We start from the raw sequence: 115,343 nt of genomic DNA, 5'->3' as shown, positions 1-115,343 counted from the left end.
CCGGAACCAAATACATATAAGGTATCATTATGATGCGTGATCGATTCAAAATCGGGTTTTAGATTTTTCGGAATATTTTGCGACGGATTATCAATTAAGGCGTGTTGGTTTAATTGCTGATTCTGCATATTATATTCGTATAAAAATCCGCTGTTATCGCCAATAATATAAAGTGCATCGTTGTTATAAAATAATCCTGATGCTGAACCGATACCTATGATTTGAAATAATATTTCTAATGTGAATTTTTCCATGAAATGTTTTATTTTAGAAGACTTATTTGATTTCTAAATTCTTCTATTTCTGTTTTACTTTTTATTTTTAATATTTTGGCAAGTTCGAAAAAGTCTATCTTTCCTTTAGAGTAATAATAGAAGAGTTCTTCTTCGACTTTTTCCATATCGTATTCGTTGTACAATTCAAAGTTATAAGATTTTGTCATTTCTGAATTAAGTCTTATTACTATTTGATTATTAATACCATTTGATAATGAAGGTCCAAAACCTGTATATCTGTCTAATTTCCCATAATAATCATTATTTGAAATCTCAATTGATGTGATTTCGTCAATTTTAAATTTCTCCTGATCTATAATAATATAATCTTTATAAAATTCCAGGAAACCACTAAACTTACCATTGATTGCTTTAAATTTTGTCAATCCAATTGTTTTTAAAATAAATCCAAGGATGAAAAGTCCAAGCATTGATTTTAAGATTATTTCATCGAACAATTCTTTTTCCGGAGCAAAATAATTCTGTTTGATAACTGATATTATATATAAAGAAAGTATTAATGTAAATATAATTAAAGTAGTACTCCAATGAAACTTTTTTGATTTTATGTAAATATTGAATCGTTGCATTTCTTTATTAAAGGAAAATTTATTTTGAAAACCAAAACCTAGCCCTGATAGTCCCGAAGCTTCGGGATAAATACTTTGAAGAGAAATTGTGTTTTTTACTAACAGAACAAAGCGACTCCCGACGTATCGGGATAAGCTCTTATTGTGGCTTGTAAAAAAACAATTTATCGAAAAAGTATTGCAATGAGCAGTCTCGATAGCTATCGGGATTCGTAAAATTAGTATATTTATAATACAAAAAATGAAAATAGTATGAAATCGATAGACCCGAAGGATTTTAAAGTTACAGATAAAATAAAATTATCAAAGATTCCGACTTTGTTGAAGGTAAAGGGAGATGATGATGAAAAGATAGAAAAACTGGATAAGGTGCAATCTAAATTAAGCAAACAGCAAGATACAATGTATGCTCATAATAGATACGGCGTTTTGATTTGTTTGCAAGGCATGGATACTTCGGGCAAGGATAGTTTGATTCGTGAGGTTTTTAAAGAGTTTAATCCGCGTGGTGTTGTAGTACATAGTTTTAAAACGCCAACTTCTTCAGAGTTAGAGCATGATTATTTATGGAGACATTATATGGCTTTGCCTGAAAAGGGGAAATATGCAATTTTTAATCGTACGCATTACGAGAATGTTTTGGTTACGCGTGTGCATCCTGAATTTATTTTAGCTGAAAATTTGCCTGGAATTGAGAGCGTAGAAGATATTCCGAAGGATTTTTGGAAAAATAGAATTGAGCAAATTAATAATTTTGAAAAGCATATTTCGCAAAACGGAATTATTGTTCTGAAATTTTATTTGCATCTAAGTAAAGAGGAACAACGACAAAGGTTATTACGACGATTGGAGAAAGAAAAACACAACTGGAAATTTTCGGTAGGAGATTTGAAAGAACGCGAGCATTGGGATGAATATCAGGAATATTATGAAGAGGCTATAAATAAGACTTCGACCAAAGATGCTCCGTGGTATATTGTTCCTGCTGATGATAAAGAAATGGCCAGATATATTGTAGCCCAGATTATTTGGGACACTATGGAGAAGCATACAGATATTAAAGAACCCGAACTACCTGAAAATATTCAGGAGAATATAGGGATTTATAAACAACAATTAGAAAACGAGTCTTAAAGTAAGGCTCTTTTTTTTGGCTGAATGTTACTATAAGTTTACCTGTGTTTTGAATTACTAATTTAATGTTAATTTTTTTGTGAATTATCTGGTTTTTTTAGCTCAGTCTTATTTTTTTGATAATATGAAAATCATTTTAAGTTAAAGAGTAGGGATTTACTTTGTAAAAAAAATAAAACCAATTTTTAGCTAAATGAAAAGAATTATTCTACCCCTTGTTATTTTAGGTTCGTTGATTACATCTTGTAACAATAACGACTCTAAAGACGAAACTGAAACACCAACGAGTGTTGTATTGAAGGATCAATCTGTAACGCCAAGTTTATTGAAGGCGCAGGCAGGTTTTGAGAGTCTGAAAATTTATTCTCTTTTTAGTTCAGATGATGTATTTCCGGACAGTCCGAAATTTGTTTTTGGAGGTTCTGCAGATGGTTCTGGTTTATTGAAAAACACTGATGGAACTTTTACTTTTTTAGTAAACAACGAAGACAACTTTGCTGTTTCGAGAATTACACTTGATAAAACATTTAAACCTACAAAAGGAGAATATTTGCTAAACTCTAGCGGAGGAACATGGAGATTGTGTGGCGCAACTATGGCGACAAAAGAAGAACATGGTTTTGGACCGGTTTATTTAACTTGTGGAGAATCTGGAGAAGAATCCCGCACGCATGCATTAGATCCTTACGGAAGTGTAGGTTCTGCATCTGTATCTAAAGAACTGTCTGGATTTGGCCGTTTAAGTGCTGAGAATGCTTTGCCATTGCGTACATCTGCTTATAAAGGGAAAACAGTAGTTGTAATTGGTGATGACGATTCAGGAACTTACGGAGGTCAGGTTTTTATGTATGTATCGAATGCTGTGGGTGATTTAACCAATGGTTCTTTGTATATGCTAAAAAGAAATGATGACAACCAAAGAGAAAAAGATATGGAAGTAAGTAAAACATATCCTGTTTCTTTTGTGAAAATCGACAATCATACAACGCTTACGGGTGCGCAAATCAATGCATCAGTAAATACTTTAAAAGCAATTAAATTTGGTCGTGTAGAAGATTTAGATTATCGCAAAGGTGGCGACGCTGCAGATCGTGAATTGTATTTTAACGTAACAGGACAAGCTACAACTGGAACAAATGCCGATGGTTCAAGAACGAAATACGGTAGAGTTTACAAATTAAATCTTGATGCTGCTGACCCATTAAAAGGAACTCTTGAGGTTATTCTTGACGGAGATAACCGCTCTGGAATTGCTGGTAAATTCCAAAATCCGGATAATATTTGTGTAACTAAAAACTATGTTTACGTTCAGGAAGATGCTAACGGATACGGAGACGAAACTCACGATGCATATATCTATCAATACAATATTGCTACAAAAGCGTTGAAAGTTGTGGTAGAATTAGATCACCGTCGTACTGCTACAGATGCTGCGAAATATAACGTAGGCGGAACTTCTAAATTTGGAGATTGGGAATATGGTGCTTTGATCGATGTATCTGATCAGGTTGGTATTGCTGATACTTTCATGTTAAGTGTTCAGCCACATACCTGGACAGGAGAAAAATATTTAAGCCCTGACGGAGGAACAAATCGCCCGAAAGAAAATCAGGCAAGTCAAATTGTGGTTATAAAAGGTTTGGCGAGATAAATTTTTAAATCATTACAAAACAGTCATCCACTATCTCTATTTGAGGTAGTGGTTTCTGTTTTTCTGAATATTCCTCTTTTAATTTTTATTAAATCATGAAAAAAATATATTGTTTGTTCTTCCTGGTGGTGTTTGTGGCTTGTGAGAAAAAAAGCAAACATCAGGAAATAAATGAACTGTTTCAGTCTGATATTACTTTGTTGGTCGAAAAAGTAGCCAAACTGAAATACTCTGTACAAGCGGATTCTACCGAAGCTCAAATTCAGCGACAATTTCTGGAAGCGCATAAAAGTTATAAAAAGGTCGAAATGATCAGCGAGTATTATTCGCCGGCGGTTTCTAAATCGATCAACGGACCTGCAATACCTGAATTTGAAGAAAATGATAAAGTAACGGTTTCGCCAGAAGGTTTTCAGGTTATCGAGGAATTGGTTTTCCCGAAATACAATAAAGAGGGTAAAAAAGAACTGCTTCAGGAATTGGGTGTTTTATCTGCAAATTTAATTCGGTTAGAAAAAGTTTCCCGATCTAATGAACTAACTGATGCCCATGTTTTTGATGCGATGCGACTTGAAGTTTACCGAATTATTACCCTGGGAATTACAGGTTTTGATTCTCCGGTAGTACTGAATTCACTTCCTGAAGCTTCTGTAGCTTTAGCAACTATCGAAAAATATTATCGGGTTTATCTGGAGAACGAATCAGTTTCGAATGGAAAACAGGTACTTGAAATTCTGGAAAAAGGAAAGAAATATTTAAAGGTAAATACCAATTTTAATGCTTTTGACAGGGCAGATTTTATCAAAGAAATTTTGAATCCGTTAAGTAAAGGACTTTACAAAACACAAGCCGAATTGGGAATTCCAGTAATGAAAGAACAAAGAGGTTTGAAAGTTACGGCACAAACTTTATTCGATAAAGATGCTTTTGATCCTGAAGCATTCTCAGGTTTCCCCGATTATCAAACAACGCCGGAAAAAATTGCTTTGGGTAAAAAGTTATTCAATGATCCTGTTTTATCGGGAAATAATACACGTTCGTGTGCCTCATGTCATCATGCCGAAAAAGCTTTTACAGATGGTTTAGAAACGGCGGTTGCATTAGACGGAAAATTGATGATTCAGCGTAATACACCAACTTTAACCAATATTGCTTTTCAGCGTGTGTTTTTTGCCGATTCGAGAGTAAGTTATCTCGAAGATCAGGCCATTGCAGTTATTAAAAATGAAAACGAAATGCACGGCTCTTTAGAGCAATCGGCTTTGGCGATTCAGAAGAATGCAAATTATGTAAAGGATTTTAAAAAGGCTTTCCCGAAAGGAGAAATAAATGAATTTGCGATCAAAAATGCTTTGGCATCTTATATTCGTTCGTTAAGTCATTACGATTCTAAGTTTGATGAATACATGCAAAATAAAACAACCTTTACCGAAGATGAAAAAGCTGGTTTTAATTTATTTACAGGCAAAGCCAAATGTGCGACTTGCCATTTTATTCCGCTAACCAACGGAACTGTTCCGCCAAATTTCGACAGATCTGAAAGTGAAATTCTGGGAACTCCCAATAAAGCTAAAAAGCTCGACGGCGATTTAGGAAAGTTTGTCATCACGCAAGCAGCCATTCATAAAAATTCGTTTAAAACACCAACAATAAGAAATATAGAATTTACCGCGCCTTATATGCACAATGGTGTTTATAAAACGCTCGAAGAAGTAATTGATTTTTATGATCAGGGCGGAGGATTAGGTTTAGGATTCGATGTTCCGAATCAAACATTACCTGAGGACAAATTGAACTTATCTGATAAAGAGAAAAAGCAGCTTATTGTTTTTATGAAAACGTTGACGGATAAGAAGTATGTAGAAAATGTGCCAATTAGAAAATGAGTTAATTAGATGATTTTTTTGCCACGAATTTTCAATCTTTTCGCATTGCTTCGTGAATTTTACGGTTAATTTTTCCACCGGGATTTTATAATTATTCGTGCTAATATGTGAAATTCGTGGCGAAAAAAAACTCAAAATAATCCGTTGGTCAAAACATCAATGTAGTTCATCAAACTAATTTTAATAGCGTTTTAGGTTTGTGCTCCTTTGCATCAAATTAATAAAAACTATTATCATGAACAAATTATTATTGTTGACTACAATTTTCTTATTAGGATTAGCTTCTAAAATAAATGCGCAATCTCCGCTTCCTATTCATGTAGGAATAAAAGGAGGATCTAATTATTCTGAATTACCGGTTTCAGATGGCTTTAGTTCTAAACATGCTTTCGGATATTTTGGAGGTGCTATGGCGCGATTTGATTTTAAAAGATTCTATATTCAGAATGAAATATTGTATAGCAAGAAATCCTCTAAAATTGAAAAAACTTCCGGAACAGGATCTAAAAATGCAAAATGGAAAAGTATCGATATTCCTTTGGTTATTGGGTACAAAGTAATTGATCTTTCTGCTCTGAATGTGAGAGTTTTTGGAGGAGGAGTATATTCTTATGTGCTCGATGAAAATTTTTCATCGTTAAATCAATTAAAAGATTCGTATAAGAAATTTGATAAATCCAATATTGGATATCAGGTTGGTGCCGGAATCGAAATGTGGAAATTTACTGTTGATTTCATTTACCAGGGCGGATTAAATAATGTTAGTAAACAATTCAGTTCTAAACCTAATTCGTTTAATGTTAGTGTTGGCTACTTCTTTCTATAAGTTTATCACTTTATCTTTTAACCCTAAGCAGCAAAGAATCTTTTTTGGTTCTTTGCTGCTTGTTTAGAAAATATAGGGTTAATTTTGATTTCGTATTTCTTACAAATTACTTATTTCTTTTTTTTAATGATTACAATACATAAAAACAGGCATTGGATATTTTTAGTCTTCTTTTGGTCTCTGCTGGGGATGACTATTTGGGCGCAAATGATAGAAGAGTACAGTTTTTGGTCGGCCACTACACAGGCCGTTTTGGTTTTATTGTGTTCTACTTTCTTAGCGCATTTTTTGAGCGATGTAATATTGCCTAAAGCATTACGAAAAAACAAAATGAATTGGTTTGCAGTGCAAAGCGTTATTGTTGTATTGCTTTTGTCATTTTGTCTGGCATTAATTTATACTGTTTTTTCAGATATAGGATCACGAGGCAGGTTATATCATGGCGAAGATCATCTCAACTCGATTCAGTTTTTATGGGCAAGATTTTGGGGTAGTATTCCGGCGGCCATTTTAATAAATGGTACGGCTTGCGGACTTCGTTTTTATCAGGAACATAGCGTGATCGAAAAAGACCACGCACAATTACAGCAAGTTCATCTTGAAGCACAAATTAAGATTTTACAAGATCAGATCAATCCGCATTTGATGTTTAATGTCCTGAATCATATTCATATTTTGATGCAAAGCGATGTAAAACTGGCATCTGTGTTATTAGTTCAGTTTTCGGATATTTTACGTTATCAATTGTATGAATGTAATAAGGAATATGTGCCATTACATCTTGAGATCAAATACCTAAAAGATTTAATTGCCGTTGAAGAAACCCGTTGGGGAAATGAATTAGAAGTAAAAAGCAAATGGAATATCGAAGACGGACAGCTTCAAATTGTGCCGTTGCTTTTGGTTCCGCTGATAGAAAATGCTTTTAAACATGTTTCAAGACTTCCTAACCAAAAAGGTTATGTGCATTTATCGTGTGAACAATCAAAAAGCCAATTGCATTTTAAAATAGAAAACTCACATACAGAACAATACAAAATACCATCTAAAAGTCAGGGGTTAGGACTTGAAAACGTAAAGAAAAGACTAGCGATTCAGTATCCTGAAAAACATCAGTTGAATATCAATAAAACCGATTTTGATTTTACAGGTACAGTAGTTTTAGAATTGAAATAGAATTTTTTTGTTGGAGAGTGTAAGATAAGAGGAAAGAGGAAAGAAGAAAGAGGAAAGAATAAATCTGCTTAATCTGCAAAAATCTGCGAGAAACTTTTTTTGGCAATACACAGAAACCTGAAACAAAGAAAACCTGAAACAAAATTTTAAATTTATGAAAATGAAATGCCTCGTTATCGACGATGAACCAATAGCAAGAAACGGAATTGTAGATTTTGTTTCTAAAATTGATTTTCTCGAAGTTATTGGTACTTGTGCTTCGGCATTAGAAGCTACTTCGTACATTCAGGAAAAGGATGTTGATTTGTTATTTCTGGATATCAATATGCCTTATCTCTCCGGATTAGAGTTTTTAGAATCATTGGATAATCCGCCTTTGGTTGTTTTTACAACTGCGTATTCGGAGCATGCACTAGATGGATATCGTCTTCAGGTTGTTGATTATTTGTTGAAACCTATTACGTTTCAGCGTTTTTATCAGGCTTCATTAAAAGCAAAACAATGGTATGAAATGCTTCATTCTTCGAAAAAAAATCAATTAGATCCATTTTTATATGTGCGTCAGGAAGAAGGATTTCAGAAGATTTCCTGGATCGACATCTTATATATCGAAGGAATGCAAAATTATGCTAAACTTCATTTTAAGGATAAAGTTATTGTAATACATCAAACCATGATTTCATTAGAAGAAACATTGCCAAAGGATATTTTCTTCAGAATTCATAAATCTTTTTTGGTAAACATTACCCATATCGATTCTGTTTCTGGTGGGAGATTGTTTATAAAAGGACAAGAACTACCTATTTCAAGAACACGCCGTGAGGAGTTACTGAAAGAGGTAGTCTATAAAAACTTATTAAGCAGATAACCCGTTGGGTGTAATTATTTTAACACATAGAAACATAATCCCGTCCAGAAGTTTCGGGATCGGGACTATGTGTGAGAAACGGGTTTCTTTTTTGTTTACTTTTTTCAAACACATAAAATCTATGTTTCTATGTGTTTAATTAAATTTTTATGCATTACACCAACGGGTTAAGCAGATAGTTTTAAAATTTCCATTTTAGAGCTATTGCTCCATAAAAAGTGGTCGTAAATTTAGGATCTGCAATATCTTTTTCTTTAAAAATATCTTTGATTTTTCTATTAGTAGTCGAGAAATTACGAACAAGAGTTGTTCCTGCGGTAGGTTCTAATGTCCAGTGTTCGCCAAATTTTAGCTGAGGTCGTAAACCTGCAATAATTTGTTGATATCCCAATAGCGAAGATTTATTGCCAATTTTGGTTTCTGCCGTCATTCCGCTTAGTTCTACAACCGCTTTCAAATCGAAAGTATCAGACATTCGGTAACCAACTTCTGCACCTTCCGGAAAAGTAATTTTAAAATGTACAGCCCCTCTGGATTCCCAATTAAAATAAATTCCCGGAAGTACCATTGGCACACCAAAACTATTGGTTAAAACTGGCCCTATACCCAAAGCCAGATTAGGATTGAATTGTTTGATAAAAAGAACACCTCCCTGAATTAGGACATCATCTTTATTAATCTCGACCATATCTGTATAAACACCAACAGAAGCCATAATCAATAAAGACCAGGAAGGAGAAATAGAGCGTAAATGTTTCACGCCTATTTGCGCGTTCAATAATTCAGTTGGGAAACCGCCCTGAAATTCTATTGGAAGATCCTGAATTTCATAATTTTTGTTTTCCATTCTGGCATAACTTCCATTAAGAAAAACAGACCAGAGTTTAGGATGATTGTATTTATCCATTTCTAAAGAAAGTGGTACTTCAAAAGCTATTTGAGCTCTTTTAAAATTACTCTCGGCATTTGTTTTTGTACTGTCTATTGGTCGCACGTATTTAGAAAAAGGAACGTAATCGACTTTGAATTCACCTGAGATTCCAGATTGTGACCTTGCCGTAATGGTCACCATTAAAAAAAGAAAAAGTTGCGAGAGATAAAAAAATGTTTTTTTCATGATTGGATTAATTTTTCTGCGAATTACCGCGTTCTCAATCAATCATAAAAAATCATTTGACTAATGGTACTTTTGTTTTGACCAATGGTATAAAAATACAAAACCCGAGAGACTATGCGATCTCTCGGGTTTATACCAAAAACAAAAAAATAAAATAAACCTTAACTTTTATAATTTAAAACCATAGGCTAAACGTAAAGCCACCTGATTGGTATTAAATTTATCGTAGTCCTCATAACGGACACTAATGTCAATGTATTTGTTGGCGTATCCAATCCCTGGCGCCCATAAAAAAGTAGTTTGGTTATAATCGTTTGTAACGGCAAAACCTGCACCAACTTCTCCCATAACATAAAATTGATCTTCCCATACAAAGGCTTTAAAACCAGCTTTTGCCGGGATAAATCCAAGATCTTTTACTTCAACTCCATTTTGATCTTTCATAAACAAGTTTGTAAAACCTGTAGTTAAAGTCAAAGATGCTTTCTTTGTCAAATCATATTGCAAACGAACATCTCCACCAAGTGACCATCTGTAATCATTATCAGTTGGTATTCCTCCATTTACACCAAAGCCTAATCTAAAACCCTGATCATAATTCTGGATTTCACTGTCCTGAGCGAAAGTTTTGTTGGCGTATAAAAAAGCGAAGGCACATAAGCATAACATTTGTAATTTTTTCATGGCTAATATTTTTGAATTATTAATAGTGTAAAAGTAAAATAGAGGCCTTTTTGACTTGTTATATAATTTTTCGAAATTGTTATATAATATTAGGGTTGGCCAAAATTCACTTAATGTTTGCTTATGTTTTTTAATAATATGAAAGAATCCAAAGCTTCTGATTATCTTTGCCGACTAAAAAACAAGTAGTAGTGAACTTAAAGCAATACACTAAAGAGTTTTCGTGTAATTTAAGATTAGTATATCCTACTATATTAAGGATGGGTAGACATTAATAGTAGTTGTAGATAATGTGCTGAATTATAGGTGAAACGAGTCTGGATCGAATTTTTGGCAGGATGAACTTCTGCAGCAATTTTCCGTTACATTCGCTTTCATTACCTCACAAAAAAATTAATCCAAAATTCACTTTCAAATAGTTAAATTTGGAAGATTAAAAACAATAAAAAAAAGCCAAAGATTATTTTAAATAATCATTTTAATCTGTGTAATCTGTGGCAAAAGAAATAATAAAAACAAAAAATAAATAATATATGGAATTACCTAAATTTTTACTCGGAGATAATACTGATTTCGCAGATGATATTTTTATCATTCACCTTGATTATCCAAGATTTATCATCAACTTAAAAGATGATGAGGTTGAATTTATGGAAGAAGCAGAAGATCTTGATGAAGCAGAATTAAATGCCGAAATGGAAGGTTTAATTGTTTTGGCGAATGAGTTTTACGACAGAGAAATACAACGTTACGAAGAGTAAAGAGTGTTATCCTTCTAAATTATTTTAATAAAACTTTGCGACTCTGCACCTTTGCCGAGATTAAATAAAGTGATTAAAAATACTTTTTAAATTTACATCTCTGTTTTTACCAAAAAATAATTTCAATCATCAAATGAAAAAATTAAGTTTTTTAAAACCCATTTTTAATTTCATAGCAATCGGATTGCTAATTACTACTTTAAGCCGAATCTTTTTATTTTTTATATTTAAAGACAGAGTAGTAGAAACGCCAAATTTCTGGTACATCTTTCCAATCGGTCTTCGAATGGATTTGATATTATTGTGTTATTTATCATTTCTGCCGGCTGTTTTAATTACTTTTCTACCGAATAAAGCATTGAAATTCACCAATAAGTTTTTGGTAATTTATAGCTTTTTATTCCTTTTCCTAATTCTTTTTGTAGAATTGGCTTCGCCTGATTTTGTAAAACAATACGACACACGCCCGAATAAGATTTTCTTAGATTACCTGATTTATCCTAAAGAAGTCGTAGGAATGCTTCTTAAAAGTTATATGACTTCTATTATTGTGACTTTTATAATTTTAGGAGTTGTGATCTATTTTGCATTCAAAAAAGGGAAAAAATATTTCTATACTACAAGTACAGAATACAAATTCAAACTAATGCTTTTTCCATTAGTAGCATTTTTGTTATTTTTTGGAGCGCGTTCAAGTCTTACTTCAAAACGTCCAATCAATGCCAGTAACGCTGTTTTCTCAACAGATCAATTGACAAATACTCTTGGATTAAATTCATTTTATACGGTAGCTTTTGCAGCTTATTCGATTAAAAATGAAGGAAACACGAAGATGTACGGTAAAATGGATGAAGCCGAAGCAATTGCACGTGTAAAAAAATACATGATTGCCGGACCAAATGATTTTACTGATGCCGAAATTCCGTTTTTGCATGTACAACAACCGGATACCGTTTTGCAGCAACCGTACAATTTGGTAATCTTTTTACAAGAAAGTTTAGGCGCTGAATATGTTGGAATTTTAGGAGGAAAACCATTAACTCCTGAATTTGATAAATTATCGAAAGAAGGTTTATTGTTTACCAATTTATATTGCACAGGAACAAGAAGCGTTCGTGGAATCGAAGCAGTTGTAACCGGATTTTTACCTTCGCCATCAGAAAGTGTAGTGAAGTTAGGAAACTCGCAACAAGGATTTTTTACTTTGGCAGAAGCGTTAAAACAAAAAGGATATGACACCAGTTTTATTTATGGCGGAATGGCGAATTTTGACAATATGGCTTCGTTTTTCAACGGAAATGGTTTTCAGGATATTGTAGATCAGGAAGATTTTGATTCTGATGGAAACAAATATGCTTTTAAAGGAACCTGGGGTTATTCTGATGAAGATTTGGTTACCAAAGCCAACAATTACTTTAAAGCAAAAGGAGATAAACCATTCTTTTCATTAATGTTCTCGACTTCAAATCATGAACCTTTTGAATATCCTGCGGGAAGAATCAAGCCTTATGATGCAAAACCTGCAACGGTAAACAATGCCATGAAATACGCCGATTTCTCTATTGGGAAATTCTTCGAAATGGCGAAAAAAGAGCCTTATTTTAAAAACACTATTTTCATTGTAATTGCGGATCATAATACCAGAACATACGGAAAAAATCTAGTGCCAATTAATAAGTTTCACATTCCGGCTCTGATTATAGGACCTGGAGTTCCAAAAGGAACTTCGTACAGCAAATTAGCCAGTCAGATTGATATTCCGCCAACGTTATTAAGTTATTTAGGACTTTCGTTTGAAACACCAATGGTAGGAAGAAATCTAAATAAATTAGATCCAAAAACAGAAGGAAGATCAATCATGCAGTTTAACGATATCAATGCATTCCGTGTAGAAAATCAGGTTGTCATCATGCAGCCCAATTTGAAACCTTTGCAATTTGAAATCAAAAATGATACGACTTTAGTTCCGGTGAAATTAAATGAAGAATTAGCAAAAGATGCTTTGGCGCATGTAATTACAGCAGGAAATTTATATAAAGAGAATAAATACAAGTTAAGAAAAGGTTCTAAGTAGCTAAGTTACTAAGGTTCTAAGTTATTTACTTTAAAGAAGAAATCTTAGCAACTTAGAGCCTTAGTCACTTAGTATCTTTAAAATATAATTTAAGTAAACTCTGAGCAGCTGCAAAAGGTGATATTTCATCATTTTGCACTGCTTTTTTGTTTTGTTCTAGTTGTGAAATGATTTCAGGCTGATTATAGAAGTTCAGTTTGAGTTGTTCATTTATGGTTTCCATCATCCAAAAATGATTTTGTTCTTTACGTTTTTCAGGAAAGAAGCCCGATTCATTTGTTTGTTCAAAATAACTCGAAATCGTATCCCAAATTTCTGAAATACCATCTTTTGTAATGGCGCTGCACGTTGTAACTTTTGGTTGCCAGTTTGATTTTTTTGGAGGAAATAAATGCAAAGCCCTGTTGAATTCCAGTTTCGCCTGATTCGCTTTTTTAATGTTATCACCATCAGCTTTGTTGATGACGATGGCATCGGCCATTTCCATGATACCGCGTTTGATACCCTGAAGTTCATCGCCGGCACCGGAAATCTTTAAAAGTAAAAAGAAATCTACCATACTGTGTACGGCGGTTTCGCTTTGCCCGACACCTACTGTTTCAATAATAATAGTGTCAAAACCTGCGGCTTCGCATAAAATAATCGATTCTCTTGTTTTTCGGGCAACTCCGCCCAAAGTATCTCCCGAAGCACTTGGTCTGATAAAAGCATTTTCATCTTTTACAAGCTCTTCCATACGAGTTTTATCTCCCAAAATACTTCCGTGCGAAAGCGAACTGCTGGGATCAACTGCTAACACAGCTACTTTTTTGCCTAATTGAGTCAAATAACTTCCAAAAGCTTCAATAAAAGTACTTTTTCCAACACCGGGAACTCCAGTAATACCTATTCGGATCGATTTGTTGGCATAAGGTAAACAACCATTAATAACTTCGTTTGCTTTTGCAGCATGTTCAGGATTGGTGCTTTCGACCAAAGTTATAGCGCGGCTAAGTGAGGTAATATTTTTGTTTAAAATTCCATCAATCAATTCAGTAGAAGAGGGTTGTTGTCTTCTGTTTTTTTTAATTTGATGAATAGCAGCAACATTCGTGATTTCAGGAGGTGAAATTCCGGCTTTTTCTTGTAAGCTGCTGGATTGTTTTTTTGAACTTGACAAAGTATGTTTTTTGGTACTGTAAAAGTACAGAAAACAAAAACAGTTTCAAAAAAGGATTTTCTTTGAAACTGTTTTGTGAATAGAACACGAATTTCACTAATTAACACTAATTTTTTATCGCATTTTTGTCATCCTGACGGAGAAAGGATCTCCCCAATCCCGAAGCTTCGGTACACAATCAAAATCTCTAATCTTTATCGAGCTACTCGGGATGATATACCATACTTATAGTGTGGTGTTTACTATATAATTCGTGAAAATTCGTGAAAATTGTGTTTAATAAGCCGCAGTAAAACGAACCTGATGATGTTTTGCATTTTCAGCTTCATCTGCAATAACAACTGCTAAATCTTCTACAGAAAGAATACTTCTTTGTTCTTCGTTAAAAACAGGATTGTCCAGACCTAAACGGTATTTTCCGGTTCTTCCGGTTGTAATTCCCTGATGCATTTCGAAAGCAGGGCTGAAAAATGCCCAATCCAATTCTTTTTCTTCTTTCAAAATATTTAAATAATCTCTTGCTGCAGTTGCTCCAGCGTAATATTCTTTAGGAAAATCAGGAGTGTCTACTGCTTGTAAACCTGGGGCAACAAACAAACTTCCGCCGCCACCAATCGTGATAAAACGTTTCACATCCGATTTTTTTACCGCTTCCTGAATTGCTTTAGATCCGGCAATAAAATCATCGTAAATATTAGGATTCGTCCATCCCGGATTATAAGCGTTGATAACTGCATCGTGTCCTTTTAAGATTTCTGCCAACGCATCAACGTTAAAAATATCTGCACTTTTCCAGGTTGCATCTGATGTGTCTTTTGGGGTTCTTGCAATGGCAGTAATGTCTTGATTTCTGCTTGCTAATTCGTTTAAAATGGCTGAGCCTACAAATCCTGTAGCTCCAATAATTGCGATTTTCATAATATATAAATTTTATTAGTAATAAAAAATGTTACAGTTTAAGGTAAAAAAATACTTTTAGAATTGATTAGAAAAATCTTCCAGAGAGATTCCTTCTAATTGTAAACTCACTTTTTGATTCATATCAGCATATAAAGCACTTAAATTTTGATTGATTTTTTTACCAACCGGACAATCCGGATTGGGCTGATTTTTTGCATAACCTAAACCAATGGATTCAAAAGTCATTTCAAAAATTTCTTTTAATGTGATTTTCGAAGGATCAACAGATAGTTTTGTACCGCCATTTTTTCCTTCTTTACTTTCTACAATATGATTGGCTTTTAGATTCGCAATTTCCTTTCGAACCAAAACAGGGTTCAAATTTATGCTTCCTGCAATATACTCAGATGACAAATAATCATTTGGGAATTTTGTGAGCAAAGTAAGAATGTGAATCGTTATGGCAAATTTACCTGAAATCATACTGTAATAAAATATATTACAAATGTAGTTAGGTTTACGGTAACAAAAAAAGATTTTAACGAAAAATTAATTTTTCTATAAAACAGTGGCAGTGTCTTAAAATAAAATGATTTCTAAACACACTGCTTTTTTATAAATATTAGATTTGTATTTGATTAGTAACACTTTCAATTTATTTAGATGAAATTTAAAATCATATTTATTTTTTTCTATACATTGTCTGCTTGCATGTTTGCACAAAATCATGAGCAATATGCAGATTCAATTAGGGTATCGAACGCTATTCCGGAACTGAGCTATGCTGTAGTTTCTGGCGATAAAATTTTAGAAACAAATGCATTAGGGGTACATTCGGTTGATTTAAAAGACGCTGCGACTTTAAATGATCGATTTCATATTGGTTCAAATACCAAGGCGATGACAGCTTTTGTAATTGCCAAATATGTTGAAAAAGGTAAGCTAAAGTGGAGTACTAAATTCTTTGATCTTTTTCCGGATTTAAAGAAAACCTCAAAAACCGACTATTACAATATAACGCTTGAAGAACTAGTATCTCATCAAGCCAGAATTCAGTCTTTTCAGGGAGAAAATGATCCTGCAGTTCCTGATTTTAAAGGAACGCATCAGGAAAAGAGAAATCAGTTTGGCAAATTTGTATTAACCTTGGATCCGGCCAAAATTGATTCGGAACATAAATATATCTATTCTAATGCAGGTTATACTTTAGCGACTATGATGCTCGAAAAAGTAACCGGAAAAAGTTGGGAGCAATTAATAGATCAGGTATTTAATAAAGATTTAAAACTAGATGTGAAGCTCTCTTGGCCAGAAAATCAAATTGCGAAAGATACCTGGGGACATTTATTCGAAAACAATAAATTAATTCCAGTTCCTTCAAATACAGATTATCATTTAGATTACACAGAACCTGCAGGTGATATTAATATCAAACTTACCGATTATATTAAATTTATTCAGCTTAATATTAGAGGGCTTCAGGGGCACGATAATTATTTAAAAGCAAGTACTTATCATTTTATTTATAAAGGAATTGAAGGATATTCTTTAGGATGGTTTAACAGTTATGAGGATAATAAAGATTTTTCAACACATTCCGGAACCGCTGGAACGTATTATACAATTGCTGCCATTGATAGAAGAAACTTTATAGGTTATATTATTTTTACCAATTCTTTTAATGAATCTACAGTAAACGGAGTGCGATTATTAATGAGAAAATTGAAAAAGGATTATGGTAGTTAAAACATTTTAGATCCTTAAATTCTTATTTTTGATACTTTTGCGCCATGAACAATTTTATCCTTATATTTTTCTTTCTAGCCCTGGGTTTGGTCTTGCAGCATATAAAGCAATTTCCAACCCATATTTATAAGGTTTTAAATAAAATTGTAATTTATATCTGTTTACCGGCAATTACCTTATATCATATTCCTAAAATAAAATGGAGTAATGAATTGTTATTCCCAATAGCCTCAGGCTGGATTAGTTTTCTACTGGCTTTTGTGTTTTTTCATTTTTTAGGAAAAAGAAAAGGCTGGTCTAATAAACTCATTGGCTGTTTGATTCTGACGGCAGGATTAAGCAATTCCTCTTTTCTTGGCTATCCTATTATTGAAGCTTTATTTGGCAAAAAAGGTTTAGAAACTGCTATTCTTGTCGATCAGCCGGGAACTTTTGTAGTGGTTTCAACTTTAGGTGTTTTTGTAGCCGCTTTTTATTCAAAAGGAAGTCCGGATGCTTTTAGTATTTTCAAAAAAATCATCTTTTTTCCGCCCTTTATTACTTTTGTGGTGGCTTGTTTAATGAATGTATTTCAATATGATTTAGATTTAAATCTTCAGACTGTTTTATTAAAAATAGGAAGTTTGGTAACTCCTCTTGCTTTACTTTCGGTAGGATTGCAACTTACTTTTGATCGAAAAAGCCAGCATTGGCGATTTCTTAGACTTGGACTTTTCTTTAGGCTTATTGTGACTCCATCTATCATCTTGGTTCTGTATGTTTTTGTTTTCAACCAACATTCTGAAGCCATAAAAATAACCATTATGGAAATGGCGATGGCACCCATGATTACAGGTGCAATTTTAGCTTCGACCTATGGTTTAAAACCAAAATTAAGCAGTATGATGATTGGTTTCGGAATTCCAATTTCCTTTGTAACCCTTGCTATTTGGTACTTTGTGGTAAGTTTTATTTAGTTATAAATATTAACTAGATAGGAAAAATAGAATTTTAACTTTTTTTTAAAAAATTCGTGTTTTCCTTATGCCTTTTTTGACTAATTTTAGATGAACTAAAAAAATATAATTATGTCAACATTAAGATTAGGAGATATTGCTCCAGATTTTCATGCAGAAACAACCGAAGGCCCAATTAATTTTCATGAATGGTTAGGCGATTCATGGGGTGTTTTATTTTCGCATCCTGCAGATTTTACCCCTGTGTGTACAACTGAATTAGGGACAGTTGCCAATTATGTTCCTGAATTTAAAAAGAGAAATACAAAAGTTATAGCGCTGAGCGTTGATGGTTTAGAGTCTCACAAATTGTGGATTAAAGACATTAACGAAACCCAAAATACAACCGTTAATTTTCCGATCATTGCCGACGAGGATAAAAAGATAGCAACTCTATATGATATGCTGCACCCAAATGCAAGCGAGAAATTTACAGTACGTTCTGTTTTTGTTATTGGTCCGGATAAAAAGATAAAGTTAACCTTGACTTATCCAGCTTCAACAGGAAGAAATTTTGATGAATTATTGCGTGTTATCGATAGTTTGCAACTTACAGCAGATTATAGCGTAGCCACTCCGGCAAACTGGAAAGACGGACAAGATGTTGTAATTACGCCTGCTGTTCCGGATAGTGATATTCCGGCAAAATTCCCAAAAGGGCATACAGCTATCAAACCTTATTTGCGCCTAACACCGCAACCGAATAAATAAGTCTCTAAGATGCTAAGTTACTAAGATACTAAGTTTTAAGCTTTGTCAAATTTTAGGAACTTAGCATCTTATTTAATAGATATTAATAAATAAGGTTTTAAGTTGCTAAGAGACTAAGGGGCTAAGATTCTAAGATTGTTGAGAAAAAACTCAGCACCTTAGCATCTTAGCCCCTTAGAACCTTTAGTTTATAACTCTACGTGAATGCTTTTCTTCATCAGTTCGTTCATTCGTTTTTTATCTCCAACAACCCAGATAATATCATTTCTTTCTAAAGTCAAATGCGATTCCGGATTTAAAATTCGATTACCATTTCTTTCAATTCCCACAACAAGTCCGCCGGTTTTTTCTCTAAACTGACCAATTCTTTTTTGTATAAAATCGTCATTCGAAATCTCTAACTGGCGCAGCACAATATCAGATTCCTGTGAGTTGTTAGCGGCTTCAACCTCATTCTGTAAATATTTGGTGAATTCTGAAATTTGTTCATCAGTACCAATAACACAAATCTCGTCGCCCGGAAACAAACGTTCATTTTTAGTTGGAATAGGAATCGTGATTTCACCACGACGAATAAAAGCAATATTGATTCCCATGTTTTCACGAATGCGGAGTTCTTCCAGAGTTTTACCCGCAAGATTAGATTCTTTACCAATATCAAAAATAGACATGTGACCATCCCAGGGCATTAAATTGGCATATCTTCGGTCTATTTTTTTGTTTTCGCGATCGTTTAAATTCTTTAAAAAATGAGTTTCAATTTTATGATACTGCTCGTTTAATTTCTTAGGAAACAGTTGATACGCTCCAATGGCAATGATCAGGGCAACAAAAGCAACCAAAGGCGAGAAGAAAATATTCAATAAAAATCCAACAAAAAATAATCCAAGGCTCATTCGAATTAAAATCAGCATCAAAAGTGCGCCGCGATATTTTCGTTCTTCCCATAATTCTTCCACTTCGGCAACTTTTACACGTCGCAACGAAAGTGCCCATAAAAACGGAGCAATTATCACCAATGTAATCAATGCGGCCAAAGTATTTCCAAAACGGGTATCAGCTACTAAAGGCGCTACAAATTTAGCCGACAATAATATAATAGCCGTAATAATTATAGTGTGTAAAATGATTTGCGTGATCGAGGCACGAAGCACAATTTGCCACGTACTAACAGATTTTATCGCTTGTGCATTGACACTATATCTGTTGATATTTTTAATCCATTTTTTAGGAAGTTTCTGTTCCAGATATCCTGAAAAAGGATCAGAATATTTAATTAAAAACGGAGTTGTAAAAGTGGTAATAGCAGAAACGGCCACAATTATAGGATATAAAAAATCACTCGTTACCTTAAGTGTCATACCAAGAGTCGCGATAATAAAAGAAAATTCCCCAATTTGCGCCAAACTCATACCCGTTTGCACCGATTGTTTAAGCGGCTGACCTGATAACAAAGCCCCAATAGAAGAACTAAATGCTTTACCAAAAATAGTCAGCAGCGTGATAAGCGCAACCGGCAGCATATAAGTAACCAATGTTTCCGGATTGATTAACATCCCGACAGATACAAAGAAAACCGCTCCAAATAAATCTTTTACAGGCTGAATCAAATGCTCGATTTTTTCTGCCTGAGTAGTTTCTGCAATAATAGAACCCATGATAAAAGCCCCAAGAGCAGGCGAGAAGCCCACATTTGCAGCAAACATCACCATCATTAAACAAAGTGCCAGTGAAATAATCAGCAGCATTTCGTCCGTCAACAAATGTTTTGCTTTTTTTAGGATTGTTGGGATAATAAAAATTCCGCCCAAAAACCATATGATCAAAAAGAAAATTAATTTTAAAACCGATTGTAATAATTCGCCTCCCGAAACCTGATCGCTAACCGCAATTGTCGATAATAAAACCAACATCAAAATAGCAACAATATCCTCGACAATTAAAGCACCAAATACAATCCCGGCAAACTTTTTTCCTTTAACACCCAATTCATCAAATGCCCGAATAATAATGGTTGTTGACGAAATCGAAAGTGTGGCACCAAGAAAAATACTATCCATCTTGCCCCAGCCCATCCATTGCCCAACGCAATAACCAATGAGCGTCATAAATAAAATCTGAGTGATGGCGGTTATCGAAGAAGTTCCTCCAACTTTCATCAGCTTCTTAAAACTAAATTCGAGTCCCAGACTAAACAGTAAAAAGATCACCCCAATTTCAGCCCAAACCTCTACACTTTTCATGTCAGTTATAGAAGGGAAAAAATCAAAGTGGTTTCCCGCTAAAAATCCGGCAATTAAATATCCTAAAACCAGAGGCTGTTTCATTTTTTTAAATATCAAAACGGCAATTCCGGCGGTCATCAGGATTAATCCCAAGTCGCTAATAAGGGGTTGTAAGTGGTGTGTAGTTTCTGCAGCGGCGCTTAAGGCAATCATAAAGTGGTATTTTATATTAAGGAGCTAATCCAGCTTTTCATTGCAAGCTTTTACTCAAAATGCCTATTTTTTAAGCAGTTCCAGGAGCTTCCGTTGGTCGCTCTGTACCTGCAAAAAAATATGGCTTTTTTCGCAAAAGGCTTTTCATTGCAATCTGGGCTATTTCCCGGTTTAAATAAAAAAAAAGCTATCTCGATAAAGATAGCTTTTTTTGAGAAAATATTTTAAGTTTTCTTTAAATTCCTACGTAATTACTAGGGGTTATTGCCATTAATTCGGCTCTGACAGCGTCAGAAACTTCAAGGGTTGCAATAAAATTATGAATTGCTTTTTTATCAATAGCTTCATTTGTTCTTGTCAAACCTTTCAACGCTTCATAAGGGTTTGGATAAGCCTCACGACGTAAAATTGTCTGAATAGCCTCAGCAACAACAGCCCAGTTTTTCTCTAAATCTTCAGCAAATTTACCTTCATTCAAAAGTAATTTGTTTAAACCTTTTAGAGAAGCTTCAAAAGCAATAATAGTATGACCAATTGGCACACCAATATTACGTAAAACAGTACTGTCAGTCAAATCACGTTGTAATCTTGATACCGGCAGTTTAGCTGCCAAATGTTCAAAAATAGCATTTGCAATTCCTAAGTTTCCTTCTGAGTTTTCAAAATCAATAGGATTAACTTTATGTGGCATTGCCGAAGATCCAATTTCTCCCGCTTTGATTTTTTGTTTAAAATAATCCATCGAAACATACGTCCAGATATCACGATCCAAATCGATCACGATTGTATTGATTCTTTTTAGAGCATCAAAAAATGCAGCAAAATGATCGTAATGTTCTATTTGAGTAGTTGGAAAAGAATGGTGTAAACCAAGATCTGTTTCAACAAATTTATTACCAAATTTTTTCCAGTCGATTTGTGGATAAGCAACATGATGTGCATTGTAGTTTCCAGTTGCTCCACCAAATTTAGCAGCAAACGGAATATTAAATAACAAACGCATTTGTTCTTCAAGACGTTCTACAAATACCAAAATCTCTTTACCCAAACGAGTCGGAGAAGCCGGTTGTCCGTGCGTGCGTGCCAACATCGGAATATCCTTCCATTCTACGCTTAATTCTTTCAATTTAGAAATTAAAGAAATTAATGATGGCATATAAACTTGCTCAAACGCATCTTTTGTAGAAAGCGGAATAGCAGTATTATTAATATCCTGAGAAGTTAGACCAAAGTGAATGAACTCTTTGTATTGAGATAAGCCTAATTTTTCAAAAGCATCTTTGATAAAGTATTCTACCGCTTTTACGTCGTGGTTGGTTACTTTTTCAGTTTCTTTTATCCAAAGAGCATCTTCTGTAGAGAAATTTTTGTAGATATCGCGTAAGCTGTCAAATAAATTTGGGTTTACACCTGCAAGTTGTGGCAAAGGAACTTCGCACAAGGCAATAAAGTATTCAATTTCAACTAATACACGGTATTTTATTAGAGCTTCTTCAGAGAAAAATGGAGCTAATGAAAGGGTTTTACTTCTATATCGTCCGTCAATTGGTGATATAGCATTCAATTCGTTTAAAGTAGTCATTGTTATGTTGTTTTTCGAAAGGCACAAATATAAGCTATTGTTAAAACTTCTGAAAATTACCGAAGAGTTATTATGAGAGAAACTAATAAATTAAATTATCGTTTTGAAAATTTTGTCCCAAATATTAAAATAGAAACCAAAATTATGAGATTCATTTTTATGATGATCTCCATGAAATTTTGTTGTAGATATCCAGTTTGTAGCATAATTTTTATACCAGAAATCTGGAAAAATATCTGTTTTTAAGTGACCAAATATTCCATACAAAAGATTTAAAACCAAGTAAATTATAATGCTTATAAAATTAAATTCAAATATTGAGATTGAAAATAGCCAGATAATCCCAAATCCAAAAGTTTCTATAGGATTAAGTACAAATAAGCTGTAAACACTAGTCTCAACATGAGTATGATGCAGTTGATGGATAGGATAAAACCATTTTAATTTATGCACCATATAATGAAAACAAAACATCAGGAAATCCATTATGAAAATCAATAGCAAAGTATCTGAAACTATGGAAAGAAGCGATGGCGTAAAATCTACTTTCATAATCCCAAAGTGATACAATTCATACCCTAAAAGAGTGATGAGTGTATTACAAATAAGAGTCGAAAAAATCCATTTTCGATCCTTTTTATCAAGTGTTGTATTCTCGTATTCGATTATTTTTCCCAGCATTATCGAAAGAAACAAAAGAATTGCATTTTCTGCTAGGAAGAAAATAAAAAGTATCAATAAATTGAATTGCGATAATTGCTGTAACCAGCTTTCGAATATCATGATATTTTTTCTATTTCAAATAATCTTTCTCTTAATTCCGCAACACCTTCAGAGGCAACTTTGGCAATAACTTCTACTTTATTCTGGATATTCGGGATTGCAATTGGTTTAGGATCAATATAAAAAACTGGCGTAATACTATACGTATACGAAATCAATCCAGCTGCAGGATAAACTTGTAACGAAGTGCCAATAACGGCAAAATAATCTGCGGTTTCTGTAATTTCGATAGCTTCTTCCAGAGCCGGAACATCTTCGCCAAACCAAACAATATGAGGTCTCAGCTGATGTCCGTTTTCATCAAGATCGCCCGTATATAAATCGTCTGGCCAATCCAGAATTAAATCTCGATTTCGCGTGCTTCGTACTTTTAATAATTCTCCATGCAAATGCAAAACTTTTGTACTTCCGGCACGTTCGTGCAAATCATCTACATTCTGGGTAATAATATGTACATCGAAATCCTGCTCTAATTCGGCTAAAATTTTATGACCTAAATTGGGCTCAACTTCTTTAAGCTGCTGACGTCTTTTATTGTAAAAATCCAAAACCAATTCCTGATTTTTTCTCCAGCCTTCTGGTGTTGCTACTTCCATCACATCATGTCCTTCCCATAAACCATCGCTGTCGCGAAAAGTTTTAATACCGCTTTCGGCACTTATACCGGCTCCGGTCAAAATAACCAATTTCTTTTTCATCTTATTCAATTGAAGGATAAAAATAGTGATTTATGGGAATAAAAAAATTAAAGTCAATATTTTGTGCCGTTAGACACTAAATGTGGGTAGAAAAAGAATTAAAATAAATTTAGCGTACCCTAGGCCAATTTCATTAAGTTAAGCTTTTAGAAAATAAAATTACTGCAAATAAAATCCGTTTTTTATCTGCGTTTTTACGAAGTAAATCTGTTTTATCCGCGTCAAAATTAGACGCTGATTTTACTGATTCGCTAAAGCGAAAACGCTGATAGAAACGGATTTTCCTAATTACTTTCCTAATTAAACTGTTAAGTGATTTTGTAGATTTCCCCTTAACTTAATGACATTGCCCTTAGGCACATTTTAACTTTGATTTTTCACAGAAAAAAGCGTAATTATACTTATTGTAAGGGTCTTACAAAATGTTTATTTTTATTATGACGTAAAGTAAAATAAACTTTCAATGATTTTAATACAGTTTACAGGATTATCAGGTTCAGGCAAAACAACATTAGCGCAAAATGTTCGTCATTTGTTAGCAGATAAAAGTTATAAAGTCGAAATCGTTGATGGTGATGTGTATCGTAAAACCATTTGCAGTGATTTAGGATTTTCAAGAGAAGACAGATGCGAAAATATCAAGCGTTTGTTTCAGGTAGGACAAAACTTTGTGAAAGAAAATACAATCGTTTTAATGTCAGTCATTAATCCTTATGAAAATCTGCGTAACGAGTTAAGAACCTATGAGTTTGTCAGAACCGTATATTTAGATTGTTCGATAAATAATCTCATTAAAAGAGATCCAAAAGGATTGTATCAAAAAGCTTTACTGCCGGATCACGATCGTAATAAAATCAACAATTTTACCGGAATAAGCGATGTTTTCGAAATTCCGTCGAATGCAGATTTAGTTTTAAAAACAGATCTTGAAACGGAGATTTTTTCTACTAATAAACTATATGATTTCATCATTAAAAATTTATCTGAATAATTTAATTCTTTACAGTATATGAATCCTTCTTCAAGTAAACTTCCGGTTTCTTTTTCAATAGATAAATTGCAAGAAGATCTTGTGATCTGCGAAAATGATTTATGGACACCACATTTTAATACCAATCGATACGAAGGAAACTGGACAAGCGTTTCTCTAAGGTCGCAATCGGGTTTAGTAAATGATATTACATCTTTTGCAAACAAAGAATATCTAAATACCAGTTTACTGGATCGCTGTCATTATTTTAAAGCGATTATGGATTGGTTTCAATGCGAAAAAGAAGCTGTCAGATTACTTCGATTGGATCCTCAAAGCGAAATTAAAGAGCATGTGGATAATGATACCTCTTATGAAGATGGTTTTTTTAGAATCCATATTCCTATTGTAACAAACGATGATGTATTTTTTTATGTAGATAAAAAACGTGTTCCTATGAAAATGGGAGAATGTTGGTATGCCAATTTTCAGCTTCCGCATAGCGTAGAAAACAATGGTACCGAACCACGCATTCATTTTACACTCGATTGTATTAGAAACGATTGGTCTGACGAATTGTTTACTAAAATGGGTTTTGATGTAAACGAATCACCAAAGGAGAATCAATATTCAGATGAAGTAAAACAGCAGATTATTGCTGAGCTTTCCCGAAATCCGTCAGAAACCGGAGCTAAAATCATTGCAGATCTACAATCAAAATAAAATCATAAAATGGAAAATCTAAATCATCCACTTTTCAACTGGATTCCTTATAAATTAATAGAAAAAGACAATGAGATTTATTTTGAATGGATTTATTTGGCAGATCTAAAATATGCCGATCCGTTTTTTGATGAAAGTATAGCAAAATGCAAAAGCCATGCTTATAATTCGAAGCAATTTAAAGTAGTAAGTACGGTAGAAAATCTTATCGAATGGTCTAATGAACTGATTTCAGTTGAATTAAAATCTTTGGTTTTTCACGTGTCCAGATGCGGTTCTACCATGTTGAGCCAATCTTTAGCAACTTCTTCAGAAAATATAATGATTTCTGAAGCGCCAATTATCGATCAAATTTTGAGAAGTGACCTTTTTAGCTTGGAGAAAAAAACGTCGCTATTAAAATCAGTAATAAAATTATTGGGTCAAAAAAGATTTCCAGAACAGCAGCATTTAATTATAAAACTTGATGCGTGGCATATTTTTAAGGCTTCGTATTTAAGATCCATTTTTCCTGATATACCTTTTGCTTTACTTTACAGAAACCCAACAGAAGTTTTAAAATCACATCAGAAAATGATGGGAATGCATATGGTTCCTAATCTATTGCCTTCTGAAATTTTTGGGATTTCGGTAAAAGAAGTTCATGACTTAAGTTTTCAGCAATATGGCGGATTAGTTCTCGAGAAATATTTTCAGGGATTTCTTGATTTTTACAAAGCAGATCAAAACGTTGTAATGCTCAATTATAATGACGGAATGAAAGCTGTTATTGAAAAATTCATAGGCTTTATAAAGATGGATTATTCTAATGATGAATTAGAAAAAATATACGATCGTTTAAAAAGACATTCTAAAAATGAAAATGCTGTTTTTGCAGGAGATGAGTTTAAAGAAGAAACTTTGCAAATCGATTTTTCGAAACTCAACATTTTGCATGAAAAACTGAATAATAGTTTAGTTGCCTATTAAGACAGTTGAAAATTGAGGTGAAATTTCTTTCTGTTTTAATAATGGTGTATTTTTGCGGCAAACACGAATAAAATGATTGATTTAGATTACCTCGCTTTCCTTGAAAATATACTGACCGATAACCGCAAAGAAAAATTCTTAAAAGTACTCGGAAATCGTACAAAGCATTTCACAGTTGTTGTAGAAGATGTTTTTCAGATGCACAATACAAGCGCTGTTATGCGTAGTTGTGAAGTTTTCGGGATTCAGGAACTGAATGTTATCGAACAGCGTTACGGAAAAAAAATCGATAAAGAAATTGCAATGGGCGCCCAAAAATGGGTAGACATTAATCAGTTCGATTCGGTTACCAATTGTATTTCGACTTTAAAAGATCAGGGATATCAAATTATTGCCACAACGCCTCATGAAAATGATTGTTTGTTGGAGGATTTCGATATTACAAAACCAAGTGCTTTATTTTTTGGAACAGAAAGAGACGGATTGTCAGAAGAAATTCTCGAAAAAGCAGATGGTTTTCTTAAAATCCCAATGGTGGGTTTTACAGAAAGCCTGAATATTTCTGTTTCTGCCGCGATCATCATTCAGAACTTAACGAATAGATTGCAAAAATCAGATATCAACTGGCATTTATCCGAAGAAGAAATTTTGGAGAAACGCTTGGCCTGGGCCAAAAATTCGATCAAAGATATTAAACGAATTGAGGCGCGTTATTTTGAAGAGAATCCTAGATAAGTTGCTAAGAAGCTAAGTTACTAAGTTGAAAAGAATATAGTTTGTGTTTGACAGGTGAGTAATAATTATAGATTTAATCTCGCGAAGTCACAAAGTTTTATTTTAAAAAGTAAGATTAAATAGCGTCCAGTTAAAGCTCAATGTCATTAAGTTAAGCTTTTAGAAAATAAAATTATTACAAATCAAATCCGTTTCTATCCGCGTTTTTACGAAGTAAATCTGTTTTATCCGCGTCAAAATTAGACGCTGATTTCACTGATTCGCTAAAGCGAAAACGCTGATAAAAACGGATTTTTATAATTACTTTCTTGATTAAACGGTTAAGTAATTTTGTAGATTTTTTCTTAACTTAATGACATTGAACTTTTGGGTGCAGTCTACTTTATGGGTTTGGCTAAAGCCTTTTTTCTATTTAAATCGTATTCTCCTAGCTGAAGCTAGGGGCTAAGCAAAACAACTTTGTAGCTTCGCTCCTGATAGCTATCAGGATTGCGAGAAATTTTGAGAAAAATTCAACAGAAGTTGTCAAACTTAGAACCTTAGCAACTTAGCGCCTTAGTATCTTTGAAACTATTTCTTCAAAAACAAAATAAATCCCAAAATACTTACAATCAAAATAGTTAGTGCGGCTACAACCATTGTTAGATCCCGAATGTTTTTTCCTGCCCAATCCATAAATAAAAATTTGTGGAGAATAGCAAACGAGTAACCTTCGACCATATCGCTATTTTTAACTACTGCAGCTAACCTTGAAGTCGAAGTTTCGATAAAATAAGTCGTTTTTTCGGGTGTGTCATAAGCCAGTTTTATGACCGGCAATCTTTTGTTGACAAAACCATATTCGCGACTGCTAAAATCGATTAGGAGTTTAGAATCTAATAATTTTACGTTTTCTAAAGAAACATGAGGTTCATCTGAACTTTGATCCATTTCGCAACAAGCAAGTTTAGGAGCGCCATCTGTAAAATAATAAGCCAGAAATTCAGCATATCGAAAGTCCAGATTTGGCACAACTTTATTGGTCGCAGCATTAATGTAAATTACCTCAGATTTTGGATCGTCTTTTTTATTCCATTTTGAATTAGAATCTGATTTCGATCTTTTGAATTTTTGTTTTTCAAGCAATTCACAACGGAAATATGTTGTGTCATTTAAAGTAATAATACTCGCGTTTTGAAAACGGCTCCAGTCTAGATCCAGCTTATTATTGGCCACCGGAATTTCTTTGGTTACAAAAGTTGGTTCGTAAACCATTTGCGATAAAGTGTACGGATTCCATTTTGTTGTGGCGTGATAGGCTCCGCTAAAAGCAAATGTTAAAGTAAAAAGAGAAATCCAAATTCCTATTTGGCGATGGTATTTTCTAAGACCTTTTTTAGGCGCTAAACTATCTGTTTTTTTAAATTGTTTCCATAGTAAGCCATAAATTAAAATTCCGCTCAAGGCAGAAAAGCCAATGATGGACAATAAGAAAATCATCGTAATGATTCGGATGCTGTTGTTTGTAATCGCATCTATAAACGACCAGTTATGAAAAGTATCAAAAAACCAGATAAACGCTTGTCTTGACGTTGGGTTATAAGTTGCCAATTTAGACGAAGATGTTTCTACATAAACCTGCATAGCATCCGGACGATCGAAACTCAACTTGTACACCGGTAAATAACGATTGACATATTTGTATTGCGAAGTAAATTCGGTTACAACTTCACTATTTTTTACGGCACTTTTTTGATCGTCCAGAAAATAACGCGAAAGCCATTCGGCATATTTTTGATCTCCGTTTTCCAGTTTTTCAGCGGTCGAAGCATCAAAATACCACAATTCACCAATTATAGTTTTCAGCTGATAATAGGTTTTATTGTTGAACGAAACAACTCTGAAATTTTTGAATTGCGTTAGTTCATTTTTCTCTAGAACTTCCTGAATCGAAAAGTGCAATTGCGTCTTATCAATTACTTGCGCTTCGAGTTTGTCATGTGCGATTTCAGGTTTAAAAAAATGTGCCATAAACGGATGCATCAATCCTGAAAGCGTCCAGAATATCACCGGAATAATGGTTACTAACCCAATCGCACGATGCCATTTGTACATGTGCTGTTTGATTTTCTTGACAAACTTTGAATCCTTTTTTCTAGACTTTTTATCCTTATTTATTTCTTTGCTCATATTTTGAGTTTTTATGATTTGCCATAGTTTAAAAGGATTTAAAAAATTAAGGAATTTTAAAATTTGAACCATTAAGATATTAAGATTCATTAAGCCTAACTTTCTTAATCTCTTAATGGTAAAAAAAACTTTTTTAATCTTTAAGCTGTGGCAAAAAACTTATTTTTTTAATGAAAAATTGTACTGTATACCAAACACAAAAGTTCTTGGTGCGGCTGCGGTATAAGTGGGTTGAGCGTTTGCGGTATTGGCTCGGGAAACATTATAAGCGTACAATTTATCCGTTAGATTAAGCACGTTTCCGTACACTTCAATTTTTTTCCATTGATAACCAACTCTGGCGTTGAATATATTATAACCGCTATATTTTACGGTATTTATCTGATCCTGATAATAACTTCCAACAAGTTGCCATTCTACCGAAGTTCTCAGATTCGGGAGCCAGTTGGGGTAATAACTTACCTCAGAATTTCCGGACCATTTGGGTGCTGCCGGCATTTCTTTTCCGTTTAAATCCTGAACAGGATCGCTTGGTTTGTCCGAAAGTTTAAAATCGATATAAGTATGTTGTGCATAAGTTCCGCCAAGACGAATGTTGAATTGTTTTGAAGGTCGGTAAGAAGCGCCAAACTCAATTCCTTTATGATGCGTTTCTCCAGCCGAACGATAATCTGTTGAATTATCAGCGAGTTTAATGTTTAGCAACTCATTTTTACCTTCCATATAATACAAAGCATAATCAAAATTTAATTTATTTTGAAAGAAAGAAAGCCATCCGCCAATTTCGTAATTATCGAAAGTGGCAGGTTCCAGATTATAATAAAAATCAGCAGGAACGCCAGTTGTTCCGCCGGTTCCAGGTTTGGTTCTAAAAATAGAGGTGATTCCCGGAGGCGCAAAACCTTGAGAATAATTGCCGTAAAATCCGGCAAACTCAACTGGATTGTAATTGGCACCAGCTTTAAAAGTTACTTTATCATAAAGCTTACTTCCGGTAGAATTGTCAAGAGCATTATTGTAATTCACTTTCATATTGTCATAACGCCCGCCAACCGTAATAATCAGTTTTTCGATGGGATTAAAACTTACTTGTGCATAACCTGCAGCATTATAAATGTCTGCATTATAATCTGCCAGTTTTGAGTCCGGATGTTGTGCAATGATTTCATAAGAATCTACGGTTTGTTTACCAACTTCTCCGGGATTTAGATTGGCTTTTAGATCAATAACATACGACCAATAGGTTACTGGAGAATAATCATATAAAGCTCCGGCAACCAATTTTGTATTCAAAAAATCGAACTTTTGAGTATGTTGTGCAATGGCGCCGTAACTTTTAAAGTTATTAGAATTTACTTCTCCTTTTGCCGTTGTAGGATTCACAGTTGGGCTCCATCTGATTCCGTACGAAGGATTTTGACCTAATTTATTGTCTCTTAAATATCCTGTAATATAACTGCTCGAATTACTGTTCCAATCATGTTCCAGTGTTAATCTTGTTCGTAAAGCGTCAGATTTTCTATAGGTAAAATTAGAAGTACTTTGATACGTTCTATTGTTGAAAGAATCTTCATTAACCGTTCCGCTCATGTCCGAATAATATTTTCCATACATCGTATTACTGATCAAGCGGGTCGAAGAGGAGATGTTATAATCAATTCTCGCATTCAGATTGTCTTTATTATAATCAGAATAGGTCATCCAGCCATTTTCCTGCAAACTCGAAATTCCGGCAATATGAAAACCAATTTTCCCGATCGTTGCTCCTCCGGCAGCCTGAAATCTTCTGTAACCATAATTATCAGCCTGAACACCAAATTTAAATTCCGGATCAACCGGCGGTTTTAGCGAAATTAAATTGATAGTTCCACCAACCGCTTCAGGTCCGTATAGCGAAGAAACAGGGCCTTTTACAACTTCGATACTTTGCAAATTAAACTGGTTAATTTCAAGTAAAGCATTGTGATTAAAAATTCCCATGGGGCGAATTGGCAAACCATCTTCCAGATATAAATAATAAGCATTGGTAGTCATAGGCTGACGAATCGACATCATGTGCTGTTCATTTCCTAAATTTACCATCAATACTCCGGGTGTTTTATTGATGATTTCGTAAACCGCCGTAGCTTTGGTTTCATTAATAGTTTTGGCAGTTATTTTGCTTATAGCAACTGGAGTTTCTTTTCGTAAAGTGGCTGTACGATTGGCTGTTATAAAAACATTTTCCAGTTCCTGAGATTTTGTTGTGTCTTTTTCTGTTTGATTTTGAGCTGCGACACATTGTCCTATAAGTAATAGGATGAGGTATATTTTCTTCATTTTAAATGATATAAATTTTAAAAAGTAACCGATATTCTCTTGGTAGAATACGAGTAAAAGCCCTTCAAAAGAATTGAAAAGCGGAACTTAAATCTATATCAAATAAGAGGGAGGACGAAAAGTAGCATTCGAAACCGAAATTGGTTTTTTATCGGAATAAGCAAAAATGGCTTTTCGCGATGTTATTGGTGCGACTAATTTGAAATTACTCAACGAAATATTCTGAATATAAATTACTTCTACTTTTTCTTTCAGATTATCATGCATTTTCTTTTCGTTGTCAGCGTATTTCTTAAGGCTTTTTTGAAGCTCACAACGACCATTACAAGAATTAAAAATCATTTTGCGCTGTACACAAATGGTTTTCGAAATTTCTTCCTGGTTTAATTTGAATGTGGTATAAACGCAGAAACTGCCAAACGATGGCATCAAAAGCATAAAGGAAAGAAATATGATAATGATTTTTCTCAAAGCTTGTTTTCGTTGTTTTTATTCTGGTTTAAAAAATTAAAGGGTATAATTCAAATTTACACTCCATCTGTAATTCGCCTCCATATTACCGCTTGATAAGTTTTGGCTAATAGGCAGCATAACGTTTAACCCAACCGAAAATTTATCTTTTCCGGCTTCAATGCCAAATTTGCTAAACAAAATATCACCCGCCGTATTGGGTAAATCCAAATTATGCTGTTTGTTAGTCTGGTAAACTTCACCAGCCAAACCAGCCTGTGGAACAATTTGAACCGATTTTAAATCGAACAAATAAAAGAACGTTCCTGCATAATTAAACTGATCGCCGTATTGATAGTTTTTACTGTTTTCAGTTTTAAAAATGTAATTCAGCGTTGTGTTTAATCCCAAATTTTTATGTTTCACCACATATTCAGAAACTATAGGAAAATCCCAGCTTCCGGTTCCTAACTGAAAACTCTGATTAACGCTTCCTAAATTATTGGCTTCAGTAAATTTTCCTGTCGGAAGTTTTACACCACCACCCAAATTTACCTTGTGCGTAAAAAACGTACTGTCTTTTTTCGTTTCAAAAACCGTGTACAAAGCCATCACGGTAATATCTCCCAAACCTTCAATATTTTCAGTTCCGGCCGTCAAAGCTCTTTCGTTAAAATGATACGGAACCAATGCCGAAATCTGAATTTTCTCTGTTACCGGAATTCTTGCCCAAGCCTGAATCGTATTAAAATTTTCATCTATCCACGGCGAATTGGCGAAGATTCCGTCGCGGCTCGTGTAACTTTGTTTCATATATCTTAAACCCACAAAATTATTGTTCAGCATAGAACCAAAACCCATGCTTCCGCCACTTGCAGAACATCCGCAGGCATCACAATCAAAATCTTCCATCATCGCCAAACGCTGAAACGTAAAGCCCGAAATACTATCTTTTACGGTAAAACTAAAGGCCGAAAATCCAGCCAAAAGCGTCAACATTACTATTATTTTTCTCATTTTCATTCTTATTATTTTTAGAAGCTGATCCCGCTTTTCGTTTCAAGCTTTTCTCAAAATCCCATGTTTCTATGTTTTTATAAAGCTTCCGCTGGTCGCTTTATAAACCCAAGAAAAATTAGGTCTTTTTTCAAAAAGGCTTTCCACTGCAATCGGGGCTAGGACTCCGGTTTTCATTATGTATTTTGTTTTTTTGACATTCTTGATAACACAATCTTGTCATTTCGACGGAGGAGAAATCTCCGTAAGTAACTCTGCGACGAGAATTCAATTTTTGTCGAGCTTCTCGCGAAGATTTCTCCTCCGTCGAAATGACAACTTTGGTGATATACTTCATCAAAATGCTCACCTATTTTATTGAAATCTGTTTTTTTCTACATAGTAAGCTATGTGTATTTTAAATAAGTGAAACGCCTTCTTTTAAATTTTAATCTATGTTTCTATGTGTTAGAAATAATTTACACAAACGTGTTAATATTCAGAGAAACGTTTATCTTTTAAATATTCATTATCCGTCAACGTTTTCAGGAAAGCTATGATTTGTTTTTTATCCGTATCAGAAAGCGAAATTCCAAATTTTCCATTCTGTTTTAATATAGGATCCAGCGTTGCCGAGTTTTCTATACCGCTTGCATAATGATCCAAAACACCTTCGAGAGTTCCAAATCTTCCGTCGTGCATATAAGGTCCTGAAACCTCTACATTACGCAAACTTGGCACTTTAAATTTGTAATAATCACTCGCCAGTTCTGTAACTTTATAACGACCAACATCATTTACCATTGGGTTTACAGCCAAACCATTATTTCTAAACGAATTGTCGGTTTGTAAATCGGTTGCGTGGCAAGAAGCGCATTTTGATTTAAACAAATCGTAACCCGCCAACTCGTCTGATGTTAAAGTTCCGCCTGTTTCATTACGTCGGTATTTGTCAAATTTTGAATTGGAGGAAACTACCATCACCATAAATTGCGAAAGTGCTTTTAGCATATTTTCGGTTGTAATGGCGCCATCGTCAAAAGCTAGCCCAAATAATTTTTGATATTCTTTGTCGGCTTTCATCATTTTCAAAATAGCGTTCAAATTTCCGTTCATTTCGATAATGCTCGTCAACGGAATTATAGGCTGCAAGTCCAAATGATCTGCAGCTCCGTCGTACATAAATGTAGTTTGATACGCCAGATTCTGAATCGATGGCGTGTTTCTTGTTCCTTGGGCATTATCTACGCCATGACTTACTGTGTGTCCGTGATGCGTAAAAGCGTTGGCTTGTATGTGGCAAAACCCGCAGGAAACTACTCCATCAGACGCTAAACGCCCATCGTAGAATAGTTTTTTGCCCAGTTCAAAGCCTTTTTCTGTTGGCGGATTCAGTGCAATATTGTACGCTAAAGCAGGAAAGTTTGACGGAACAGTAAATTCCAACGGAATATTTACATATTCATCTTCCTCACTAGAGCAACTCCATAACAACGGAATCATCAGCCATAGAAAATATTTTATTTTCAGCATGATTTTTTATTTATAAAGAACAATCCGATTTATTTTTTTGCCACGGCTCGAGCGTTAGCGAACAGGCGAAGCAATTGCACGAATTTGCACAAATTACAATGGCATTAAAATTTCTTTGTGTGTTGCTCTTTGGTTTATTAGAAGCACAAAATTTCTCGTTTAGCCCCGATAGGAGCGATATCCTTTTTTGTCCGCCGCGGCGGACAAAAAAGATATAGTGGATAGCGGGACGTTATTTCTGGTGAACCGAAATTTTTGTGCTCCTTAAAATAAATTTAGTCGTTGTGTACGTGATCTACTTTAAACATAGCGCTGATGTTTTGCGTAATCAACAGTAAGTTGGCTCCGCCCATAATCATGGCACCCATTCCGCCTGCGTTGTTATCAGAAAGTTTGATTTTGTTTTTGCCGTCGATAATTTTAGAAAGATCTGTAATAATATGAACGGCAGGAGTGATGTTATCGCGAACCAAAGCTTTTGTTGGCAGGTCTACGGTTACTTCGGTATAATTATAGTCGGTTCCGGTTTTTCCGGTGTGAATCATAAAAGGAGTTGGTGTGGTAACAGTTGCAGAGGTAAAAGTTCCTTCGAGAGCAAAGAATTTATATCCTGCAGCCCATGACCACAGCATTCCTGCATCATCTGCCTGAGCCAAAAAATCGCCTTGTCCGGCCGCGCCTAATTTCCATTGTTCTTCGTCGACTCCAATGCCAAATTTTACTTTTACGTAATCTCCTGCAGGAATATCTGTTAGTTTAAACTGTTGTCCGGCAGCAGTAGATTCGTCTGCGATAAAATAGCTTTTGCTTTTAGGGTAGGTAAAAGTAGTTCCGTCAGCTTTTGTAAGTACAACGTTGCTAACAATATATTTTACAAGACTAATTTTTAGTACTTCGTTGTTTGAAGTGGTGTTGCCTTGTGTGTTTAAAATTAGGTCGTTGGCGCCAAAAGCATTGTCGAATTTTAAAGTAATATTTCCGTTTCTTGAAGTTGTTTCGTTGTTATCGTCGTTTGAACATGAAACTAGTGATACAGCAATTGCAACAATAGCAAATGCTTTGTATAAAGTATTTTTCATTTTATGAATTTTATATAATTTAAATTTAAAATGTGCGTAAGCACTGTTTCGTTGTTTTATGAACAACGAAAAATCATCTCAATACAATTGAAATTTGATTTTAAAAATTATATAAAATAGGATGGAGGACGAAAAGTAGTTGTCGCAACAGCAATAGGTTTTTGATCTAAAACAGCAAAAAGTTTTGCTTTAGATTCTATTGGACTCACTAATTTGAATTCGTTTGTAATTGTATTTTGAATGTAAACAATCTCTACTTTTTCTTTTAGATTGTTTTGCATTTTCTTTTCGTTGTCGGCGTATTTTTTTAAACTTTTTTGAAGTTCACATCGACCGTTACAGGAATTAAAAAGCATTTTGCGTTGTACACAAATGGTTTTCGAAATTTCATCCTGATTTAATTTGAAAGAGGTATAAACAAAGAAACTGCCAAAGGATGGCACCAGAAGCATACAGGAAAGTACTATGATAATAAACTTCTTCAAGATTTGATTTCGTTGTTTCGGGAGCAAAAATACATTTTTATTATTATTAAATGCGAGCATTTTTGTGACTTTGTGAAAAAAAACAAAACAGAAAATAAAACCGTACCATGGTGTGAGACATTTTTTTTGAATAGCCTCCGGCTTTAGCTGGAGTTTAGATATAGAATATATAAATGGCTTTAGCCAAATTTAAAATGTCTAAAATTTGGCTAAAGCCTGGTATGGATCAAAAAAAAACCTCCAGCTAAAGCTGGAGGCTATTCAATTTATTATTTTAGAAAAAAATATTATTTAACAAGAACCCAAGCGCCAGAAGCGATTAAAGTTTCGGCTTTTTTAAATTTCATTTCTTCCGTTCTGCCTGTTGCAACTTCCTGAACTGTAACAGTATCATTACGATTGATTTTCGGCATGTCTCTTACGATAGTTTCCGTAACCTGACGTTGTTGTGTTTCTCCAGCTTCGCGGTTGATGTCTTCGCTGTTTACAATTTCGTCTTTGCTTAATTTGAAGTTTTCTTTTTGACGAACTTCTTTTGCTTCGTGAATTTCAGGAACGTTTTGAGCTGGTAAATCACCTTTGAATAAGAATGAAATAACTTCTTTGTTTACGTTGTCTAACATTCCTCTAAACAAATTAAATGCTTCTAATTTGTAAATAAGCAATGGATCTTTTTGTTCGTGAACGGCCAATTGAACAGATTGTTTCAATTCGTCCATTTTACGTAAGTGTTTTTTCCAGGCTTCATCAACAATCGATAAAGTGATGTTTTTCTCGAAATCAGCAATTAACTGAGCACCTTGGCTATCATACGCTTTTTTAAGATCTGTTACAACATTCAAAGTCTTGATTCCATCAGTAAACGGAACTACGATACGCTCGAATTGGTTGTTTGGCTCTTCGTAAACTCCCTGAATAATTGGGTAAGCTTCTCTGGCGCTTCTTTCTGTTTTTTCAGTGTAGAAAGCCAAAGCTTCTTTGTATACTTTTCCTGTAACTTCAATATCTGATAATCTTGTAAAATCTGCTTCAGAAATTGGAGATGTAATTCCGAAATAACGAATTAAATCAAAATCAAATGTTTTGAAATCATTTGCTAATTTATTGTTGCTTACGATCAATTCGCAAGTATCATAAAGCATATTCGCGATATCCAGTTTCAAACGCTCACCAAACAAGGCGTGACGACGACGTTTGTAAACTACTTCACGTTGAGAGTTCATAACGTCATCATACTCTAATAAACGTTTACGAACACCAAAGTTGTTTTCTTCTACTTTTTTCTGAGCACGCTCGATAGATTTGGTCATCATAGAATGCTGAATCACTTCACCTTCCTGAAGTCCCATTCTGTCCATAACTTTAGCAACTCTTTCAGAACCAAATAAACGCATTAGGTTATCTTCAAGAGAAACATAGAATTGAGAACTTCCCGGATCTCCCTGACGTCCTGCACGACCACGTAACTGTCTGTCTACACGACGAGAATCATGACGTTCTGTACCCACGATTGCTAAACCTCCGGCAGCTTTTACTTCTGGAGATAATTTAATATCGGTACCACGACCAGCCATGTTGGTTGCAATAGTTACAACTCCGGCTTTACCTGCTTCCTCTACAATTTGTGCCTCTTGTTTGTGCATTTTAGCATTCAAAACGTTATGCGTAACGCCTCTCATTTTCAACATTCGGCTTAATAATTCTGAAATCTCTACAGATGTTGTTCCAATCAATACTGGTCTTCCTGCGTTTGATAATTCAGTAACATCTTCGATTACAGCGTTGAATTTCTCACGTGTTGTTTTGTAGATGTAATCTTCTTTGTCTTGTCTTGAAATCGGACGGTTGGTTGGAATCTCCACCACGTCTAATTTATAAATCTGCCATAACTCTCCAGCTTCTGTAACCGCTGTACCTGTCATACCGCCTAATTTGCTGTACATTCTGAAGTAGTTCTGTAATGTAACGGTTGCAAAAGTTTGTGTAGCAGCTTCGATTTTTACATTTTCTTTTGCTTCGATAGCCTGGTGTAATCCATCAGAATAACGACGACCATCCATGATACGACCAGTTTGCTCATCAACAATCATAATTTTGTTGTCCATGATCACGTATTCTACATCTTTTTCAAAAAGAGCATACGCTTTTAAAAGTTGAGTAAGAGTATGAATACGCTCGCTTTTTACTCCAAAATCCTGGAATAACCTTTCTTTAGCTTCAGCTTCACCGTCTTTATCCAGTTTTTGTTTTTCGATCGCTGCAATTTCAGTCCCGATATCCGGAAGTACGAAAAAGTCAGGATCTGTATCTCCAGAAAGGTATTGAATACCATTATCAGTCAATTCAACCTGATTGTTTTTTTCTTCAATTACAAAATATAAAGCTTCATCCACTTTATGCATTTCGCGATTGTTGTCCTGCATGTATTGATTTTCGGTTTTTTGAAGCAATTGCTTGATTCCTTCTTCACTCAAAAATTTAATTAATGCTTTGTTTTTAGGTAAACTTCTGTAAGCTCTCAATAATAAGAATCCACCTTCTTTAGTGTTTCCTTCTTTGATTAATTTTTTAGCCTCAGCTAAGAAACCATTCGCTAACTGACGTTGTTGTGCTACTAAGTTTTCGATTTTTGGTTTCAACTCATTAAATTCATGACGATCTCCCTGAGGAACCGGTCCTGAAATAATAAGTGGCGTTCTTGCATCATCAATTAATACAGAATCGACCTCATCGACAATAGCGTAATTATGTTTTCTTTGCACTAAATCTCCAGGAGAGTGTGCCATGTTATCTCTTAAGTAGTCAAAACCAAATTCGTTGTTGGTTCCGTAAGTGATATCAGCATCGTATGCTTTCTTTCTTTGTTCTGTACTTGGCTGGTGATTATCGATACAATCAACAGTTAAACCGTGAAATTCGAATAAAGGCGCTTTCCATGTACTATCACGTTTTGCTAAGTAGTCATTCACTGTTACTAAGTGAACACCGTTTCCTGTCAAAGCGTTTAAGTAAAGCGGTAATGTAGCCACCAAAGTTTTACCTTCACCAGTTTGCATCTCGGCAACTTTACCTTCGTGCAATACCATACCACCAATTAACTGAACATCATAGTGAATCATGTCCCATGTAATTTCTTTTCCGGCAGCATTCCATTTGTTAGCCCAAATTGCTTTTTCACCTTCTATAGTGATATACGTTTTGTTGGCTGAAAATTCGCGGTCTTTTGGCGTTGCAGTAACTTCAATAAATGAATTGTCTTTAAAACGACGCGCTGTTTCCTTAACAACAGAAAAAGCTTCCGGAAGAATCTCCAATAAAGTTTTTTCTGAAATTTCGTATGCTTCTTTTTCAAGAGAATCGATAGCATCATAAAGATCTTCTCTTTTGTCGATGTCTTCGATGTTTTCAACTTCTGCTTTAAGTGCAGCAATTTTAGCATCTTTATCAGCTCTTGCTTCTTTTATTTTTTCTTTAAAATATGCGGTTCTGGCTCTTAATTCGTCGTGAGACAAACTCATTAAGCTGGTTTCGAATGTTTTAATTTTGTTTAAATAGGGCTGTAAAGCTTTGACATCTTTCTGTGATTTATCACCTACAAAGACTTTAATAATACTGTTTATGAAACTCATGATTTATTGTATTTCTATTTTATGTAAATGTGTATTTGAACCAAAAAAAAAGCCTCGGTGATGAGACTTTTTCCTTTGGTTTATTTTTTAATATTCATCCTCGTTCCAAAGATAATCTTCGTCTGTTGGATAATCAGGCCAAATTTCTTCCATTGATTCATATATCTCTCCTTCATCTTCGATTGATTGAAGGTTTTCTACTACTTCTAATGGAGCACCAGCTCTAATGGCGTAGTCTATAAGTTCATCTTTGTTAGCAGGCCATGGCGCATCACTTAAATAAGATGCTAATTCTAATGTCCAATACATCTGTTATCTGTTTAGTTTGTGCAAAAATAAATTTTTTACTGAAAAAGACAAGTAAATTTTGATTTATTTTAATAAAATTTAAGAACGTCTCTATTAGTATTCAGTTTTCGGTGCCAGTTTGCAGTATGAAAACTGAAAAATTGCGACTGTTTACTTCTTTTTGAATTATTCGTTTTCAATGCCAATTTACAGTATAAAACTAAAAAACTGCGACTCTTTACTTTCTTTTCAAGAATTCGCTTTTCAGTGTAAAACTGTGACTGCGGCTGTAAACTCCTTACTTCCTCGGAATCCATTTCACTTCATCCGCTTTTAAGTCTGAGGACAACTTCCGTGCCAAGACAAAAAGGTAGTCAGAAAGTCGGTTTAAGTACTTGATTGCAATTTCAGGAACCTGTTCATTATGGCTTAAATGTACTGCCAAACGCTCTGCACGACGGCAAATACAGCGTGCAATATGACAATGTGACACGGTAGGATGTCCGCCTGGCAAAACAAAATGAGTCATTTGCGGAAGACTTTCCTCCATTTTATCAATTTCGTTTTCTAATAATTCGATATCAGACTCTATGATTCCAAGGTTTTTTAACCGAAGTTCACCGTTTTTTAAAACTTCTTTTTCTGCCGGAGTGGCTAAAATAGCTCCAACGGTGAATAATCTGTCCTGAATTTCGATTAAAATAGTTTTATAATGTGCATCGATTTCCTGATCGCGAATAAGTCCTATATAAGAGTTCAATTCGTCAACAGTTCCGTAACTGTCAATACGAATGTGATCTTTAGGAACGCGCGTACCTCCAAAAAGAGCTGTTGTTCCTTTGTCTCCGGTTTTTGTATATACTTTCATTTTTTTTAGATGCTAAGGTTCTGAGGTGCTAAGATGCTAAGTTTATTTTAGACTTTAGAATTCTGATTTTAGATTGAGATGATGGATTTTTACATTTAAAATTTAGAAAACAATCTAAAATCTAAAATCAACAATCTAAAATTTCAAAGGAATCTAAAATCTAAAATCAGAAATCTAAAATTATTTACTCGTGTCACTTTCAATCAAACCATCACGCAAACGAATTACTCGATGTGCGTAGGCTGCAATATCTTCTTCGTGTGTTACCAGAATTACGGTGTTTCCCTGAGCATGAATATCGCCAAAAAGCTTCATGATTTCTACAGAAGTTTTACTGTCTAAGTTTCCGGTTGGTTCATCTGCCAAAATAATAGATGGTTTGTTTACCAAAGCGCGGGCAATGGCAACACGTTGGCGTTGACCTCCTGATAGCTGATTAGGCTGGTGATCCATTCTGTCGGCAAGATTTACTTGTTTTAGAACTTCAATCGCGCGTTCGTTGCGTTCAGATTTTGAATATCCTGCATAAATCATAGGCAATGCAACATTATCTAAAGCGGTGGTTCTCGGTAAAAGATTAAAGGTTTGAAATACAAATCCAATTTCTTTGTTTCGAATTCCGGCCAGTTCATCATCTTTCATTTGGCTCACATCTTTTCCATTTAAAACATAATGTCCGGAAGTTGGTGTATCGAGGCAACCTAATAAATTCATTAAAGTTGATTTTCCGGATCCTGACGGGCCCATTAAAGCTACGTATTCGCCTTTGTTGATTTCTAAATCTATACCCTTTAAGACATAGACGATTTCGTTACCCAATACAAAATCTCGTTTGATGTTGGTTATTTTAATTAATGGATTTGCCATTTCGATTTACAATTTTGGATTTAAAAGTACAAAACACTTTTCAATAAACGATAAGTAGCCTGAAATTGATTTTTGTTACAAAAACAACTGTTTATAAGCCTTGGCATTTTCGAAATAATACTTTTTAATATTATTATATTCCATTGAATGAAAAAGTTGTTATATGATTGTAAAATGTTTTTACATAATTATCATATTTTTTAATTTTTATTGAATTATTTTAATTTTAAATATTAAAAAAATGACAATTATTTATTTTTATTTAAAAATTTAACTATATTTGTTATCTAATCTTAAATAATCAGAATTATGAAAAACATACAATTATTATCGGGAATTGCATTAATTGCATTAGCATTTACATCTTGTAAAGATGAAAAACAGGAAAAAGCTCAAAAAACAGTCGATGCTTATGTAGCCTACGTTGATTCTGTTAAAAACGTAAAAGCCGATGATTTGAAAGCCGATTGGGCAACTGTTGAAGCTGAATATGACAGAAAAGCTGCCGAGGCTCAAACTGCACTAGCTGATCTTAAAGACAATTCTGCAGCAACAGAAAAAATAAATGAGAGTAAAGTTAAATACGAAGCGTTTAAAAATGAAATGGCTACCGTTCTTGCTCCTCCGGCTCCAAGCCCAAAACAACAATTAAGAAACGCCTTATTTGGTGAAGGAAAAATTGGAGATGATATGAATTTTGACTGGGTAAACGCTAAAAATATTCATAGTGTATACCAACAATTTGTACATACTGTAGAGGATAATAAAGATAAATATTCTCGTGAAGACTGGGATGAAGTAAAATTAATGTACGAAGCACTTGACAGCCGTAAAAATACAGTTGAAAAAGAAGGTCTTACATCTGAAGACAATAGAAAAATTGCAGGTTTGAAAGTGAAATTTGCTCCAATGTACACTCTTAACAGAATGGGAGCTAAATCTGAAGAAAACAAAGAAGCTAAAAAATAATTAAGTAAATTGAATTAGTATTAAAATGACAATCAGAAATGGTTGTCATTTTTTTTATGCCCTAATCACAAAATGTTCTTTTTCCTGCTCGTACCTAAAAAACACAAATCCCCATTGAAAAGTATCAATAGTTACAGTAACTTTTGGATGGTTTTTAATTATTTCCCACGCTTCTTCCATATCAGGAGACCAGTGAATGTCATCAAATATCCAAACAGAATCGTTTGTGATAGTGGTTAATAAAAGATCGAAATACGCTAAAGTTGCTTTTTTCGAATGATTACCATCAAAATATATCAGGTCAAAATTTTCAGTCTCAGTTTTCAGTCTCAGCTTGATGTCTTGCAGATAATTTTCAAATTCAGTTATTACCGAATCTACATTATTGAAATTGAATTTTTGAAATTGCAATTGAAATTGATTTGCTGTTTGCGGACATCCTTCGAGTGTAATTATTTTTGCTTTTGGATTTCCTAAAGCCAGAGCAGAAGTAGCTAAGCCTAATGAAGTTCCTATTTCCAGAACGTTTTTAGGCTGAAAATAATTGGTAACTCTAAAAAGTAACTCGGCACGTTTTGCTGAAATTCCTGCAGTTTTGGCTATTTTAGATATTTGTCTTCTGTTCGATTTAAAAACTTTTGATCCTGCACCAAAATCTGTTACTTCGATAAAACTTTTATTTTCTAAAAGTGTTTTTCGATAATTTTTCAGAATTGAATATTCGGGTTTTGATTTTTTATCGTAAAAACATTTCGTTAATAAATTAAATACGAATGGCGAATGTACTCCGTGTTCGTTTTTTGAATTCCAAAGGAATTTTAAATAAGATTTTATCTGAAATAGCATAGAAATAGTTACATCTGGATGCGAAGATAGTAAGATAATGATCAATAGTCAAAAGGGAAGATCTTGTTACTTTAGGTTTAAGATCTTTCAGAGTTCAAAAACACTATATTTGCGAACTTTAATTTAAGCTAATAGTAATACGTTTTTTTATGATGTTGAAGGAAGAAATAGAAGGTACAAGTAAGATATCTTCTGAAGAAATTAATCGATGCATTGCTATTTTAGCACAATTGAATACTAATACAGATCAGATATTTGATATTCCGAAAGAGCAAAGAATTGCTTTGATTAAAGAAGCAGGAATGTTTTCGCGACCTGACAGAGATGAGTTTTCCCGAAGAGTAAAAGACGGACTTCAGGCTGCCAAACGAAAAAAAGAAAAGAAAGACAAAACCGCACGTAAAGAAACCGGAATTCGTCATGCGCGTGAAGCCAGTATTTTTGTAGCGCCTAAATTATTGGCGCTAAATGATCTTGCTCATAAAGAACAATTAGAACTCGAAACTCCAAGAAATTGCTACGTTTGTAAAACAGAATTTACTAAAATGCATCACTTCTACGATACGATGTGTACCGATTGCGGTGATTTTAATTATGCTAAACGTTTCCAGACCGCTGATGTAAAAGGTCAAGTTGCCATTATTACCGGTTCGCGTTTAAAAATTGGTTATCATATTACTTTAATGCTTTTGCGTGGCGGAGCAACTGTTATTGCTACAACCCGTTTTCCGGTAGATTCGGCTTTGCGTTTTGCGAAGGAAGAGGATTTTATGGATTGGGGACATCGCTTAAAAATTCATGGTTTAGATTTAAGACATATACCAAGTGTGGAGATTTTTTGCAATTTTATTGAACAAAAATACGAACGCCTGGATATTTTAATAAATAATGCGGCTCAAACTGTGAGACGTCCGGCAGGATTTTATTCGCATTTAATGCAAAATGAAGAATTGCCAATAAGTGCATTGCCTAAACAAGCGCAGGAATTATTAGGAGATCATTTGAATTGTCTGGACGAATTAAAAATTCTGACAAGTGGCGCTTCATCCAACGAAAATATGCCGGTAACCTGGCACGGACCTGAACCCGGAATTGGTTTGCGCGCTTCGGCTCAATTATCTCAAATTCCGTATTCTTTTGATAATGCATTGGTGGCGAATGAAGTTTTTCCGGAAGGAGAACTCGATGCCGATTTACAGCAAGTCGATTTGCGTAAAACAAATAGCTGGCGTTTGCGTTTAGGGCAAATTGAAACTACAGAAATGATCGAAGTACAATTGGTAAACTCTGTTGCGCCTTTTGTATTGTGTAACCGACTTTCGGAAGTTATGAAGAAAGATAATACAGGGAAAAAACATATCATTAATGTTTCGGCAATGGAAGGGAAGTTTCATCGCTTTTTTAAAGAAGACCGTCATCCGCATACCAATATGGCAAAAGCCGCTTTGAATATGTTAACGCATACGTCATCTGGAACTTTGGCCAAACATGGTATTTTTATGAATGCTGTTGATACTGGTTGGGTAACAGATGAAGATCCTGCCGAATTGGCGAAAAAGAAACAGGAATTAGAAGATTTTCAACCTCCATTGGATATTGTCGATGGCGCTGCACGCGTTATGGATCCTTTGTTTGACGGAATCAATACAGGAAAGCATTGGTGCGGAAAGTTTCTGAAAGATTACAACCCGATTCCCTGGTAGATTTTAGTTTACAGTCCCGGTCTCAGTTTAGAGTTTAAAATGAAAAACCACAACAGAATTAAATTTTGTTGTGGTTTTTTATTGAAAGGCAAATAGATTATCTGTATATATTTACACCATTATTTGCTTGCCATTGCTGTTCAAGATATTCAGCATCTTCACTATTACGTGGGTGAACGCCTAGAACTACGTTACCATTTTTAATTCCGTCTTCATAAACTTTGGCTCTTTCTTCAGGAATTCCGGATCCTACAAGTGCTCCAATTAAACCTCCTGCAATACCACCTGCACCTGCACCAGCTAATCCTGCAGCAAGCGGACCGGCAACGATTAGTCCTAATCCCGGAATAACAAGACTAGTTCCTAAAGCAGCAACAACGCCTACAATAGCACCAATTGTTCCTCCAATGGCAGATCCTGTTCCTGCACCTTCGGCTGCTTTTGTTCCTAATTCTGAATGATCATTTTTATCAGAATAATGTTTTTTTCTGGTTTCGTCTGACATTATCAAATTGATTTCGTCTTTTGTATACCCTCTATCGTTCAAAGTGCTATAAGCTCTTTCGATACTGTCGCGATCTGAAAACATTCCAGTTAATACTTCGCGTTTTGTTCCGTCAGGATTATGTAAATTTTCCATTTTATATATATTTAAAGTATGAATTTATTTTCACTTTAACAAAGCTCGTAAAATAGATTAAGTATCATTTACACAATTTTTTAGAATCATTATATAATATAATTCTTAGTTTTATAAAAAGGATGCTGCTTTTTTATGATTATTTCATTTGTGACTATTTCGATATAAAAAGAAAAGCCACAACAAAATTGAATTCTGTTGTGGCTTTCGTATAATGTAAAGTTCTTGTTTTAGTTGTTTACTTTGATCAATTTAACATCGAAAATAAGAACTGCTCCTCCAGGAATTTTTTCTCTGCCACCGTTTCCGTAAGCAAGTCTTGAAGGAACTAAAAGAATACCGCTTCCTCCAGTCTTGAAAAAAGGAATTCCTTCTGTCCAGCCAGGTATAACTTCATATAAGTTAAAAGAAATTCCATCTGAATTACTTTGGTCGAATACAGTTCCGTTAGTAAATGTACCTCTATACGCTACAGTAACGTTTGATTTTGCAGTAGGTTGAGTTCCTGTTCCCGGAACATCAATTACATAATACAAACCAGATTCAGTTCTTTGAGCTGTTAGTTTGTTTTTTGCTATGTAATCAGTGATTTCTTTCTCGTTTTCAGCAGTATAATCTTTTTGGTCATCTTTCGAACAAGAAATAAAAAGCGTTAACGTTAATAATGAAGTTAAAAGGTATTTCATAAAATGTGGATTTTTTAAGAGCGCTAATATAATAAAGTTTTCAGTCTCAGTTTTCAGTTTTGTTTTGAGCATATTAGATACTACATCCAAATTTATTCGGATTGTTGATCATGTAATTGATAAGTTTTCCAATCTCAATATTTTTCATGTTCAGGATGTCAAATTTTTCCTGATTGATATATTCGCATTTAAATGAATATTCTAACCATACGTTAGTTTCTGAATTTTCGGCATCACTGTCAGTCAATTTACTTATAAAGTGATTTACATATCTTCTTTTTCGATATGCTTCTGCAATATTTGCTGAAACGCTTCTTGAAGAACGTCTTATCTGATCAGTTAATGAGTATTTTTCTTCTTTTGGAAAATCTTTAGAAAGTTCAAAAATTTCCATAGCAATTTCAAAAGACTTTTTATAAGCCAATAATTCTTTAAAATCCATTTCTTTCTTTTTTACAAAAATAACAAAAAGAAAGAAAAAGATTACTTTTAAGAAATTACATTTACAATATCAAACTGAAAACTGCCACTGAGACTGAAAACTAAAAAACTAACCTTCAATTTTAGCAGAAAGCTCGAACCAACGTTCTTCTTTCTGATCTATTTTATTGATAATGTTTTGTAATTCGTTTGCTTTTTTCTCGATATCAGCATCTGCTACTTTTCCGTCAGAGAATAATTGTTCGATCTTCGTTTTGTCGATTTCAAGATCTTTAATTTCTCTTTCTAGTTTTTGATATTCTTTTTGCTCGTTGAAAGTTAGGTTTCCTGTTGGATTGTTTTGTTTCCAGTCTTTCTTTTCTGCTTTGTTTTCTTCTTTTTGAGCAACATCGGCACTGTCTTCGTAAGCTCTGAAATCTGAATAGTTTCCAGGGAAATTTTCAATTACTCCTTGCCCTCTAAATATAAATAGATGATCGACAATTTTATCCATAAAATAACGGTCGTGAGAAACTACTAATAAACATCCCGGATAATCTAAAAGGAAACTTTCAAGAACGTTTAGCGTAACAATATCCAAATCGTTTGTTGGCTCATCCAGAATTAAAAAGTTAGGATTCTGAATTAAAACCGTACATAAATACAAACGTTTTAATTCTCCACCACTTAATTTTTCTACAAAGTCATATTGTTTTTTAGCATCAAAAAGAAAACGCTCCAGCAATTGTGAAGCCGAAATCATTCTTCCTTTTGAAAGAGGAATAAATTCTCCGTATTCTTTAATAATATCAATTACACGTTGTCCCGGTTTTGGATTGATTCCGGATTGTGTATAATAACCAATTTTTATTGTTTCACCTTTTACCACGCGGCCGCTATCTAACGGAAGTGTTCCGGTTAAAAGATTCAGGAAAGTAGATTTTCCGGTTCCGTTTTTACCAATAATACCAATACGTTCTCCACGCTGAAAATCAAAACTAAAGTTATCCAGAATAACATGATCCTTGAATTTTTTCGAAATTTTGTGAAGCTCGATAATCTTGCTTCCCATACGTTCCATATTAATTTCAAGTTCGACCTTGTTTTCGCGACGACGACTTTGCGCTTTTTCTTTAATTACATAAAAATCATCCTGACGCGATTTAGATTTTGTCGTTCTCGCTTTTGGCTGGCGGCGCATCCATTCTAATTCTTTAGTAAATAGATTTTTTGCTTTGTCAACGCTGGCGTTTTCAGAATTAATTCTTTCTTCTTTTTTCTCTAAATAATAAGAGTAATTTCCTTTGTATTGGTATAATTTTCCGTTGTCCAATTCGATGATTTCATTACAAACACGCTCCAGAAAGAAACGGTCGTGCGTAACCATAAACAACGTAATGTTTTCTTTGGCAAAATAGCTTTCAAGCCATTCGATCATTTCAAGATCAAGGTGGTTGGTAGGCTCATCCAGAATCAATAAATCAGGGCGATTGATTAGGATAATCGCCAATGAAAGACGCTTTTTTTGTCCACCCGAAAGATTTTTTACTTTTAGTTTAAAATCTTCCAGTTTTAATTTGAAAAGAATTTGCTTGTATTGCGTTTCAAAATCCCACGCATTATGTTGGTCCATTCCGTCAAAAGCTTTTTGATAGGCTTCTTCGTCATCTGGATTTTCAAGCGCTTTTTCGTATTTTTCAATTACTTTTAAAGTCTCATTATCTGAGGCGAAAATACTTTCTTCGATAGTCAGTTCTTCCTGCAAATTGTTGTTTTGCGATAAAAAAGCCATTTTAATACCTTTTCTTAAAACTACCTGACCAGTATCTGGTTCGTCTAAACCGTTAATAATGCTCATAATGGTTGTTTTTCCAGAACCATTTTTGGCAATAAAAGCAATTTTTTGGTCTTTATTGATTCCAAATGAAATGTTGTCAAAAAGCGTTTTTTCGCCAAACGACTTCGATATATTTTCTACAGATAAGTAATTCACTATAAACTGGTGTTATAAATTATAAGTTAAGAATGTTTTGCAAAACATAACTTTTTTGCAAAAGTAAACTTTTATATCGCTATTTGCGAATTATTTATGGAGATAGGAATTTAGAACAGGACTTAAATCAATGCGATGAATTTGCTGCGGAACATTAATAATAGGTTTTCGAACCAAAGATTCATTGGTTAAGTAATAATGCAAGCCATCTTGAGTCGCGATTCCTTCTATTTGAAGAATGGGAAATTTAATAGTCATCCTTCGTTTGTTTCCAGATAAAAAATCATTGTTTTTATAATTGTATAAAAGATATAAAAATGGTTTTCCAATTTTAGAATAACCACAAAGCACTACGAGTTTTTTTGATTCTAAATAAGTAGCGCCCGTTACCAAACCTTTAGTGTCAAGCGTATGTTTTAGTTGTGCAACGTGATCGCCGGATTGATTGGGTAAAACATACATACTGGTTTTAGAAGAGCTCCATTGTTTGGTAAACAAATAAATACTGTCTTTTGAAACGATAAAGGCTTCACAATCAAAATTGGTTGTATTTGGTTTTTTAGCAGATAAATTAGCTTGATCCGAATATCGAAATGAAATGTTTTCAATAATTGGATTTCCTTTTAAAAAAGATTTTTTTTCAATTTTCAGAATATTCAAATCTGTTCTGTTTCCCGATGCGTTATTCCCGAAATCCCCAATATATAAATGAGTACTGTCCTGAGAAATCTCTTCCCAATCATGGTTTACTACTTTGTCTAATACAATCTTTTTCCTGATTTTGCCCAAAGAATCTAATCCATAGATCGTTTTGTCGTGATCGTCATTGTGCGTCCATAATAAAGTATAGAAAGCAATTAATCCTGAAGTTTCATGAATAGAATCGCTTAGTTTGATAGAGTATTCTGGTTTTATTTTGAAATTTTTATACAAGCAGCTTCCATCATTTACTGTTGCATGGGGATTATAATTTTTAGAAAGAGGATCTGTACAACCCCTAATTTGTGCATAACCCGATGAAAAAATCAGGCAGAAGAATAAAATCGTTTTTATCATGGTCTGCAATATTAAATTTGCATAACATAAAAGTAAAGTTTTAAAGAATAGCTTTAAATACTATTGAAAAATATAATTAAAATGGTATTTTGCGGTGCTGATTCATCAGATTTTTATTTAATATTTGTAGGTATAATTCCCAGTATGAAAATTTTACAAAGACTGTCACATTACCGTTTTTCACGCTATTTTAAACTTTTGTTTGTTTTAGTGGATGTGGTATTGTTAAATGTCGCTACAATACTTTCTGCGTTGGCCCGATTTGGCAGTTTAGACAAACTTTTATCTAAAGAAGAAAGGACAGTTTCCTTATTGGCAATTTTAATCTGGGTAGCATTATTACTTCAAAATGATTCTAACCGAAGTATACGGGTTGAGCCTGTAGAATCGATATTGATAAGAACCATAAAAAAGCTAATCATTCATGCCGCTTTAATATCTATTTTTGTCGTTTACCTAAAATATACTGATATCTCGAGACTCAGATTGGCTTATTTTTATCTAATTTTCTTCGGATTATTGATGATTTCCCGTTATTTATCAATGAAACTTTTAAAATATATTAGGGCAAAAGGCTATAATTTTAAAACTTTTATTGTGGTAGGAGCCAATCCGTCAGGAGAAAAAATCCGAAAAATATTAGCCAAAGATTTAACGTACGGATATCGTTTTTTAGGTTTTTTTGATGAAGAGATCGATGACAAAATTGTAGATCCAAAATTGGTTTTAGGAAAATTTGATGCCATTCAGGAATTTGTTCTCGAAAAGAAGATCGATGAAATGTATGTCGCCTTACACATTGACAATATTGAAGTAATCAACGAATTGACAAGGATTTGTGAACAAAACATGGTGCGAATCAAGTTTATTCCTGATTTTCAGCTTTACACAAAATCAAGTAAAGTCGAGGTTGCTTTTTATGAAAATACGCCTGTATTAATGTTTAGGACAGAACCTTTGGAGTTTCCAGTAAACAGGCTTGTAAAAAAAGTATTCGATATTTGTTTTTCGGCTTCTGTAATTTTATTGGTTTTTCCGTGGCTGTTTCCAATTATAATGCTGATAATTAAATTAGAGTCGCCGGGACCAATCTTTTTTAAACAAGAACGTTCAGGCCGTGATAATCGATCTTTTATGTGTTTTAAATTCAGAAGCATGTATGTAAACGGTTTAGCGCATAGAAAACAAGCCGAAAAAGGAGATAGCCGTATTACTAAATTTGGTTCTTTTATTCGTAAAACAAGTATTGATGAACTGCCGCAATTTTTTAATGTTTTATTGGGCGATATGTCTATAGTAGGGCCAAGGCCGCACATGGTAAATCTGGCAAAAGAATATAGTGATTTGATTAATAATTATCTGGTTCGCCAATATGCCAAACCCGGAATTACAGGCTGGGCGCAGGTTAATGGTTTTCGAGGCGAAACAAAAGTATTAAGCGATATGGAAAGCAGAGTGGAATTTGATATTTGGTATATCGAAAATTGGAGTTTGGTACTGGATATAAAGATTATCATAAAAACAGTCATCAATATATTCAAAGGCGAAGAAAACGCGTACTAATACCGTTTATCAGAATTTAAAAAACTGATTATTACTAATTACTTCTTTTAGATTAGAAATACTTTCAACTTTTATCTTTTCATTAAAAGAAGCAATGTGTTTCATATGATGTACATCAGTTCCTGCAAAGTCATACATTCCTTTTTTAAGCAGTTCTTCTGCAATTCTGGTTATTCTTTCTCCATAATAGCCTACTGTAGAAAGCAAATTCAGCTGAAACAAACATCCTGCTTTTTTCAGCTTTTCATATTCACTAAAGTCTTTTCGGTAATATAAATAACGTTCAGGATGTGCCAGAACCGGAATATATCGGGCAACTTGCAACTCAAAAAGTGTTTTGTATAAATGCATAGGAGCGCTCTGGTAGGATATTTCGACCAATACATAATTATCTTTTAAGGTCAGCAGTTTTTCGGTTTTAAAATGACTTTCAAACCAATCATCCATAAAATATTCGGCTGCAGCCTGAAAAGGAATTTTGACATTGCTTTCTTCCAGCAAAAGCTTAGTTTCCTTGTGCTTTTCGATAATAATTTCCGAAGTATTATTCCATATATAATGACTTATATGAGACGTAGTAATAACTTGAGAAATTCCAATTTCCTGAAATGCCCTGATAAGTTTTGCGGTGTCAGTTATGGTTTTAGCACCATCATCAATTCCCGGTAGTAAATGCGAATGAATGTCGACATAATGATCAGAAAGAAGATCTTTTAAAACGGGTTTTGATTTTAAGAAGGATAGCATGTTGCAAAAGTATAGAAATGGAAAGAATTTGTTATGGTTATTTTTTAATGTAACAAATGTAACCGAACATTTCAGAATTATATTATATTTGAAATTGCTATAAACCTACTATTTTATGAAAATTAAAGAAAATTTATACAATCAAAGGATTATTTCTATTGATGCTTTACGCGGAATTACAATTTTTGTTATGATTTTTGTAAATGAGTTAGCCAGTATTTCAAATGTTCCGCAATGGATGAAACACATGCCGGCTGATGCTGATGCGATGACTTTTGTAGATGTTGTTTTTCCTGCTTTTTTATTTATTGTAGGAATGTCGGTTCCGTTTGCTTTTAATGCGCGATTGCTCAAAGGAGATAGCGCCAAAACAATCTGGACACATACTTTGAAAAGAGCTTTAGCCTTAATTATCATTGGTGTTTTTATGGTCAACGCAGAATATGGTTATGATGCTGCAAAAATGATTATTGCACCAGTTTTCTGGGCGCTTTTAGCTTATGCAATGCCAATCCCGATTTGGAATAAATACGGTAAAGATTTTCCGGTTTGGTTAAAAAACACCTTACAATATGGCGCAATGTTAGTTCTGGTTGCATTATATTTTTTATATGTTCAGGATACGGGCGAAATCGGAATGACACCAAAATGGTGGGGAATTCTGGGTTTAATAGGTTGGGCATATCTTTTTACAGTAGTATATTATTGGATTGTTTCCGGAAATTTATGGGCAATGATTGCTTTTTTAGTAGTTTGCGTAGCAGCAAATACAATGAATTTAACCGAAGGATCTTTTATACAGCAAACTTCCTGGTTGAGTTTTATTGCCGGACATCTCACGCATGCTGCATTAGTTTCGGCAGGAGTAGTAATTTCGTTATTGTTTTTTGATCGAAAAGTAACTGCCAAAATCAATTGGGCAGTAATAGGTTTTGCTGTTTTATTTTTTGTAACAGGATATTTGTTAAGACCTTATTTTGGAATTTCAAAAATAAAAGGAACTCCATCCTGGACGATGTTTTCTGCAACAATTTGTACGGTATTATTCTATTTTTTGTATTGGTTAATGGAGATCAAAAAGATTACCAAATGGAGTAATTTCTTTATGCCGGCAGCAGCAAATCCGTTATTGATTTATATTTTGCCTGGCGTGATCTATTATTTCTGCAAAGCTTTTAATATTCATATTATTCCGGGATATTTCCGTGTAGGAGTTCCGGGAATTATCTGGGCATTGGTATTTTCGACGATTATGTTGTTTGTAGTGAAATTATGTAATAAGTATAAAATTCAATTGCATTTGTAATGAGAATTTAACTGCAAAGAGCGCTAAGATTTACGCTAAGTTTTTTATACTCGCAAAGTCGCGAAGACGCAAAGTTTATTTCGACATTGAGTTTGTATAAATGCTAAGTTCGCAAAGCGATAAACACAAAGCTTTGCGAACTTAGCGTTTTTATTAAACCTTCATAATTAAAAAAACTTAGCGCTCTTTGCAGTTAAATTCTCATTTCAACCTGAAACTTGAAACAACTCTACCTAATCATAACTGATTTTATTTCTAAAAATGCTCCCGAAACCGGATTGTAATTCACAAAATTGAATTTGCATAAATTGTGAACGTTTAAAAGTTTTCCGTCTGGCAATCCGTCTTGCTTAAAATCAGACCACGGAATTTTTACGGTTGTAAATTTTTTAGGAGAAGCTTTTAAATCAACTCGCGGATGCGAACCTCCATGCACACAACCTGTTCCTTCGTTATTACCTTCGCGGGCTTGTAGTTTTATCAAATGAGAAGATTTATAAGTGATGCTCACAAATTTAGATTGGTTAGATAAATTTGTCGGAGCGCCATCGTTCGAATTAGAATCTGTAATCAGGACATTTAATTCAATTTCACCAACCGGATTATCTTTTGCTGTTACTTTAATAGTGCCTTTTTCCTGACGAACACGATTAATAGTTTCCTGATTTTCTAAAGCTGGCCCGGCAATATACCATGTTGAGGTTTTGACTAAATTTTTATCTGAATCTTTTTCAATAGAAACAAATCCAGATATGAAAAGAACTAGTGCCAGAAGTAAAAGCAAGGATTTAATCTTAACAGGCATTTTGTTTTTCATGGAAATGAAATTAGTATTCAAACTCAAAAATATGCTTTTTTATAATCTGTTAGAATTTTCTTTTATTATTATTTCTAAAATAGCTTCTGTTTTAAAATTAATTTTAAATTTGTAAGAAGTTGTTTCTTAAAGTTTTACGAAATGAAAAATCTAAAATCTCTTACAGTTTTGTTTTTCTTTTTCCTGATGCCTTTTTGTTATTCGCAAAATGATTCAATCGCGAACAGTAAAAAAGATATTTTAGATGTTTTGTATAGACTCTTTCATAAAAATGATTCACTTCGAATAAATTCTGATAAAAAAGTTGCTTTTTCGCTGCTTCCTGTTCCTATAGATGCAAATAAAAATGCGGGATTAGTGGTTTCGTTTCTTACGACTTTTTATCTGGGAGACAGCAATACCACGAAAATGTCTCAGGTTACTTTTTCGCCTTATTTTAGTTTTACCAAACAGTATGTTTTTCCTGTTCAATCCTATATTTATACCAAAGACAACAACTGGAATTTTATTGGAGATTATCGTTTTATGATTTATCCGCAGGATACTTACGGATTGGGAGGCCATAATACTGACAAAGAAATGTCGACTCTGGATTATCAACAATGGCGTTTTTATCAATTTGCAACCCGAAAAATTATTGGAGATTTTCGGCTGGGATTAGGATTCTTGTATGATAATTATCAAAATATTTCTGAAGAATCTTATATTGATGATGAAACCGATTATGTGAAGTATATGAATGGAGATTTCTCTGATGAAACCTCTTTTGGAGTGGCCGTTCAGGCTTTGTACGATTCCAGAAAAAATAACGTAAATCCAGAACAAGGTCTATACGTCGAAGCTGATTACAGAATTAATACCAGTGGAGTAGAGGGCGAAAAATGGAAATCGTTTTATTTTGATGCCAGAAAATACCATTCTTTTAGCAAATACAAACACAGGGTTTTGGCTTACAGAGCTTTTTATTGGTCTACTTTTGGCGGAAAACCACATTATCTTGACTTGCCAAGTATTGGCTGGGACCGCGATGGAAAAACAGGTCGGGGTTTTACCAGAAACAGATTCCGTAGTAATGCATTGCTTTATTTTGAAAGCGAATACCGAACCGATATCTCTAAAAACGGATTTTGGGGAGCTGTGTTTTTTGCTAATCTTTCTTCGGTTTCTAAGTTAGATACTTATGATTTCAAAAAATGGAATCCCGCTATTGGTACAGGGTTACGAATCAAATGGAACAAGCAAAACAATAGTAATCTCGTTCTGGATTTTGGTGTAAGTAAAAACGATTGGTCATTGCGATTGGGTTTGGCCGAAAATTTCTAACTTTCCAAAAAATCAATCCCTTCGTTTTTCATGCAATTATCGGTAATTATTCTTAATTATAATGTGCGTTACTTTCTGGAACAATGCGTTTTAAGTGTTCAGAGCGCCATCTCGACGCTTGATGCCGAAATTATTGTAGTCGATAATAATTCGTCAGACGAGAGTTGTTTGATGATGAAAACTAAATTTCCTGACGTAAAATTAATTCAGAATACGGCAAATTTTGGTTTCCCAAAAGGTAATAATATAGGAGTAGAGCAAGCTTCGGGGAAATACATTTGCATTTTGAATCCCGATACTGTTGTTGCCGAGAATACTTTTGTAAAGATTTTGGCTTTCGCCGAAAGGCAAATCAATCCCGGAATTGTTGGCTGCCAATTAATCGATGGAACTGGAGAATTCCTGCCAGAAAGCAAACGCAGCATTCCAACGCCTTGGGTCGCTTTTACAAAAATTTCAGGATTGTATAAAGTTTTTCCAAAATGGAAAATTTTCAATCAATATTATGCCCAGCATTTAGATAAAGATCAAACCGGAAAAGTCGATATTTTGGTAGGCGCTTTTATGTTTTTAGAACGAGAATTATATAGAGAACTTGAAGGTTTTGATGAAAAATGTTTCATGTATGCAGATGATATCGATTTGTCGTATCGTGCGTTACAAAAACAGAAATCGAATTTTTACTTTCATGAAACTACCGTTTTGCATTATAAAGGAGAAAGTACGGTGAAAGACGAAAAATACATGAAACATTTTCAGGAAGCCATGAATTTCTTTTATCAAAAGCATTTTAAGAAGTCGTGGTTTTTTGAATTTTTTATTCAAATCGGAATTTGGTTTTTTTCTTTTATAAAAATGTTTCAGGGAAAAACGAAGCCAAAACCGTTGCCTGAAAGTGTGGTTTTTTACTCTTCAAATAAAAATTTGTCTGAAAAATTACCTTCTATTTTAAAAAATAAAGTGCTGTTTATCGATTTAAAAAAAGAAAAAATGGTAAATTCGTCCCTGATTTTTAAGGGTAAAAGTGTTGAGATTATTTTGGATAATCAGTATGTTTCATTCAAAAAATGTATCAAAATCATAAAAACTCTTAAGGATAAGAACGTTACTTTTAAGATTTTCCCCAAAAACACAAATTTTATTATTGGAAGTAATTCCCGGAATGACAGGGGGCAAATTATAAAAATTGAGTAAAAAATTATATTAAGTGTAATTTATATTTAAAATATTCAGTAATTTCGCAATCAGAAAATCAAAATCATCCTTTAGATTAACAATATGGCAAGATTTGAATTAAAACTTCCTAAAATGGGAGAGAGTGTCGCTGAAGCAACTATTACCAACTGGTTGAAAGAAGTAGGAGACAAAATTGAAGCTGATGAAGCAGTACTGGAAATTGCGACTGATAAGGTCGACAGTGAAGTACCAAGCGAAGTTTCAGGAATTTTAGTTGAACAATTGTTTGGCAAAGACGATTTGGTTCAGGTAGGACAAACCATTGCAATTATTGAAACTGAAGGTGATGCACCAGCTGCAAAAGCTCAGGAAGCTGCTGCTCCGGCAGAAGTTGCTGCACTTGAAGCAACAATCGAAACGGTTAAAGAAACAGTTAGTGCTCCACAAGATTTTTCAGGATCGGATAAATTCTTTTCTCCGCTAGTAAAAAATATTGCAAAAGAAGAAGGTATTTCTGTAGCTGAATTAGAAAGTATTGCCGGTTCAGGAAAAGATGGCCGCGTAACAAAAGAAGATATTTTAAAACATATTGAAAACCGCAAATCAGGTGTTAAAACGCCAAAAGCGGTTGTTGAAGCTTCAAAAGCAGTACAGCCTGTTGTTGCTCCGGTTCAAAAAAGCCAACAAGCAGTTCCGGTTTCTGTAAACGGAGGTGACGAAATCATCGAAATGGACAGAATGCGTAAACTAATTTCAGGATACATGACAGCTTCTGTACAAACTTCGGCTCACGTACAATCGTTTATTGAAGTTGATGTAACGAATATCGTAAAATGGAGAGAGAAAGTAAAAACAGCTTTCGAAAAAAGAGAAGGCGAGAAGCTGACTTTTACACCAATTATGATGGAAGCAGTTGCAAAAGCATTGAAAGATTTTCCTGGAATGAATATTTCTGTAGATGGTGATTATATCATCAAAAAGAAAAACATAAACTTAGGAATGGCTGCAGCTTTACCAAACGGAAACTTAATTGTTCCTGTAATTAAAAATGCAGATCAATTGAACCTGGTTGGAATGGCAAAAGCGGTTAACGATCTAGGAAACCGTGCAAAAGCAGGAAAACTTAAACCAGACGATACACAAGGCGGAACTTATACGGTAACGAATGTGGGAACTTTTGGTAGTGTTTTTGGTACGCCAATTATCAATCAGCCACAAGTAGGTATTCTGGCTCTTGGTGCAATTCGTAAAGTGCCTGCGGTTATCGAAACTCCTGAAGGTGATTTTATCGGAATCCGTCAAAAAATGTTCTTATCGCACTCTTACGATCACAGAGTGGTAGATGGTGCTTTGGGTGGAAGTTTCGTAAAAAGAGTAGCAGAATATTTAGAAGCTTTTGATATTGACAGAGATTTCTAAAATCGGATAAAAATAAATTCAAACCCGGAAAATTTTAATGATTTTCCGGGTTTTTTGTTTTGTAAGAAAAGGTTAAGAAATAAAGAAAGCCAATCTTTAAGAACGAATTTAAAAGTTAAAATCATTAAATTGACTTGATTTTTGTTTAAAAAAATCAAGAATAAAAGAGGAAATTCGGCTTTAAAAATTACATTTGTAATCTTATAAAATTAAAAAATGGAACTGAAACTCAACAAACCAATTTGCTTTTTTGATCTTGAAACAACCGGAATTGATATAGGTAAAGATCGAATTGTAGAAATTTCGATATTCAAAGTTTTTCCAAACGGAAATAAAGAAAGTAAAACCTGGTTAGTGAATCCTACGATTCCAATTCCCCCGCAAACCACCGCCGTTCATGGTATTACCGATGAAAAGGTAGCGAATGAGCCAACTTTTAACGAATTGGCACCGCAAATTCATAATATGATTAAGGATAGCGATTTGGGAGGTTTTAATTCAGACCGTTTCGATATTCCGCTTTTGGCTGAAGAATTGCTTCGTGCCGGAGTCGATTTTGATATGAAAAATAAAGTGTCAGTAGATGTGCAGACTATTTTTCATAAAATGGAAGAACGTACTTTAAGTGCTGCATTGAAATTCTATTGCGGAAAAAGTCTTGAAAATGCTCATTCTGCAGAAGCAGATACTATGGCAACCTACGAAATCCTAAAAGCACAATTAGATCGTTATCCGGATTTAGAAAATGATATGAAATCATTGTCTGAATTTACAACCCGTAAAAAAATCGCCGATTTCGCCGGAATGATCGCTTTTGATAAAGACAACGAAGAAATTTTTACATTCGGAAAACACAAAGGTGCCAAAGTTGATAAAATTCTTGAAACCGAACCGGGATATTTCAGCTGGATTCAAAATGCTGATTTTCCATTATATACTAAAAAGGTTTTAACAGCAATTAAGTTAAGAAAGTTAAATACTAAATAAGGTGCTAATTTACTAAGGTTCTAAGATGCTAAGTTTTTTACGCTTTTTTTTCTTAGAACCTTAGTAACTTAGCATCTTAGTAACTCATAAAAGAAATGAAGATTATTTGTATCGGTAGAAATTATACCAATCATATCGAGGAGTTAAAAAACGAGCGTCCAGCAGAACCGGTGGTTTTTATGAAACCGGATTCGGCAGTTTTGTTAAAGCAGCATCCGTTTGTAATACCCGAATTTTCTGAAGAAATTCATCACGAAATAGAGATAATTGTTAAAATTAATAAGGTAGGAAAGTACATCGAACCTAAGTTTGCTCACAAATACTACGATGAGATAAGTGTAGGTATCGATTTTACTGCCAGGGATTTACAGGATAAATTGAAAGCAAAAGGATTGCCTTGGGAAAAAGCAAAAGCATTTGATGGCTCTGCGGTGATTGGAGACTTTTTACCAAAAACCGATTTTATTTCGATGGAAAATCTTACATTTGAGTTAACAAACAATTCTAAAACAGTTCAAAAAGGGAATACAAGCTTCATGCTTTGGAAAATTGATGAGCTTGTTTCGTACGTATCGCAATTTTTCACTTTAAAAATTGGTGATATCATTTTTACAGGAACTCCTGAAGGTGTCGCTTCGGTGAAACCTAATGATGTTTTAGAAGGCTTTTTAGAAGATAAAAAATTATTTAGAATACAAGTAAAATAATGGCTTTAAAATACAACCTTTCGAAAGTGTATGCGCTTTCAGACAACGATCCTGAATTTGTAAACGAAATTCTAAAATTATTTGTTACCGAAGTTCCTGAGGATTTAAAACAAATCAAAGAAGGAATCAAGAAAAAAGATCATAAATACGCATATTCGTATGCGCACAAAATAAAACCAACATTAGATTTAATGGGTCTAAATGTTGCTTTTGAAGAAATATTGCAAGTCGAGGCCTGGACAAAAGCCGAAGGCAAGAAAAAAGAAATTATCGAAACTTTTAAAAGTATAAAAGTACAGGTGAAAGATGCGATTAAAGAAATTAAGAAAGATTTCGATTTGTAAAATCTGGGCGTGCCCCTGTTTTTGCCCTTTTTTAATTTAAGGCAAAAACAGGGTCGGGTTATTCGCTATATCTTTTGTTCCAGAAATTTTTTGCTTAAAAAAGGCGTCTCTTTTGTCACAAAAGGATGCCGCTACTACCCCTCACGCAAAATCGTTGCGACAACAACCTACTTTATAATAATGACTTACACTTAAGTAAGTAAAAATATTCCACAGCTATGAAAGCAACTATCATTACTATTGGAGACGAAATTTTAATAGGTCAGATTGTAGATACCAATTCAGGTTTTATCGCTAAATCACTCGACCGAATCGGTGTTGAAGTTCATGAAATGATTTCGATAAGCGATGACAAAAAGCACATTTTAGACACCTTTGCTCAGCTGCAAAACAAAGTCGATGTGGTGATTGTAACAGGAGGTTTAGGGCCAACAAAGGATGATGTTACAAAAAAAACATTCTGCGATTATTTTGATGATGAGTTAGTCGTAAATCCCGAAGTTCTGGCTCATGTAACCGAATTGATCGAAGGTTTTTACAAACGACCAATTTCGCAATTAAATAAAGATCAAGCCTTAGTTCCGTCAAAATGCACCGTTTTGCACAACAAAATGGGAACTGCACCGGGAATGTGGATGAAGAAAGAAAATACGGTGTTTATTTCGCTTCCGGGAGTTCCGTACGAGATGAAATATTTAGTCGAAGAAGAGATAATTCCTAAAATTGTTCGTGAGTACAAACGTCCGTATATCATTCATAAAACTATTTTAACGTATGGTCAGGGCGAGAGTCTAGTGGCAGAACGTATCGAACACTGGGAGAATAATTTGCCCGAATTCATCAAGTTAGCTTATTTGCCAAATCCGGGACGAGTGCGTCTGCGTTTGTCGGCCAGAGGAACCAATAAAGAACTGCTGGAAGCAGCGATCGAAGAAAATGTAAAATCATTAGATGCTATTATTCATGATATTATCGTTGGTTACGAAGAAAATGAAACGATAGAATCTGTAGTTGGTAAAATACTGACCAAGCAAAATAAAACTATTGCGACTGCAGAAAGTTTTACAGGCGGAAAAATCGCTTCTGTTTTATCAGCTGTTCCAGGAGCTTCTAACTACTTTAAGGGTAGTATAGTTTCGTACGCAACCGCGGTAAAGGTTAATGTTCTCGGTATCTCGCAGGATTTAGTCGATCAATTTTCGGTAGTTAGTGCAGAAGTTGCCTCGGCTATGGCTTTGAATGTGAAAGAGATACTTAAAACAGACTATGCAATTGCCACAACCGGGAACGCCGGACCGACAAAAGGAGACTCTGACGCTGAAATTGGAGCTGTTTTTATCGCTTTGGCTACTCCAACCGGTATAATTGTCGAAGAATTTAATTTTGGCCAACCACGTGAAAAAGTGATAGATAGAGCCGTGATTAAGAGTTTAGAAATATTACAGAAAGAAATTTTAAAAAATGTGCTATAATTTTTTGTTTCAATCGTTTATTTTTCTTTTCTTTGCACCCTGATTTTGAATAACGATAAAAGATAAGTATAATGTCAAGAGTTTGTGACCTTACAGGTAAAAGAGCGATGGTAGGAAATAACGTTTCTCACGCTATGAACAAAACTAAGAGAAAATTTTCTGTAAACTTAGTTAAAAAGCGTTTTTATCTTCCAGAAGAAGATAGATGGATTACTCTTAGAGTAGCAGCATCTACGATAAAAACAATTAATAAAAATGGAATTTCTGCTGTTTTGAAAAAAGCGCAGTCAGAAGGATTTATCAAATAATCTTTTCCTAAATAAATATATAGCAAGATGGCAAAGAAAGGTAATAGAATCCAGGTAATTTTAGAATGTACTGAACACAAGACTTCTGGTGTTCCAGGTACTTCAAGATACATTACAACTAAGAACAAAAAAAATACTCCGGATAGATTAGAGATTAAAAAATTTAATCCAATCTTGAAACGCGTAACTGTTCACAAAGAAATTAAGTAATAACTTAGAGATTTTGATATAGTCTTAAGTTTTGATTATTGAGTAATACTGGTAATACTAGTAATATTAGTAAGAATAAAAGATTTATTTAAATTTCGATAACATTTAAATCATGGCAAAGAAAACCGTAGCATCGTTACAAACATCTTCTAAGAGATTATCAAAAGCCATCAAAATGGTGAAATCTCCTAAAACTGGTGCATATACATTCGTAGAATCTATTATGGCTCCTGAAGAAGTTGATACTTTCTTGAAAAAGAAATAATTACAATCACAGTATATAGAAAAGCTACTTTCATTCGGAAGTAGCTTTTTTATTTTTTATATTTGTCTAAAATTTTATAGAAATATAACAATTGGCTTTTTTTTAAGCAATAGTTCCCGTTATCCTCTCTATCTTTACTGTCCGTTTTAACGGAGATAAAAGCATAAGTGCTGTCGGGACCAGAAAAACAATTGGTCTTCTATAAACATTAGGATTATTTAGATTGTCAAAAAATCGTATAGTCTAAAAAACTAACAACCTATAAAAATGAGTTTTTTTAAAAAATTATTCTCTACTGATAAAAAAGAGACTTTAGACAAAGGTCTTGAAAAATCAAAAACTACTTTTTTCTCAAAGTTAAGCAAAGCTGTTGCCGGAAAATCTAAAGTCGATGACGACGTTTTGGATGATTTGGAAGAAATTCTTGTTGCTTCTGATGTTGGTGTAAATACAACTCTTAAGGTAATTTCAAGAATTGAAAAACGCGTTGCTGAGGACAAATATTTAGGTACAGAGGAGTTGAACCAGATTCTTCGTGAAGAAATTGGGGCTTTATTATCTGAAACTAATACTGGTGAAGCTACTGAATTCGAAATTCCGAAAGATAAAAAACCATACGTTTTAATGGTGGTTGGAGTAAACGGAGTTGGTAAAACAACTACAATTGGTAAGCTTGCTTATCAGTTTAAAAAAGCGGGTTATAAAGTCGTTTTAGGAGCTGCAGATACTTTTCGTGCTGCTGCTATCGATCAATTACAGGTTTGGGCAGATCGTGTAGATGTGCCTATTGTAAGACAAAATATGGGAAGTGATCCTGCTTCTGTTGCTTTTGATACTTTGCAATCTGCCGTAGCTCAAAATGCCGATGTGGTTATTATTGATACTGCCGGTCGTTTGCATAACAAAGTCAATTTGATGAACGAGCTTACCAAAGTAAAACGTGTAATGCAAAAAGTGGTTGCTGATGCGCCTCATGATGTATTATTGGTTTTAGATGGTTCTACAGGTCAAAATGCTTTCGAACAAGCGAAACAATTTACTGCTGCAACTGAGGTAACTTCTCTTGCTGTAACCAAACTTGACGGAACTGCAAAAGGTGGTGTTGTAATTGGTATTTCTGACCAGTTTCAAATTCCTGTAAAATATATTGGTGTTGGTGAAGGAATTGAAGATTTGCAAGTCTTTAATAAATATGAATTCGTTGACAGTTTCTTTAAATAATTTATAATGAGTTTTTCTTCTTTTAATAATATATCGGCAGTTGTTTTTTATTTCGCCAGCGTTGTTTGTTTTGTCTTGGCGAGTGTTTTGAGAGATAATAGTCTTTCTTTTTACTACATTTTATTGGTTTTAGGAATAGCTTTCTTCTTTATGGGAGTTCGTAAAAGACTTCGTACTAAACAATAATTTATTGCTGTAGTTTGATTATGAAATACTATTTTCTTGTTTTTCTTTTTCTTGTGCTTTCTTGTAAAAATGAGAAAACTGAAAGCAGTGTCAAAATCCAAAAAGTAATTGTTATACAGCCTTTAGGTGATTTTAAAACAGAGCAATCCCAAATGGTGTTTGCGGAAATTAAAACTATAAACCCAAATGTAGTTTTAAGGTCAAATATTTCCTTTCCTGAAAATTCATATTATAAACCCAGGAGCAGGTATCGCGCTGATAGTATTATAAAAAGTCTTAGAGATAATATTGGCAAAGATTCTTTAATTGTTGGATTATCAAATCATGATATTAGTACAACATATAAAGGAGTTAAAGATTGGGGTGTAATGGGACTGGGTTATCGACCTGGTAAATCCTGTGTAGTTTCAGATTTTAGAATGGCAAGGAAAAATAGAAATCATCAATTTTATAAAGTCATTTTGCATGAATTGGGTCATACCGAAGGATTGCCTCATTGTAAAACAAAAACTTGTCTGATGAGAGATGCTGAAGGTGGAAATCATCTCGATGAAGAGAAAGATTTCTGTGAAAACTGCAAAAGTTTTTTGATAAAAAAGGGCTGGAATTTAATCTAAATAAAAGCCATTTTTATTTAAGTTCCCATTTTGTTCCGTCAGCAAATGCAACATAGTAGGCTCTTGCTGCTATAATGGTGTAGGCATCTGTTGAAAAATCTTCCCATATTTTAGATTCTGCTTTTTTTGATCTTAGTAAAATATCGGTGTGTCCTCGTGATATTCCCTTTACAAAGAAAAATTGTCCACTTGCAGGTTTGTCAAACACATTTTCGCAATACCATTCAAACTTAATAGCTTTAATATTTTTTTGTGTTGTGTTTTTGTATGTTAGCTGAATATCTTTATGATCAGAATATTGATTTTTAAGCAATTTGGCCGAGAGAATTTTGACTGGTGAGTTTTTAGTTTTTTGTGTGTCTAAAAAGTTGTGTTTGACAGAATCTATTATTTCTTTTTCTTTTTTTTCTCCTGTATTTTTAATGAGACTATTGTCCGGAATTATAGGTTCTTTTTTGTTGCTTTTTTTATTTGTACAGGAAAGTAAAATTATAATAATAAATAGTAATGTTTTCTTCATTTGGTTATTGTGTGGCTGGCAGAATATCTGAGAATAAGTATTTTGATGGAAAAGTTGAAATATTTTGAATGTAAAAATGCGATATATTAAAATTTTCTATAGCCTTTATAAGTCAAATTTTAGCTAGAATAAGTTTTTTGTTAAGGATGTTTTATTGTTTTTTATTATTGTGAATCTTATAAAAATTAAGAGATAAAAATTTTATTTGAATTTTATAAAGTTAACTTTGTATCACAGAATTTCTTTTGGAAAAGGATGTCCTAGCCCTGATGGGAGCGGCATCCTTTTTCTGTCCGCGGCGGCGGACAGAAAAAGATATAGCGGACAGCAGGAAATAGCTCCTGATTTTTCTTATCAAGCTTCAGGATGTTCGTAGCAGTAATTATTGAATTTTAATAAATTATAGTATGAAAAACGCTTTTATAATTTTGGTTTTATCGGTTTTGTTTGTGAGCTGTAAACAGGAGATTAAGCCGGAAGATATTGCAAAATTAAACGGTTATTGGGAAATTGAAAAAGTAGTTTTTGATAAGGGTGAGGAGAAGGATTACGGAATGAATGAAAGTTTTGATTATTTTGATATTAAAAATAATAAAGGAATCCGAAAGAAAGTTATGCCACAGTTTGACGGAACTTTTTTGACAAGTGATTCTTTTGAAAATGTTTCAGTTCGATTTAAAGGGGATCAGGTTTTTCTGGATTATAAAACAGATTATGCCAAATGGAGTGAGGAATTGATTTCGGTTTCGGATGAGAAGTTGGTGGTGAAAAATAAGGAGAAAAAAGAATATCATTATAAAAAAGCAGGACCGGTAAATTTATTAGACGATGGCAAAAAGACTAAATAATCAGACAATTGGGGCTGTTTTACAACAGATTATCCAGGTGAATAAATTAGGTCCGGGAATGGATCAGATTGATGTAAAAGAGGCGTGGAGACAGTTGATGGGGAATGGTGTAAATACATATACAAGAAATGTTGTGCTGAAGGGAAGTACTTTGTATGTAGAACTGGCATCGGCAGTGTTGAGAGAAGAATTAAGCCACGGAAAAACTAAAATCGTGAAGATGATTAACGAAGAGTTAGGTCGTGAAGTGGTGAAAGATGTGGTTTTGAGATAATTTTTAATTGAAAGTTTAAATTATGATGGTTGTGAATTCTAAGTTTAAAATTTTACCCATTTTTATAACTTCTTATATAACAATTTTGCCGCTATTGTTAGTTTATCTCTGTGTTACATCTCCTAATGCCGGTATGACTTTGCCTATTGTATTTTTGTTATTTATTGTGTGTTTTTGGTTAACGGTTTTTAGAACCAGAGCACATAAAGTATCATTCGATAAAAAGACTATAAAAGTAAAGCGCTATTTTGGAATCGGAAAATCTAAAATTTATGATTTCAATATATTAGATGGTTTTATAACAATGTTTGAGTCAGGAAAACTTGGGGTTTCTGAAACGATTTTTATTCTTGAAAAAGGAAAAAGAGTAGGAAGTATTTCAAGTTTTTATCATAGTAATTTTGAGAACTTAAAGGCAAATTTGAAAGAGAATTTGATTGATTTAGGCGAGATAGAAAGTACTTTTAAAAGAGAAAGTTATTTGCTCTTTAAATAAGAAATAAAAAAAACCTGTTTCAGATTTGAAACAGGTTTTTTTGTATTGTAAACTGTCACTGATAACTGTGACTGTAAACTTATATTAGAATTGCTCTCTTCCAGCAAAATGAAATGCACCTTCAATAGCAGCATTTTCGTCGCTATCAGAACCGTGAACTGCATTTTCTCCAATAGAAGTTGCGTATGCTTTACGAATAGTTCCTTCAGCAGCTTCAGCAGGATTTGTAGCTCCAATTAAAGTTCTGAAATCTTCTACTGCATTATCTTTTTCTAAAATTGCAGCAACAATTGGTCCGCGAGACATGAATTCAACTAATTCTCCGTAGAAAGGTCTTTCTGCGTGAACTGCGTAAAATGCTTTGGCATCAGCTACAGTTAGTTGAGTTAGTTTTAATGAAACGATTTTGAAACCTCCGTTAGTAATCATTGCTAAGATATTACCGATGTGTCCGTTTTGAACTGCATCTGGCTTAATCATTGTAAAAGTTCTATTAGTTGCCATTTTATATTTTATTAAATTTTGTGCAAAAGTATACTTTTTTTATGAATTGATTTTAATTAATTCGTAATTAAAACAGGGTAGAATGATGTTTTGATTATTTTTAAACCATATAAGTTATGTAAGTTCATTTAAATAGGATGATGTCATGCTATGAATTTAATGCAAAGTTGATAATTATAGAAAGTAGGGATATTGTGCAGACTCTGCTTATAATATCTTATATTACTTAAATGGTGAGATAATTTTATACTTTAAAAATCAATTTGTTTTTGTAGAATATCCACAATATAAACGTCCAGATGCCAACGTACACCAAAGCTCCGGCTAATGAAGCGGTCATAGGATTACTGAAAAATGGTGCAATTCCGAAAGTGTATAAATAATTTAAGAGATTGATTTTTTCTGAAGGATTATGCGGGTTTTGAAACTCGATCATTACCAAAGCCTGCGGAATAATTTGCGAGCTAAAGAAAACAATCATGGGATTTACGCCCCAAATTAAGAATGGTTTGAAACCTTTTTTATAGTTAGCAATATCAATTGTGTAGTATAATATTGTTAGAAAAACTGTTGCTAATCCTGTAGTATATAGAACGTAGCTGCTTGTCCAAAGTGATTTGTTTATGGGGAAAATGATATCCCATATTAAGCCAAAAAAGATAAGTATCGTACCGATGATCCCCATTTTTTGTGCTTTTTGGATTTTGATGATATCAGTTTGTAAAAGTTGCCCGATTAATAAACCGATAATTCCGTTTACGATTGACGGGATCGTGCTCAAAATTCCTTCGGGATCCCAGGTTATGGTTCCTCGATACATATGGCCTTTTAGTAAAACACTGTCAAGCCAGGAAGCTAAGTTGGTTCCTTTGTCAAGATTTGCTTCGCCAATTCCGGGAACAGGAATTAAGGTCAGCATTGCCCAATAACCTAACAATAAAACGATTCCGGTTATGATTTGCGTTTTTTGAGATGTTTTTAAATACAAAAGAGAAACTACAAAATATACAATTGCTATACGCTGTAAAACTCCGGGAAGTCTTATATCGCTGTAAGCTTCGATACCGCTGTAAGCCAAAAACAGATAGATAAACAGAATCGAAAAGGCTAAAATGTTTTTGATTTTTGAACTGAAACTCCCCATCAAAGCATAGCCAACGGCAATTGTAATAGCAAGACGGCCAATAAGAAGCGGAATCCCTTCAAGTCCGAATAGTTGGATTTTTCCAAAAAAGTTAAAGAAAATTCCTAAACAAAGCATTCGCAACGAGCGAACTAAGATTTTGTTGAAAGTTGTGCCGTCATAAAATTTATCCGGCATTGCAAGCGGAACTGCAACTCCCATAATAAAAATAAAAAACGGAAAAACTAAATCGGTTGGGGTGCAGCCGTGCCATTCGGCGTGTAATAATGGCGGATAAACATTGCCCCAGTCTCCGGGGTTGTTTACAATTGTCATCAATAAAATAGTGAGTCCTCTAAAGACATCCAATGAAATCAAGCGCTCTCTGGTCATAATTTTGGTAAATAGGTTAATTTTTGTTTTTAAAAAAGTTACTATTTGGTTTAGAGAGGCAATAATTTCAGAAGAGGTGGTTATTTGTTTCTGAGGATTATTACTTTATTGTTTGTTTGCCACTAATTGCGCGAATTTGCGCGAATTTTAAAGAGAAGCAGATTGCTTTTCTTTGAGTATTTACATTCGTGGAAATTTGTGTAATTCGTGGCAAACTTTTTTTATATCATAATTATATTAAAATTGTTTTCTAAAGGTTTTAATTTTTGAATTAAAAGCGGAATCAACTGTTCGCCTTTTTCCAGATAAAATTCTGAGAAATTAGTATGACGTTCCTGTAAACTTTGATTAGGAAACAATTCGAATTGCAAATCTGTTACACGTTGCAATTCGTGATCTAATTTCCGTTTTTGAGCTTTTAATAATCTTTTTTCAAGATTGTCTAATCCTTTCTTTTGTTTTACTTCCTGCGCTTTTACAGCTCCCGTAAATGATTTGTCGGTTTGCTGTGCAAGTTCATAAAGATATTCAAATTGTTTTTCTAATATTTCTTTTTGAGGTGTTAAATCAATCGGAAAAGCAGATAATTTATGTGTAATCGCGTTGATTAAATTTTCGGGTTTTGTGAATAAATCTGCCCAGGTAAGATTTAATTTGTCTGCTTTTTTAGCTTGTTTTTCTGTTGATAAAAGAACAGAATTACGAACCAAAAGCATTGGGAAAGTAATCTTTACAGCTTCGAAAAATGATTTTAATTCCAGCCAATATGCAATTTCCCCGCCTCCGCCAATGTAGCACAAATTAGGTAAAATAATTTCCTGATACAACGGACGCATAATCACATTTGGACTAAATTTCTCGGGATTGCTTTCTAATACGTTTAAAATTTCATCTTTAGAAAATGAGATTCTGGTGTTGTTGACAAAGTATTTATCATTTTCGAAAATAATGCGTTCACGCAAATCATCTTCGATATAAAATAAATTTATCTCACGAGGGTTTACCTGAACAGTATAATCCTTGAGTTGTTCTATCGTTTCCTGAACCGCTTTGAAAGAAGTTTGTTGTTCTAATTCTTCTTTGATGTACGGAATAAATGCTTGTTTTAAATTGGCGTCATCAGCATCTAAAATTACCAAGCCATAATTGCCAAATAAACTATTGGCTAGAAAACGAGTAGCATCGGCTAAGTTTTCGTGTTTTAAATAAGCTTCTTCAAAAACTTTTTTCAAAACATTGGCATTAGTGCTCGATCCTAATTCTTTAGAATAAATTTCGAAAAATTCAGCTAAACCTTCCGTAGAAAGTCTTCCAACAGGACCTGTACTTTCTTTGTTCCATCGGAATTTTTTTCCTTTAAAATTAAAATAGTTGATCTCTTCAAAATCATGATCTTCGGTCGCCATCCAATAGACAGGAACAAAATTATTCGATGGATATTTTAGCTTTAATTCCTTGGTAAGGTTAATCGTCGAAATGATTTTATATAAGAAATACAAGGGACCGCTAAATAAATTTAACTGATGTCCAGTGGTAATGGTATATGTGTTTTGAAGCCCTAAAAGTTCGATGTTTTGTTTTGTCGAATCAGAAATTTCGATGTGGTGGTATTGCTTTTTTAAAGTTTCAACCAATGGGATTCGGTTGTTGTTATCAAAGTTTGCGGCTTTTTCGGCAATTTGTTTTTCGAAGTTTTCTAAAGTAGGAAAATTGTTGTACAGCGGTTTTAATTCTGATTTTTGATCTAAATAATCTTGCATCAATTTAGAAAAATATCCTGAAGTTTGATAGCTGATACAGTCGGTTGGCATAATTTTAAATTTATTTTTGACAGCTGTAAATTTAATGAAAATATGCAGTGAAAAACAGTTTTAACGATAGCTTATGATTTGATTTTTGATTTTTATTTTAAAGCTCCTGTAATCAAGTTTTTAATGTTGAGTTATTTTTGGAATAAAATAAAATGAAAATTCGGTAAAGTTGTTAAAAATACGTGATCATTTAAAAGTATTTATTCTAAAGATGAATTATTACTAGCGAAATTCTATTTTTGTAATTAAAAAAGATATATCTATTTTACATGGAAACTAACCCGAAAAAGAAGAACTCACTAAAACATGTTCTTTTTGGTTCTTTAATAGGAACTACAATTGAATTTTTTGATTTTTATATTTATGCCAATGCCGCAGTATTGGTCTTCCCGCAATTATTTTTCCCCGGTTCGAATTCGACTATAGCGACTCTGGAATCTTTAGCAACTTTTTCAATAGCATTTTTATCACGTCCTCTAGGATCCGCTTTTTTTGGACATTACGGTGATAAAATTGGTCGTAAATTTACTTTGGTTGCTGCTTTATTAACGATGGGTATCTCGACCGTGACCATTGGATTTTTACCAAGTTATGCCAGTATTGGTGTTGCGGCTCCATTATTATTAATGTTATGCCGATTTGGACAAGGTGTAGGTTTAGGAGGCGAGTGGGGAGGAGCTGTTTTATTGGCTATAGAAAATGCACCGCCAAATAAACGTGCCTGGTACGGAATGTTTCCACAATTGGGCGCTCCAATAGGATTATTGCTTTCAGGAGGAACTTTCTTATTCTTGACCGACTCAATGAGCAATGAAGATTTTATGGATTACGGATGGAGAATTCCGTTTATTGCCAGTTCACTTTTGGTAGTAATTGGGTTTTACATTCGAACAAAAATAACTGAAACTCCTTCTTTCGAAAATTCTAAAAAAGAACAGGAAGAAGTAAAAGTTCCTTTTTTAACGCTTATAAAATCGTATAAAAATCAATTGATTTTTGGAACCTTTGCTGCTGTTACAACTTTCTTGGTTTTTTATTTAATGACTGTTTTTACGTTGAGTTGGGCAACTTCAGATTTAGGAATTGTGAAAAGAGACGGATTATTAATACAATTATTTTCGGTATTGTTTTTTGCCATTTTTATTCCGGTTTCGGCTGTAGTTGCCGATAAAATTGGCCGACGTAAAATGCTTATTATAGCTACAGTGGCAATTGCAATCTTCGGATTTTTCTTTTCGTACTTTTTAAGTTCCGGAAATATTGTTTTGGTGACTACTTTTGCCTGTATCGGAATGGCTTTAATGGGCTTTACTTATGGGCCATTGGGAACTTTTTTATCAGAGTTGTTTCCAACAAATGTGCGTTATTCCGGTGCGTCGCTGACTTTTAATATGGCAGGAATTCTTGGTGCTGCTTTTGCACCTATGATCGCAATTTGGCTGGCCTCTACTTATAGCGTAAGTTATGTAGGTTTGTATTTAACGATTGCGGCCTGTATCTCTTTGTTTGCCTTTTTGGTCATTAGTAAAGAGGAACATAAATTTTAAAAATTCTATTTAAAATAAATTTTATAAAGAGGCTTTAATGTAAAATTAGAGCCTTTTTTTTGTTAATTAAAAAAGTATTTAGATATTTGTCTAAATATATAAATGATGAATGATATTTTTAAAGCATTGAACGATGCAACCCGAAGAGAAATTCTGGAACTTTTGAAAGAGAAAGATTTGTCTGCCGGAGAAATTGCTGATGCGTTCAATATTTCAAAACCCAGTATTTCGCATCATTTGGATATTTTGAAACGTGCAGATTTAATTACCTCTGAAAAAAACGGGCAATTCATCATTTACTCCATCAATACCACCATAATGGAAGACGTTTTGCAATGGATACTAACCTTTAAAAAATAAAAATGAATTTAGAACTGAAAAAAGAGCTTCCAATAATTGGAATTGTTTTGACACCTTTTGTGTATTTAGCTACTATTTGGGACAGCCTTCCTCAGAGAGTTCCAATACATTGGAATTATAAAGGAGAAATTGATAATTGGGGCGACAAGCTTTCGCTTATTTTGATATTGTTTCTTTTGCCGGTTTTAATGTATGTTTTGATGACTTTTATTCCAAAAATAGATCCTAAAAAGAGAATTTCTTTGATGGGAGGAAAATTCTATCAGCTCAAGTTTTTTTTAGTGCTGTTCATGTCTTTGGTAGCATTATTAATTCTTTATACTACAAAAGAACGATCTGTAAATAATCCTAATTTAGTTTTTGCATTATTAGGAGTGCTGTTAATGATTTTTGGGAATTATTTTAAAGTAATTCAGCCTAATTATTTTATAGGAATACGTACACCATGGACACTTGAAAATAGTGAAGTATGGAAAGCTACCCATGCATTTGCAGGTAAGATTTGGCTTATTGGAGGCTTTATTCTATTACTTGGAGGATTAGTTCTAAACAATTCATTTCGTAATGTATTTGTTTTTATTATTCTAATTTCAGCATTAATTCCGATAGTTTATTCTTTTATAAAATTCAAACAAATACAAAAAAGAGATCATCAATCAAACTAGTTTAATTACATAATCAATCAAAACAATGACAAAAATTATACTTATTTTAATTACAATTTTAGGCTCTTTTATAATGAGAGGACAAGAAATTTCAGGAAAATGGAATGGTGTTTTAAAAGTACAGGGCACTCAATTAAGAGTATCATTTAATGTGAATAAAACCGAAAATGGTTATAATGCAACAATGGATAGTCCAGACCAGAAAGTGACCGGAATTCCTTTAGAAAAAACAACTTTTGAAAATTCAATTTTAAAATTAGAAATTCCAAATGCTCAAATTTCTTATGTTGGAACTTTAAATAAAGAAAATATTATTGTAGGTACTTTTACGCAAGCCGGGCAATCTTTCGAGATGAATTTATCAAAAGAAGCAATTCAAAAACAAGTATATGCAAGACCACAAGAACCGCAAAAACCTTTTCCTTATTATACCGAGGAAGTGAAATTTGAAAATAAAACAGATCATGTAACTTTATCAGGAACTTTGTCCTTACCTAAAAAAGACGGTAATTTTCCAGCTGTAATTTTAATTACCGGAAGCGGCAAACAAAATAGAGACGAAGAAATACTAAGACATAAACCATTTTTAGTTTTGTCTGATTATTTGACTAAAAAAGGAATAGCTGTTTTACGTTTTGATGATCGTGGGGCTGGTGAATCAACGGGTGATTTTACAAAAGCAACAACGATTGATTTTGCAAGAGATGTTCAGGCTGGAGTTGATTATTTAAAAACCAGAAAAGAAATTAATAAAAATAAAATTGGATTAATTGGTCATAGTGAAGGAGGAGTAATCGCTCCAATGATTGCAGGAAATTCAAAAGACATTGACTTTATTGTTTTGTTAGCCGGGCCGGGGCTTCGTGGAGATAAATTGTTGTTACTGCAAAAAGAAATACTTGAAAGACAATTTGGAGTTCCTGAAAATGATGTTCAAAAAGGTCAGGAAATTTTTAAAGGGGCCTACGAAATTGTCTTGGCTTCTGCTGCAAATGATGAAAAGCTAAAAAATGATTTAAGTAGCTATGCTCAGTCAAAATTTGATGATAAAACTGCAAAATCATTTACAGAACAAATTACAAATGTTTGGTGGTATAATTTTTTAAGAATCGATCCGGCAGTCGCTTTAGCAAAAGTAAAATGCCCTGTTTTAGCTCTTAATGGCAGCAAAGATTTACAAGTTCCTGCAACTGTTAATCTAGAAGCGATTAAAAAAGCTTTGATCAAGGCAGGGAATAAAAATGTAACCATCAAAGAGCTTCCTGATTTAAATCATTTGTTTCAGGAATGTAAAACAGGTTCTCCTATGGAATATGATACGATTGAGCAGACATTTTCTCCCATAGCTTTAGAAGAAATATCTAAGTGGCTTTTAGTACAGACAAAATAAAAGGTACAGTTCTAAATAAAAAATAACCGCAAAATTTACTTTGCGGTTATTTTTTTTATCTCTTTAGAGTAAAATGTCCTCTATATTCTTTTCCGTTTAATCTTGTTGCTGTAAACCAGTAATCTGAGGCAGGTTCATTTGTACCAAGATAAGTTCCATCCCAGGAAGTATTAGGACTTAGTTCTTTGATGAATTTTCCGTATCGATCAAATATTTTGATTCCTGTATTAGGTTTCAAATAAGCGAAATCTATTGCCCAAATATCATTATAACCATCATTATTGGGTGTAAAGAATTTAGGAAAAGGAAGTTCGTCGACAAAATTGATACAATCTCCTTGAGTTGCTTCCAAAATATTTATTGTAATTGGAATTCTGTCGCTTTCGCAGTTATTTATGGTTTGTGAGGCATAATAAGTGATTCCGTTTTCAAGAACTGTTGTTTCAGACAAAGTATTATTGGAAGATGTACTTTGATACCATTTTATATTTTGCCCTGTAATGTTGATGCTTTTTATTGAAGCATTTTGTTGTACACAGAATGTCTGCGCTGAATCAGCAATTGGATTTTGTGTATCCTGAATTTTTACTGTAATAGCCAATCTTTTACTTTCGCAATTGTTTACTGTTTGCGTAGCGTAATAAATAGCATTTTGTAATAAAGTGGTTTCTGATAAAATGTTGCCATTTGTGGCGGAGTCATACCATTTAATTGCCGTTCCGGTTAACGTTATATTTTCTAAAGTTGCAATTTCATCGATACAAAATTGTTGATTATTGTTTCCAATTGGTAAAGGAGTATCATAAACCTGAACTAGAATTGGAGTTCTGTCACTTTCGCATCCAATTGTTTGTGAAACATAATACGTTTTATTGTTTTCTAGTAAAGTAGTATTGGGTAAAACAGCAGCTGAGAAATTAGTATCGTACCATTTTGTGTTTTGTCCTGTTATTTGAATGTCATTTAATGTTGCATTTTCGCTTTTACAAAATTCCTGATTTGCATTTCCAGTAGGAGCAGAAGGAGTATTTACAATTGAAACTTTGATTCCGATTCTTGGACTTTCGCAGCCGTTGATAGTTTGCGACGCATAATAGGTTTTTCCGTCAACAAGATTGGTTGTTTGTTGTAATAAAACTCCATTGTCGACTGAATCGTACCATTTTATTAAATCTCCATTGATTTGCAGATTAGCAATTGTTGGATTTTGTCCTGTACAAAAGGGCTGATTTGCATCTCCGGTTGGAGGTAAAGTATTCTGAATTTTTGTTTTTACAGGTATTCTGGCACTTTCGCAGCCATTTGTAGTTTGCGAAACATAGTAAGTTACCTCATTTTGGACTGTTGTAGTATTTGGTAAAATGACTCCGGCTGTTGCAGCATCATACCATTTTTTATTTTGTCCAGTTACAACAATATCATCTAAAGTTGCATTTTGGTTAAAGCAAAATGTTTGTGGAGAATTGGCTGTAGGAAGAGGTTGGCTTGTAATATTTACCGTTTGACTTTGGGTCGAAATGTTTCCGTTTCCGTCGTTATAACTCCAAACAATGGTATAAGTTCCCGGTAAATTGTATGATAACGGGTTTGTGGTTGTGCCTGTTATAGCTCCTGCGCAGACATCCGTGGCTGTTGGAATGGTTGTTATTATTGTATTACAATCTCCTGTTATTGTAGGAAGATTTACAATATCATGAACTGGTTTTTCAACATCCCCAATAAAGACAGTGATTTTTTTTGTGTCATCACAGCCGCCCGTTCCGGTAATTAAGCAACTATATTCTCCACTATTAAGAGTTGTAGCATTTGTAATAGTTGGGTTTTGATCTGTAGATGTAAATCCATTTGGTCCTGTCCATGAATAATTTGTTCCTCCAGATGCTTTAAGCTCTAAAGTTTTACCAATGCAAACAGGGGAGTTGCTTTCTGCTTTTGGAATACCAAGTATAACTGATTCCTCAAATTTCATTAAAAAATAATTATGAAACCCGAGAATGTTCGATTGATAGGAACTCGCATCAGCAATACCGTTATTTTCACGTGAAATTCCGCTGGCAAATATGTTGTTACTTCTGTCTAGTGCTATTTTTGTTGGACTCTGCATAGCATCTCCTCCAATGTCAGTTCCCCATATAAAATCTGCTTCTTTAGAAAATTTAGCAATATATCTTTCAAAATGTTTGTTTGATCTGTATGAACAAGCATTTGTTAATTTTGGGTTAGAAAATCCAGAGTTTGTGGCGCCAAAATATATTGAATTGTTTCTGAAAACTATTGAGTAAATGTGATTTTGACCTAAGTAACTTCCCCAGATTCTTTGACCATTGGAATTTAATTTTGCGAAAAAACCTTTGTATGAAAAAGTATTGTTGCTTTCAAAACTTCCCGCAGTTGTTATATTATTATTGCTTGCTGTTTCTCCTCCAATATAAATATTATCTTCGTCATCAACTTCCACCGCATTTATTTCGTCAATTTGTTCTCCTCCGTAATATGTTGACCATATTCTTTCGCCGTTCAGAGAAAATTTGTACAAAACTCCATCTGAATGAGTAATTGGGTTGTGTAATTCTTGAAAAACTCCCGGTGTAGAAATATTGTTAAAACTGTATGTATAGCCTCCTATAATCAAGTAATTATTTTTTACTACTATATCATTAAATATATCACGATTTTCACCTCCTACATAAGAACTCCAAATTAAATTTCCTGAAGATCCAAATTTTGCTAGAAATCCGTCAATTGTATTAGAGAAAGCCGGGTCTACATTTATATGTGTTTGAAATTTACTATTTATAGCAATACCAGTTGTACTATTAGTAAGGCCAATAATATAAATGTTGTTGTTGTTATCGACATCTAAAGCAAATCCCGAATCTTCATATTCGCCCCCAAAATAAGTTCCCCACAATCTAATACCTGAACTATTAAATTTTATCAAAAAAGCATCTTGATAACCTCCTAAATTGGGTTTATATGATCCTGCTGTACTTATGTTAGTTTGATCTTGAGTTGTCCCCGTTACAATTATGTTATCCTGAAAATCTATTTTTACATCAGTTATGCCAGAATAATTTTGTCCACCATAGTAAGTTCCCCATAAACGATTTCCATTAGGGGCAAATTTTTCAATGATACCATTTAAATAGACTGATGATGGTGTTGTTTGATGTGCCCCTGTTGTGGCATATGATGAATTTTGAGCATTTGTACTTCCGGCTACGTATGCATTTCCAAAAGAGTCTGTACTGATACTTGAAGGACTAAGTACTTGGCCTGAACCAGTGTGATCTCCATAAAAAGTCCCCCAAAGTCTCGTTGGCACAGGATCAATTACAATCGTTTTTCCAGAAACAGCTTCTAAACTACTAAACCCATAAACATCCTTCTTTATTTTTCTATATCCAACGGCAATTTCTTTTTTACGATTTCCTTCTTCAATCCAACTCGCGGGAAGTGTTTCTTCCATTTTTCCAAAACGAACATTCATCTCAATTTTATTGTCAACCAAATCAGTTTCAGCACCACTAAATTTTAGTTGAATGTCAGAAATTTTTCCTTTTGGATGAATGATGAAATTGTATTCAACAACTTTTTTAGGATCATTCGGAATCGTAAAAACGACATCAATATTAAGGTAAATATTTTTGTAGGTAATTTGTTTGAATTGATGAACGCCGGTAATTCCTTCCGGTTTATTTGGAATATTATAATAGTTATCAAAATCTGCTGATTTTTGTTCCGTAATCAATTCAACTTTAGAATTTGAGTTTACAAAATCAATATCAATTCGATGAAAATTGTATTCTAAATTATATTCTGGTTTTTCTTCTTTGTCTTTTTCCGGAATCTGATAAGGAAGTGTTTTTGCTGTTTGAGAATGAACAACGGGAATTTTATTTACTTCATAAACGTCATAGGAGAATCCATTTTTTTTAAGCTGAACATTTAATCCATTAGAGTTTAATAGATATTTTACAGCGGTATTTGATTTCCCTTTTTGATCGATTATTTGACCTTTATTTTCTTTAAAACCAATAGATTGGGTTTTGCTTTGAGAAAATAAATGTGATGTAAATAGTAAAAAAAATAAAAGTAAAGTTTGCTTCATTGGTAAAATTTGGATAGCGACAAATGTAATTAAATATCTACAAAAGAAAACTAAAATTACAAGTTGAATCTTTTCCTGAAAAGTCTCTAAATATCCCGTATTTTTGCAAAAAATAATTTTGCATTGAAAACCAAACTTTTTGTTGTTACGCCGCCTTTTACCCAACTGAATACTCCGTATCCGGCGACAGCGTATATAAAAGGATTTTTAAACACAAAAAATATCGAATCGGTTCAGGCTGATTTGGATTCAATGCATATTTTATTTAAAGCAAAAAGCTATACATTTGTTACATACAAAATACACACTAATGTCATCAATTAAAATTAAAAATTTTGGACCTATAAAAGAAGGTTATACTGATAATGATGGATTTTTACCAATCGATAAGTTAATGATATTTATTGGTGGACAAGGTAGTGGTAAAAGTAGTATTGTAAAACTAATATCTACTCTGACTTGGTTAGAAAAGGCATTGGTTAAAGGAACCATTTTAATTAAGGATATTGTAGAAAATGATGCTTTTAGAATAAAATGGTGTGAATTTCAATCTATTCAAAATTATTTTAATCCGCATTCTTTTATTGAATATAAAGGAAAATATATTCATTTTAAATATGATTTAGAAAAAGCTGAAATACTGATTATAGAGAACACTGTTTACGAACAGCCTAAAATAACATATATACCTGCAGAACGAAATTTTCTAAGTGTTTTGGAAGATTTGGAGAATATTAAAGGGTTGCCAAAATCACTAAGTTGGACTCTTGCTGAGTTTATTAAAGCCCAGAGAAGTTTAACAGAAGCACATCCCATTTACATTAATGATATTGAATTTGAATATGATGACAGTACTAAAGTGTCTTATATTTCAGGAAAAGGGTTTAATAGATTAAAACTTGCAGAAGCATCTAGCGGAATTCAATCAGTTGTTCCTTTAATAGTTGTACTTTCATATTTGGAGGGATTTATAAATAGTAAAATATCTCAGGATATTGATAATTTAAGTTTTGCGGAGAGCGAAAGGTTTAATTCCTTATTAAAGGAGATAAATAAAGATACCATATCAGTTCTTAGTGAATATTCGAAAAGAATAGAAGCGTTGAATAAAAAGTTTTTGCCTCAAAATCTTTTTTCAATAATTGAAGAAATTGAACAAAATCTGTTTCCAGAAAGTCAAAAAAATCTATTATTTAAATCTTTTGAATTCAATAATAATAGAGAGGATAATCATCTAATAATTACTACTCATAGTCCTTACATAATTGCTTATACAAGCCTTGCTATGAAAGCATTTAAGGTAAAAGAAAATATAAATAAAAGTTTTGATTTCTTAAAAAGACTTGAAGATATTGTGCCATTAAAATCTTGTCTAAATCCTGATAAAACGGGTGTTTATCAAATTGATAATGAAGGTGTAGTTGTTTCTATAAAATCAGAAAGAGGTCAGATTTTGGATAATAATTTCTTGAATACAAGTTTAGAAGATACTAACGATTTGTTTAATGATTTACTTGATATAGCAGAGGAATGCAACAAATAGATTTTTTTAGCTCAGATTGTGGTTTCGAAGAAACAAAGTCAGACAAGTTTGGAATTCATGATGAATTGGATAATAACAGAAAAGCATATTTAATCTTCGACTCTCAAAAAGTATGGACGCTTGAAGTACTAAATTCTGAAAAAAAATCAATTGAGTTTTATCCAATCGATAACTGTATTGAAATTTATAAAGAAAATTCTAAGAATAAAGAGAGTACTTGTGATGGGATGTTGAAATTTGACAATCATTTAATTTTTATTGAGCTTACTGAAAGTTCTCATAAAAGTGTTGAAGAATGTATAAGTCAAATTAAATCTACAATTTGTTTGTTTAAAAGATATCATCCTGATCTGGTTTTTGCAAAAAAAAATGCAGTTGTATCTAAGTTAACTAGGCGAACTTCTACAATTATTCATGAAAGGTGTCTTGATTTTAGAGAGGAGACTGGTTTTGGCTTGTCGGTAAAAACAGTTTTAAAAATAAAATAATCTTGCCTTGAAAACCAAACTTTTTGTCGTTACGCCGCCTTTTACACAACTGAATACTCCGTATCCGGCGACAGCGTATATAAAAGGATTTCTAAACACAAAAAATATCGAATCGGCTCAGGCAGATTTGGGTATTGATGTGATTTTAGAATTGTTTTCGAAAAAAGGTTTGATTGATTTGTTTCAGGTTTCAAGTTTCAGGTTTGAAAGTGTGTCCTCCAGAGCGGAGTCGAGGGATGATGTTTCTGATAACTCTAAACGTATTTTTGCTTTACAGGATGAATACATCAAAACTATTGATGCTGTTATTCAGTTTCTACAGGGGAAAAATCCAACATTAGCCTTGCAAATTTGTCAGGAAGATTTTCTGCCGGAGGCTTCCCGTTTTGCACAATTAGAAGAACTCGATTGGGCTTTTGGAACCATGGGAACTCAGGATAAAGCGAAACATTTGGCAACTTTGTATCTTGAAGATATATCCGATTATATTGTTGAATGTGTCGATGAAAATTTTGGCTTTAGCCGATATGCCGAGCGTTTAGGCCGAAGCGCTAATTCGTTTAATGAATTGTACGAGGCTTTACAACAAGAACCCACTTATATCGATGCAATTTTAATTTCGATTTTAAAAGCGAAGATTGAAACGATTCAGCCTACATTTTTTCTGATTTCTGTTCCCTTTCCGGGAAATTTATACAGCGCTTTCAGATGTGCACAATGGATCAAACAAAATCATCCCGAAATCAAAATTTCGATGGGCGGTGGTTTTCCTAATACCGAATTACGTTCACTTTCGGATGCACGTGTTTTTGAATTTTTCGATTTTATCACTTTAGATGATGGAGAAGTTCCGATAGAGGAATTAATCTTCAATCTAGAAAATCCAAATTCCAATTCTTATAAAAGAACTTTTCTTTTAGAAGATGGAAAAGTAGTGTACAAAAACAATTCTCTAAAACACGATTACAAACAAGCCTACGTAGGAACACCTGATTATTCTGATTTGTCTTTGGATAAATACATTTCGGTTATCGAAATTGTGAACCCAATGCACCGAATGTGGAGCGACGGACGTTGGAATAAACTTACCATGGCACACGGTTGTTATTGGGGAAAATGTACTTTTTGTGATATTTCATTAGATTACATCAAAGTATACGAACCTGTTGCAGCCAATTTATTGTGCGATCGAATGGAAGATATGATGCTGCAAACAGGACAAAACGGATTCCATTTTGTCGATGAAGCTGCGCCGCCTGCTTTAATGCGTGCTTTGGCATTGGAAATTTTACGTCGAAAACTGGCTGTTACATGGTGGACAAACATTCGATTTGAAAAAAGCTTTTCTAAAGATTTATGTTTATTACTAAAAGCTTCCGGTTGTATTGCTGTTTCCGGAGGTTTAGAAGTGGCTTCAGATCGATTATTAAAATTAATTGACAAAGGCGTAACGGTAGAACAAGTCGCCAAAGTGACCCGAAATTTTACCGAAGCCGGAATCATGGTTCATGCCTATTTAATGTACGGATATCCAACACAAACCATTCAGGAAACGGTAGATAGTCTCGAAATGGTACGCCAGTTATTCGAAGCGGGAATTCTGCAATCTGGATTTTGGCATCAGTTTGCGATGACGGCTCATAGTCCTGTTGGACTATATCCGGAGAAATTTGGTGTAACAAAAAAGACCGAAGCCATTGGAACTTTCGCCAATAATGATATCGACTATACAGATTCTACGGGAATCAATCATGATAAATTTAGTTTCGGATTAAAGAAATCGCTTTTTAATTTCATGCACGGAATTTGTTTTGACTACGAATTGCAAGATTGGTTTGATTTTAAAATTCCGAAAACAAAAATAGATCCCGATTTTATTTTTAATGCGCTTGAAGAAGGAAACGATTTTAATACAAAACCAAATGCAAAAGTGGTTTGGTTGGGAGGAAAACCTTTTACAGAACCTTTTACAAAATCTAAAAAAGGAAGATCCTGGGAAATGATGACTTTTACTTTTCATGATAAAAAGGAAAGTTTCAATATTCAGACCAATAAAGAAGAAGGAGAATGGCTGGTTGAAATTCTAACTAAAATTACAATCTCAAATGCTAGAAATTATACTTTTCAGGAAGTAAAAGCCGATTTTGAAACGAGTTTAGAAGATTTCGAATTATTTTGGTATTCAAAACCAATCAATACATTGCGTGAATTTGGTTTGCTGGTTTTATAACTTTAGTATAAAACAATTTCGCCATCTTCCGGAATCGAAACTTTATCTAATAAATTATTTTCCTCTAAGGCCAATCTCAATTCCGATCTTTTTGTCGGGCAATGGTTTAAAGCTTCTAAATGATTTGCCAAAATATATTTAGGCGCTAAGGCAACAAATTTCAGGATATCATTCATTCTCATTAATAAAGGCTGACCAATATCTAATCTCGCTGTTCCGCAGGCTACGACGGCAATTTCAGGCTTAAATTCCACGAGAACTTTTTGTACATGTTCGGTAAAAACAGTATCTGAACTTATATAAATAGATTTTTCGTTAGGTAATTCAATATAAAAACCCATTACGTTTCCCATCAGTTTTGCAATAAATCCGTAACCGTGAATAGCCGGAATACCTATAATTTTACCTCCAAGAAATTCCTGCGGTTCCCAATAATTTAAAGTTTGGAGAATATTTAAGCCTCTTGCGCTCAAAGCATTTTCATCTTTTGCACTGCAAATTACCGGAATACTTTTTCGTCTTAGAAAAACTTCACCGGCTTTGTCTATGTGATCGGTATGTAAATGTGTAATCAGGCAAATAGTAACCCTGCTTAATATATCTCTGGTATTTTTGGGTAAAGCAACAAGTGGGTTTCTATGGGGTTTATAACGAAAAATGGTAAAAGGCGGAATCGTTTTTCTCTTTCCTAACATGGGATCAACCAATATAACATCGGTTTCAGTTTCAATAACTAAAGTGGCGTTGCGTAAATGATGTAATTTCATATCGAGGAAAATTAGATATTAAAAATACGAAAGTTTTTTAAAAATAATTTTACAGTTTTTTTCTAATTTGTATTAAAAATGTAACTTTTCAGGATTCTGTATTTATAAGAAGGTTTTTGTAATTATTATATTTTTAGAATGCCTGGATAAAGCAAATAATGTTTTAAGTCGTTAGAAATTAACTTACACTGTAAACCTAAACCCAATTCCGTGAAGATTCTCTATAGCGATACCTTCTTCATTCACTAAAATTTTACGCAGTCGCGAAATAAAAACATCCAGACTTCTTCCCATAAAATAATCATCTGTTCCCCAAAGCGAAGTCAGAATTTGTTCTCTTTTTAAAACCGAATTCTTATTGTCCAGAAATAATTTCAATAACTCGGCTTCGCGTTGCGTCAGGCTTATTTTTTCGTTTTCATTAAATAAAATAAAATTGTTGGTATCAAACTGATACTTTCCAATTTCGTAAACCGATTTTTCTATCGGGATGTTTTTCTGAGAACGTTTCAGGAATATTTCAATTTTTAGCAGTAATTCTTCAATACTAAAAGGCTTTACCAAATAATCATCCGCACCCAGACGCAAACCTTTAATACGGTCTTCTTTTAATGTTTTTGCAGAAAGAAAGATAATCGGAATATCAGTATTTAATTTTCTGATCTCTGTCGCCAATTCAAAACCATCCATTTTTGGCATCATGATATCAAAGATACAAATGTCAAAATTTTCTTTTTTAAAGGTTTCTAATCCCAATTGCCCGTCGCAACAATGAATTACTTCATAATTGTTTTGTTCCAAATTGTCTTTGGTCAAAAAAGCTAATGTTTCATCGTCTTCGGTATAAAGTATTTTGAATTGTTTCATTTTTTATAAGGAATTGACAAAGTTATCGTAATGCCGTTTGTTGTGTTGTTTTGTACTTTTATTTTCCAGTTATGCAAGTTGCAAATTTCTTTTACATAATACAAACCAAGTCCAAAACCATTTACTTCATTGCTTTTTTCGTTTTGTGCGCGGTAAAATTTATCAAAAACAAAAGACATATTTTTAGGAGAAATCCCGATTCCGTTATCACTAAAAGCTATTTTTATAACTGAATTTTCTGTTGAGATTCCAATCTTGATTTCCGGTTTTTCGTTGCAATATTTAATAGCATTATCCAGTAAATTATAAATCAAATTAGAGAAATGAAAAACATCGGTTTCTATTTGATATTCATTCGACAGGGTTTCGATTTTAATCGAAGCTTCAGGATATTTTAACTGAATGTTTTCGATCGTTTCTTCGATAATCGGAACAATTAAAACTGTCTCTTTCTTTAATTCTAAAGGAGCATAATCTGATTTGGCAACATTCAGAATCTTCTCGATATGATTGTTCAGTTTGTGACTCTGATTGATAATAATATTGGTGTATGTATGCAATTTTTTATCATCCTTGATAGGATTTTGTTCGCTTAAATATTTTGAAGCAATTAATATAGAAGACAAAGGAGTTTTGAATTCATGTGTCATATTATTGATAAAATCCCGTTGCAGTTCAGAGTATTTTTTTTGCTGCAAAAGCGTAAAAATCGAATAAACATAAATCAATAAAATCAAGATTAAAGCGATCGAAAGTATAAACCAAAATCGCATCGAACTAAATAAATAAGTCGTTTCGTTAGGAAAACGAATGGCAAAATAATACACTAAATTTTTATGCTTTGGAAAAGAAACTGTTCTCTTCGTTTTTTCTTTTTCAGCAAACGAAATGTATTTTCCGTACACCATTTCATCACTTTGGCAATTGTACACTGCGTATTCAAAATCAGTTGTAATGTTCATTTTTTTAAACTCTGATCTCAAATAAAATTCTAAAATATCCGGTTCAAAATCGTTCTGGATATTTACAATATAATAATCGTTCGAAATTTTTTGAACAGGATTCAGACAGGAGGATTCATGATCTTTTCCTTCATATAATTTTCGGGCAACTTCCAGCAAAGCGATATTGGCTTTCTGACTTAATTTTTTTTGTTCTAAAGTAAAAGCCTCCTTCGTCCAAAGCAATTGTGCTACCAATATGCTAATAATGGCGACAAGTCCCAGAAGGATAATACTATTGAGTTTATTTATTTTCAAGAAAACGGTGTTTTAGAGTGTAATATTAATCAAATTTAGGTTTAAAAACACCGATTAACAAGTCATTAACAAAGATTTGAAAGCGGTTAACAGCGATTTGGTTTTGTCTGAAATATCTTTGTAAAACAAAATTAGAACTATAAACCATTAAATTATATAACTATGAAAATGATTAAAATTTCGATGTTAGCTTTAGCGTTAAGCTTAATGTCTTTTTCGGCAATTGCACCAATACAATCTATGACTTCTGAAACAAAAGTTGAAGGAGTAACAGCTTCTACAATTGTTTGGAAAGCAGAAACTATTGATGTAGGTCAAATTCCTCAAGGAACGCCAAAAGCAATTGTTTACGAATTTAAAAATACAGGAAAAACTGCCGTAGTAATTACAAACGTTCAGGGATCTTGTGGTTGTACTGCAACAGATTATACAAAAGAGCCTATTTTACCTGGTAAATCAGCTAAAATAACAGCAACATATAATGCAGCCAACAAAGGTGGTTTTACAAAAACAGTTACTGTAACAACAAGTGCGGAGACTACTCCAAAAGTACTTACTTTAAAAGGAACAGTAATCTAAAAATAAAGGTTGGTTATAAAGCAGAAGCTCCGGATATGTAATGTATTCGGAGTTTTTTTTTGTTTTTTTATGGAGTAATAAATGGATTTTAGAAGCCATATTAATTTTTTTAGAAATGCTTTGATTTCGCCAAAACTTTTCTATTTTTAATAAAAAAAATATTATGAAAATTTTGTATCCGCTTGTTGCTGTAGTACTTCTAATTAGTGCTGTTTCCTGTAATAAAAAAGCAGAAAAGAAAACGGAAGAATCAAAGACTTCAGAAAAAGTGGTTCCTGAACTTAAAATAACAATTGACAGTTCTGGCATCTCGACATTTTATCAGGCATATCCTAAATTGATTAAATTTCAGAGCGAGGTTTTGGCTTTATACAAAAAAAACAAATCTACACAGTTATGGCTGGATAATAAAGGTGTTGTAGAATACGGAAATACATTATTCAATAAATATAAGGGATTAGATCAGGAAGGCTTGAAAGCTAATTTTCCTTATAATGAAAAAATCAATCCTATTTTTGAGCATACAGCCGAAAACAAATTATCACAAACTGATACCGATTTGATGATTACCAATTTGTACTTTTATTATGTACAGAAAGTTTCTGGTGTAGACGAAAAAACGACCAGATCATTAGAATGGCTTTTACCTCGAAAAAAAGTAAACTATCAGGTTTTTTCAGATTCTATTTATAAAAAAGCTACGATTAGCGATGACAAAAAGAGCAAAATGTTCAGCCAATATTATAAGCTTCGTGACGCGCTTCATCAATATAGAGAGATTGAGAAAAAAGGAGGATGGAAAACGATCGAAACTGGTGAAGATTTTAAAAGTCTAAAACTCGGAGATTCTGTTGCAACAATTGGACAAATCAGAGAAAGGCTTTTTATAACCGGTGATCTTAAAGAAAATAGCAAAAGCAATATTTGCGATTCGACATTGATAAAAGGAATAAGAAGCTACGAATTCCATCACGGATTAACTCCAAAAAACACCATTTTACCGGAACATATTGCCGAGTTAAACGTTCCTGTTTCAGACAGAATTAAAACTATTATTGCTAATATGGAACGTTGCAGATGGATTGATCCCGAACTCGAAAAAGGGAAAGAATACATCGAAGTTAACATTCCGGAGTTTAGATTGTATTTGATTCGCAATCATGAAATCGCATTTGTATCGCCGGTGGTAGTAGGAAGAGCAATGACCAAAACCGTAGTTTTTAGCGGAATGATGAATAATATTGTTTTTAGTCCGTATTGGAATGTACCTCCAAGTATCATCAAAAGTGAGATAAAACCCGGAATGGCAAAGAACAAGAATTATCTAGCCCAAAAAAATCTGGAATGGAATAATGGTGCCGTTCGTCAGTTACCCGGAAAAAACAATTCGCTTGGTTTGGTGAAGTTTTTATTCCCGAATTCAAATAATATTTATTTGCATGATACACCGGCAAAAAGTTTGTTCGAAAGAGAAAACAGGGCTTTTAGTCACGGTTGCGTTCGTGTAGGCAAACCAAGAGAATTAGCCATTGAACTTTTGAAACAAGATCCAAACATGACTCCGGAAAGAATCGACAAGGCAATGCATGCCGGTAAAGAAAGCTGGTATACGCTAAAAAAGAAAATTCCGGTTTATATAGGATATTTTACCGCCTGGGTAGATCGTGACGGCAATTTGAACTTTTATAAAGATGTTTATAAAAGAGATGAAAGTCTGATCAAATTACTTACCGAAGAATAGAAATGGTTTGTTGCTAACTACAGTAATTTTCACGCAGATCTGGCAGATCAAAGCAGATTTAATTTGATTTTTTGAATTATCAGAATAAATAAATCTGCGCGCATTTGCTGAAATCTTTTTAAATCTGCGTGAAAAAAAATCAAGGAAGTACATCAACACACTTATAATAACGTTTACTGTAATGATCAGAATCTAAATCGCTAATCGTTACGCTGCCGGCTTTCCCGGATGAGGCGTGTATAAATTTAGAATTCATGCCATTGGCTTCGCAGATAATCCCGACATGTCCAACAACGGTTCTGTTTTTGTAGCCGTAAAAAACTAAAACATCTCCCACTTTAAAATCTTCAGGTTTTTTTGAAACTCCCAGATTTTTATATCCGCTGGAACTTCTGGGTACACTAACATCAAAATGTTTGAAAACATAATTGACAAAGCCCGAACAATCAAATCCTTTTTTGGGATCATTTCCTGCGTATAAATAATGTATTCCTAAATATTGTTTGGCATAACTAATAATAGAATCGCGATCTATTGTAGTTTGTGTTTTTTCGGTTTGATCGTTAATGAGCTTATTTTCTTTTTTTAAAGTAAAAGAAGAAAACAGAATCGTAGCTGCAAATGCGATATATAAGGATGATTTCATTTTAAAAATATAATTATAAGATTTTGTTTACGAATATATAGCGTTGCTTTCGAATATCAAAAACAATGTCATACAAAGTGGCAGTTGATGAGTAATAAGAACGGAAGATACATCTTTTTATTTTGGTGTTTTTTTATTGCTTTTTGATGTTTTAGTATCTTTTTGTATATCGTATTTCAGATATATTTGTGAATCGTATTTATATTTTAACAAATAAATTATGTTTCTCAAAAAAATAGCATTTATAATTTCATTTTTGCTGATTTCGATTGTTTCGACTTCACAAAACAAAACAACTACTTTTCTGTATCAGGGTCGTGTCGAAAAACTTCCGGATAATAAAGTTGTTTTAATAGGAACGGCTTCTTCGGTTTCTTTTAATTTTTCAGGTAATGAATGTTCGATTTCACTGCAAAGTGTTGATGCATGGGAACACCATAATTATGTTTCGTTGGTTTTGGATGGGAAATATATAGGTAAATTAAGAATCGAAAAAGGAGCAGCGCAATCTTTTCCAATAAAAACAACTTCAAATAAAAAAGAACATACTTTAGAAATTTATAAAACTACAGAAGCTCACAGCGGTGGAATTTTATTTACAGGAACAACCGCAAAACTGAGTTCGATTTCGGCCAAAAAGAAAAAGAAAATTGAGTTTATTGGAGATTCAATTACTTGTGGCGCGGCGAGCGATCCGTCAGATATTCCTTGTGATAAAGGCGAGTATTTTGATCATCATAACGGATATTATGCGTACGGGCCGGTGCTTTCCAGAGCAATTGGCGCTGATTATTTGATGAGTTCCGTTTCTGGAATCGGGATGTACAGAAACTGGAATGATGAGAATAAAGACGAAGGAATTATGCCTGACGTTTATCAGAATTTATATTTAACGAAAGACAATTCTAAACCTAAATATGATTTTGCTTTTCAGCCCGATATTATCAGTATTGCATTAGGAACCAATGATTTTTCTGGTGGAGATGGTAAAAAAGAGCGTTTGCCTTTTAATCCTGAAAAGTACGTTTCGAATTACATCAAGTTCATTAAAATGTTATACGAACATAATCCGAAAGCGCAAATTGTCATTACAAATAGCCCAATGGTTGGAGGTGAGAGAGCAGTTGTTTTTGAAGATTGCCTGAATAAAGTAAAGAACGCTTTCGCGGAAGATAAAGCGCATAAGCCAATCCTGATTTTCAAATTTAAACCAATGACGCCAAAAGGCTGTTCAGGACATCCTGATGTAGCAGATCATAAAGTTTTGGCCGAGGAATATGCTCCGTTTTTAAAAAAGTTACTAAATGAAAAATAATATATTTAAGTTTGTTTTCATTCTGATGATTTCCAGTACTATGATGGCAAACGTTACACTTCCAAATATTTTTGGTGATAATATGGTTTTACAGCGTAACTCCGAAGTGAAAATTTGGGGTTGGGCGAATCCTAAGGAAGAAATCAAATTGGTTTCGGGCTGGAACAATCAGGAATATAAAGTTGTGGCGAATAATCAGGCACAATGGGAATTGCATATCAAAACGCCTGAAGCCGGAGGACCTTACACGATTTCGATAAAAGGATATAATGAAGTGATTCTTAAAAATATTCTGATTGGCGAAGTTTGGGTTTGCGCCGGACAATCGAACATGGAAATGTCTGCAAGCTGGGGAATTGATAATGGCGATGAAGAAGCTAAAAATGCCACAAATCCTAATATTCGTTTTTTTATGGTTCCGAAATTAACGGCTACAACGCCTCAAAATAATTTACTTGGAAATTGGATTGAATCGACTCCCGAAACCATGAAAAATTTTAGCGCCATTGGTTACTTTTTTGCCAAACGCTTGCGCGAAGATTTAAAAAATGTCCCAATAGGTTTAATTTCTTCCAATTGGGGCGGAACTCCCGCTGAAATCTGGATGCCGGAAGAAGTCGTTCAAAATGATGCTGTTTTATTAGAAAATGCCAAAAAACTAAACGAACAGGAATATGGTCCTCGCCAACCCGGACGCGCTTACAATGCAATGATTTATCCTTTTACAGGATTTAAAATTGCAGGAACGCTTTGGTATCAGGGCGAATCAAATGTTGGGTCATTAGTTTATGATAAAACATTGTCGGCTTTGATTACGTCATGGAGAAAAGCATGGCAAGACGAATTTCCTTTTTACTTCGTTCAGATTGCACCATATAAAACGGGCAGTAATAATTTCTCGAATGTTACGGTTAGAGATTCTCAAAGAAAAATCCTGAAAGAAGTTCCCAAAACCGGAATGGTTTTAACCAGTGATATTTCGGACACGATTGATATTCACCCAAAGAATAAAAAAGATGTCGGAATTCGTTTGGCAAATTTGGCTCTTGCCGAAGTTTACAAAACGAACAATAATATAGTAAACGGACCACTTTTTAAAGATTTTAAAGCCGAAAAAAACAAAGCTATTATTTCTTTTGATTATGCCGATGGATTGTATTTTAAAAACAAAACCTCAAATCAATTTGAATTGGCTGGAGCCGATGGAATATTTTATCCTGCAAAAGCTTCGATAAAAAATAATCAGGTGATTTTGGCGAGTAAGAAAGTTTCAAATCCTGCAAAAGTGAGATTTGCCTGGGGAAATACAGTTCAGTCAGATTTGTTTAATAAAGCAAATTTGCCGGCTTCTTGTTTTACGGAAGAATTTTAGATTTTAGATTTTTGCCCACGGATTTTACTGGTTTAAACGGATTGGCGCTGTTTTTTGTCATCCTGAGGTACGAAGGATCACACTAGTGACTCGACAAAGATTGGCGAATTCCTGTGCGGAGTTTCTTGTGTGATCCTTCGTGCCTCAGGATGACAAGATTGCGTTGAACTCGCCGCGGCGAACCGTCCAAATCACTAAACTTAGCATCTTAGTAACTTAGTAACTTAGAACCTTAGCACCTTTAAAAAACCAATGAAAAATAAAATAATAACTATTGGGGTTTTTGCCCTGTTTACTGTTGGAAATATGAATGCACAGAAAAAACCGTATCTGGATAAAAATAAAACGATTGAACAACGAATTGATCTGCTTTTGCCTTTGATGACTCTGGAGGAAAAAGTAGGGCAAATGAATCAATATAACGGATTTTGGGATGTAACGGGACCGGCGCCAAAAGGCGGAACTGCGGAACTGAAATACGAACATTTGCGTAAAGGTTGGGTTGGTTCAATGTTAACCGTTCGTGGTGTAAAAGAAGTTAAAGCAGTACAGAAAATTGCGGTTGAAGAAACCCGATTGGGAATCCCATTAATAATTGGTTTTGATGTAATTCACGGTTATAAAACGTTAAGCCCGATTCCGTTGGCAGAAGCGGCGAGTTGGGATTTGGAAGCGATTAAGAAATCGGCGGCGATTGCGGCTGATGAGGCTTCGGCATCTGGAATTAACTGGACTTTTGGTCCAAATGTCGATGTTGCAAATGATGCACGTTGGGGGCGTGTGATGGAAGGTGCGGGTGAAGATCCGTATTTGGGAAGTAAAATTGCGATTGCGAGAGTTCATGGTTTTCAGGGCGAAACCATTGCTGATTTGGCTAAAGTAAATACGATTGCAGCTTGCGCCAAACACTTTGCAGCTTATGGTTATGTAGAGGCTGGTTTGGAATATAATATCGTTGACATTAGTAATTCTAAATTGTACAATTCGGTTTTACCGCCTTTTGAAGCAACGGTTCAGGCGGGAGTTCGTACGTTTATGAATTCGTTTAATACGTTGAATGGCGTTCCGGCAACTGGAAATGTTTTTTTACAAAGAGATATTCTGAAAGGAAAATGGAAGTTTGATGGTTTTGTGATTTCAGATTATGCTTCGATTCGCGAAATGATTGCGCACGGTTATGCCAAAGATGAAGCCGATGCAACAGCAAAAGCGGTAATTGCAGGTTCAGACATGGATATGGAGTCGTATTTGTATGTAGCAAAATTGGTTGCACTTGTAAAAGAAGGAAAAGTAAAAGAAGCTTTGGTTGATGATGCAGTTCGTAGAATTTTACGTGTGAAATTTGAATTGGGATTATTTGATGATCCTTACAGATATTGCGATGAAAAACGCGAAAAAGCAGTTGTTGGCAGTAAAGCCAATAATGACGGCGTTCTCGATATGGCGAAGAAGTCGATTGTATTGTTGAAAAACGAAAAGAATTTGCTTCCGCTAAAAAAATCAGGACAAAAAATCGCTTTGATTGGCGCTTTGGCAAATGATAAAAATAGTCCGTTGGGAAGCTGGAGAATTGCTGCCGATGATAATACAGCTGTTTCGGTTTTGGAAGGAATGCAGCAATACAAAGACAATCAATTGACTTTTGAAAAAGGAGTTGATTTGTTGTCACAAAAAGCTACTTTTTTAACAGAAACAGTTTTCAACACAACAGATAAAAGCGGATTTGAAGCTGCAAAAACAGCAGCAAAAAATGCCGATGTTGTGGTTATGGTTTTAGGGGAATACGGTTTTCAAAGCGGAGAGGGAAGAAGCAGAACCGACTTGAATTTACCGGGATTGCAACAGGAATTGTTAGAAGAAATTTACAAAGTAAATCCTAATATAGTTTTGGTTTTAAATAACGGACGTCCGTTGAGTATTCCGTGGGCTGCAGAGAATGTCCCTGCAATTGTCGAAGCGTGGCAATTAGGAACTCAAACCGGAAATGCCGTAGCACAGGTTTTATACGGTGATTACAACCCAAGCGGAAAGTTACCAATGTCGTTCCCAAGAAATGTAGGTCAGGTGCCTATTTATTACAACAAGTATAGCACAGGAAGACCAATCGATAGTGATAAAAATGTGTTTTGGTCGCATTATATGGATGTCGAGAAAACGCCTCAATTTCCGTTTGGTTTTGGGTTGAGTTATACAACTTTCGATTATAAAAATCTGAAAGTAAATAAACCTGCTTTCTCAAAAGGAGAAAATGTTCAGGTTACAGTTGAGGTTACCAACTCCGGAAATTATGATGGTAAAGAAGTAGTACAACTATACATTCACGATGAATTTGCAAGCATTGTTCGGCCAATAAAAGAATTGAAAGGTTTTGAATTGCTGAATTTAAAAAAAGGAGAAACCAAAACAGTAACTTTTACTTTAACGGAGAAAGAACTTGGTTTTTATGATAATGAAGGAAATTATTTAGTTGAGCCGGGAACTTTTAAAATCATGGTTGGAGGAAGTTCAGACGTTGGCTTAACAAGTGGTTTTGAAATAAAAGAATAAAAGTTTTTAATCGCGCAAAGGCGCAGAGGTGCAAAGTTTTTTTTTCGCCACGAATTCACGAATTTTTAAACAATTCATTCGTGAATTCGTGGTTTTTTTTTCTCATGTATAGCCCCTAGTTTTAACTAGGGGAAATTTGATTTGAATAGAAAAGGGCTTTAGCCGAACTAGTAAAGTTTGGCTAAAGCCCTTTCGTTTCTGTTTATATTTCCACCCAGCTAAAGCTAGACGATATTCAATCTTAAAATTAAAAAAAACTTTGCGTCTCTGCGCCTTTGCGAGATTATTCTAAAGCAGCAAGGATATCTTCTTTCTTTAATTCAGGAAAATCTTCAATAATTTCTTCGGAGGACATTCCTGTAGATAACCATGAGAGAATATCTGATACACAAATCCTGGTTCCTGCTATGATAGGTTTACCAAATCTGATATCTGGATTTATCGAAATTAAATTTTGCCAGTTATTTTCCGTAATTTTATTATTTAAACAAATTTACAAAATTAAAGACAAATTAGATTTTTAATTATTGAAGTTAGTTTTCTACCTTTAAAACCTATTAAAACACCAACCAATTAATCTAAAATAATGAAATATAACAGATGCGGAAAAAGCGGGTTATTACTACCTGAAATTTCTTTAGGATTATGGCACAACTTTGGGTCAGTAGATAGTTTTGAAAATGCAGAAAGTATTGCTGTAGAAGCTTTTGATAAAGGAATCACCCACTTTGATTTGGCTAATAATTACGGACCGGTACCGGGTTCTGCTGAAACTAATTTTGGTAAAATCCTTTGGCATAATTTTCAGGGAAATTTGCGTGACGAAATCATCATTTCTACCAAAGCAGGTTACACCATGTGGGACGGACCTTACGGCGATTGGGGTTCGCGTAAATATTTATTATCAAGCTTAGACCAGAGTTTGAAAAGAATGAAAGTTGATTATGTTGATATTTTTTATTCGCATCGTCCTGATCCCGAAACTCCAATTGAAGAAACGATGCAGGCTTTGGATTACGCTGTAAGAAGCGGAAAAGCCTTGTATGTTGGAATCAGTAATTATTCGGCAGAGCAAACCCGTGTTGCGGTTGATGTATTGAAACAATTAGGAACGCCGTGTTTGATTCATCAGGCCAAATATTCGATGCTTGAGCGTTGGGTAGAAAATGGTTTACTGGATGTTCTGGAAGAAAAAGGAGTGGGTTGTATTGCGTTCTCGCCTTTGGCACAAGGACTTCTAACAGATAAATACCTGAACGGAATTCCAGAAAATTCCAGAGCACATAACCCAAACGGACATTTGAAAGAAAATGAGGTTACAGCTGAAAGAATTCAGAAATTAGTGCAACTGAATGAAATCGCTCTAAACCGTAACCAATCTTTGGCTCAAATGGCATTGGCATGGTTACAAAAAGACAAACGAATTACATCGGTTTTAATTGGCGCAAGTTCTGTACGTCAATTAAATAATAACATTGATTGTTTGCAAAGTCTTGAATTTACGCCGGATGAATTGAATGCCATCGAGAACATACTATCTTAATTTTTGCTGTACATATTTAAACCCGACAGGTTTTTAAAACCTGTCGGGTTTGAAATACATAGGCATATTGTTTTAAATTACTTCAATTGTAAATTATATTTCTTTACAATATCCAAAGTCGATTTATCCGTAGAAAAAACCGAATTTAATCCTTGTGGTTCTTGCGGAGGATCTGTCGTTAAAGGATCTCCCGGATTCCATTTTCCGTCTTGGGTAACAGGTTTGCCTTCGCCGCCAAATCCCCAAAAATTTGCTGCCTGCAATGGACCGTTATTTTTGACACTTTCGGCAACTCTGCCAAAAATATAATTGTAAAAAACATCTCTGTTTACTGTAGATGTCGTTGCCAGTAAACTTTCGTTTTCCCTTCCCAAACCAAATTCTTCGATAATAATGGGGCGTTTTAGATTGTTCGCCACCTTAATATGCTCATCAATATATTTTCCGGCATTTTCAAGTGTTGTTGGTATTGTTTTTTCGGCATCATCCGCCTTAAACCAATTCCAGTTTTTCGGCCAGATATGCATCGTCAAATAATCAATATTCGGATTTTGGTGCGTTCTTTCAAAAATTTCCATGCTGTCATTCGAACTGTTTTTCCCTTCAGAACCCGTCGAAACCAAGTGATTTTTGTCTAAACTATCAATCAAATTCACAATAGTATTCAGCCATAATGTAAATTTTGCTTCATTTTCTACCGTAAAAAGTCTTGGTTCATTCCCCACTTGCCAGGACATAATTGTGTTGTCTTCGGTATATTTCTTTTTTGAGTATTTGTTGGTTCTTCCTATAATAAACTTCACATGATTTTCTAAAGCTTTCATACAAGGCTCGGAACTGTAAAATTGTTGGGTATATGCCATAAACTGCGGCCATGTATTTGGGGCAATATTCGGAACCGGAATCGCGCCTTTACCGTTCCATTCTAAATATTGCGACATTCCGCCCGACCATTCCCAATTGTTTGTCAGGTATAAAACCGCATACATTTTGCGTTTACTCATTTCGCTGATCAGGAAATCCAGTCCGTCAAGCAAATCTTCGTCGTATTTTCCCTGTTCATATTGCAACGCCGGACGAACCGTAAAATCGTATTTCCCGCCATCAGCGCCAACCAGAATTCTCAGATTATCGATTCCGTTTTTTTGCATCAAATCCAGTTCGCGAAGCAATCTTTTTCGGTCGCCTACTTTTTTCGAAGCCAGTAAACTCCCGTACCAATAATTCGTTCCAATATAAGCGTACGGTTTATCGCCTTTATAAAATTGCGTTCCTTTGACCGTAATTCTTTCCTGCGCCTGACACGCCATTGTAGAGAACATCAAAGCTAATCCGAGGGTTTTTAGAAATTTATTTTTCATTATTTATTTTTTAAAATTTAATCGCTGCTATTCTGAGCGAAGTCGAAGAATTAGGAGCTATTTCCTGCTATCCGTTTCAATCTTTATTTTTTTAAAGAAAAAAAATAAAGGATTTCCACTTCTATCAGGGCTAGGGCTTTAGGTTTTTATTAGTCATTGTGGTGATAAAGAAACTGCGTAAACCCGTTTAAACCTGTTCAAATCCGTGGCCCATTACACCACAATCTTTACTTCGGCAATTCATACATCTTCGGCAAAGAATTCAACAATGCCGATTTTGGCTTTACAGCAAAGTTCTTGAAATCCGCCGCATTCGAAACCGAACCATTTGGCACAAAATAAGCATCTTTGTTGTTGTTCCAAAGCATGACATAACTAACCTCAATGTTATTTGATGTCAATGCGCTGTACAAGTAAGTCGAAAACCAATCTGTTATTGGCGCCTTTGTACTTGTAACCTGGTAACCTGTTTCTGTTAATGCTGCAATTTTTACTTTGGCTTTAGCCAAGTCAGAAATTATTTTTAGTTTAGAATTGGCTTTGGTAGCACCAGATTGTCCTTGATTATCAAAATCACCATAATTGTCCATTCCTAAAATATCTACATATTTATCACCGGGATATCTACTTAAATAATTGCTTTCTGTAGTATATGAGTTGTCAGGTGAAAAAGCATAAAGAACATTATGAACGCCTTTGGTATTTTTTAAATAATCTACTGTAAACTGATAAGCTGTTTTGTATTCTTCGGCAGTGGCAAAATTAGCGCCCCACCAAAACCAGCTTCCGTCAAATTCATGAAAAGGCCTGAAGATTATCGGAATCAATTCACCATTCGAACCTTTTAAATTCAAAAGGACGCTGGCAATTTTGTCTAATTTTTTCTTGTACCATTCGTGATGGGTTTCACCAGGCAAAATGCTTTTAAAAGCGTTTGCTTTCTGGTCAGCCGTCATATCGGCTGTATAAAAAGAATCCTCTTTACTAGGCTCTCTCAAATGCCAGCAAAAGGTATTGATTATTCCTTTCGCATAAGCGGCTTTTGTAGCGTTTACAAGTTTTTCTTCTTGTTGATAAAACCAGTTATCCGCCTGATTGTTATTGTTCTTGTCGGTAATAAACATAAAATCAGAACCTAAAATTGCAGGATCGAAACCTGTGTTTTTTTTAATATCAGATTCACCGCCATTATCCTGATAAAAACTATTAAAAGCGTCTTGCTGACCAATGGCAACTTTAGTTTTGGCCAATTTTTTTAAGTTATAAAATAAAGCTACAGTTTCTTTGGTAGCATTTGCATCAACCATAAAAGTTGTCACGTTTTGTGTCGTCAACAGATTGCTTGGGTTTAAAACTGGTGGTTCAATGATAATCTCAGGATCTGATTCGTCGTTTGAAGAGCAACTTGCCAAAGTCAAAATCGACAGACTTAAAAATGCTATTTTAAGGAAATTGATTTTCATTTTTTGTGGTTTAATTTGGTTAGTTAGCCTTTTTATGTAATTAATTTAAGTTGCTAGTTAATAAGTGTAGTCCCTATGGGACAATGTAATTAAGTTAAGATTTTTTCTCATTTTATGTCATTTCGACGAAGGAGAAATCTTCGCAAGTAACTCCGCAACTAGAGTCCAATCTTTGACGAGCTTCTCACGAAGATTTCTCCTTCGTCGAAATGACAAACAGAACGTTTGAGCGTTACATCGTGAGAGATTTGTCCGTTATTTAACTTTTTTTCACAACTAATTTATTTGTTAAACAACCAATTAAATTTTATAAAATTCGGTTAATCAGCTCTAAACAAGCCCGACTATTATGATACGGACATTTCCAGAAACCGGCTTTGTCTTTTTCGATCAAAGAATAGTCGCGATTAATTCCCCAAAACCATTCTCCGTTTTCTTTGTCTAAAATGTACTTTTTTATAAACTCCCAGTTTTTATAAACGATGTCTAAATACGTTTCATCACCGGTTAATTGGTAAGCGTTATAGAAACCAATTAAAGCTTCGGCCTGAACCCACCAGTGTTTTTCGGCTACTAATTCGTTCTTTTCGGGATCGAGTTCATACCATAAACCGCCATCAGAATCTAGGCCTTCTTTAGTAACTTCAGCCATCTGAACGGCGTGTTTTTTATAATTGGCTATTAGAGTTTCATCTTCAGAAATTTCTGCACATTGCAACAAAAGCCAAGCCGCTTCGATATCATGACCGTATGAAATTACGTCTGGCTTTTCGATCCAGTTTTCATCAAAAAATAATCGTAAATGACCTGTTTGGGTATTGATGAAATGTTTCTCGATTGTTTCTAATAATTCAATAATATCACTTTGCAGTTTTTTGTCTTTCCAGACTTTAAACAAATTTGCATAGGCTTCAACAATATGCAAATGCGTATTCATGGTTTTTTTTTCGTTGGCATCTTTATCGCTCAAACGCAAATCTTCGATGGGCTGCCAATCTCTTGTAAAAGCTTCCAGATAACCTTTGTTTACGGGATCGTAACTGTGTTCCCGAATCTTTAAATATAAATTGATGGCTATTTCTAAAGCTTTATCGTCTTTAGAAATAGCATAATATTCAGATAATCCATAGATCGCAAAAGCTAAAGCGTAGATCTGATTTTTGGTATCTTTTGGAGTTCTGTCAGCATTAATACTCCAAAATAAACCTCCAAATTCGGGATCATAAAAAGAATCCGAAAGAAACTCAAAAGCACGTTTGGCAATTTTTTTATGACTTTCGTTTTGGGTTGCTTTATAGCCTGCAGAAAAACTCCATAAAATTCGGGCATTTAATACAGAACCTTTTTCAGTATTGGCGATAATATGATCGTTGTAATCAATCTGACCAATAAAACCTCCATTTTCACTGTCTAAAGTATGTTTTGCCCAATATTTTAAAATAGAATCAAGTTCAGCTGATAATTCTGTTTTAAGTTGCTTTAGTTGTACTGACACGGTAATTAAATTGTATTGTTTTTTTCGATTTGATTGATGATGGTTTTCACAGAACCTGCAGAAATAAAAGTATCTGCGGGAGCATTGGTAACATAATCAACCAGTTTTTCTACTGATGAAACGGCAACATGCATTCTCGTATCTGATGATGCGTAATACACATAAACGGTTCCGTCATTATCTTCAATCCATCCGTTTGAGAATAAAACATTCGATACATCGCCAACTCTTTCGATTCCTTCAGGTCCCATAAAATGTCCTGCAGGAACGTGCGTTACTTTGCTGATATCATGTAAATCTGTCATAAACATATAAAGTGTATAACGCAATCCAGCTGCGGTGTTACGAACTCCATGAGCCAAATGCAACCAGCCTTTTTCGGTTTTAATAGGAGCGGGGCCAAGACCATTTTTCAATTCATAAATCGTATGATATTGTTTCCCGAAGATGATTTTCTCGTCTTTTACAACTGGGTTTGTCATATCATCAACGTAGCCTAAACCAATTCCGCCACCAGCTCCAACATCGATAAAACCATCTTGCGGACGTGTGTATAAAGCATATTTTGCGTTTACAAATTCCGGATGCAAAACTACATTACGCTGTTGTCCTGTATTCGAAATTAAATCCGGCAGCCTTTCCCAGTTTACGAGATCTTTCGTACGTACAATTCCAGCATTGGCTACAGCCGAACTTGTATCTCCTTTTGGTGCTTTTGGATCTTTTCTTTCGGTACAAAAAATACCATAAACCCAACCGTCTTCATGATGAATCAAACGCATATCGTACACATTTGTATCCGGTTCTTCGGTTTGCGGAATCACGCATGGTTTCTCCCAAAACTTAAAATTATCCACTCCGTTTGGACTTTCCGCTATAGCGAAAAAAGATTTTCTGTCGATTCCTTCTACACGAACGGCAAGCAAATATTTTCCGTTCCATTTCATGGCGCCTGCATTAAAAGCGGCATTCATTCCTATGCGTTCCTGTAAAAACGGATTGGTTTTTTCGTTAAGGTCAAAACGCCAGTTCAATGGTACGTGGGCTGCTGTAACAACCGGGTTTTTGTAGCGTTCGTATATACCGTTTCCGGCATGATCCTGAGGAGCATTTTTTTGCTCGATCAGTATTTTATGTTCTTTTTCTAATGCTACTTTTCTATCCTGAAATGTAGTTGAAGTGGCTATTGCTGTCATATAAATAGATTTCTGTATCTGTATTTTTAATTGCTTTGGTCTCGTTTTTCGTTTAAATCTTGTTCGATTACCTGAAGTTTTTCTTCGGATAATGGATAGAATGCTATAAAAGCAACTGATATTAGGGCTGCTATGGCAGGGAGAATGCTTAACATTAACTGAATTCCGTTTTGAGCTGTGGCGGTTTGCTCGACATTGGCCTGAAAGCCGTAATAACCCAAAAGCCATCCGGCTCCGGCTCCGCCAATAGTCCATCCAAATTTTTGTGACATTGAGGATGCTGAGAAAACCAATCCTGTTGCTCTGCGTCCTTGTTTCCATTCAGAATAATCGGCGCTATCTGCATACATGGACCAGATTAGCGGGAAAATACAACCGGCACAAATACTAATTAAAACCTGAAAACTCATGATTAAGAATATTTCTTCTTTCCCGAATAAATAGAAAATCAAACTAAGGATTGCAGCTAAAGCCATGGCACCAAAAAAGGTTTTCTTTTTACCAATTTTATTAGCAATTGGCGTAGCGATAATTACCCCGATGATGTTGGCTGCTTGTCCTAAAACCAAATAGATTGAAGTTGGCGTCATGTGAAAATCGGTTCCGAAAAGTGAGAAATCAAAATTCACACTGCTGCTTACATAATATTTAAAATAATAAACGGCAGCTCCGTCACGAATCGAGTTGAAAACCAAAGCACCAATTCCGGCTCCGAGTAAAATCCACCACGGTTTATTTTTTAATAAATCTTTTAAATCTTCCTTTAAATTGTTTTCTTCGTCTGAAATTGGTTTTACTCTTTCTTTGGTGAATAAAAAACAAGCCCAGAAAAAAGCAGTTGTAATTACTCCAAAAACAGCAATTGTGGTAAGCCATCCTGATTTAGAGTTTAGGCTTCCGCCGAAATAATTTACTAAAGGTTCAATAAGCCAAAGTGCCAGAAGGCTTCCTCCAAAGGCAAAAACCATTCTGTAAGAGGATAACGTATTTCTTTCTTTTCGGTCAGATGACATTACGCCCAAAAGCGATGCATACGGCACATTGATTAAGGAATAAATCATCATCATGGCCGAATAAGTTACATAGGCATAAATTATTTTTCCTTTTTCGTCAAAATCTGGTGTGTAAAACGTCAGCACGCCAATTACGGCAAACGGCACCGCAACCCATAATAGATAAGGTCTGAATTTTCCCCATTTGCTTTTTGTTCGGTCGGCGATGATTCCCACAATTGGGTCAAAACAAGAATCCCAGATTCGGGTAATCAAAAACATGGTTCCTACAACGGCAGGCGCCAATCCGAAAACATCGGTGTAGAAAAATAGAAGATACATACTGAAGATTTTCCAGAACATCGAAGATGCTGCGTCTCCAAGACCGTATCCTATTTTTTCTTTTAAACTAATTTTGTCGTGCATCAGGCTTTTTTTAATGGTTGTAATTTAGATTTGGTTAGTTATTTTAATGTTTCTATGCGTTGATTTTTTGACGCGGATAAAACGGATTCACTTCGTAAAAACGCGGATAAAAACAGAATTTATTTTGAATGCCATATCTTAAAATCTATGTTTCTATGTGTTGAAATTTTTGCACGCAGATCACGCAGATTTAAGCAGATTTTTAATTTTTAATTCTCAATTTTTAATTTTAAAAAAAATCTCTGTTTCTATGTGTTGATTTTTTAGCACGCAGATCAAGCAGATTTTTAATTTTTAATTCTCAATTTTTAATTTTTTTTAATGTCTTTTTCGAATAAAGTTTTGTCGAGATTATAAAAATCAACAAAATCCTTTGCGCTTATTTGTCCTGTATATGGCGCGTAATAATGCATTTTTTGTTCTTTTTCCTGCCAGCCGTGGTTTCTCCATAATAAAACATAGGAAATTTTATAATCACCAATAGCTTTTGATAAAGTTCCTGTCCACCATTTTGGGTCTGGAATTGCTTCGTAACCCGCTTCTGCAATGGCAATTAATTTGTGTTTTTCAATGCCAATTTCCTTGATGATTTTTAACTGATTCTGAACTTCTGCAATGAATTTTTCACCTTGTTTGTCGTCGTTATTTTGATAAGAATCGAAACTTATAACATCAGCATAATTATCACCCGGATAGTTTGCCAAAAAATCTTCTTTCGAACTGAAACTGCTTGTATTGTAAATATAAATTAAATTATGAACTCCCTTTTTTTGCAGATAATCAAAAGTAAATTTCCATACCGATTTGAATTCTTCAGGCGTACCATTTCCTTTTCCCCACCAGAACCAGCCTCCGGTAAGTTCATGATAAGGTCTGAAAAGCACTGGAATATTTTTTCCTTTTTTATCTTTTAGCGATAATAGATAATTGGCTGCTTTGTCTAACCAAACGGTAAATTTTTGATGGTTTTCACCGCCGGGTAAAACTGTTTTTAATGAATTTGGTGTGTTATCCCAGGCACTTTTTCCGGTTGCCGGATTGTCAAAATGCCAGCTTATAGTGGTGATTCCGCCTCTTTCGTGGCTTTCTTCTATAAATTGTTTCATTTTTGTAAATGGAATTCCGTCTATATTATCAGGACTGTCTTTTTCAAGACCCGCAAGGTCCCAGCCATAAACGGCAGGATAATCGCCTACGACATCTTTTATATCGCTTCGACCATTTTCATATTTCCAGTTTACACCATAAGCAAGATCATCCTGATGACCAAACATGTATCCTTTCTGAGTTAATTGATTGAGCTTTTTATATAAAGAAACGGTTTCTGGTGTAGCTTTTTTATCTGAAAGTGACAAATTAGTATTACTTATAAATTGTTGCGATGAACAAGAAGTGCCTATGAATATTGCTGCTATTACTATTATTATGTTTTTTTTCATTAGAAATATGGTTGTTTATCAGTGATATAAGTGTAAAAGTAACAATTCAAAAACAGCTTATAAAATCTTCATTTTTTTAATCTTTAAATCATTATTGTTTTTGGGTTATAATTATCAAAACTATAAAAACTTATTGCATTAAAAATGATTAATGTTTATTATCAATGTTGTTTTTATAAAAATGATAATTCTATTTTTCAAAGATAATGGGATGTTTATCGTGTAATTAATATTATTTTATCAATTATATATCATATTATTGCAAATAAAAAATTCAATATCACTTCTTAAAATAGTTCTTAAAGATGAGCAGCACTAAAAATTTTTATAGAGAAATCGCTCCGCTTTCGGCTGGAGATAGTTTTTTAGTTTTCGACAGAGTAAAAGATAGTTTTGATTTTCCGGTACATTATCATCCGGAATTTGAGATTAATTTTATTTTAAATGGCAAAGGAGTGAAGCGTGTCGTGGGTGATAATATTGAAGAAATTGACAGTGTCGAATTGGTTTTGATTGGTCCAAATTTATATCACGGTTGGGAATTAAATAAATGTACAAGCAAAAAAATTCACGAAATTACGATTCAGTTTCATAACGATCTTTTTCATGAATCTTTATTGTCACGACGTATTATGAATCCTATTCGGGATATGTTTAACCGATCGATTCACGGTATTTTATTTTCGAAAAAAGTAGCCGAAGAATTAACTCCAAGACTGGTAAAGCTTTCTAAATTAGATGGTATGGACTATTTTTTAGAAATTACTTCTTTATTATATGATTTGGCAAATTCCAGGAATCAACGTTTGCTGTCGACTTATACTGTAGATTATGATACGTTTGATGATTATGATAAAATGAAGCTGGTTTATGAATATGTGCAGAAACATTTTGCAGAAAAAATAACTTTAGAGGATGTTGCCAGTGTTGCGAGTATGTCGATTATTTCTTTTAACCGATTTATTAAAAAACGTACGGGAAAAACTTTTGTAAACTATATCAATGATATCCGAATTGGGTATGCGGCACGCTGGCTGGTAGAAAAAGATATGAGCGTTTCTGAGGTTGCCTTTAAATCGGGTTTTAATAACATTGCCAATTTTAATCGTAGTTTTAAAGCTATTAAAAATTGCACACCCAGCCAATATAGAGAAGATTTTTCTGGATTAAAACGTATTTTGTAGTGATACTTTTTTTGCACAAACAAATATTATTTTTAACGAAATCGTTTGCTTTTAAGCGAATTCATTAATTTTATTTATAAGATCAAGTAATTTAATAGGGTTGATTTGCGAATAATGTAATTTTTTATACTTTTTATTTTCATATGTGTTTTTTTAAAACGTTATAGTAAAAATATTATCATCAAATGATATAATACTATCGATTTAATGTTTACTTGTGTTATAGATTTGTTAAATAATTTAAGAAATAAATACAATCCTTTTTTTTATGACTTGAATTAAGAACAAATTTAAACTAACCAAACATTTATTATGAAAAAACTAATGACTAACTTCATTCATTGGAACGCTAACCACAGAGTAGTTCCTTTGATTTTATTTTTGTTGCTGACCAGTAATTGTATTACAGCTCAGGTTAAGGTAACAGGAATAGTATCTGATGAAAAAGGACTTTCGATACCAGGCGCAAATGTCATGGTAACAGGAACTAAGAAATCAGTTTCAACAGATTTTGACGGAAACTATTCTATTGATGCGCCAGCGAACGCTAGTATTTCAGTTTCGTTTATTGGATATGTTACTCAGACCATTAATGTAAAAAACGGAGGCAAGATAAACGTAGTTTTAAAACTTAGTGCCGAGGATTTACGTGAAGTGCTTGTAAACGTTGGGTATCGTAACCAGAAAAGAAAAGATGTTACAGGTGCAATTTCATCAGTAACGGCAAAGGATTTTAAGGATTCTCAACAAGTAACAGTAGAGCAATTACTTCAGGGTAGAGCTGCCGGGGTTGTTGTTACCAATAATTCAGGAAAACCGGGAGGAAGTATTTCTGTAAAGATTCGTGGTAGTGCATCGTTAGGTGGTAGTAATGAACCGTTATATATTGTAGATGGTATTCCTATTTCAGGAGACGCTACAAATCAGGCTACAGGAGGAACAATTGTTAGTGGTTATATTGGTACAAATACAGGAAGTGTAACCAATAGCCCGTTGGCATTTTTAAACCCGAATGATATTGAGACTATGGACATTCTTAAAGATGCTGCTTCTGCTGCGGTTTATGGTTCAAGGGCTTCGAATGGTGTTGTAATTATTACTACTAAAAAAGGTAAAAAAGGAACTGGAAAAATAACGTATGATACTGCTTTTTCTACACAAAATGTTACAAGACTACTTAAAACAATGGATCTTAGTCAGTATGCTACACAACAAAATGCATTGGCTCAATATTACGGTGTAGCGCCAAGAGATGAATTTGCAGTGCCTTCGGTTTTAGGGAAAGGTACAAACTGGCAGGACGAAATATACAGAACAGCTTTGATGACAAGTCACCAGTTGTCTTTTTCAGGAGCAAAGGATAATATGAGTTATTATGTTTCCGGAGGATATTTGAATCAGGACGGAGTTGTTATTGGATCTGATTTTAAAAGATATACTTTTAAAACCAATCTGGAGGCTAAAGTGAAAGACTGGCTGACAATGGGTATCACTATTAATACAGGAATCACAAACCAAAATATAACTATTGAAGGATATAGCGATGGTATTATTGGTACAACAATATTATCGACTCCGGATGTAGCGGTTAAAAATTTAGACGGGACTTATGCCGGACCGCCTAAAGATGGTACACAAGGCGCATGGATTAATCCTGTTGCCAGTACTTTGATGAATACAAATTATCTGGTACAAAAGAATTTTCAGGGAAATTTTTATGCTACTGTAAAATTAGCAAAAGGATTAGATTATCGTTTTGAATTTGGAGGTTCGACCAATATCCAAAACTTTGAAGGATTTCAGCCTACTTATGCATGGGGAGCTGCTGTAAATAAGGTAAATCAGCTTCAGGAAAGATCGAATACCTGGTACGGACTGAATCTTAAAAATATGCTTACCTATAATATTTCTTTAGGGAAACATAACTTTAATGTTATGGCGCTTCAGGAGGCAAATGATTCTCATTGGTTTGGAGGCAGTCAGTCTATAAGTGGTTTATTAAGTAATGATGTTCACTCTATAAATCTTGGAGACCAAAAAACATTAGTAGCCAGCGAATATAAAGGAGAAAATGCTTTATACTCTTTCTTAGGATCTTTAAATTATAACTTTGATAATAAATACTTTTTGCAGGCTACAGTAAGAGCTGACGGAAGTTCGAATTTTGCCGAAGATAAAAGATGGGGTTACTTTCCGTCGATTTCAGGATCTTGGAAACTTTCGAATGAAAAATTCATGGAAGGTACAAAAGAGTATATCGACAATATTAAATTTAGAATTGGATATGGTGAAACAGGAAACCAAAATATTAGCGGCGGATTGTATGGGTCTAATATTCAGACAATAAAATCGGCTTTAGGGAATTTCTTTACTGCGGGTAATATTGCCAATCCGGATTTAACATGGCAAAAAGCAGAAGACAGTAACTTAGGTCTGGACTTTAGTTTATTTAAATCGAAATTGTTTGCCACTATTGATGTTTACAGAAAACAATCTTCAGGATTTTTATTCGTATTGCCTTTGCCAAGTTACGTTACAGGTTTAGAGCAATATCAGGGTGGTTTGGCAGCGCCAACAGTAAACTTAGGAAGTATGAGAAATCAGGGTATTGAGGCAACGCTTAAATATTCGAACAGTTTTTCTAAAAACTTTTCATGGGATGCTACTCTTATGTTCTCTAAAAACAACAACAAATTGTTGAGCTTGGTTGATAATTTTGATTTAATAAAAGATGTTCAGGTAAATGGTTATACGACTAAAACAGTAACGAAAAGTGAAGTTGGTCAGCCAATAGGTCAGTTTTACGGATACCAAACGGTAGGAATCATTAGAACAAATGAACAATTAGCAAATGCGCCAATTCCTTATACAGGAAACAAAGCAGTAAAAAGTGTTCTGGGAGATGTAGAATATGTAGATCAAAACAAAGACGGATTGATCGACGAAAAGGATTTAACGTATATCGGGAATCCACAGGCTGACTTTATTTATAGTTTCAACAATCAATTTAGATACAAAAATCTTGATCTTTCTGTTTTCTTGACAGGATCTCAAGGGAATAAAGTAATGAACTTAACCAGAAGAGCTGCAACGAAAAATCAACGTTTATACGAAAATCAATTAGCAGAAGCGGCAGATTTCTGGACACCGGATAATCCTAATGCAAAATATCCTAGACCAGACGGCGGAGACGGACATCCAAATATTGCCATCTCTGATCGATATGTAGAAGATGGTTCTTATTTGAAAATTTCGCAGTTAACCTTTGGATATAGTTTACCATCAGATGTGATTTCTAAAACTAAATTAAGCAAATTAAGATTTTATGCAAGTGTTCAAAATCTTTACACTTTCACAAAATACACTGGTTATGATCCGGAAATTGGAGACTACAACCAAAATGCTTTATTGAGCGGAATTGATTCGGGACGTTACCCTACAAACCGCACAATTACTTTTGGGATGAATGTTGAATTTTAATAAAAACTATTATGAAAATATATAAAATAAATTTTAAAAGCTTAGCAGTTTTTGTTTTACTGGCTTTATCTGCTTCGTGTAGTGATGATTACTTAGATCGACCTGTACAGGATGGATATGTTAGCGATAACTTTTATACTTCGGATGAGCAGGTGCAGCGCACTACTTACGGAATGTACGGAAGAATGTGGGCGCCGTTTTATACTAAATGTTTTTACGCGCTTTCGGAATTGTCATCAGGAAACTGCTGGTCTAATGTTGACGGAAATGAAGTAATTCAGTTTAAATTAACTTCAGACAGTTTCATCTTATCAGATCCGTGGAGATCTTGTTTTAGTATTATTGCACAATCAAATGATTTGATTAATAATTTAGATAAAAATGCAAAAGAAGGTGTAAGTCCGGCTGTAATTAAAAATACCATTGCCGAGGCTCATTTTTTCAGAGCAGTTTCTTATTTTTATTTAGTTCGTTTGTTTGGTCCGGTGCCTATCATCGAGGATAATTTAGCACTTGCTAAAAACCCGATGGTGAATACAAATAGAATCGAAGATGTTTATAAATTCATCGAAAATGATTTAAAATATGCTGCGGCAAACCTTAAATCAAAAGTGAGATTAAGAGGAGGAAGTACAGAGAATGTTTTTGTTTCTCAAGGAACTGCAGAGTCATTTTTGGCTAAAGTATATCTTTATGAAAGAGATTATCCAAACGCAAAATTAATGGCGGAGAAAGTAATTAATTCAGGAGAATTTGGTCTTTTACCTAATTACGCCGATTTGTTTTTGACTAGTAAAAACAATAACGAAGAGTCTATTTATTCCTGGCAATGGTCTGGAGCTGTAAACGAATATCAGGCAGGAAATTTTTCGAATGTGCAATATGGTTTAGATATTTTAAATGACAGAGTATCTTATGGAGCTGTATATATTCCTAGCAATGATATTCAGGAAGCTTTTGAAATAGGAGACGTAAGAAGAAAAGAATCTTATATGATTTACGGAGATACTTATCCGGCACTAAAAGGAGATGATGTAGTAGGGTTTACATTAGATAAAGCAAAATATCCAAATGTTTTAGATGCAACAGGAGCAGCAGTAAAAAAATATGTTGTAGGTCAGGAAACAGGCGAAACTGGTCCGGCAGACAATTGGGGTGCGATGAGCAACTGTAATTATATCATGCGTTATGCTGATCTTTTATTAATTCATGCCGAAGCAATTTTGGCTGGAGCGAGCGAAACTAGTGATCCTGCGGCTAAAGCATCTTTTAATAAAATCAGAAAAAGAGCGGGATTAGCTGAATTAGGCGTTAATGTACCATTGACCAAAAAAGCGTTGTTTCAAGAGCGTAGAGTAGAGTTTGCTTTTGAGGGAGAATTCTGGTATGATTTAGGAAGATTGCCAAGAGCTGAGGCTATTGATATTATTTCGAAACAAGACAGAGGTTCTGATTATGAAGGAGTAAAACATTATACACCTGTAGAAACTGATTTTATTTTTCCTAAACCAGCGAATGATGTTAGGAAAAATCCAAAATTAAAAGAAGCTCCGGTTCCTTACGTTTTTAAATAAACCTTAAAGAAAAAACAATCATGAAAAATATAAAAAAAATACTGGCATTGAAGTTTTATTTACTGGCTTCAGTTTCAATTTTCTTACTTAATTCTTGTTCTAATGACGACGGAGGTTCTTCGGGTACATTAGCCATAACGGGAATTAGCAAATCGGTTATAGATGATCCCTTGATAGAGGGTGACAGACAGGTCGATGTGCCAACAGATGTTATCAATGCGGGTAATACTTATATTATTAGAGGTTCTGGTTTTTCGACTTTAAAAACAATTTCTTTTAATGGTTTAGAAACTATATTTAATCCAACCCTGGTTACTGATAATGTGATTGTGGTAACTGTCGATTCAGATACTCCTTATTATAACGAAATGGATGAGATGAAATTGGTTACTAATATCGGAACATTAGTTTATTCCGTAAAAGTGAGACCTCCTTTTCCTAGTATTACAGGTTTTCCTATTAATCCTACTCCCGGAGATATAATCACAATTACTGGTGATTATTTCCTTCGTCCGGTTGTAAATTTTGGAACCACTAAAGTCGAACCAATTTCTTCTTCATTAACAGAGCTTACAGTAAAAGTGCCGGACGATATTCAGTACAAAAGATTATCTGTTACCAATGTTTCAGGTACAACCGTTGCGGGACAATCATTTGGAAGTGCTATTTACGACGATGCTTATACTTCGCTAAGTGGTGGTTATGCGTTATGGAATGCAGCTAATCCTTATAACGATGCTTATACTAAAGATCCTAAACAAGGTGCAAAATGTATTTCATGGACCGCTCATCAATGGGGAGGATTAGAATTTATGGTCGTTATCTCTCAAGTTGATCTTTCTAGATATAAAGGAATCAGAGTGAGTTTAAGAGGGCAAAATGCTGGTAAAATTGGTGTTTTCCTAAATGGAAGTGACGTAATTAAACCTTCATACGACTTTTCATCTGACTGGACTTATGTTGAAATTCCGTTCAGTGCTTTTAATAATCCGACAGAGCTAAATAAGATTACTTTTCAAGAGTTTGGAGGTAAAGCGGGAGGGAATACCATTTATATTGATGATTTGGGTCTGATATTAAAATAGTGAATAGACATTAAAAGAGTCATTCAAAATTTAAGAATAATTCTTTTAATTCTTTAGATGTAAAAATTACTAAAAAGAAAACTTATGAAAATATTATATAAATTAAAACAAATTGCATTAGGCGCACTTTTGCTTGCAATGGCTTCTTCCTGCGATGATACGATTGAAGATGTTGGAGGCGCTCAGCAAAATTATAACTCAGTTTACGGGATAATCGCAGCCAATACTAATTTAGCGACTTTTACCAAAGCTATAGATTTGGCAGGATTAAAATCTACTTTTGATAAACCCGACGATTTTACTTTTTTTATTCCTACAGATGCTGCTTTTGATGCTTATTTGGTAAAAAGCGGTTATGTAAATTCGCTTGGATATCCTGATATCACACTGGTTCCGGTAGATGTTTTAAGAGAGGTGGTTTTAAGTCATGTTGTAAAAGGAGTAAAAAAGAGAGTAGGCTATTTAGATGGTGTACAGGCTGATTATCTAACAACTGGCGAATTGTCTACAATGGCGAATGCAGAAGATGCAGATCTTTATTTGCTAAGTGTAAATGTTACAAATGGCGTTTTAAAAGTAAACGGATCTGATAAACCTGCTCCGGGAGTAGATTATTATGGTACAAATGGTTTTGTAAATGTTTTAGACAACGTAATATCTTTAGATCCTCCGGCTCCGGTAATTGAAGGCGTGTCTAATGCGTCTCCTTCTCCTGGAGAAGATATTATTGTTAAAGGTCTGAATTTTGTGCAAGTACAAAATGTTAAGTTTGACGACAAAGTTGTTACGTTTAAAGTATTATCTAAAACAGAAATACAAGTAACGGTTCCGGCAGATTATGGTTCTAATGCTCTTGTAACGGTACAAACAGTTTATGGTGTTTCAAATATTGCTACGCTGGGTGTGAGATATTTATTGTATGGTGATAACTTTTCAGGAGTAGCTTCACCAGTTTGGGACGGTGGCTGGGGAGGTACTCAGGATTTTCAAAATACAGAAAGAGTAAATCGTGGTACTTATTCTATTAAAAGAACAAATAATGAGGGTTGGACAGGTATGTCTATAGGGTTTAATTCTATTAATGTTGCAGATTATGGTTATTTGAAGATTTCTGTATTCCCTGTAAAAACAACTAAACTTTTCTTTTCTATCGCAACTGATTTACCTTGGGCTACAGGTTTTTCTGTTGAGGTAAAAGCGGGAGAGTGGAATAATCTTTCAATTCCGTTTTCGGATCTTAAAGCAGATAAGATTGGTGCAACGATAAGTTCATTAAACATTCAGGAATATTCAGGTGAACCTGGAATTGTGTATTTTGATGACATAGGTTTCTTATAAAAGAAGGTTTTTATTTTGAGTTTTGTTTAAAGTATTCCCTAATTCATTCAATTAGGGAATATTTTTTATGAAAATTTATTTGTTTGCTGATAATCAGTTTGTTGTATGATTGTTTAGTACTGCTATTTGAGAAAATAGTATCTTTTTTTATCTGTTTTTCTGGTTAAATTTATTTCATATTAACAAACCAAAAAAGAGAATTTATGAAAAAAAATGACTTTCAATTTTCAACCAAACTAAAACTTTGTTTATTAAGTTTTATTTTAATTTTAATGGGCTATCGGTCAAATGCTCAGGAAATTACAGGCTTAAATCCTTATTGTGTAGCCTCAAATCCTTCTTATTCAGTGGTAGCACCAAGTGTACCTTATGATGAGGTAGTGTGGTCTTGTACAGATCCACTGGTAACCTTTTCAGGAAATCCATCGCCTTTGACGCTTTTTAAAGTTTTGTATAAGTACCCGGGATTTATTGCCGGAGGAGAAATTCTCAAAGTAGAATTTAAAAGCGGAGGTACGGTTGTAGCAGTAAAACAAATTACATTCGTTGCGCCAGAAGTGCCTGTACAGCCTAATTACCTTGTAACAAAAACAAATGATTATTGTACCAGTCAATATCATATTATAACATTAACCGTAACAACAGATCCAAATCCAAGCCCAAACACAAATTTTTCAATCGCACCAAGAGTGCCGGATCCCAGTATTATAGTAACACAAACCTCAAAAAATGTATTTGAATTAAAATTACCATTAAACGGGCAATCTTATTTTTTGTATGATGTAACAAGTACAACATCACTATCAGGATGTCAGTCGAATACTGTATCGTCGACCACATATAGTAATTCGGTTTCGTTAAACTTAACAGGTTGTATAAATAACACGCCAAATCCGGGTCCAAATTATGAATTTACGGTATCGCCAAATCCGTATAGTGATGGATATATTACTATCGTAGCAACTGCAGTTTCATCGCAAGCTCCGGCAACTTGTAGAATTTATAATAGTTCAGGTGCTTTAAAATTTACATTTTCATTATTGGGTCCAAGTACCTATATTCCGCTCAGAACGGCTATAGGGCCATCTTTGACTGCAGGAATTTATATTGTTCAGGTAACGTATCCAAATGGAACGGTAAAAACTAAAAATTTAGTTGTGAATTAAAAAAAGTTGTTCTTAAAAAAAGAACTCCATTTCGAGCTAATCGATTTGGAGTTTTTTATATCGTTAATTACTAATGTATTAAATTAAAGCATTCTTCAATATTATAAAGAATAAAAAATATCAAAAATAAATTATAATGAAAAAATCAATAGTAGTATTCGCCTTTTTAATCTGGTTCAATTTTAGCTTTAGCCAGGGAAATACACATACACAAACAGCAGGAAAATTCGAAGGTTTAGCCATGACACCTCCTATGGGTTGGAATTCCTGGAACACCTTTGGTACAAGTATCGACGAAAAATTAGTAAAAGAAACCGCAGATATAATGGTCTCGTCAGGAATGGCTGCCGCAGGATACAATTATATTGTTCTAGATGATGGCTGGATGACAAGAGAGCGTGATGCTAATGGAGATTTGGTTCCCGATCCAGTAAAGTTTCCAAACGGAATGAAAGCTGTGGTAGATTATGTGCATAGCAAAGGATTAAAATTTGGATTGTATAATTGTGCAGGAACGCAAACTTGTGCAGGTTATCCGGGAACTCGTGGTTATGAATATCAGGACGCGAGATTTTATGCTAAACTAGAAATTGATTTTCTTAAATATGATTGGTGCAATACAAAAGGAATTACCGCTCCGGAAGCCTATACAACAATGAGCAACGCACTAAAAATTGCCGGAAGACCTATTGTTTTTAGTCTTTGCGAATGGGGAGATAACCAACCGTGGGAGTGGGGCAAACCGGTTGGAAACCTTTGGAGAATCTCGGGCGACATTTATCCTTGTTTCGATTGTGAATTCAAACATCCTGAAAATTGGTCATCATGGGGATTTATGAAGATAGCCGAAATGAGAAAAGATATTCGTAAATATTCAGGTCCTGATCATTGGAATGATTTTGATATGATGGAAGTTGGAAACGAAATGAATGACACCGAAGATAAATCGCATTTTGCCATTTGGTGTATGCTTTCGTCTCCGCTTGTAGCCGGAAATGATTTCAGAAAAATGTCTAAAGAAACTCTGGCAATTTTAACCAATAAAGATTTGATCGCAATAAATCAGGATAAATTAGGAATTCAGGGGTTT

General features: G+C 34.1%; 102 protein-coding genes (2 of these 102 only partly in view). 56 read left to right on the top strand and 46 right to left on the bottom strand.

The window, feature by feature from the left end:
• Positions 1–254, bottom strand: partial view of a DUF6929 family protein gene (locus tag LNP81_RS27160; RefSeq protein ID WP_230040798.1) — the beginning only. 583 nt of this gene lie to the left of the window's left edge; 254 of the gene's 837 nt are visible here — the first part of the coding sequence; its start codon is at positions 252–254; its stop codon lies beyond the left edge, outside the window.
• An 8-nt stretch (positions 255–262) separates the two neighbouring features.
• The gene (locus LNP81_RS27155) at positions 263–865 is read right to left on the bottom strand and encodes a hypothetical protein (protein ID WP_230040796.1); all 603 of its coding nucleotides are present in this window, start codon (positions 863–865) and stop codon (positions 263–265) included.
• A gap of 252 nt (positions 866–1,117) precedes the next feature.
• Between LNP81_RS27155 and LNP81_RS27150 the strand changes: the two genes are divergently transcribed.
• The 6 genes from LNP81_RS27150 to LNP81_RS27125 all read left to right on the top strand — a co-directional run bounded on the left by LNP81_RS27150 (position 1,118) and on the right by LNP81_RS27125 (position 8,406).
• A complete protein-coding gene (locus LNP81_RS27150) occupies positions 1,118–1,999 on the top strand; it encodes a PPK2 family polyphosphate kinase (RefSeq protein ID WP_230040794.1) in 882 nt (293 codons plus the stop codon).
• Positions 2,000–2,192: 193 nt separating this feature from the next.
• Entirely contained in the window at positions 2,193–3,650 is a 1,458-nt protein-coding gene (locus LNP81_RS27145; protein WP_230040792.1) for a PhoX family protein, read from the top strand.
• A gap of 95 nt (positions 3,651–3,745) precedes the next feature.
• The gene (locus LNP81_RS27140) at positions 3,746–5,536 is read left to right on the top strand and encodes a cytochrome-c peroxidase (protein ID WP_230040790.1); all 1,791 of its coding nucleotides are present in this window, start codon (positions 3,746–3,748) and stop codon (positions 5,534–5,536) included.
• 235 nt (positions 5,537–5,771) lie between these two features.
• Positions 5,772–6,362, top strand: a complete 591-nt coding sequence (locus LNP81_RS27135) for a porin family protein (protein ID WP_230040789.1) — start codon at positions 5,772–5,774, stop codon at positions 6,360–6,362.
• A 207-nt stretch (positions 6,363–6,569) separates the two neighbouring features.
• Positions 6,570–7,538, top strand: coding sequence for a sensor histidine kinase (locus LNP81_RS27130; protein WP_230040787.1), 969 nt, complete (start codon positions 6,570–6,572; stop codon positions 7,536–7,538).
• A 154-nt stretch (positions 7,539–7,692) separates the two neighbouring features.
• Positions 7,693–8,406, top strand: a complete 714-nt coding sequence (locus LNP81_RS27125; protein ID WP_230040785.1) for a LytR/AlgR family response regulator transcription factor — start codon at positions 7,693–7,695, stop codon at positions 8,404–8,406.
• A 181-nt stretch (positions 8,407–8,587) separates the two neighbouring features.
• Here the strand turns inward: LNP81_RS27125 and LNP81_RS27120 are convergent, their stop codons facing one another.
• A complete protein-coding gene (locus tag LNP81_RS27120) occupies positions 8,588–9,523 on the bottom strand; it encodes a DUF6268 family outer membrane beta-barrel protein (protein WP_230040783.1) in 936 nt (311 codons plus the stop codon).
• A 168-nt stretch (positions 9,524–9,691) separates the two neighbouring features.
• Positions 9,692–10,207: a hypothetical protein gene (locus tag LNP81_RS27115; protein ID WP_230040780.1), complete on the bottom strand. Its 516-nt coding sequence runs from the start codon at positions 10,205–10,207 to the stop codon at positions 9,692–9,694.
• 533 nt (positions 10,208–10,740) lie between these two features.
• Between LNP81_RS27115 and LNP81_RS27110 the strand changes: the two genes are divergently transcribed.
• On the top strand, positions 10,741–10,968 hold the full coding sequence (locus tag LNP81_RS27110; RefSeq protein WP_230040778.1) for a hypothetical protein: 228 nt from the start codon (positions 10,741–10,743) through the stop codon (positions 10,966–10,968).
• A 133-nt stretch (positions 10,969–11,101) separates the two neighbouring features.
• Positions 11,102–13,042: an LTA synthase family protein gene (locus LNP81_RS27105; RefSeq protein ID WP_230040776.1), complete on the top strand. Its 1,941-nt coding sequence runs from the start codon at positions 11,102–11,104 to the stop codon at positions 13,040–13,042.
• 64 nt (positions 13,043–13,106) lie between these two features.
• Here the strand turns inward: LNP81_RS27105 and meaB are convergent, their stop codons facing one another.
• From meaB to LNP81_RS27090, 3 genes are all read right to left on the bottom strand, one after another.
• A complete protein-coding gene (meaB, locus tag LNP81_RS27100) occupies positions 13,107–14,201 on the bottom strand; it encodes a methylmalonyl Co-A mutase-associated GTPase MeaB (protein WP_230040775.1) in 1,095 nt (364 codons plus the stop codon).
• Between the two features lie 276 nt (positions 14,202–14,477).
• On the bottom strand, positions 14,478–15,119 hold the full coding sequence (locus LNP81_RS27095; RefSeq protein WP_230040774.1) for an NAD(P)-dependent oxidoreductase: 642 nt from the start codon (positions 15,117–15,119) through the stop codon (positions 14,478–14,480).
• Between the two features lie 57 nt (positions 15,120–15,176).
• Positions 15,177–15,584 carry an Rrf2 family transcriptional regulator gene (locus LNP81_RS27090; RefSeq protein ID WP_230040773.1) on the bottom strand — a complete coding sequence of 136 codons (408 nt, stop codon included), beginning with the start codon at positions 15,582–15,584 and terminating at the stop codon, positions 15,177–15,179.
• 228 nt (positions 15,585–15,812) lie between these two features.
• On the opposite strand from LNP81_RS27090, the gene LNP81_RS27085 reads away from it, so the two are divergent.
• From LNP81_RS27085 to LNP81_RS27075, 3 genes are all read left to right on the top strand, one after another.
• A complete protein-coding gene (locus LNP81_RS27085) occupies positions 15,813–16,847 on the top strand; it encodes a serine hydrolase domain-containing protein (protein ID WP_230040772.1) in 1,035 nt (344 codons plus the stop codon).
• 44 nt (positions 16,848–16,891) lie between these two features.
• Positions 16,892–17,803, top strand: coding sequence for an AEC family transporter (locus LNP81_RS27080; protein WP_230040771.1), 912 nt, complete (start codon positions 16,892–16,894; stop codon positions 17,801–17,803).
• A 111-nt stretch (positions 17,804–17,914) separates the two neighbouring features.
• The gene (locus LNP81_RS27075; RefSeq protein WP_230040770.1) at positions 17,915–18,553 is read left to right on the top strand and encodes a peroxiredoxin; all 639 of its coding nucleotides are present in this window, start codon (positions 17,915–17,917) and stop codon (positions 18,551–18,553) included.
• Between the two features lie 188 nt (positions 18,554–18,741).
• Here the strand turns inward: LNP81_RS27075 and LNP81_RS27070 are convergent, their stop codons facing one another.
• From LNP81_RS27070 to LNP81_RS27055, 4 genes are all read right to left on the bottom strand, one after another.
• Positions 18,742–20,991: a cation:proton antiporter domain-containing protein gene (locus LNP81_RS27070; RefSeq protein WP_230040768.1), complete on the bottom strand. Its 2,250-nt coding sequence runs from the start codon at positions 20,989–20,991 to the stop codon at positions 18,742–18,744.
• Positions 20,992–21,226: 235 nt separating this feature from the next.
• A complete protein-coding gene (gene purB / locus LNP81_RS27065) occupies positions 21,227–22,573 on the bottom strand; it encodes an adenylosuccinate lyase (RefSeq protein ID WP_230040767.1) in 1,347 nt (448 codons plus the stop codon).
• Between the two features lie 90 nt (positions 22,574–22,663).
• A complete protein-coding gene (locus tag LNP81_RS27060) occupies positions 22,664–23,356 on the bottom strand; it encodes a sterol desaturase family protein (RefSeq protein ID WP_230040766.1) in 693 nt (230 codons plus the stop codon).
• Complete coding sequence (locus LNP81_RS27055) at positions 23,353–24,054, bottom strand: SIR2 family NAD-dependent protein deacylase (RefSeq protein ID WP_230040765.1); 702 nt, start codon at positions 24,052–24,054, stop codon at positions 23,353–23,355. Before LNP81_RS27055 ends, LNP81_RS27060 begins: the two co-directional genes overlap by 4 nt.
• A 463-nt stretch (positions 24,055–24,517) precedes the next feature.
• Here LNP81_RS27055 and cysC point away from each other — a divergent pair, with 463 nt between their 5' ends.
• The 4 genes from cysC (at position 24,518) to LNP81_RS27035 (ending at position 27,451) form a co-directional block, all read left to right on the top strand.
• Entirely contained in the window at positions 24,518–25,045 is a 528-nt protein-coding gene (gene cysC, locus LNP81_RS27050; protein WP_230040764.1) for an adenylyl-sulfate kinase, read from the top strand.
• A gap of 18 nt (positions 25,046–25,063) precedes the next feature.
• Positions 25,064–25,747 carry an aspartyl/asparaginyl beta-hydroxylase domain-containing protein gene (locus LNP81_RS27045; RefSeq protein ID WP_230040763.1) on the top strand — a complete coding sequence of 228 codons (684 nt, stop codon included), beginning with the start codon at positions 25,064–25,066 and terminating at the stop codon, positions 25,745–25,747.
• Between the two features lie 9 nt (positions 25,748–25,756).
• Entirely contained in the window at positions 25,757–26,716 is a 960-nt protein-coding gene (locus LNP81_RS27040) for a sulfotransferase family protein (protein WP_230040762.1), read from the top strand.
• A gap of 72 nt (positions 26,717–26,788) precedes the next feature.
• Positions 26,789–27,451: a TrmH family RNA methyltransferase gene (locus LNP81_RS27035; protein ID WP_121320266.1), complete on the top strand. Its 663-nt coding sequence runs from the start codon at positions 26,789–26,791 to the stop codon at positions 27,449–27,451.
• 570 nt (positions 27,452–28,021) lie between these two features.
• Here LNP81_RS27035 and LNP81_RS27030 read toward each other — a convergent pair.
• From LNP81_RS27030 to LNP81_RS26980, 11 genes are all read right to left on the bottom strand, one after another.
• Positions 28,022–29,620, bottom strand: a complete 1,599-nt coding sequence (locus tag LNP81_RS27030) for a PepSY-associated TM helix domain-containing protein (RefSeq protein WP_230040760.1) — start codon at positions 29,618–29,620, stop codon at positions 28,022–28,024.
• A gap of 159 nt (positions 29,621–29,779) precedes the next feature.
• Positions 29,780–31,939: a TonB-dependent receptor gene (locus LNP81_RS27025; RefSeq protein ID WP_230040758.1), complete on the bottom strand. Its 2,160-nt coding sequence runs from the start codon at positions 31,937–31,939 to the stop codon at positions 29,780–29,782.
• A 93-nt stretch (positions 31,940–32,032) separates the two neighbouring features.
• Complete coding sequence (locus tag LNP81_RS27020) at positions 32,033–32,410, bottom strand: hypothetical protein (protein ID WP_230040756.1); 378 nt, start codon at positions 32,408–32,410, stop codon at positions 32,033–32,035.
• A 36-nt stretch (positions 32,411–32,446) separates the two neighbouring features.
• Positions 32,447–33,406, bottom strand: coding sequence for a transporter (locus LNP81_RS27015; protein WP_230040961.1), 960 nt, complete (start codon positions 33,404–33,406; stop codon positions 32,447–32,449).
• 471 nt (positions 33,407–33,877) lie between these two features.
• Positions 33,878–34,918, bottom strand: coding sequence for a cytochrome-c peroxidase (locus tag LNP81_RS27010; RefSeq protein ID WP_230040754.1), 1,041 nt, complete (start codon positions 34,916–34,918; stop codon positions 33,878–33,880).
• A 275-nt stretch (positions 34,919–35,193) separates the two neighbouring features.
• Positions 35,194–35,997: an MbnP family protein gene (locus tag LNP81_RS27005; RefSeq protein WP_230040752.1), complete on the bottom strand. Its 804-nt coding sequence runs from the start codon at positions 35,995–35,997 to the stop codon at positions 35,194–35,196.
• Between the two features lie 107 nt (positions 35,998–36,104).
• Positions 36,105–36,542, bottom strand: coding sequence for a hypothetical protein (locus LNP81_RS27000; RefSeq protein ID WP_230040750.1), 438 nt, complete (start codon positions 36,540–36,542; stop codon positions 36,105–36,107).
• A gap of 227 nt (positions 36,543–36,769) precedes the next feature.
• Positions 36,770–40,111: a preprotein translocase subunit SecA gene (gene secA / locus LNP81_RS26995; RefSeq protein ID WP_230040748.1), complete on the bottom strand. Its 3,342-nt coding sequence runs from the start codon at positions 40,109–40,111 to the stop codon at positions 36,770–36,772.
• A gap of 87 nt (positions 40,112–40,198) precedes the next feature.
• Positions 40,199–40,420, bottom strand: coding sequence for a DUF2795 domain-containing protein (locus tag LNP81_RS26990; RefSeq protein WP_007138072.1), 222 nt, complete (start codon positions 40,418–40,420; stop codon positions 40,199–40,201).
• Between the two features lie 277 nt (positions 40,421–40,697).
• On the bottom strand, positions 40,698–41,267 hold the full coding sequence (locus tag LNP81_RS26985; protein ID WP_194617607.1) for a cob(I)yrinic acid a,c-diamide adenosyltransferase: 570 nt from the start codon (positions 41,265–41,267) through the stop codon (positions 40,698–40,700).
• Positions 41,268–41,447: 180 nt separating this feature from the next.
• Entirely contained in the window at positions 41,448–42,134 is a 687-nt protein-coding gene (locus LNP81_RS26980) for an ABC transporter ATP-binding protein (protein WP_230040746.1), read from the bottom strand.
• A gap of 309 nt (positions 42,135–42,443) precedes the next feature.
• Between LNP81_RS26980 and LNP81_RS26975 the strand changes: the two genes are divergently transcribed.
• The gene (locus LNP81_RS26975; RefSeq protein ID WP_230040744.1) at positions 42,444–43,103 is read left to right on the top strand and encodes a DUF6565 domain-containing protein; all 660 of its coding nucleotides are present in this window, start codon (positions 42,444–42,446) and stop codon (positions 43,101–43,103) included.
• Between the two features lie 54 nt (positions 43,104–43,157).
• On the opposite strand, the gene LNP81_RS26970 is transcribed toward LNP81_RS26975, so the two are convergent.
• Positions 43,158–43,949: an O-methyltransferase gene (locus tag LNP81_RS26970; protein ID WP_230040742.1), complete on the bottom strand. Its 792-nt coding sequence runs from the start codon at positions 43,947–43,949 to the stop codon at positions 43,158–43,160.
• A 152-nt stretch (positions 43,950–44,101) separates the two neighbouring features.
• On the opposite strand from LNP81_RS26970, the gene LNP81_RS26965 reads away from it, so the two are divergent.
• Positions 44,102–45,652 (top strand): SDR family NAD(P)-dependent oxidoreductase, encoded by a 1,551-nt coding sequence (locus LNP81_RS26965; protein WP_428979546.1) that lies wholly within the window; start codon positions 44,102–44,104, stop codon positions 45,650–45,652.
• A gap of 97 nt (positions 45,653–45,749) precedes the next feature.
• On the opposite strand, the gene LNP81_RS26960 is transcribed toward LNP81_RS26965, so the two are convergent.
• The 5 genes from LNP81_RS26960 to LNP81_RS26940 form a co-directional block, all read right to left on the bottom strand.
• Positions 45,750–46,292 (bottom strand): DUF4564 domain-containing protein, encoded by a 543-nt coding sequence (locus LNP81_RS26960; RefSeq protein WP_230040738.1) that lies wholly within the window; start codon positions 46,290–46,292, stop codon positions 45,750–45,752.
• 230 nt (positions 46,293–46,522) lie between these two features.
• Positions 46,523–46,978: an FKBP-type peptidyl-prolyl cis-trans isomerase gene (locus LNP81_RS26955; RefSeq protein ID WP_230040736.1), complete on the bottom strand. Its 456-nt coding sequence runs from the start codon at positions 46,976–46,978 to the stop codon at positions 46,523–46,525.
• A 73-nt stretch (positions 46,979–47,051) separates the two neighbouring features.
• Entirely contained in the window at positions 47,052–47,420 is a 369-nt protein-coding gene (locus tag LNP81_RS26950; protein WP_230040734.1) for a four helix bundle protein, read from the bottom strand.
• Between the two features lie 108 nt (positions 47,421–47,528).
• Positions 47,529–49,391, bottom strand: a complete 1,863-nt coding sequence (locus LNP81_RS26945) for an ABC-F family ATP-binding cassette domain-containing protein (protein WP_230040732.1) — start codon at positions 49,389–49,391, stop codon at positions 47,529–47,531.
• A 90-nt stretch (positions 49,392–49,481) separates the two neighbouring features.
• The gene (locus LNP81_RS26940) at positions 49,482–50,447 is read right to left on the bottom strand and encodes a T9SS C-terminal target domain-containing protein (protein ID WP_230040730.1); all 966 of its coding nucleotides are present in this window, start codon (positions 50,445–50,447) and stop codon (positions 49,482–49,484) included.
• 144 nt (positions 50,448–50,591) lie between these two features.
• Here LNP81_RS26940 and LNP81_RS26935 point away from each other — a divergent pair, with 144 nt between their 5' ends.
• Complete coding sequence (locus LNP81_RS26935; RefSeq protein ID WP_230040729.1) at positions 50,592–52,010, top strand: undecaprenyl-phosphate glucose phosphotransferase; 1,419 nt, start codon at positions 50,592–50,594, stop codon at positions 52,008–52,010.
• A 9-nt stretch (positions 52,011–52,019) separates the two neighbouring features.
• Here the strand turns inward: LNP81_RS26935 and LNP81_RS26930 are convergent, their stop codons facing one another.
• Positions 52,020–52,757: a tyrosine-protein phosphatase gene (locus LNP81_RS26930; protein WP_230040728.1), complete on the bottom strand. Its 738-nt coding sequence runs from the start codon at positions 52,755–52,757 to the stop codon at positions 52,020–52,022.
• Between the two features lie 115 nt (positions 52,758–52,872).
• On the opposite strand from LNP81_RS26930, the gene LNP81_RS26925 reads away from it, so the two are divergent.
• Entirely contained in the window at positions 52,873–54,063 is a 1,191-nt protein-coding gene (locus LNP81_RS26925; RefSeq protein WP_230040727.1) for a DUF5009 domain-containing protein, read from the top strand.
• A gap of 229 nt (positions 54,064–54,292) precedes the next feature.
• Here LNP81_RS26925 and LNP81_RS26920 read toward each other — a convergent pair whose 3' ends face one another.
• A complete protein-coding gene (locus LNP81_RS26920; protein WP_230040726.1) occupies positions 54,293–54,880 on the bottom strand; it encodes a hypothetical protein in 588 nt (195 codons plus the stop codon).
• 141 nt (positions 54,881–55,021) lie between these two features.
• Between LNP81_RS26920 and LNP81_RS26915 the strand changes: the two genes are divergently transcribed.
• The 13 genes from LNP81_RS26915 (at position 55,022) to LNP81_RS26855 (ending at position 65,115) form a co-directional block, all read left to right on the top strand.
• Positions 55,022–56,203, top strand: a complete 1,182-nt coding sequence (locus LNP81_RS26915; RefSeq protein WP_230040725.1) for a BamA/TamA family outer membrane protein — start codon at positions 55,022–55,024, stop codon at positions 56,201–56,203.
• 30 nt (positions 56,204–56,233) lie between these two features.
• On the top strand, positions 56,234–57,397 hold the full coding sequence (locus tag LNP81_RS26910) for a glycosyltransferase family 2 protein (protein ID WP_230040723.1): 1,164 nt from the start codon (positions 56,234–56,236) through the stop codon (positions 57,395–57,397).
• A gap of 84 nt (positions 57,398–57,481) precedes the next feature.
• Positions 57,482–58,798, top strand: coding sequence for a dihydrolipoamide acetyltransferase family protein (locus tag LNP81_RS26905; RefSeq protein WP_230040721.1), 1,317 nt, complete (start codon positions 57,482–57,484; stop codon positions 58,796–58,798).
• 216 nt (positions 58,799–59,014) lie between these two features.
• Positions 59,015–59,785 (top strand): 3'-5' exonuclease, encoded by a 771-nt coding sequence (locus tag LNP81_RS26900; protein ID WP_056252330.1) that lies wholly within the window; start codon positions 59,015–59,017, stop codon positions 59,783–59,785.
• Between the two features lie 95 nt (positions 59,786–59,880).
• Positions 59,881–60,492, top strand: a complete 612-nt coding sequence (locus LNP81_RS26895; protein WP_230040719.1) for a fumarylacetoacetate hydrolase family protein — start codon at positions 59,881–59,883, stop codon at positions 60,490–60,492.
• Complete coding sequence (locus tag LNP81_RS26890; protein ID WP_194617623.1) at positions 60,492–60,836, top strand: Hpt domain-containing protein; 345 nt, start codon at positions 60,492–60,494, stop codon at positions 60,834–60,836. The genes LNP81_RS26895 and LNP81_RS26890 overlap by 1 nt, the downstream gene beginning before the upstream one ends.
• A gap of 218 nt (positions 60,837–61,054) precedes the next feature.
• The gene (locus LNP81_RS26885) at positions 61,055–62,308 is read left to right on the top strand and encodes a CinA family nicotinamide mononucleotide deamidase-related protein (RefSeq protein ID WP_230040717.1); all 1,254 of its coding nucleotides are present in this window, start codon (positions 61,055–61,057) and stop codon (positions 62,306–62,308) included.
• 71 nt (positions 62,309–62,379) lie between these two features.
• Positions 62,380–62,616 carry a 50S ribosomal protein L28 gene (rpmB, locus tag LNP81_RS26880; RefSeq protein ID WP_007805815.1) on the top strand — a complete coding sequence of 79 codons (237 nt, stop codon included), beginning with the start codon at positions 62,380–62,382 and terminating at the stop codon, positions 62,614–62,616.
• A 27-nt stretch (positions 62,617–62,643) separates the two neighbouring features.
• Positions 62,644–62,826, top strand: coding sequence for a 50S ribosomal protein L33 (rpmG, locus tag LNP81_RS26875; protein WP_008253902.1), 183 nt, complete (start codon positions 62,644–62,646; stop codon positions 62,824–62,826).
• Between the two features lie 112 nt (positions 62,827–62,938).
• Entirely contained in the window at positions 62,939–63,091 is a 153-nt protein-coding gene (locus LNP81_RS26870; protein WP_007805819.1) for a DUF4295 domain-containing protein, read from the top strand.
• Between the two features lie 267 nt (positions 63,092–63,358).
• Positions 63,359–64,312, top strand: a complete 954-nt coding sequence (ftsY, locus tag LNP81_RS26865) for a signal recognition particle-docking protein FtsY (RefSeq protein ID WP_230040715.1) — start codon at positions 63,359–63,361, stop codon at positions 64,310–64,312.
• Between the two features lie 6 nt (positions 64,313–64,318).
• Positions 64,319–64,498 carry a hypothetical protein gene (locus tag LNP81_RS26860; RefSeq protein ID WP_230040714.1) on the top strand — a complete coding sequence of 60 codons (180 nt, stop codon included), beginning with the start codon at positions 64,319–64,321 and terminating at the stop codon, positions 64,496–64,498.
• A 20-nt stretch (positions 64,499–64,518) separates the two neighbouring features.
• A complete protein-coding gene (locus LNP81_RS26855) occupies positions 64,519–65,115 on the top strand; it encodes a Zn-dependent protease (protein WP_230040713.1) in 597 nt (198 codons plus the stop codon).
• Positions 65,116–65,128: 13 nt separating this feature from the next.
• Here LNP81_RS26855 and LNP81_RS26850 read toward each other — a convergent pair whose 3' ends face one another.
• The gene (locus tag LNP81_RS26850; RefSeq protein WP_230040712.1) at positions 65,129–65,635 is read right to left on the bottom strand and encodes a hypothetical protein; all 507 of its coding nucleotides are present in this window, start codon (positions 65,633–65,635) and stop codon (positions 65,129–65,131) included.
• Between the two features lie 407 nt (positions 65,636–66,042).
• Between LNP81_RS26850 and LNP81_RS26845 the strand changes: the two genes are divergently transcribed.
• The 3 genes from LNP81_RS26845 to LNP81_RS26835 are packed head-to-tail and all read left to right on the top strand — an operon-like array spanning position 66,043 to position 67,253.
• Positions 66,043–66,483 (top strand): lipocalin family protein, encoded by a 441-nt coding sequence (locus LNP81_RS26845; RefSeq protein WP_230040711.1) that lies wholly within the window; start codon positions 66,043–66,045, stop codon positions 66,481–66,483.
• Positions 66,464–66,757 carry a DciA family protein gene (locus LNP81_RS26840; protein ID WP_230040709.1) on the top strand — a complete coding sequence of 98 codons (294 nt, stop codon included), beginning with the start codon at positions 66,464–66,466 and terminating at the stop codon, positions 66,755–66,757. The genes LNP81_RS26845 and LNP81_RS26840 overlap by 20 nt, the downstream gene beginning before the upstream one ends.
• 31 nt (positions 66,758–66,788) lie before the next feature.
• Positions 66,789–67,253 (top strand): hypothetical protein, encoded by a 465-nt coding sequence (locus LNP81_RS26835; protein ID WP_230040707.1) that lies wholly within the window; start codon positions 66,789–66,791, stop codon positions 67,251–67,253.
• An 84-nt stretch (positions 67,254–67,337) separates the two neighbouring features.
• Here the strand turns inward: LNP81_RS26835 and LNP81_RS26830 are convergent, their stop codons facing one another.
• The 3 genes from LNP81_RS26830 to bshC form a co-directional block, all read right to left on the bottom strand.
• The gene (locus tag LNP81_RS26830; protein WP_055095565.1) at positions 67,338–67,757 is read right to left on the bottom strand and encodes a nucleoside-diphosphate kinase; all 420 of its coding nucleotides are present in this window, start codon (positions 67,755–67,757) and stop codon (positions 67,338–67,340) included.
• Between the two features lie 244 nt (positions 67,758–68,001).
• Positions 68,002–69,273 carry an acyltransferase family protein gene (locus LNP81_RS26825; RefSeq protein ID WP_230040705.1) on the bottom strand — a complete coding sequence of 424 codons (1,272 nt, stop codon included), beginning with the start codon at positions 69,271–69,273 and terminating at the stop codon, positions 68,002–68,004.
• 221 nt (positions 69,274–69,494) lie between these two features.
• Positions 69,495–71,084 carry a bacillithiol biosynthesis cysteine-adding enzyme BshC gene (gene bshC / locus LNP81_RS26820; protein WP_230040703.1) on the bottom strand — a complete coding sequence of 530 codons (1,590 nt, stop codon included), beginning with the start codon at positions 71,082–71,084 and terminating at the stop codon, positions 69,495–69,497.
• Between the two features lie 269 nt (positions 71,085–71,353).
• On the opposite strand from bshC, the gene LNP81_RS26815 reads away from it, so the two are divergent.
• From LNP81_RS26815 to LNP81_RS26800, 4 genes are all read left to right on the top strand, one after another.
• Complete coding sequence (locus LNP81_RS26815) at positions 71,354–72,631, top strand: MFS transporter (RefSeq protein WP_230040701.1); 1,278 nt, start codon at positions 71,354–71,356, stop codon at positions 72,629–72,631.
• Between the two features lie 105 nt (positions 72,632–72,736).
• Positions 72,737–72,991 carry an autorepressor SdpR family transcription factor gene (locus LNP81_RS26810; RefSeq protein ID WP_026984867.1) on the top strand — a complete coding sequence of 85 codons (255 nt, stop codon included), beginning with the start codon at positions 72,737–72,739 and terminating at the stop codon, positions 72,989–72,991.
• A gap of 2 nt (positions 72,992–72,993) precedes the next feature.
• Positions 72,994–73,656, top strand: a complete 663-nt coding sequence (locus tag LNP81_RS26805) for an SdpI family protein (protein ID WP_230040699.1) — start codon at positions 72,994–72,996, stop codon at positions 73,654–73,656.
• A gap of 25 nt (positions 73,657–73,681) precedes the next feature.
• The gene (locus LNP81_RS26800; protein WP_230040697.1) at positions 73,682–75,046 is read left to right on the top strand and encodes an alpha/beta hydrolase family protein; all 1,365 of its coding nucleotides are present in this window, start codon (positions 73,682–73,684) and stop codon (positions 75,044–75,046) included.
• A gap of 55 nt (positions 75,047–75,101) precedes the next feature.
• Here LNP81_RS26800 and LNP81_RS26795 read toward each other — a convergent pair whose 3' ends face one another.
• A complete protein-coding gene (locus LNP81_RS26795) occupies positions 75,102–79,157 on the bottom strand; it encodes a DUF7948 domain-containing protein (protein WP_230040695.1) in 4,056 nt (1,351 codons plus the stop codon).
• A 123-nt stretch (positions 79,158–79,280) separates the two neighbouring features.
• Here LNP81_RS26795 and LNP81_RS26790 point away from each other — a divergent pair, with 123 nt between their 5' ends.
• Genes LNP81_RS26790 through LNP81_RS26775 form a run of 4 tightly spaced genes read left to right on the top strand, consistent with a single transcriptional unit; the run spans position 79,281 to position 83,418 of the window.
• The gene (locus tag LNP81_RS26790; protein WP_230040693.1) at positions 79,281–79,481 is read left to right on the top strand and encodes a hypothetical protein; all 201 of its coding nucleotides are present in this window, start codon (positions 79,281–79,283) and stop codon (positions 79,479–79,481) included.
• The gene (locus LNP81_RS26785) at positions 79,468–80,700 is read left to right on the top strand and encodes an ATP-binding protein (RefSeq protein ID WP_230040692.1); all 1,233 of its coding nucleotides are present in this window, start codon (positions 79,468–79,470) and stop codon (positions 80,698–80,700) included. The genes LNP81_RS26790 and LNP81_RS26785 overlap by 14 nt, the downstream gene beginning before the upstream one ends.
• The gene (locus LNP81_RS26780; RefSeq protein WP_230040691.1) at positions 80,688–81,188 is read left to right on the top strand and encodes a hypothetical protein; all 501 of its coding nucleotides are present in this window, start codon (positions 80,688–80,690) and stop codon (positions 81,186–81,188) included. Before LNP81_RS26785 ends, LNP81_RS26780 begins: the two co-directional genes overlap by 13 nt.
• A gap of 7 nt (positions 81,189–81,195) precedes the next feature.
• A complete protein-coding gene (locus LNP81_RS26775; protein WP_230040690.1) occupies positions 81,196–83,418 on the top strand; it encodes a B12-binding domain-containing radical SAM protein in 2,223 nt (740 codons plus the stop codon).
• A 2-nt stretch (positions 83,419–83,420) separates the two neighbouring features.
• Here LNP81_RS26775 and LNP81_RS26770 read toward each other — a convergent pair whose 3' ends face one another.
• The 3 genes from LNP81_RS26770 to LNP81_RS26760 all read right to left on the bottom strand — a co-directional run bounded on the left by LNP81_RS26770 (position 83,421) and on the right by LNP81_RS26760 (position 86,311).
• Positions 83,421–84,185 (bottom strand): MBL fold metallo-hydrolase, encoded by a 765-nt coding sequence (locus LNP81_RS26770; RefSeq protein WP_230040689.1) that lies wholly within the window; start codon positions 84,183–84,185, stop codon positions 83,421–83,423.
• Between the two features lie 183 nt (positions 84,186–84,368).
• On the bottom strand, positions 84,369–85,052 hold the full coding sequence (locus LNP81_RS26765) for a response regulator transcription factor (RefSeq protein WP_230040688.1): 684 nt from the start codon (positions 85,050–85,052) through the stop codon (positions 84,369–84,371).
• Positions 85,049–86,311, bottom strand: a complete 1,263-nt coding sequence (locus tag LNP81_RS26760; protein WP_230040685.1) for a sensor histidine kinase — start codon at positions 86,309–86,311, stop codon at positions 85,049–85,051. The genes LNP81_RS26765 and LNP81_RS26760 overlap by 4 nt, the downstream gene beginning before the upstream one ends.
• Positions 86,312–86,473: 162 nt before the next feature.
• On the opposite strand from LNP81_RS26760, the gene LNP81_RS26755 reads away from it, so the two are divergent.
• Entirely contained in the window at positions 86,474–86,890 is a 417-nt protein-coding gene (locus tag LNP81_RS26755; protein ID WP_230040683.1) for a DUF1573 domain-containing protein, read from the top strand.
• 163 nt (positions 86,891–87,053) lie between these two features.
• Positions 87,054–88,631, top strand: a complete 1,578-nt coding sequence (locus LNP81_RS26750) for a L,D-transpeptidase family protein (RefSeq protein ID WP_230040681.1) — start codon at positions 87,054–87,056, stop codon at positions 88,629–88,631.
• A 139-nt stretch (positions 88,632–88,770) separates the two neighbouring features.
• Here the strand turns inward: LNP81_RS26750 and LNP81_RS26745 are convergent, their stop codons facing one another.
• A complete protein-coding gene (locus LNP81_RS26745) occupies positions 88,771–89,277 on the bottom strand; it encodes a C40 family peptidase (RefSeq protein WP_230040679.1) in 507 nt (168 codons plus the stop codon).
• Positions 89,278–89,497: 220 nt separating this feature from the next.
• Between LNP81_RS26745 and LNP81_RS26740 the strand changes: the two genes are divergently transcribed.
• From LNP81_RS26740 to bglX, 3 genes are all read left to right on the top strand, one after another.
• On the top strand, positions 89,498–90,592 hold the full coding sequence (locus tag LNP81_RS26740; RefSeq protein ID WP_230040677.1) for an SGNH/GDSL hydrolase family protein: 1,095 nt from the start codon (positions 89,498–89,500) through the stop codon (positions 90,590–90,592).
• A complete protein-coding gene (locus LNP81_RS26735; protein WP_230040675.1) occupies positions 90,582–91,964 on the top strand; it encodes a sialate O-acetylesterase in 1,383 nt (460 codons plus the stop codon). The genes LNP81_RS26740 and LNP81_RS26735 overlap by 11 nt, the downstream gene beginning before the upstream one ends.
• 252 nt (positions 91,965–92,216) lie before the next feature.
• The gene (gene bglX, locus LNP81_RS26730; protein ID WP_230040673.1) at positions 92,217–94,511 is read left to right on the top strand and encodes a beta-glucosidase BglX; all 2,295 of its coding nucleotides are present in this window, start codon (positions 92,217–92,219) and stop codon (positions 94,509–94,511) included.
• A 283-nt stretch (positions 94,512–94,794) separates the two neighbouring features.
• Here bglX and LNP81_RS26725 read toward each other — a convergent pair whose 3' ends face one another.
• The gene (locus LNP81_RS26725; RefSeq protein WP_346432763.1) at positions 94,795–94,953 is read right to left on the bottom strand and encodes a DUF433 domain-containing protein; all 159 of its coding nucleotides are present in this window, start codon (positions 94,951–94,953) and stop codon (positions 94,795–94,797) included.
• A 144-nt stretch (positions 94,954–95,097) separates the two neighbouring features.
• Here LNP81_RS26725 and LNP81_RS26720 point away from each other — a divergent pair, with 144 nt between their 5' ends.
• The gene (locus tag LNP81_RS26720; protein ID WP_230040671.1) at positions 95,098–96,054 is read left to right on the top strand and encodes an aldo/keto reductase; all 957 of its coding nucleotides are present in this window, start codon (positions 95,098–95,100) and stop codon (positions 96,052–96,054) included.
• Between the two features lie 77 nt (positions 96,055–96,131).
• Here the strand turns inward: LNP81_RS26720 and LNP81_RS26715 are convergent, their stop codons facing one another.
• From LNP81_RS26715 to LNP81_RS26690, 6 genes are all read right to left on the bottom strand, one after another.
• On the bottom strand, positions 96,132–97,415 hold the full coding sequence (locus LNP81_RS26715) for a glycoside hydrolase 5 family protein (RefSeq protein WP_230040669.1): 1,284 nt from the start codon (positions 97,413–97,415) through the stop codon (positions 96,132–96,134).
• A gap of 227 nt (positions 97,416–97,642) precedes the next feature.
• The gene (locus tag LNP81_RS26710; RefSeq protein WP_230040667.1) at positions 97,643–98,878 is read right to left on the bottom strand and encodes a glycoside hydrolase family 26 protein; all 1,236 of its coding nucleotides are present in this window, start codon (positions 98,876–98,878) and stop codon (positions 97,643–97,645) included.
• A 307-nt stretch (positions 98,879–99,185) separates the two neighbouring features.
• Entirely contained in the window at positions 99,186–100,373 is a 1,188-nt protein-coding gene (locus tag LNP81_RS26705) for an AGE family epimerase/isomerase (RefSeq protein ID WP_230040665.1), read from the bottom strand.
• A gap of 5 nt (positions 100,374–100,378) precedes the next feature.
• Entirely contained in the window at positions 100,379–101,569 is a 1,191-nt protein-coding gene (locus LNP81_RS26700) for a glycoside hydrolase family 130 protein (protein ID WP_230040663.1), read from the bottom strand.
• 26 nt (positions 101,570–101,595) lie between these two features.
• Positions 101,596–102,987 (bottom strand): MFS transporter, encoded by a 1,392-nt coding sequence (locus tag LNP81_RS26695; RefSeq protein WP_230040660.1) that lies wholly within the window; start codon positions 102,985–102,987, stop codon positions 101,596–101,598.
• Between the two features lie 308 nt (positions 102,988–103,295).
• Positions 103,296–104,426: a glycoside hydrolase family 26 protein gene (locus LNP81_RS26690; protein ID WP_230040658.1), complete on the bottom strand. Its 1,131-nt coding sequence runs from the start codon at positions 104,424–104,426 to the stop codon at positions 103,296–103,298.
• A gap of 305 nt (positions 104,427–104,731) precedes the next feature.
• On the opposite strand from LNP81_RS26690, the gene LNP81_RS26685 reads away from it, so the two are divergent.
• From LNP81_RS26685 to LNP81_RS26655, 7 genes are all read left to right on the top strand, one after another.
• Positions 104,732–105,610 carry an AraC family transcriptional regulator gene (locus LNP81_RS26685; RefSeq protein ID WP_230040656.1) on the top strand — a complete coding sequence of 293 codons (879 nt, stop codon included), beginning with the start codon at positions 104,732–104,734 and terminating at the stop codon, positions 105,608–105,610.
• A 312-nt stretch (positions 105,611–105,922) separates the two neighbouring features.
• Positions 105,923–109,090 (top strand): SusC/RagA family TonB-linked outer membrane protein, encoded by a 3,168-nt coding sequence (locus LNP81_RS26680; protein WP_230040654.1) that lies wholly within the window; start codon positions 105,923–105,925, stop codon positions 109,088–109,090.
• Between the two features lie 11 nt (positions 109,091–109,101).
• Positions 109,102–110,664, top strand: a complete 1,563-nt coding sequence (locus LNP81_RS26675) for a RagB/SusD family nutrient uptake outer membrane protein (protein WP_230040652.1) — start codon at positions 109,102–109,104, stop codon at positions 110,662–110,664.
• Between the two features lie 20 nt (positions 110,665–110,684).
• Positions 110,685–111,749, top strand: coding sequence for an IPT/TIG domain-containing protein (locus LNP81_RS26670; RefSeq protein WP_230040650.1), 1,065 nt, complete (start codon positions 110,685–110,687; stop codon positions 111,747–111,749).
• Between the two features lie 84 nt (positions 111,750–111,833).
• The gene (locus tag LNP81_RS26665) at positions 111,834–113,087 is read left to right on the top strand and encodes a fasciclin domain-containing protein (RefSeq protein ID WP_230040648.1); all 1,254 of its coding nucleotides are present in this window, start codon (positions 111,834–111,836) and stop codon (positions 113,085–113,087) included.
• A 203-nt stretch (positions 113,088–113,290) separates the two neighbouring features.
• On the top strand, positions 113,291–114,253 hold the full coding sequence (locus LNP81_RS26660; protein ID WP_230040646.1) for a T9SS type A sorting domain-containing protein: 963 nt from the start codon (positions 113,291–113,293) through the stop codon (positions 114,251–114,253).
• 136 nt (positions 114,254–114,389) lie between these two features.
• Positions 114,390–115,343: the 5' portion of a glycoside hydrolase family 27 protein gene (locus LNP81_RS26655; protein ID WP_230040645.1), read on the top strand. It continues 282 nt past the right edge of the window; the window shows 954 of its 1,236 coding nt (coding positions 1–954); it begins with the start codon at positions 114,390–114,392; its stop codon lies off the right edge, out of view.

This window comes from Flavobacterium piscisymbiosum (assembly GCF_020905295.1).
GTDB classification, from domain to species: Bacteria; Bacteroidota; Bacteroidia; order Flavobacteriales; family Flavobacteriaceae; genus Flavobacterium; species Flavobacterium piscisymbiosum.
This window is presented reverse-complemented; position numbering and strand designations above follow the sequence as displayed.

Bases quoted from the DNA above. Each gene is read 5' to 3' on its own strand.
- LNP81_RS27155 (WP_230040796.1), bottom strand. From the start codon at position 865: ATGCAACGATTCAATATTTACATAAAATCAAAAAAGTTTCATTGGAGT.
- LNP81_RS27150 (WP_230040794.1), top strand. From the start codon at position 1,118: ATGAAATCGATAGACCCGAAGGATTTTAAAGTTACAGATAAAATAAAA.
- LNP81_RS27145 (WP_230040792.1), top strand. From the start codon at position 2,193: ATGAAAAGAATTATTCTACCCCTTGTTATTTTAGGTTCGTTGATTACA.
- LNP81_RS27140 (WP_230040790.1), top strand. From the start codon at position 3,746: ATGAAAAAAATATATTGTTTGTTCTTCCTGGTGGTGTTTGTGGCTTGT.
- LNP81_RS27135 (WP_230040789.1), top strand. From the start codon at position 5,772: ATGAACAAATTATTATTGTTGACTACAATTTTCTTATTAGGATTAGCT.
- LNP81_RS27130 (WP_230040787.1), top strand. From the start codon at position 6,570: ATGATAGAAGAGTACAGTTTTTGGTCGGCCACTACACAGGCCGTTTTG.
- LNP81_RS27125 (WP_230040785.1), top strand. From the start codon at position 7,693: ATGAAAATGAAATGCCTCGTTATCGACGATGAACCAATAGCAAGAAAC.
- LNP81_RS27120 (WP_230040783.1), bottom strand. From the start codon at position 9,523: ATGAAAAAAACATTTTTTTATCTCTCGCAACTTTTTCTTTTTTTAATG.
- LNP81_RS27115 (WP_230040780.1), bottom strand. From the start codon at position 10,207: ATGAAAAAATTACAAATGTTATGCTTATGTGCCTTCGCTTTTTTATAC.
- LNP81_RS27110 (WP_230040778.1), top strand. From the start codon at position 10,741: ATGGAATTACCTAAATTTTTACTCGGAGATAATACTGATTTCGCAGAT.
- LNP81_RS27105 (WP_230040776.1), top strand. From the start codon at position 11,102: ATGAAAAAATTAAGTTTTTTAAAACCCATTTTTAATTTCATAGCAATC.
- LNP81_RS27095 (WP_230040774.1), bottom strand. From the start codon at position 15,119: ATGAAAATCGCAATTATTGGAGCTACAGGATTTGTAGGCTCAGCCATT.
- LNP81_RS27090 (WP_230040773.1), bottom strand. From the start codon at position 15,584: ATGATTTCAGGTAAATTTGCCATAACGATTCACATTCTTACTTTGCTC.
- LNP81_RS27085 (WP_230040772.1), top strand. From the start codon at position 15,813: ATGTTTGCACAAAATCATGAGCAATATGCAGATTCAATTAGGGTATCG.
- LNP81_RS27080 (WP_230040771.1), top strand. From the start codon at position 16,892: ATGAACAATTTTATCCTTATATTTTTCTTTCTAGCCCTGGGTTTGGTC.
- LNP81_RS27075 (WP_230040770.1), top strand. From the start codon at position 17,915: ATGTCAACATTAAGATTAGGAGATATTGCTCCAGATTTTCATGCAGAA.
- LNP81_RS27070 (WP_230040768.1), bottom strand. From the start codon at position 20,991: ATGATTGCCTTAAGCGCCGCTGCAGAAACTACACACCACTTACAACCC.
- purB (WP_230040767.1), bottom strand. From the start codon at position 22,573: ATGACTACTTTAAACGAATTGAATGCTATATCACCAATTGACGGACGA.
- LNP81_RS27060 (WP_230040766.1), bottom strand. From the start codon at position 23,356: ATGATATTCGAAAGCTGGTTACAGCAATTATCGCAATTCAATTTATTG.
- LNP81_RS27055 (WP_230040765.1), bottom strand. From the start codon at position 24,054: ATGAAAAAGAAATTGGTTATTTTGACCGGAGCCGGTATAAGTGCCGAA.
- cysC (WP_230040764.1), top strand. From the start codon at position 24,518: ATGATTTTAATACAGTTTACAGGATTATCAGGTTCAGGCAAAACAACA.
- LNP81_RS27045 (WP_230040763.1), top strand. From the start codon at position 25,064: ATGAATCCTTCTTCAAGTAAACTTCCGGTTTCTTTTTCAATAGATAAA.
- LNP81_RS27040 (WP_230040762.1), top strand. From the start codon at position 25,757: ATGGAAAATCTAAATCATCCACTTTTCAACTGGATTCCTTATAAATTA.
- LNP81_RS27035 (WP_121320266.1), top strand. From the start codon at position 26,789: ATGATTGATTTAGATTACCTCGCTTTCCTTGAAAATATACTGACCGAT.
- LNP81_RS27030 (WP_230040760.1), bottom strand. From the start codon at position 29,620: ATGAGCAAAGAAATAAATAAGGATAAAAAGTCTAGAAAAAAGGATTCA.
- LNP81_RS27025 (WP_230040758.1), bottom strand. From the start codon at position 31,939: ATGAAGAAAATATACCTCATCCTATTACTTATAGGACAATGTGTCGCA.
- LNP81_RS27015 (WP_230040961.1), bottom strand. From the start codon at position 33,406: ATGAGAAAAATAATAGTAATGTTGACGCTTTTGGCTGGATTTTCGGCC.
- LNP81_RS27010 (WP_230040754.1), bottom strand. From the start codon at position 34,918: ATGCTGAAAATAAAATATTTTCTATGGCTGATGATTCCGTTGTTATGG.
- LNP81_RS27005 (WP_230040752.1), bottom strand. From the start codon at position 35,997: ATGAAAAATACTTTATACAAAGCATTTGCTATTGTTGCAATTGCTGTA.
- LNP81_RS27000 (WP_230040750.1), bottom strand. From the start codon at position 36,542: ATGCTCGCATTTAATAATAATAAAAATGTATTTTTGCTCCCGAAACAA.
- secA (WP_230040748.1), bottom strand. From the start codon at position 40,111: ATGAGTTTCATAAACAGTATTATTAAAGTCTTTGTAGGTGATAAATCA.
- LNP81_RS26990 (WP_007138072.1), bottom strand. From the start codon at position 40,420: ATGTATTGGACATTAGAATTAGCATCTTATTTAAGTGATGCGCCATGG.
- LNP81_RS26985 (WP_194617607.1), bottom strand. From the start codon at position 41,267: ATGAAAGTATATACAAAAACCGGAGACAAAGGAACAACAGCTCTTTTT.
- LNP81_RS26980 (WP_230040746.1), bottom strand. From the start codon at position 42,134: ATGGCAAATCCATTAATTAAAATAACCAACATCAAACGAGATTTTGTA.
- LNP81_RS26975 (WP_230040744.1), top strand. From the start codon at position 42,444: ATGAAAAACATACAATTATTATCGGGAATTGCATTAATTGCATTAGCA.
- LNP81_RS26970 (WP_230040742.1), bottom strand. From the start codon at position 43,949: ATGCTATTTCAGATAAAATCTTATTTAAAATTCCTTTGGAATTCAAAA.
- LNP81_RS26965 (WP_428979546.1), top strand. From the start codon at position 44,102: ATGTTGAAGGAAGAAATAGAAGGTACAAGTAAGATATCTTCTGAAGAA.
- LNP81_RS26960 (WP_230040738.1), bottom strand. From the start codon at position 46,292: ATGGAAAATTTACATAATCCTGACGGAACAAAACGCGAAGTATTAACT.
- LNP81_RS26955 (WP_230040736.1), bottom strand. From the start codon at position 46,978: ATGAAATACCTTTTAACTTCATTATTAACGTTAACGCTTTTTATTTCT.
- LNP81_RS26950 (WP_230040734.1), bottom strand. From the start codon at position 47,420: ATGGATTTTAAAGAATTATTGGCTTATAAAAAGTCTTTTGAAATTGCT.
- LNP81_RS26940 (WP_230040730.1), bottom strand. From the start codon at position 50,447: ATGATAAAAACGATTTTATTCTTCTGCCTGATTTTTTCATCGGGTTAT.
- LNP81_RS26935 (WP_230040729.1), top strand. From the start codon at position 50,592: ATGAAAATTTTACAAAGACTGTCACATTACCGTTTTTCACGCTATTTT.
- LNP81_RS26930 (WP_230040728.1), bottom strand. From the start codon at position 52,757: ATGCTATCCTTCTTAAAATCAAAACCCGTTTTAAAAGATCTTCTTTCT.
- LNP81_RS26925 (WP_230040727.1), top strand. From the start codon at position 52,873: ATGAAAATTAAAGAAAATTTATACAATCAAAGGATTATTTCTATTGAT.
- LNP81_RS26920 (WP_230040726.1), bottom strand. From the start codon at position 54,880: ATGAAAAACAAAATGCCTGTTAAGATTAAATCCTTGCTTTTACTTCTG.
- LNP81_RS26915 (WP_230040725.1), top strand. From the start codon at position 55,022: ATGAAAAATCTAAAATCTCTTACAGTTTTGTTTTTCTTTTTCCTGATG.
- LNP81_RS26910 (WP_230040723.1), top strand. From the start codon at position 56,234: ATGCAATTATCGGTAATTATTCTTAATTATAATGTGCGTTACTTTCTG.
- LNP81_RS26905 (WP_230040721.1), top strand. From the start codon at position 57,482: ATGGCAAGATTTGAATTAAAACTTCCTAAAATGGGAGAGAGTGTCGCT.
- LNP81_RS26900 (WP_056252330.1), top strand. From the start codon at position 59,015: ATGGAACTGAAACTCAACAAACCAATTTGCTTTTTTGATCTTGAAACA.
- LNP81_RS26895 (WP_230040719.1), top strand. From the start codon at position 59,881: ATGAAGATTATTTGTATCGGTAGAAATTATACCAATCATATCGAGGAG.
- LNP81_RS26890 (WP_194617623.1), top strand. From the start codon at position 60,492: ATGGCTTTAAAATACAACCTTTCGAAAGTGTATGCGCTTTCAGACAAC.
- LNP81_RS26885 (WP_230040717.1), top strand. From the start codon at position 61,055: ATGAAAGCAACTATCATTACTATTGGAGACGAAATTTTAATAGGTCAG.
- rpmB (WP_007805815.1), top strand. From the start codon at position 62,380: ATGTCAAGAGTTTGTGACCTTACAGGTAAAAGAGCGATGGTAGGAAAT.
- rpmG (WP_008253902.1), top strand. From the start codon at position 62,644: ATGGCAAAGAAAGGTAATAGAATCCAGGTAATTTTAGAATGTACTGAA.
- LNP81_RS26870 (WP_007805819.1), top strand. From the start codon at position 62,939: ATGGCAAAGAAAACCGTAGCATCGTTACAAACATCTTCTAAGAGATTA.
- ftsY (WP_230040715.1), top strand. From the start codon at position 63,359: ATGAGTTTTTTTAAAAAATTATTCTCTACTGATAAAAAAGAGACTTTA.
- LNP81_RS26860 (WP_230040714.1), top strand. From the start codon at position 64,319: ATGAGTTTTTCTTCTTTTAATAATATATCGGCAGTTGTTTTTTATTTC.
- LNP81_RS26855 (WP_230040713.1), top strand. From the start codon at position 64,519: ATGAAATACTATTTTCTTGTTTTTCTTTTTCTTGTGCTTTCTTGTAAA.
- LNP81_RS26850 (WP_230040712.1), bottom strand. From the start codon at position 65,635: ATGAAGAAAACATTACTATTTATTATTATAATTTTACTTTCCTGTACA.
- LNP81_RS26845 (WP_230040711.1), top strand. From the start codon at position 66,043: ATGAAAAACGCTTTTATAATTTTGGTTTTATCGGTTTTGTTTGTGAGC.
- LNP81_RS26840 (WP_230040709.1), top strand. From the start codon at position 66,464: ATGGCAAAAAGACTAAATAATCAGACAATTGGGGCTGTTTTACAACAG.
- LNP81_RS26830 (WP_055095565.1), bottom strand. From the start codon at position 67,757: ATGGCAACTAATAGAACTTTTACAATGATTAAGCCAGATGCAGTTCAA.
- LNP81_RS26825 (WP_230040705.1), bottom strand. From the start codon at position 69,273: ATGACCAGAGAGCGCTTGATTTCATTGGATGTCTTTAGAGGACTCACT.
- bshC (WP_230040703.1), bottom strand. From the start codon at position 71,084: ATGCCAACCGACTGTATCAGCTATCAAACTTCAGGATATTTTTCTAAA.
- LNP81_RS26815 (WP_230040701.1), top strand. From the start codon at position 71,354: ATGGAAACTAACCCGAAAAAGAAGAACTCACTAAAACATGTTCTTTTT.
- LNP81_RS26810 (WP_026984867.1), top strand. From the start codon at position 72,737: ATGAATGATATTTTTAAAGCATTGAACGATGCAACCCGAAGAGAAATT.
- LNP81_RS26805 (WP_230040699.1), top strand. From the start codon at position 72,994: ATGAATTTAGAACTGAAAAAAGAGCTTCCAATAATTGGAATTGTTTTG.
- LNP81_RS26800 (WP_230040697.1), top strand. From the start codon at position 73,682: ATGACAAAAATTATACTTATTTTAATTACAATTTTAGGCTCTTTTATA.
- LNP81_RS26795 (WP_230040695.1), bottom strand. From the start codon at position 79,157: ATGAAGCAAACTTTACTTTTATTTTTTTTACTATTTACATCACATTTA.
- LNP81_RS26785 (WP_230040692.1), top strand. From the start codon at position 79,468: ATGTCATCAATTAAAATTAAAAATTTTGGACCTATAAAAGAAGGTTAT.
- LNP81_RS26780 (WP_230040691.1), top strand. From the start codon at position 80,688: ATGCAACAAATAGATTTTTTTAGCTCAGATTGTGGTTTCGAAGAAACA.
- LNP81_RS26770 (WP_230040689.1), bottom strand. From the start codon at position 84,185: ATGAAATTACATCATTTACGCAACGCCACTTTAGTTATTGAAACTGAA.
- LNP81_RS26765 (WP_230040688.1), bottom strand. From the start codon at position 85,052: ATGAAACAATTCAAAATACTTTATACCGAAGACGATGAAACATTAGCT.
- LNP81_RS26755 (WP_230040683.1), top strand. From the start codon at position 86,474: ATGAAAATGATTAAAATTTCGATGTTAGCTTTAGCGTTAAGCTTAATG.
- LNP81_RS26750 (WP_230040681.1), top strand. From the start codon at position 87,054: ATGAAAATTTTGTATCCGCTTGTTGCTGTAGTACTTCTAATTAGTGCT.
- LNP81_RS26745 (WP_230040679.1), bottom strand. From the start codon at position 89,277: ATGAAATCATCCTTATATATCGCATTTGCAGCTACGATTCTGTTTTCT.
- LNP81_RS26740 (WP_230040677.1), top strand. From the start codon at position 89,498: ATGTTTCTCAAAAAAATAGCATTTATAATTTCATTTTTGCTGATTTCG.
- LNP81_RS26735 (WP_230040675.1), top strand. From the start codon at position 90,582: ATGAAAAATAATATATTTAAGTTTGTTTTCATTCTGATGATTTCCAGT.
- bglX (WP_230040673.1), top strand. From the start codon at position 92,217: ATGAAAAATAAAATAATAACTATTGGGGTTTTTGCCCTGTTTACTGTT.
- LNP81_RS26720 (WP_230040671.1), top strand. From the start codon at position 95,098: ATGAAATATAACAGATGCGGAAAAAGCGGGTTATTACTACCTGAAATT.
- LNP81_RS26715 (WP_230040669.1), bottom strand. From the start codon at position 97,415: ATGAAAAATAAATTTCTAAAAACCCTCGGATTAGCTTTGATGTTCTCT.
- LNP81_RS26710 (WP_230040667.1), bottom strand. From the start codon at position 98,878: ATGAAAATCAATTTCCTTAAAATAGCATTTTTAAGTCTGTCGATTTTG.
- LNP81_RS26700 (WP_230040663.1), bottom strand. From the start codon at position 101,569: ATGACAGCAATAGCCACTTCAACTACATTTCAGGATAGAAAAGTAGCA.
- LNP81_RS26695 (WP_230040660.1), bottom strand. From the start codon at position 102,987: ATGCACGACAAAATTAGTTTAAAAGAAAAAATAGGATACGGTCTTGGA.
- LNP81_RS26690 (WP_230040658.1), bottom strand. From the start codon at position 104,426: ATGAAAAAAAACATAATAATAGTAATAGCAGCAATATTCATAGGCACT.
- LNP81_RS26685 (WP_230040656.1), top strand. From the start codon at position 104,732: ATGAGCAGCACTAAAAATTTTTATAGAGAAATCGCTCCGCTTTCGGCT.
- LNP81_RS26680 (WP_230040654.1), top strand. From the start codon at position 105,923: ATGAAAAAACTAATGACTAACTTCATTCATTGGAACGCTAACCACAGA.
- LNP81_RS26675 (WP_230040652.1), top strand. From the start codon at position 109,102: ATGAAAATATATAAAATAAATTTTAAAAGCTTAGCAGTTTTTGTTTTA.
- LNP81_RS26670 (WP_230040650.1), top strand. From the start codon at position 110,685: ATGAAAAATATAAAAAAAATACTGGCATTGAAGTTTTATTTACTGGCT.
- LNP81_RS26665 (WP_230040648.1), top strand. From the start codon at position 111,834: ATGAAAATATTATATAAATTAAAACAAATTGCATTAGGCGCACTTTTG.
- LNP81_RS26660 (WP_230040646.1), top strand. From the start codon at position 113,291: ATGAAAAAAAATGACTTTCAATTTTCAACCAAACTAAAACTTTGTTTA.